This window comes from Pantoea sp. X-Soil-TKNS-1211, from assembly GCF_059730495.1.
Map to the genome: position 1 here is coordinate 3326011 of NZ_AP035953.1, position 114856 is coordinate 3440866.

106 protein-coding genes, 7 tRNA genes, 3 rRNA genes, 1 other RNA gene and 1 other annotated feature (1 of these 118 cut by a window edge) are annotated in these 114856 nt (G+C 53.5%); of the genes, 47 read left to right on the top strand and 70 right to left on the bottom strand.

From position 1 onward, the window contains the following. Positions 1-137: 137 nt before the first annotated feature. Positions 138-4037, bottom strand: a complete 3900-nt coding sequence (gene purL, locus AC6I8W_RS15715) for a phosphoribosylformylglycinamidine synthase (protein ID WP_497835770.1) — start codon at positions 4035-4037, stop codon at positions 138-140. 280 nt (positions 4038-4317) lie between these two features. On the opposite strand from purL, the gene mltF reads away from it, so the two are divergent. Beyond that, a complete protein-coding gene (mltF, locus tag AC6I8W_RS15720) occupies positions 4318-5778 on the top strand; it encodes a membrane-bound lytic murein transglycosylase MltF (RefSeq protein ID WP_497835771.1) in 1461 nt (486 codons plus the stop codon). Here the strand turns inward: mltF and tadA are convergent. Together tadA and yfhb are read right to left on the bottom strand one after the other, a co-directional pair. Beyond that, on the bottom strand, positions 5775-6272 hold the full coding sequence (gene tadA, locus AC6I8W_RS15725) for a tRNA adenosine(34) deaminase TadA (protein WP_497835772.1): 498 nt from the start codon (positions 6270-6272) through the stop codon (positions 5775-5777). The two genes, mltF and tadA, sit on opposite strands and share 4 nt — an antisense overlap. A 52-nt stretch (positions 6273-6324) precedes the next feature. After that, positions 6325-6963 (bottom strand): phosphatidylglycerophosphatase C, encoded by a 639-nt coding sequence (yfhb, locus tag AC6I8W_RS15730; RefSeq protein ID WP_497835773.1) that lies wholly within the window; start codon positions 6961-6963, stop codon positions 6325-6327. Between the two features lie 200 nt (positions 6964-7163). On the opposite strand from yfhb, the gene AC6I8W_RS15735 reads away from it, so the two are divergent. Then, positions 7164-8003: a MurR/RpiR family transcriptional regulator gene (locus AC6I8W_RS15735; RefSeq protein ID WP_497835774.1), complete on the top strand. Its 840-nt coding sequence runs from the start codon at positions 7164-7166 to the stop codon at positions 8001-8003. A gap of 27 nt (positions 8004-8030) precedes the next feature. On the opposite strand, the gene AC6I8W_RS15740 is transcribed toward AC6I8W_RS15735, so the two are convergent. Continuing rightward, the gene (locus tag AC6I8W_RS15740) at positions 8031-8891 is read right to left on the bottom strand and encodes a glycosyltransferase family A protein (RefSeq protein ID WP_497838206.1); all 861 of its coding nucleotides are present in this window, start codon (positions 8889-8891) and stop codon (positions 8031-8033) included. 283 nt (positions 8892-9174) lie between these two features. Between AC6I8W_RS15740 and AC6I8W_RS15745 the strand changes: the two genes are divergently transcribed. Next, positions 9175-9423: a YfhL family 4Fe-4S dicluster ferredoxin gene (locus tag AC6I8W_RS15745; RefSeq protein WP_497835775.1), complete on the top strand. Its 249-nt coding sequence runs from the start codon at positions 9175-9177 to the stop codon at positions 9421-9423. On the opposite strand, the gene acpS is transcribed toward AC6I8W_RS15745, so the two are convergent. The 12 genes from acpS to AC6I8W_RS15805 all read right to left on the bottom strand — a co-directional run bounded on the left by acpS (position 9420) and on the right by AC6I8W_RS15805 (position 18940). Beyond that, on the bottom strand, positions 9420-9800 hold the full coding sequence (acpS, locus tag AC6I8W_RS15750; RefSeq protein ID WP_497835776.1) for a holo-ACP synthase: 381 nt from the start codon (positions 9798-9800) through the stop codon (positions 9420-9422). The two genes, AC6I8W_RS15745 and acpS, sit on opposite strands and share 4 nt — an antisense overlap. After that, positions 9800-10531: a pyridoxine 5'-phosphate synthase gene (gene pdxJ, locus AC6I8W_RS15755; protein ID WP_497835777.1), complete on the bottom strand. Its 732-nt coding sequence runs from the start codon at positions 10529-10531 to the stop codon at positions 9800-9802. The genes acpS and pdxJ overlap by 1 nt, the downstream gene beginning before the upstream one ends. Positions 10532-10590: 59 nt before the next feature. Beyond that, the gene (gene recO, locus AC6I8W_RS15760) at positions 10591-11319 is read right to left on the bottom strand and encodes a DNA repair protein RecO (RefSeq protein ID WP_497835778.1); all 729 of its coding nucleotides are present in this window, start codon (positions 11317-11319) and stop codon (positions 10591-10593) included. Between the two features lie 3 nt (positions 11320-11322). Further along, entirely contained in the window at positions 11323-12228 is a 906-nt protein-coding gene (era, locus tag AC6I8W_RS15765; RefSeq protein WP_497835779.1) for a GTPase Era, read from the bottom strand. A gap of 45 nt (positions 12229-12273) precedes the next feature. Further along, complete coding sequence (gene rnc, locus AC6I8W_RS15770) at positions 12274-12954, bottom strand: ribonuclease III (protein WP_497835780.1); 681 nt, start codon at positions 12952-12954, stop codon at positions 12274-12276. A 109-nt stretch (positions 12955-13063) separates the two neighbouring features. Continuing rightward, positions 13064-14035 carry a signal peptidase I gene (gene lepB / locus AC6I8W_RS15775; RefSeq protein ID WP_497835781.1) on the bottom strand — a complete coding sequence of 324 codons (972 nt, stop codon included), beginning with the start codon at positions 14033-14035 and terminating at the stop codon, positions 13064-13066. A gap of 9 nt (positions 14036-14044) precedes the next feature. Beyond that, on the bottom strand, positions 14045-15844 hold the full coding sequence (gene lepA / locus AC6I8W_RS15780) for a translation elongation factor 4 (RefSeq protein WP_480365054.1): 1800 nt from the start codon (positions 15842-15844) through the stop codon (positions 14045-14047). A 217-nt stretch (positions 15845-16061) separates the two neighbouring features. Next, entirely contained in the window at positions 16062-16526 is a 465-nt protein-coding gene (rseC, locus tag AC6I8W_RS15785; protein WP_497835782.1) for a SoxR-reducing system protein RseC, read from the bottom strand. Then, positions 16523-17479, bottom strand: a complete 957-nt coding sequence (rseB, locus tag AC6I8W_RS15790; RefSeq protein WP_497835783.1) for a sigma-E factor regulatory protein RseB — start codon at positions 17477-17479, stop codon at positions 16523-16525. The genes rseC and rseB overlap by 4 nt, the downstream gene beginning before the upstream one ends. After that, positions 17479-18135, bottom strand: coding sequence for an anti-sigma-E factor RseA (gene rseA / locus AC6I8W_RS15795; RefSeq protein WP_480365060.1), 657 nt, complete (start codon positions 18133-18135; stop codon positions 17479-17481). The genes rseB and rseA overlap by 1 nt, the downstream gene beginning before the upstream one ends. 27 nt (positions 18136-18162) lie before the next feature. Beyond that, entirely contained in the window at positions 18163-18741 is a 579-nt protein-coding gene (gene rpoE, locus AC6I8W_RS15800; RefSeq protein WP_480365062.1) for an RNA polymerase sigma factor RpoE, read from the bottom strand. Positions 18742-18769: 28 nt separating this feature from the next. Beyond that, positions 18770-18940: a hypothetical protein gene (locus AC6I8W_RS15805; protein WP_480365064.1), complete on the bottom strand. Its 171-nt coding sequence runs from the start codon at positions 18938-18940 to the stop codon at positions 18770-18772. A 244-nt stretch (positions 18941-19184) separates the two neighbouring features. Between AC6I8W_RS15805 and nadB the strand changes: the two genes are divergently transcribed. Further along, positions 19185-20804, top strand: coding sequence for an L-aspartate oxidase (gene nadB / locus AC6I8W_RS15810; RefSeq protein ID WP_497838207.1), 1620 nt, complete (start codon positions 19185-19187; stop codon positions 20802-20804). Here the strand turns inward: nadB and trmN are convergent. Beyond that, entirely contained in the window at positions 20789-21538 is a 750-nt protein-coding gene (trmN, locus tag AC6I8W_RS15815; RefSeq protein WP_497835784.1) for a tRNA(1)(Val) (adenine(37)-N(6))-methyltransferase TrmN, read from the bottom strand. The two genes, nadB and trmN, sit on opposite strands and share 16 nt — an antisense overlap. A 157-nt stretch (positions 21539-21695) precedes the next feature. On the opposite strand from trmN, the gene srmB reads away from it, so the two are divergent. Continuing rightward, complete coding sequence (srmB, locus tag AC6I8W_RS15820; protein ID WP_497835785.1) at positions 21696-23024, top strand: ATP-dependent RNA helicase SrmB; 1329 nt, start codon at positions 21696-21698, stop codon at positions 23022-23024. A gap of 206 nt (positions 23025-23230) precedes the next feature. On the opposite strand, the gene grcA is transcribed toward srmB, so the two are convergent. Beyond that, positions 23231-23614, bottom strand: coding sequence for an autonomous glycyl radical cofactor GrcA (gene grcA, locus AC6I8W_RS15825; RefSeq protein WP_497835786.1), 384 nt, complete (start codon positions 23612-23614; stop codon positions 23231-23233). 266 nt (positions 23615-23880) lie between these two features. Between grcA and ung the strand changes: the two genes are divergently transcribed. Next, complete coding sequence (ung, locus tag AC6I8W_RS15830; RefSeq protein ID WP_497838208.1) at positions 23881-24558, top strand: uracil-DNA glycosylase; 678 nt, start codon at positions 23881-23883, stop codon at positions 24556-24558. Positions 24559-24604: 46 nt separating this feature from the next. On the opposite strand, the gene grpE is transcribed toward ung, so the two are convergent. Continuing rightward, the gene (grpE, locus tag AC6I8W_RS15835; RefSeq protein ID WP_497835787.1) at positions 24605-25183 is read right to left on the bottom strand and encodes a nucleotide exchange factor GrpE; all 579 of its coding nucleotides are present in this window, start codon (positions 25181-25183) and stop codon (positions 24605-24607) included. A 122-nt stretch (positions 25184-25305) separates the two neighbouring features. On the opposite strand from grpE, the gene nadK reads away from it, so the two are divergent. The 3 genes from nadK (at position 25306) to bamE (ending at position 28468) form a co-directional block, all read left to right on the top strand. Then, complete coding sequence (gene nadK / locus AC6I8W_RS15840) at positions 25306-26184, top strand: NAD(+) kinase (RefSeq protein ID WP_497835788.1); 879 nt, start codon at positions 25306-25308, stop codon at positions 26182-26184. Between the two features lie 85 nt (positions 26185-26269). Beyond that, positions 26270-27931 (top strand): DNA repair protein RecN, encoded by a 1662-nt coding sequence (recN, locus tag AC6I8W_RS15845; protein WP_497835789.1) that lies wholly within the window; start codon positions 26270-26272, stop codon positions 27929-27931. Positions 27932-28120: 189 nt separating this feature from the next. Further along, positions 28121-28468: an outer membrane protein assembly factor BamE gene (gene bamE / locus AC6I8W_RS15850; RefSeq protein WP_480365078.1), complete on the top strand. Its 348-nt coding sequence runs from the start codon at positions 28121-28123 to the stop codon at positions 28466-28468. Positions 28469-28520: 52 nt separating this feature from the next. On the opposite strand, the gene AC6I8W_RS15855 is transcribed toward bamE, so the two are convergent. Then, positions 28521-28811, bottom strand: coding sequence for an RnfH family protein (locus AC6I8W_RS15855; protein WP_497835790.1), 291 nt, complete (start codon positions 28809-28811; stop codon positions 28521-28523). Further along, positions 28804-29238, bottom strand: coding sequence for a type II toxin-antitoxin system RatA family toxin (locus tag AC6I8W_RS15860; protein ID WP_497835791.1), 435 nt, complete (start codon positions 29236-29238; stop codon positions 28804-28806). Before AC6I8W_RS15860 ends, AC6I8W_RS15855 begins: the two co-directional genes overlap by 8 nt. A 159-nt stretch (positions 29239-29397) precedes the next feature. Between AC6I8W_RS15860 and smpB the strand changes: the two genes are divergently transcribed. The 6 genes from smpB (at position 29398) to AC6I8W_RS15890 (ending at position 32976) form a co-directional block, all read left to right on the top strand. After that, positions 29398-29880 carry an SsrA-binding protein SmpB gene (gene smpB, locus AC6I8W_RS15865; protein ID WP_013510142.1) on the top strand — a complete coding sequence of 161 codons (483 nt, stop codon included), beginning with the start codon at positions 29398-29400 and terminating at the stop codon, positions 29878-29880. A gap of 43 nt (positions 29881-29923) precedes the next feature. After that, positions 29924-30322, top strand: a transfer-messenger RNA (tmRNA) gene (gene ssrA, locus AC6I8W_RS15870). A gap of 231 nt (positions 30323-30553) precedes the next feature. Further along, positions 30554-30742, top strand: a complete 189-nt coding sequence (locus tag AC6I8W_RS15875; protein WP_480365106.1) for a YegP family protein — start codon at positions 30554-30556, stop codon at positions 30740-30742. Positions 30743-30830: 88 nt separating this feature from the next. Next, positions 30831-31637 (top strand): shikimate dehydrogenase family protein, encoded by an 807-nt coding sequence (locus AC6I8W_RS15880; protein ID WP_497835792.1) that lies wholly within the window; start codon positions 30831-30833, stop codon positions 31635-31637. 213 nt (positions 31638-31850) lie between these two features. Next, entirely contained in the window at positions 31851-32207 is a 357-nt protein-coding gene (locus tag AC6I8W_RS15885; RefSeq protein ID WP_497835793.1) for a KPN_00521 family repetitive protein, read from the top strand. A 112-nt stretch (positions 32208-32319) separates the two neighbouring features. After that, positions 32320-32976, top strand: coding sequence for an epoxyqueuosine reductase QueH (locus AC6I8W_RS15890; protein ID WP_497835794.1), 657 nt, complete (start codon positions 32320-32322; stop codon positions 32974-32976). Here the strand turns inward: AC6I8W_RS15890 and AC6I8W_RS15895 are convergent. Next, a complete protein-coding gene (locus AC6I8W_RS15895) occupies positions 32958-33284 on the bottom strand; it encodes a hypothetical protein (protein WP_497835795.1) in 327 nt (108 codons plus the stop codon). The two genes, AC6I8W_RS15890 and AC6I8W_RS15895, sit on opposite strands and share 19 nt — an antisense overlap. Before the next feature lie 342 nt (positions 33285-33626). Continuing rightward, entirely contained in the window at positions 33627-36350 is a 2724-nt protein-coding gene (gene mgtA / locus AC6I8W_RS15900) for a magnesium-translocating P-type ATPase (RefSeq protein WP_497835796.1), read from the bottom strand. Between the two features lie 660 nt (positions 36351-37010). Between mgtA and AC6I8W_RS15905 the strand changes: the two genes are divergently transcribed. The 5 genes from AC6I8W_RS15905 to AC6I8W_RS15925 are packed head-to-tail and all read left to right on the top strand — an operon-like array spanning position 37011 to position 41978. Next, positions 37011-38579: an ABC transporter substrate-binding protein gene (locus tag AC6I8W_RS15905; protein WP_497835797.1), complete on the top strand. Its 1569-nt coding sequence runs from the start codon at positions 37011-37013 to the stop codon at positions 38577-38579. Continuing rightward, positions 38579-39631: an ABC transporter permease gene (locus AC6I8W_RS15910; protein ID WP_497835798.1), complete on the top strand. Its 1053-nt coding sequence runs from the start codon at positions 38579-38581 to the stop codon at positions 39629-39631. The genes AC6I8W_RS15905 and AC6I8W_RS15910 overlap by 1 nt, the downstream gene beginning before the upstream one ends. Continuing rightward, positions 39628-40485, top strand: a complete 858-nt coding sequence (locus AC6I8W_RS15915; protein ID WP_497835799.1) for an ABC transporter permease — start codon at positions 39628-39630, stop codon at positions 40483-40485. Before AC6I8W_RS15910 ends, AC6I8W_RS15915 begins: the two co-directional genes overlap by 4 nt. Next, on the top strand, positions 40475-41308 hold the full coding sequence (locus AC6I8W_RS15920) for an ABC transporter ATP-binding protein (RefSeq protein WP_497835800.1): 834 nt from the start codon (positions 40475-40477) through the stop codon (positions 41306-41308). Before AC6I8W_RS15915 ends, AC6I8W_RS15920 begins: the two co-directional genes overlap by 11 nt. Further along, on the top strand, positions 41301-41978 hold the full coding sequence (locus AC6I8W_RS15925) for an ABC transporter ATP-binding protein (RefSeq protein ID WP_497835801.1): 678 nt from the start codon (positions 41301-41303) through the stop codon (positions 41976-41978). The genes AC6I8W_RS15920 and AC6I8W_RS15925 overlap by 8 nt, the downstream gene beginning before the upstream one ends. Before the next feature lie 106 nt (positions 41979-42084). Here the strand turns inward: AC6I8W_RS15925 and AC6I8W_RS15930 are convergent, their stop codons facing one another. From AC6I8W_RS15930 to AC6I8W_RS15940, 3 genes are read right to left on the bottom strand one after another with little or no spacing between them, the layout of a single operon-like run. Next, positions 42085-42870 carry an ABC transporter ATP-binding protein gene (locus AC6I8W_RS15930; protein ID WP_480371646.1) on the bottom strand — a complete coding sequence of 262 codons (786 nt, stop codon included), beginning with the start codon at positions 42868-42870 and terminating at the stop codon, positions 42085-42087. Beyond that, positions 42870-43715, bottom strand: coding sequence for an ABC transporter permease (locus tag AC6I8W_RS15935; RefSeq protein WP_480365129.1), 846 nt, complete (start codon positions 43713-43715; stop codon positions 42870-42872). Before AC6I8W_RS15935 ends, AC6I8W_RS15930 begins: the two co-directional genes overlap by 1 nt. A 21-nt stretch (positions 43716-43736) precedes the next feature. After that, positions 43737-44648 (bottom strand): ABC transporter substrate-binding protein, encoded by a 912-nt coding sequence (locus AC6I8W_RS15940; protein WP_497838209.1) that lies wholly within the window; start codon positions 44646-44648, stop codon positions 43737-43739. Positions 44649-44912: 264 nt separating this feature from the next. On the opposite strand from AC6I8W_RS15940, the gene speG reads away from it, so the two are divergent. Next, the gene (speG, locus tag AC6I8W_RS15945) at positions 44913-45458 is read left to right on the top strand and encodes a spermidine N1-acetyltransferase (RefSeq protein ID WP_497835802.1); all 546 of its coding nucleotides are present in this window, start codon (positions 44913-44915) and stop codon (positions 45456-45458) included. 21 nt (positions 45459-45479) lie between these two features. On the opposite strand, the gene AC6I8W_RS15950 is transcribed toward speG, so the two are convergent. The 5 genes from AC6I8W_RS15950 to AC6I8W_RS15970 all read right to left on the bottom strand — a co-directional run bounded on the left by AC6I8W_RS15950 (position 45480) and on the right by AC6I8W_RS15970 (position 49335). After that, positions 45480-45899 (bottom strand): peptidase associated/transthyretin-like domain-containing protein, encoded by a 420-nt coding sequence (locus AC6I8W_RS15950; protein WP_497835803.1) that lies wholly within the window; start codon positions 45897-45899, stop codon positions 45480-45482. Between the two features lie 96 nt (positions 45900-45995). Next, entirely contained in the window at positions 45996-46931 is a 936-nt protein-coding gene (mmuM, locus tag AC6I8W_RS15955) for a homocysteine S-methyltransferase (protein WP_497835804.1), read from the bottom strand. Next, on the bottom strand, positions 46921-48336 hold the full coding sequence (gene mmuP, locus AC6I8W_RS15960; RefSeq protein WP_497835805.1) for an S-methylmethionine permease: 1416 nt from the start codon (positions 48334-48336) through the stop codon (positions 46921-46923). The genes mmuM and mmuP overlap by 11 nt, the downstream gene beginning before the upstream one ends. A 133-nt stretch (positions 48337-48469) precedes the next feature. Further along, a complete protein-coding gene (locus AC6I8W_RS15965) occupies positions 48470-48808 on the bottom strand; it encodes a DUF2002 family protein (RefSeq protein WP_497835806.1) in 339 nt (112 codons plus the stop codon). A 173-nt stretch (positions 48809-48981) separates the two neighbouring features. Then, positions 48982-49335 (bottom strand): DUF2002 family protein, encoded by a 354-nt coding sequence (locus tag AC6I8W_RS15970; RefSeq protein WP_497835807.1) that lies wholly within the window; start codon positions 49333-49335, stop codon positions 48982-48984. 149 nt (positions 49336-49484) lie between these two features. Between AC6I8W_RS15970 and AC6I8W_RS15975 the strand changes: the two genes are divergently transcribed. The 12 genes from AC6I8W_RS15975 (at position 49485) to emrB (ending at position 62785) form a co-directional block, all read left to right on the top strand. Next, positions 49485-49799 (top strand): DUF883 family protein, encoded by a 315-nt coding sequence (locus tag AC6I8W_RS15975; protein ID WP_480365140.1) that lies wholly within the window; start codon positions 49485-49487, stop codon positions 49797-49799. 408 nt (positions 49800-50207) lie between these two features. Further along, positions 50208-50450 (top strand): redoxin NrdH, encoded by a 243-nt coding sequence (locus tag AC6I8W_RS15980; protein WP_013510173.1) that lies wholly within the window; start codon positions 50208-50210, stop codon positions 50448-50450. A gap of 4 nt (positions 50451-50454) precedes the next feature. Beyond that, positions 50455-50889 carry a class Ib ribonucleoside-diphosphate reductase assembly flavoprotein NrdI gene (gene nrdI, locus AC6I8W_RS15985; RefSeq protein ID WP_497835808.1) on the top strand — a complete coding sequence of 145 codons (435 nt, stop codon included), beginning with the start codon at positions 50455-50457 and terminating at the stop codon, positions 50887-50889. A gap of 5 nt (positions 50890-50894) precedes the next feature. Next, positions 50895-52976, top strand: a complete 2082-nt coding sequence (gene nrdE / locus AC6I8W_RS15990) for a class 1b ribonucleoside-diphosphate reductase subunit alpha (RefSeq protein ID WP_497838210.1) — start codon at positions 50895-50897, stop codon at positions 52974-52976. Between the two features lie 8 nt (positions 52977-52984). Next, positions 52985-53944: a class 1b ribonucleoside-diphosphate reductase subunit beta gene (gene nrdF / locus AC6I8W_RS15995; RefSeq protein WP_041525983.1), complete on the top strand. Its 960-nt coding sequence runs from the start codon at positions 52985-52987 to the stop codon at positions 53942-53944. A gap of 394 nt (positions 53945-54338) precedes the next feature. After that, the gene (gene proV, locus AC6I8W_RS16000) at positions 54339-55526 is read left to right on the top strand and encodes a glycine betaine/L-proline ABC transporter ATP-binding protein ProV (RefSeq protein WP_480365145.1); all 1188 of its coding nucleotides are present in this window, start codon (positions 54339-54341) and stop codon (positions 55524-55526) included. Between the two features lie 2 nt (positions 55527-55528). After that, complete coding sequence (gene proW / locus AC6I8W_RS16005) at positions 55529-56644, top strand: glycine betaine/L-proline ABC transporter permease ProW (protein WP_497835809.1); 1116 nt, start codon at positions 55529-55531, stop codon at positions 56642-56644. A gap of 63 nt (positions 56645-56707) precedes the next feature. Continuing rightward, positions 56708-57703 carry a glycine betaine/L-proline ABC transporter substrate-binding protein ProX gene (proX, locus tag AC6I8W_RS16010; protein WP_480365149.1) on the top strand — a complete coding sequence of 332 codons (996 nt, stop codon included), beginning with the start codon at positions 56708-56710 and terminating at the stop codon, positions 57701-57703. A gap of 167 nt (positions 57704-57870) precedes the next feature. Then, positions 57871-59049, top strand: a complete 1179-nt coding sequence (locus tag AC6I8W_RS16015; protein ID WP_497835810.1) for an MFS transporter — start codon at positions 57871-57873, stop codon at positions 59047-59049. 328 nt (positions 59050-59377) lie between these two features. Then, entirely contained in the window at positions 59378-59908 is a 531-nt protein-coding gene (mprA, locus tag AC6I8W_RS16020; RefSeq protein ID WP_013510181.1) for a transcriptional repressor MprA, read from the top strand. A 151-nt stretch (positions 59909-60059) separates the two neighbouring features. Further along, positions 60060-61232 (top strand): multidrug efflux MFS transporter periplasmic adaptor subunit EmrA, encoded by a 1173-nt coding sequence (gene emrA / locus AC6I8W_RS16025; RefSeq protein WP_497835811.1) that lies wholly within the window; start codon positions 60060-60062, stop codon positions 61230-61232. 17 nt (positions 61233-61249) lie between these two features. Next, complete coding sequence (emrB, locus tag AC6I8W_RS16030; RefSeq protein WP_497835812.1) at positions 61250-62785, top strand: multidrug efflux MFS transporter permease subunit EmrB; 1536 nt, start codon at positions 61250-61252, stop codon at positions 62783-62785. Positions 62786-62821: 36 nt separating this feature from the next. Here emrB and AC6I8W_RS16035 read toward each other — a convergent pair whose 3' ends face one another. Beyond that, on the bottom strand, positions 62822-63901 hold the full coding sequence (locus AC6I8W_RS16035) for a tRNA/rRNA methyltransferase (protein WP_497835813.1): 1080 nt from the start codon (positions 63899-63901) through the stop codon (positions 62822-62824). 155 nt (positions 63902-64056) lie between these two features. On the opposite strand from AC6I8W_RS16035, the gene trxC reads away from it, so the two are divergent. From trxC to pssA, 5 genes are all read left to right on the top strand, one after another. Continuing rightward, positions 64057-64476, top strand: coding sequence for a thioredoxin TrxC (gene trxC, locus AC6I8W_RS16040; protein WP_497835814.1), 420 nt, complete (start codon positions 64057-64059; stop codon positions 64474-64476). A gap of 88 nt (positions 64477-64564) precedes the next feature. Next, a complete protein-coding gene (locus AC6I8W_RS16045; RefSeq protein ID WP_497835815.1) occupies positions 64565-65260 on the top strand; it encodes a tRNA-uridine aminocarboxypropyltransferase in 696 nt (231 codons plus the stop codon). Positions 65261-65341: 81 nt separating this feature from the next. Beyond that, the gene (locus AC6I8W_RS16050; RefSeq protein ID WP_497835816.1) at positions 65342-66112 is read left to right on the top strand and encodes a YaeF family permuted papain-like enzyme; all 771 of its coding nucleotides are present in this window, start codon (positions 65342-65344) and stop codon (positions 66110-66112) included. A 43-nt stretch (positions 66113-66155) separates the two neighbouring features. Further along, positions 66156-68813: a bifunctional acetate--CoA ligase family protein/GNAT family N-acetyltransferase gene (locus tag AC6I8W_RS16055; protein WP_497838211.1), complete on the top strand. Its 2658-nt coding sequence runs from the start codon at positions 66156-66158 to the stop codon at positions 68811-68813. Between the two features lie 117 nt (positions 68814-68930). Then, positions 68931-70286: a CDP-diacylglycerol--serine O-phosphatidyltransferase gene (gene pssA, locus AC6I8W_RS16060; RefSeq protein WP_497838212.1), complete on the top strand. Its 1356-nt coding sequence runs from the start codon at positions 68931-68933 to the stop codon at positions 70284-70286. 44 nt (positions 70287-70330) lie between these two features. Here pssA and AC6I8W_RS16065 read toward each other — a convergent pair whose 3' ends face one another. From AC6I8W_RS16065 to rluD, 9 genes are all read right to left on the bottom strand, one after another. Continuing rightward, positions 70331-71635 carry an MFS family transporter gene (locus AC6I8W_RS16065; RefSeq protein ID WP_497835817.1) on the bottom strand — a complete coding sequence of 435 codons (1305 nt, stop codon included), beginning with the start codon at positions 71633-71635 and terminating at the stop codon, positions 70331-70333. A gap of 260 nt (positions 71636-71895) precedes the next feature. Further along, a 5S ribosomal RNA gene (gene rrf / locus AC6I8W_RS16070) occupies positions 71896-72011 on the bottom strand. A gap of 146 nt (positions 72012-72157) precedes the next feature. Beyond that, positions 72158-75063, bottom strand: a 23S ribosomal RNA gene (locus AC6I8W_RS16075). A 196-nt stretch (positions 75064-75259) separates the two neighbouring features. After that, positions 75260-75335, bottom strand: a tRNA-Ala gene (locus tag AC6I8W_RS16080). 146 nt (positions 75336-75481) lie between these two features. After that, positions 75482-75558 (bottom strand) — tRNA-Ile (locus AC6I8W_RS16085). A gap of 73 nt (positions 75559-75631) precedes the next feature. Then, positions 75632-77173 (bottom strand): 16S ribosomal RNA (locus AC6I8W_RS16090). The 16S, 23S and 5S rRNA genes sit together here with 2 tRNA genes alongside, the layout of an rRNA operon. A gap of 445 nt (positions 77174-77618) precedes the next feature. Beyond that, complete coding sequence (gene clpB / locus AC6I8W_RS16095) at positions 77619-80192, bottom strand: ATP-dependent chaperone ClpB (RefSeq protein ID WP_497835818.1); 2574 nt, start codon at positions 80190-80192, stop codon at positions 77619-77621. 126 nt (positions 80193-80318) lie between these two features. Next, positions 80319-81047, bottom strand: coding sequence for a purine nucleoside phosphorylase YfiH (yfiH, locus tag AC6I8W_RS16100; RefSeq protein ID WP_497835819.1), 729 nt, complete (start codon positions 81045-81047; stop codon positions 80319-80321). Further along, on the bottom strand, positions 81044-82024 hold the full coding sequence (rluD, locus tag AC6I8W_RS16105) for a 23S rRNA pseudouridine(1911/1915/1917) synthase RluD (RefSeq protein ID WP_497835820.1): 981 nt from the start codon (positions 82022-82024) through the stop codon (positions 81044-81046). Before rluD ends, yfiH begins: the two co-directional genes overlap by 4 nt. Positions 82025-82154: 130 nt before the next feature. Here rluD and bamD point away from each other — a divergent pair, with 130 nt between their 5' ends. The 4 genes from bamD to pheA all read left to right on the top strand — a co-directional run bounded on the left by bamD (position 82155) and on the right by pheA (position 84889). Further along, positions 82155-82886: an outer membrane protein assembly factor BamD gene (gene bamD / locus AC6I8W_RS16110; RefSeq protein WP_480365179.1), complete on the top strand. Its 732-nt coding sequence runs from the start codon at positions 82155-82157 to the stop codon at positions 82884-82886. Between the two features lie 267 nt (positions 82887-83153). Continuing rightward, positions 83154-83480: a ribosome-associated translation inhibitor RaiA gene (raiA, locus tag AC6I8W_RS16115; RefSeq protein WP_013510195.1), complete on the top strand. Its 327-nt coding sequence runs from the start codon at positions 83154-83156 to the stop codon at positions 83478-83480. 98 nt (positions 83481-83578) lie between these two features. Then, positions 83579-83703 (top strand) — a sequence feature (Phe leader region). Further along, on the top strand, positions 83580-83627 hold the full coding sequence (gene pheL, locus AC6I8W_RS16120; protein WP_100703679.1) for a pheA operon leader peptide PheL: 48 nt from the start codon (positions 83580-83582) through the stop codon (positions 83625-83627). It overlaps the preceding feature by 48 nt. Positions 83704-83725: 22 nt before the next feature. Further along, the gene (gene pheA, locus AC6I8W_RS16125; RefSeq protein ID WP_497835821.1) at positions 83726-84889 is read left to right on the top strand and encodes a bifunctional chorismate mutase/prephenate dehydratase; all 1164 of its coding nucleotides are present in this window, start codon (positions 83726-83728) and stop codon (positions 84887-84889) included. 33 nt (positions 84890-84922) lie between these two features. Here the strand turns inward: pheA and tyrA are convergent, their stop codons facing one another. Both tyrA and aroF read right to left on the bottom strand, forming a co-directional pair. After that, complete coding sequence (gene tyrA, locus AC6I8W_RS16130) at positions 84923-86044, bottom strand: bifunctional chorismate mutase/prephenate dehydrogenase (protein ID WP_497835822.1); 1122 nt, start codon at positions 86042-86044, stop codon at positions 84923-84925. Between the two features lie 6 nt (positions 86045-86050). Continuing rightward, positions 86051-87130, bottom strand: coding sequence for a 3-deoxy-7-phosphoheptulonate synthase AroF (aroF, locus tag AC6I8W_RS16135; protein ID WP_480365185.1), 1080 nt, complete (start codon positions 87128-87130; stop codon positions 86051-86053). 299 nt (positions 87131-87429) lie between these two features. On the opposite strand from aroF, the gene AC6I8W_RS16140 reads away from it, so the two are divergent. Beyond that, the gene (locus AC6I8W_RS16140) at positions 87430-87951 is read left to right on the top strand and encodes a GNAT family N-acetyltransferase (RefSeq protein WP_497835823.1); all 522 of its coding nucleotides are present in this window, start codon (positions 87430-87432) and stop codon (positions 87949-87951) included. A 67-nt stretch (positions 87952-88018) separates the two neighbouring features. Here the strand turns inward: AC6I8W_RS16140 and rplS are convergent, their stop codons facing one another. The 5 genes from rplS to ffh form a co-directional block, all read right to left on the bottom strand. Further along, a complete protein-coding gene (gene rplS, locus AC6I8W_RS16145; RefSeq protein WP_497835824.1) occupies positions 88019-88366 on the bottom strand; it encodes a 50S ribosomal protein L19 in 348 nt (115 codons plus the stop codon). A gap of 42 nt (positions 88367-88408) precedes the next feature. After that, entirely contained in the window at positions 88409-89173 is a 765-nt protein-coding gene (trmD, locus tag AC6I8W_RS16150; protein WP_480371652.1) for a tRNA (guanosine(37)-N1)-methyltransferase TrmD, read from the bottom strand. 35 nt (positions 89174-89208) lie between these two features. Then, complete coding sequence (rimM, locus tag AC6I8W_RS16155; RefSeq protein ID WP_480365193.1) at positions 89209-89757, bottom strand: ribosome maturation factor RimM; 549 nt, start codon at positions 89755-89757, stop codon at positions 89209-89211. An 18-nt stretch (positions 89758-89775) separates the two neighbouring features. Next, positions 89776-90024, bottom strand: a complete 249-nt coding sequence (gene rpsP, locus AC6I8W_RS16160) for a 30S ribosomal protein S16 (RefSeq protein WP_013510204.1) — start codon at positions 90022-90024, stop codon at positions 89776-89778. Between the two features lie 142 nt (positions 90025-90166). Next, on the bottom strand, positions 90167-91528 hold the full coding sequence (gene ffh / locus AC6I8W_RS16165; protein ID WP_480365196.1) for a signal recognition particle protein: 1362 nt from the start codon (positions 91526-91528) through the stop codon (positions 90167-90169). A gap of 166 nt (positions 91529-91694) precedes the next feature. Here ffh and AC6I8W_RS16170 point away from each other — a divergent pair, with 166 nt between their 5' ends. Together AC6I8W_RS16170 and AC6I8W_RS16175 are read left to right on the top strand one after the other, a co-directional pair. Then, entirely contained in the window at positions 91695-92495 is an 801-nt protein-coding gene (locus tag AC6I8W_RS16170; RefSeq protein WP_013510206.1) for a cytochrome C assembly family protein, read from the top strand. A 13-nt stretch (positions 92496-92508) separates the two neighbouring features. Next, a complete protein-coding gene (locus AC6I8W_RS16175) occupies positions 92509-93795 on the top strand; it encodes an HlyC/CorC family transporter (RefSeq protein ID WP_497835825.1) in 1287 nt (428 codons plus the stop codon). 53 nt (positions 93796-93848) lie between these two features. On the opposite strand, the gene luxS is transcribed toward AC6I8W_RS16175, so the two are convergent. The 15 genes from luxS to tam all read right to left on the bottom strand — a co-directional run bounded on the left by luxS (position 93849) and on the right by tam (position 104581). Further along, positions 93849-94364 (bottom strand): S-ribosylhomocysteine lyase, encoded by a 516-nt coding sequence (gene luxS / locus AC6I8W_RS16180; protein ID WP_480365201.1) that lies wholly within the window; start codon positions 94362-94364, stop codon positions 93849-93851. Positions 94365-94513: 149 nt separating this feature from the next. Continuing rightward, the gene (gene gshA / locus AC6I8W_RS16185; protein WP_497835826.1) at positions 94514-96118 is read right to left on the bottom strand and encodes a glutamate--cysteine ligase; all 1605 of its coding nucleotides are present in this window, start codon (positions 96116-96118) and stop codon (positions 94514-94516) included. Positions 96119-96149: 31 nt separating this feature from the next. Further along, positions 96150-96578, bottom strand: coding sequence for a YqaA family protein (locus AC6I8W_RS16190; protein ID WP_497835827.1), 429 nt, complete (start codon positions 96576-96578; stop codon positions 96150-96152). Next, positions 96575-97141, bottom strand: a complete 567-nt coding sequence (gene yqaB, locus AC6I8W_RS16195; protein ID WP_497835828.1) for a fructose-1-phosphate/6-phosphogluconate phosphatase — start codon at positions 97139-97141, stop codon at positions 96575-96577. Before yqaB ends, AC6I8W_RS16190 begins: the two co-directional genes overlap by 4 nt. A 195-nt stretch (positions 97142-97336) precedes the next feature. Continuing rightward, positions 97337-97413, bottom strand: a tRNA-Arg gene (locus tag AC6I8W_RS16200). A 53-nt stretch (positions 97414-97466) separates the two neighbouring features. Beyond that, positions 97467-97543: transfer RNA gene (locus AC6I8W_RS16205), tRNA-Arg, on the bottom strand. Positions 97544-97600: 57 nt separating this feature from the next. Next, a tRNA-Arg gene (locus AC6I8W_RS16210) sits at positions 97601-97677 on the bottom strand. Positions 97678-97764: 87 nt separating this feature from the next. Continuing rightward, positions 97765-97841, bottom strand: a tRNA-Arg gene (locus AC6I8W_RS16215). A gap of 9 nt (positions 97842-97850) precedes the next feature. Next, positions 97851-97943 (bottom strand) — tRNA-Ser (locus AC6I8W_RS16220). A gap of 283 nt (positions 97944-98226) precedes the next feature. Further along, positions 98227-98412: a carbon storage regulator CsrA gene (gene csrA, locus AC6I8W_RS16225; protein WP_013510212.1), complete on the bottom strand. Its 186-nt coding sequence runs from the start codon at positions 98410-98412 to the stop codon at positions 98227-98229. A 249-nt stretch (positions 98413-98661) separates the two neighbouring features. Then, positions 98662-101289, bottom strand: a complete 2628-nt coding sequence (gene alaS / locus AC6I8W_RS16230; RefSeq protein ID WP_497835829.1) for an alanine--tRNA ligase — start codon at positions 101287-101289, stop codon at positions 98662-98664. A gap of 136 nt (positions 101290-101425) precedes the next feature. Further along, the gene (locus AC6I8W_RS16235; protein ID WP_497835830.1) at positions 101426-101935 is read right to left on the bottom strand and encodes a regulatory protein RecX; all 510 of its coding nucleotides are present in this window, start codon (positions 101933-101935) and stop codon (positions 101426-101428) included. Positions 101936-102042: 107 nt separating this feature from the next. Then, on the bottom strand, positions 102043-103113 hold the full coding sequence (gene recA, locus AC6I8W_RS16240) for a recombinase RecA (protein ID WP_480365216.1): 1071 nt from the start codon (positions 103111-103113) through the stop codon (positions 102043-102045). A 96-nt stretch (positions 103114-103209) separates the two neighbouring features. Further along, entirely contained in the window at positions 103210-103704 is a 495-nt protein-coding gene (gene pncC, locus AC6I8W_RS16245) for a nicotinamide-nucleotide amidase (protein WP_497835831.1), read from the bottom strand. 100 nt (positions 103705-103804) lie between these two features. Further along, positions 103805-104581, bottom strand: a complete 777-nt coding sequence (gene tam / locus AC6I8W_RS16250) for a trans-aconitate 2-methyltransferase (protein WP_497835832.1) — start codon at positions 104579-104581, stop codon at positions 103805-103807. A gap of 166 nt (positions 104582-104747) precedes the next feature. Here tam and AC6I8W_RS16255 point away from each other — a divergent pair, with 166 nt between their 5' ends. Continuing rightward, complete coding sequence (locus AC6I8W_RS16255) at positions 104748-105635, top strand: dihydrodipicolinate synthase family protein (RefSeq protein WP_497835833.1); 888 nt, start codon at positions 104748-104750, stop codon at positions 105633-105635. 33 nt (positions 105636-105668) lie between these two features. Here the strand turns inward: AC6I8W_RS16255 and AC6I8W_RS16260 are convergent, their stop codons facing one another. After that, on the bottom strand, positions 105669-106007 hold the full coding sequence (locus AC6I8W_RS16260; protein ID WP_497835834.1) for a zinc ribbon domain-containing protein YjdM: 339 nt from the start codon (positions 106005-106007) through the stop codon (positions 105669-105671). An 86-nt stretch (positions 106008-106093) separates the two neighbouring features. After that, positions 106094-107176 (bottom strand): lytic murein transglycosylase B, encoded by a 1083-nt coding sequence (gene mltB / locus AC6I8W_RS16265; RefSeq protein ID WP_497835835.1) that lies wholly within the window; start codon positions 107174-107176, stop codon positions 106094-106096. A gap of 345 nt (positions 107177-107521) precedes the next feature. Between mltB and mutS the strand changes: the two genes are divergently transcribed. Beyond that, positions 107522-110083 (top strand): DNA mismatch repair protein MutS, encoded by a 2562-nt coding sequence (mutS, locus tag AC6I8W_RS16270; RefSeq protein WP_497835836.1) that lies wholly within the window; start codon positions 107522-107524, stop codon positions 110081-110083. A 143-nt stretch (positions 110084-110226) separates the two neighbouring features. Here mutS and rpoS read toward each other — a convergent pair whose 3' ends face one another. The 5 genes from rpoS to truD all read right to left on the bottom strand — a co-directional run. Continuing rightward, complete coding sequence (gene rpoS, locus AC6I8W_RS16275; protein ID WP_013510222.1) at positions 110227-111219, bottom strand: RNA polymerase sigma factor RpoS; 993 nt, start codon at positions 111217-111219, stop codon at positions 110227-110229. Between the two features lie 50 nt (positions 111220-111269). Further along, entirely contained in the window at positions 111270-112358 is a 1089-nt protein-coding gene (gene nlpD / locus AC6I8W_RS16280; RefSeq protein WP_497835837.1) for a murein hydrolase activator NlpD, read from the bottom strand. 161 nt (positions 112359-112519) lie between these two features. Beyond that, positions 112520-113146, bottom strand: coding sequence for a protein-L-isoaspartate(D-aspartate) O-methyltransferase (locus tag AC6I8W_RS16285; protein ID WP_480365277.1), 627 nt, complete (start codon positions 113144-113146; stop codon positions 112520-112522). Continuing rightward, positions 113140-113901 carry a 5'/3'-nucleotidase SurE gene (gene surE, locus AC6I8W_RS16290; protein ID WP_497835838.1) on the bottom strand — a complete coding sequence of 254 codons (762 nt, stop codon included), beginning with the start codon at positions 113899-113901 and terminating at the stop codon, positions 113140-113142. Before surE ends, AC6I8W_RS16285 begins: the two co-directional genes overlap by 7 nt. After that, positions 113882-114856, bottom strand: partial view of a tRNA pseudouridine(13) synthase TruD gene (gene truD, locus AC6I8W_RS16295; RefSeq protein WP_497835839.1) — the 3' portion only. 69 nt of this gene lie beyond the right edge of the window; 975 of the gene's 1044 nt are visible here — the last part of the coding sequence; the start codon falls outside the window, past its right edge; its stop codon occupies positions 113882-113884. The genes surE and truD overlap by 20 nt, the downstream gene beginning before the upstream one ends.

A 114856-nucleotide genomic window follows, 5' to 3' on the forward strand; every position in this document is an offset into this window, starting at 1 on the left:
AAAATTACCATCAATAATATCAACAATTTAAATGTCACCTTTTGACGACAGAGTAACCGTAGCGGTGTCGCCGTTTTCAGACATTCAATAAAAAGGGCGCCCTGATGGACGCCCCTGATGCGCGATAAATCGCGCCGCTAGTGCGGTAAACCCAACTGCTTACGCGCGTTGCGGAAAATACGCATCCACGGGCTATCCTCGCCCCACTCTGCCGGGTGCCAGGAGTTGCTGACGGTACGGAATACACGTTCCGGGTGCGGCATCATAATGGTGACGCGACCGCTGTCATTGGTCACGGCAGTGATCCCGTTTGGCGAACCGTTCGGGTTGGCCGGATAGGTTTCCGTCACCTTGCCGAAGTTGTCGACGAAGCGCAGCGCCACCAGACCTTTGCTTTCCAGCGCGGCCAGATGCGCACCATCACGCACTTCAACGAAACCTTCACCGTGCGACACCGCGATTGGCATACGCGAACCGGCCATGCCGTCCAGCAGCAGCGACGGGCTGGCGGCCACTTCCACCAGGCTGAAGCGCGCTTCAAAACGTTCTGACTGGTTACGGACAAAGCGTGGCCACAGTTCGCTGCCCGGCACCAGCTCGCGCAGGTTGGACATCATCTGGCAGCCATTACACACGCCCAGCGCCAGGGTCTGCGGACGATGGAAGAAGTTTTCGAACTCATCACGCACGCGGCTGTTGAACAGAATCGATTTCGCCCAGCCTTCACCGGCACCCAGCACGTCACCGTAGGAGAAGCCGCCACAGGCCACCAGCGCGTGGAACTCTTCCAGACCGCGACGGCCTGCCAGCAGGTCACTCATATGCACGTCAACGGCGGTGAAACCGGCACGATGGAACGCAGCTGCCATTTCAACGTGGGAGTTGACGCCCTGCTCACGCAGTACCGCAACGCGTGGACGCGCACCGGTGGCGATCATCGGCGCGGCCACATCCTCTTCCGGCTTGAAGGTCAGTTGGACGTTCAGGCCAGGATCGTTGTCGTTTTTCTTCGCTTCATGTTCCTGGTCAGCACAGGCCGGGTTGTCACGCAGACGCTGCATCTGCCAGGTGGTTTCTGCCCACCAGGTGCGCAGGGTGGTACGGCTTTCGCTGTACACCGCGTGCTCGCCAGAACGGATAACAAAACGGTCGCCTGGCAGTGCCTGACCAATCACATGCACATTGGCGCTCAGACCGTGGTCGGCAAAGGTTTTCAGCACCGCATCACGATCCGCTGCGTTGATCTGAAGCACTGCGCCCAGTTCTTCGGTAAACAGCGCGGCCAGCGCATCGCTACCCAGTGCGGCGATATCCGCCTCGACACCACAGTGGCCGGTGAACGCCATCTCAGCCAAGGTCACCAGCAGACCACCGTCGGAACGGTCATGGTAGGCCAGCAGTTTTTGCTCGGCCACCAGCGCCTGAATGGCGTTGAAGAAGCCAGCCAGTTGCAGAGCATCACGCACATCGGCGGGTTTGTCGCCCAACTGACGATAGACCTGTGACAGCGCAGTTGCGCCCAGGGTGTTCGCACCGTTGCCGAGATCCACCAGCAGCAGCAGGTTGTCTTTATTCGCCTGAAGCTCCGGAGTGACGGTACGGCGTACATCTTCAACACGGGCAAACGCGGTGATCACCAGCGACAGCGGTGAAGTCATTTCGCGTTGTTCGTTGCCCTGCTGCCAGCGGGTTTTCATCGACATTGAGTCTTTACCCACCGGGATGGTGATACCCAGCGCCGGGCAAAGTTCTTCACCCACCGCTTTCACTGCTTCATACAAACCGGCGTCTTCACCCGGGTGACCGGCAGCCGACATCCAGTTGGCAGACAGCTTAACGCGCTTCAGTGAACCAATCGCGGTTGCGGCCAGGTTGGTCAGGGCTTCACCCACCGCCAGACGGCCTGAGGCGGCGAAGTCGAGCAGCGCCACTGGTGCACGTTCACCGAGGGAGAAGGCTTCACCGTAGTAGCTATCGAGGCTGGCGGTAGTGACCGCACAGTTAGCTACCGGAATCTGCCACGGACCAACCATCTGGTCACGCGCCACCATACCGGTCACGCTACGGTCGCCAATGGTCACCAGGAAGGTTTTCTCAGCCACGGTCGGCAGGTGCAGCACACGGTTTACCGCATCGGCAATAGTGATGCCTTCACGCTGCAACGCTTCGCCTTGCACCTGCTGACTCACCACATCACGTGTCATCTTCGGCGTTTTGCCCAACAGCACGTCGAGCGGCATGTCGATCGGTTTATTGTCGAAATGGCTGTCGGCCAGGCTCAGATGCTGTTCTTCGGTGGCTTCACCAATCACCGCATAAGGTGCGCGCTCGCGTTTGCACAGCTCATCAAACAGCGGCAGTTTGTCCGGAGCCACCGCCAGCACATAACGTTCCTGTGATTCGTTACACCACACTTCCAGCGGGCTCATGCCCGGCTCGTCGCTCAGCACGTCACGCAGGTTGAAGCGACCACCACGGCCACCGTCGCTGACCAGCTCCGGCATGGCGTTAGACAGACCGCCCGCGCCCACGTCATGGATAAATAGAATCGGGTTAGCTTCACCCAACTGCCAGCAGCGGTCGATCACTTCCTGGCAGCGGCGCTCCATTTCCGGGTTGTCACGCTGAACCGAAGCGAAATCGAGATCGGCATCAGACTGGCCGGAAGCCATCGATGACGCGGCACCACCACCCAGACCGATGTTCATCGCCGGGCCACCCAGCACGATCAGTTTGGCACCGACAACGATCTCACCTTTCTGAACGTGATCGGCACGGATGTTACCAATACCGCCCGCCAGCATGATTGGCTTGTGGTAACCACGCAGTTCCTCACCGTTGTGGCTGTTCACACGCTCTTCGTACGTACGGAAGTAGCCGTTCAGGGCCGGACGACCAAATTCGTTGTTGAACGCAGCGCCGCCCAGCGGACCTTCGGTCATGATATCCAGCGCGGTGACGATACGGTCAGGTTTGCCGAAATCCTCTTCCCACGGCTGTTCAAAGCCCGGAATACGCAGGTTGGAAACCGAGAAGCCCACCAGACCCGCTTTGGGTTTGGCACCACGTCCGGTTGCACCTTCGTCACGGATTTCGCCACCGGAACCGGTCGCGGCACCCGGCCACGGCGAAATCGCCGTCGGGTGGTTGTGGGTTTCTACCTTCATCAGGATATGGGCTTGTTCCTGATGGAAGTTGTATTCGCCTTTTTCAGCATCCGCGTAGTAGCGGCCTACTTCAGAACCTTCCATCACCGCCGCATTGTCTTTATACGCAGACAGCACGTGATCCGGCGTTTGTTCGAAGGTGTTTTTGATCATTTTAAACAGCGACTTCGGCTGTTTTTCGCCGTCGATAATCCAGTCGGCGTTGAAAATTTTGTGACGGCAATGTTCAGAGTTCGCCTGCGCGAACATATAGAGTTCAATGTCGTTCGGGTTGCGGCCCAGGTGGGTGAAGGCATCCAGCAGGTAGTCGATTTCGTCATCGGCCAGTGCCAGCCCCAGCGTAGTGTTGGCTTGCTCCAGCGCCTGGCGGCCACCACCCAGCACATCCACGCTTTTCAGCGGTTGCGGTTCATGGTGAGCAAACAGCTGCTGCGCCTCGTTGAGATCACCAAACACGGTTTCCATCATGCGGTCATGCAGCAGGCTGGCGAGAGTTTGCCACTGCGCATCACTCAGCTCAGGAGCCTGCACGTAGAACGCCATGCCGCGTTCCAGACGACGCACCTGCGGCAGATCGCAGTTGTGGGCGATATCGGTCGCCTTGGAAGACCAGGGTGAAATGGTGCCGGGACGTGGAGTCACCAGTAACAGACGCCCTTGTGGCGCATGCTCGGCGAGAGACGGACCGTATTTCAGCAGGCGTTGCAGGCGGGCTTTTTCGTCCGCACTCAGCGGCGCGCTGACATCGGCAAAATGGACGTACTCGGCGTAAATATCACTCACCGGCAGATGAGCGTCCTGAAAGCGGGTCAGCAGTTTGTTTACACGAAATGCCGACAGGGCGGGCGAACCACGCAGAATTTCCATCATTAAAGATCTCTCGTCTTCGAAGCGCCGGGCGACGCTTCATTGGGCGCAACAGGGAAAACGGGGCGTATTATAGAGAAACGGCACCGGTTACGAAACCGTTTGCGCAGAATTTATGGCTATTTATGGGTATTAGCAATTGCCTGAAAATTGCACAAATCTTGCTATATAAGTTGCTCCGGCCCGCTTTGTTGCGCAAAATGCCCTTCGCTCTGGGAGTTCAAACAAGATCAATACTGCCTATTAAAAGACAGAGGCCTTAGAGCCAGCGAGAGACAACTATTTGAAACGCCTGAAATTAAACTATCTGTTCATCGGTCTGATCACCGTGCTACTTGCGCTGGCACTGTGGCCATCAATCCCCTGGTACGGGGGTGGTAAAGACGCGATATCGCAGATCAAATCGCGGGGAGTGCTGCGCATCAGTACCGTCAACTCCCCACTGACTTACTACACCGTCAATAATGCCCCAGCCGGTATGGACTACGAGCTGGCGAAGCGTTTCGCCGATTATCTGGGCGTCAAACTTGAAGTCACCGTGCGACCGAACCTCGGCGATCTGTTTGACGATCTTGATGATGGTAAAGCGGATTTGCTGGCGGCGGGTCTGATCTACAACAACGATCGCATCGCCCGTTATCAGACCGGACCGAGTTATTACTCGGTATCGCAACAGCTGGTATACCGCATTGATAAGCCGCGACCGAAGAACCTCGGTAACCTGAAAGGCCGGTTGGTGGTGCAGTCCGGTTCGGCGTACCTGTCAACTTTACGTTCCGCTAAAGCCAATTACTATCCCGAACTCGACTGGTCAATCGCCGCCGATCAGGGACAAAAAGCGCTGCTGGAAGCGGTGGCGGATGGCAAGCTGGATTATACCGTCGGGGATTCTGTCACCATCGGCTTGCTACAACGTATCCATCCACAGCTGGCGGTGGCCTTCGACATCACTGACGAAGAGCCGGTCACCTGGTATCTGCCGCGTAATGAACAGGATGACAGCCTGAACGCCGCAATGCTCGACTTTTATAGCCAGATGGGCGAAGAGGGTACGATGGCGCGACTGGAAGAAAAGTATCTTGGTCACGTCGGCACCTTTGATTATGTCGATACCCGCACCTTCCTGCGCGCGATAGACAACACGTTGCCAGATATTAAGCCGTTATTTGAAAAGTATGCCTCCAGCATCGACTGGCGTTTACTGGCTGCCGTCTCCTATCAGGAGTCACACTGGAACCCACAGGCGACGTCCCCCACTGGCGTACGCGGCATGATGATGCTAACGCGCAATACCGCCGACAGTCTTAACGTTGCCGATCGCCTCGACCCAGAGCAAAGCATCCGTGGCGGCAGCGAGTACCTGCAACGGATGATTGAAAAAGTCCCCAGCACCATCCCGGATGATGAACGTATCTGGTTTGCGCTGTCCGCTTATAACATGGGTTACGCACATATGCTGGATGCGCGCAAGCTGACCGCCAAACAGGGCGGCAACCCGGACAGTTGGGCTGATGTGAAGCTGCGTTTGCCGATGTTAAGTCAGAAACGTTATTACGCACAGACCACTTATGGTTATGCCCGCGGACAAGAAGCATACAACTACGTCGAGAACATCCGTAAGTATCAGATTAGTCTGGAGGGTTACTTGCAGGAGCAGGAGAGACGTCTGGCGCAGCAATCAGCGCTGGAAGCAGAACTGGGTGCTGGTTACCCGGCAGTTGAACCCAAAATTGCGATGAATTAACCGGCGTTACGCTGCGTCTGCCGCAGCGCTTTCTTTTGCTCACGGCGCATGCGGAAAAAATCACTCAACATCGCTGCACATTCCTCCGCCAGCACGCCAGAATCGATCTGTATCTGGTGATTCATCCCCGGATGCCCAATCACATCCAGCAGCGAACCGGCAGCGCCGGTTTTTTCATCTTTTGCGCCGTACACCAGCCGGGTAATCCGGCTGTGCACCATCGCCCCGGCACACATCACGCAAGGCTCCAGCGTGACATACAACGTGGTATCCAACAGGCGATAGTTTTCCAGCACTTTACCGCCCTGACGGAGCGCCATCATTTCCGCGTGTGCCGTCGGATCATGCTGACCAATTGGTCGGTTCCAGCCTTCGCCAATCACCGTGTCGCCCTGTACCAGCACCGCACCAACCGGCACTTCACCCTGCTCCCACGCCAGGCGTGCGAGACGCAATGCGTGACGCATCCAGTATTCATCTGTCTGTGAGTTCACCAGGTTACTCCTGCGGGCTGTTAAGGCGGCGCATTATAACGGAATCGAAGGGTTATTCCAGTTGTTGCAAATCACCCTGCGGGGTGACACGCCAGCGATGCTGACAAAAGAACAGCAGCGGGTTGTCCTGCTTGCTGTCGCTGTAGCCACTGTATAATTGAAGCGGCGTGCCGATCTTTTCCTCCAGCTGCGCCACTTTTTCATGCCCCAGGCAACGCATCGCCAGTACCCGTCCTCCACGACCTGGCTTCATCTGGCTGGCGATCAACTGCACGCGCGGCAGAAAAGATGAGTCGAAATAGACCTGCTCGACCAGCGATTGTGGTGAACCGGTAATCAACCAGACATCCGCATCATCGCTGCTGAGATAGTCGGTCAGCCGTTGCTGGACCACCGGAAAAGCGGTGACACGCTGACGGAACCAGCGGGCAAATTCCGCTTCACGTTGCAACAGGCGTTTTTCACTGTGCCCAAAGGTGATCGCCCACAGTAGCAAACTCATCGGCCAGCGCGCGGCGCGACCTTTCAACAACAATCCCACGCCGATCACGGGCAATAATGGCAGCACCAGCAGCAAATTCAGCGGCTGATGTTTCAGCAGATAGCGCATAAATGTACCGAACATATCCTGCTGATGCAGCGTGCCGTCGAGATCAAAAAACACCACGCGTCGTTGCGTACCCTTTGTCAAACCACTCTCCTGGTATTCTGCCGCATGTGCCTTACAGTGTAGCCAGCATCCACGGTCGGGGTGAAAAGTGTCATTTTTAATTCCAATGACTACAATGCCTGCTGAATAGTTTATTCTCTTGGTCGGTAGTCTGTCATGCGACATTCCCTGCCGCATACATCAGACTTAAAACGCATTACGTTCTGAATTAAGGATCGGACATGAGTTCATTGCTGCGGATTCGCCAGCTTTATCCGCGCCTGGCGCTTAATGAGCGTCGGCTGGCGGATTTTTTGTTGTCGCAGCCAGATCGGGCGCGGCATCTGAGTTCGCAAAAACTGGCAGAAGAATCTGGAGTCAGCCAGTCCAGCGTGGTCAAATTCGCCCAGAAGTTGGGCTATAGAGGCTTCCCGGCATTAAAACTGGCACTGAGCGAGTCATTGGCCGATCGCGATGCCATCACCGTGCACAACCATATTCTCAGCGATGACCCACTTAAAGTGGTGGGTGAAAAACTGCTGGCCGAGAAAATATCGGCAATTCGCGCCACCCTGGATATTAACAGCGAAGAGATGCTGTTACAGACGTTGCAGTTGCTGAAAAACGCCAACCGCATTCTGTTGGTAGGCATTGGTGCTTCAGGTCTGGTGGCAAAAGATTTCTCGTGGAAACTCATGAAGATTGGTATCAACGCGGTCGCCGAGCAGGATATGCATGCGCTGCTTGCCAGCGTGCAGGCCATGACAGCGGGTGATGTGTTGCTGGCCATCTCCTATACTGGCGAACGGCGAGAAATCAATCTGGCAGCGCAGGAAGCAGCCCAGACCGGTGCCGATGTCCTGGCATTTACCGGGTTTACGCCTAATACCTTGCAGCAGTGCGCCACCCATTGCCTGTATACCGTCGCTGAGGAACAAAGTACGCGCAGCGCAGCCATTTCCTCAACCAGCGCCCAACTGGCGCTGACCGACCTGCTGTTTATGGCGCTGGTGCAGAATGATCCGGAACGTGCCTCCAGCCATATTCGCCATAGTGAAGAACTGGTGAAAAAACTCGTGTAAGCCGTGCCGGATATGTAGCGGCGCGATTTATCGCGCTGCATACGCGCATAACCAACGCCACCACCACAAAGGACGCCAATATTTTCTGATTTTTGGTGCGGTGATTGGTCGACGATTGTGACTTTTCAATTTCACCCAGTCAAAATTCAGGAACAGTCGACTATGACCAAATTCTTTACCAAAAGAGCAGCACTCTTTCTTCTTACGTAAATCGACCTGCGTATTTACCGATAAATCACGTTCTAAACTATGATAGCTTTTCGATCTATCCAGAACACGTTCATAACACCAAACATTCTTTGGCATATAACGTTGCTGTGACCCTTGATATTTCTGGTATTTCACAAATCGATAATCTTCTGCGCCATACTCACCACAATATTCCTCATCATAACCATAAAAACGCAAGAAGCGGGCGCGACTCATAAAAAAAAGATTGGCATGGCCTTTATAGTAAGTCCCATCGGTACGCTGGCGACGCAACTTGTAGAAGCGTCGTCCCGGATTTGCCATATCAGCCAGAGAAGCTAAGGTGGCGGCCGGGAATGCGTGGTCGAGATCTGACATCAAAATTTTATCAGATTTGGCATAGGTCACTCCCAGATTACGTGCTCCTCCCTGGTTCCACTTAATATCACTGGTAATACGCAGCCAGGTAAAATTGATATTCAGCTCAGGAATGTCGTACTCAATAGGTGAGCCGTCATCGACAATAATAAATTCGATGCGATCTAATAAATCAGCTGGATAAGCTTCATACTCATTCAACAATGATAAAACAGAATCAATCGATTCCTGATTGCAATAAAAGTGGGTAATGTAACTTAAATCAATATGGGACTTATCAGCAGCATGACGCTGCCTGATTAATTCGAACGCGACATCCATTTTCAATCCATCGACCTTATCCTTGATGTCGCGACATGCTAACTCAAAAAAATTACATCTCCTCATTAGTTCATCTGAAAAATAATTGAGATTATTAACCTGAAAAAAATCAACCATCAGACTCATGACATCATCACGGAAATTTGATAAATATCATCATGTCAAAGTTTTGCGCTAGCGCAAAACGGATGAAGAAAAAACGTACTTCAGATTGGGGCAACGAATGAATTGTGGTAAGGTGCGCGCCTTATTTGACGCCCTTACCCCAGATACTGAACAGATCATGGCTTTACTGATTACCCAGCGTTGTATCAATTGTGACATGTGCGAACCGGAGTGCCCTAATCAGGCCATCAGTCTCGGTGATGCCATCTACCAGATTGATAGCGACCGCTGCACCGAATGTGTCGGTCATTATGATGTACCGACCTGTCTGAGCGTGTGCCCCATCGATAACACCATCATTCCCGACGCACAGCACCCCGAAAGCCGTGAGGCGCTGTGGGAGAAATTTGTGGAGTTACACCACTAATTTTCGATAATCACCGTGGCACAGGCGTAATGACGTTCATCCGCCAGCGTGACATGCACATGCTGCACGCCGAGCTGGCTGGCAATTTCGGCGGCATGCTGGAAGAAACGAAGCCCCGGTTTACCCAGCGCATCGTTGTAGACTTCAAACTGGTTGAAGGCCAACCCGCCGCGGATGCCGGTGCCAAAAGCTTTCGCTGCCGCTTCTTTCACCGCAAAACGCTTCGCCAGAAAACGCACCGGCTGCTGGTGCGTCTGATATTGCTGCCATTCGGCCTCGCTTAACACTCGACGCGCCAGGCGATCACCGGAGCGTTCAATCACTCCAGCAATACGTTCGATTTCAACAATATCAGTACCCAGCCCGAGAATAGCCATTAACGACGCGCTTCCCGCATCAGCAGTTTCATCTCTTTAACCGCCTCGGCCAGGCCGCTCATCACCGCACGCCCAATAATCGCGTGGCCGATATTCAGTTCATGCATTTCCGGCAGCGCCGCAATCGGCAGCACGTTATGGTAGGTCAGGCCATGACCCGCATTCACTTTCAGACCGAGGCTGGCAGCAAAAGTTGCCGCTTTACGGATCCGCTCCAGCTCTGCATCACGAGCCAGACCTTCAGGCGCTTCGGCATAAGCACCGGTGTGAATTTCAATGTATGGTGCGCCGCTTGCCACGGCCGCTTCGATCTGGCGATGATCGGCATCGATAAACAACGACACCAGAATACCCGCCTCGCTCAGAAGCTTCACTGCAGCATTGATTTTGTCCTGCTGACCCGCTACATCGAGACCACCTTCAGTGGTGACTTCCTGGCGCTTTTCCGGCACCAGACAACAGAAGTGCGGCTTGATATCACAGGCAATACCCACCATCTCATCGGTCACCGCCATTTCCAGGTTCATGCGCGTCTGGATGGTATCGCGCAGAATACGCACATCACGATCGGTGATATGACGGCGGTCTTCGCGCAGGTGCACAGTAATGCCATCCGCGCCAGCCTGCTCAGAAATAAATGCTGCCTGCACTGGATCGGGATAATTGGTGCCACGTGCGTTACGTACAGTGGCGATGTGGTCAATATTGACCCCTAACAGCAACTCAGCCATGACAATCCTTAACCAGGGTTAGTGAGTTTACAGTGTACCGCGTAGCAACAGGACTGGCATCATTCGCTCGTCGCGTCTGGCCTTTTTTTCGGCACAAACTGGCGAAAGAGTTCCTGGCTCTTGAGCGGCTTACCGCCCAGGTAGGGTTTCAGCGCCATCCGAGTAAAGCGTTTGGCGGCACGCAGGCAATCGGCATCGGGAAAATCGCGTTCCCAGAGCGCCCGCAACTGGCGGCCAGTAAAACTCCGCTGGTTCACCACCAGGCTGGCAATAAACCCTTTCTCTTCACGGTAGCTGTAGGTCATACCATCATCCACCTCTTCCCCACTGCCCGCACAGTGTAGGAAATCGACGCCGTATCCCAGATGCCCAAGTAGCGCCAACTCGAAACGGCGCAATGCCGGCTCCGGCGTGCCGCTGGCGGCAGCAAGCGCCTGGATACAATTCAGGTAATCGAAGAAAAGATCAGAGAAAGGAATTTCCTGCTCCAATACCCGCGACAGCAGTTCATTGACATAGAGGCCGCAGTAGAGCGTGATGCCGCTCAGGGGGAGCGCCAGCGATACCGCTTCCGCGTTACGCAGCGTTTTGACTTCGCCGCGCCCGCCCCAGCGCACCAGCAAGGGAGTGAATGGTTGTAACGCACCTTTGAGTTGCGAACGACGCGAGCGTGCACCTTTGGCAAGGACACGCACACGCCCTTCGCTTTCGCTGAAGAGGTCGAGCAGCAGGCTGGTTTCGCTCCAGGGGCGACTATGCAGCACAAAGGCGCGTTGCCAGCCTTCCATCGGTTAAAGATCGTCTACATAACCCAGACTGCGCAGCGCACGTTCGTCATCCGCCCAGCCAGATTTCACCTTCACCCATAGTTCAAGGTGGACTTTAACCTCGAACATTTCTTCCATATCTTTGCGTGCTTCGATACCGATGGTTTTGATTTTGGCACCTTTGTTGCCAATCACCATTTTCTTCTGACCATCGCGTTCGACCAGAATCAGGCCGCTGATATCATAGCCGCCGCGCTCATTGGTTTCGAACTTCTCAATCTCAACGGTAACGGAATACGGCAGTTCTGCGCCGAGGAAACGCATCAGTTTTTCGCGGATGATTTCGGAAGCCATAAAACGCTGTGAACGGTCCGTGATGTACTCTTCCGGGAAGTGGTGTTCCGCTTTTGGCAGACGCTTACGCACGATCGCCGCGATGGTATCGACGTTTTTACCGAGTTCAGCCGAGATCGGGACGATATCCGTGAAGTTCATCTGCTGGCTGAGGAACTGCAAATGCGGCAGCAGGATGCTTTTATCCTGGATGTTATCGACTTTGTTAACCGCCAGCACGACAGGAACTTTGTTATCCCGCAGCTTATTCAGCACCATTTCGTCATCTGGCGTCCAGCGCGTGCCGTCAACCACGAAAATAACCAGTTCAACATCACCGATAGAGCTGCTGGCAGCACGGTTCATCAGGCGGTTAATCGCCCGCTTTTCTTCCATGTGCAGTCCGGGGGTGTCCACGTAGATAGCCTGATACGGCCCTTCCGTATGAATCCCCATAATGCGGTGACGCGTGGTTTGCGGCTTGCGCGAGGTGATCGACACCTTCTGCCCCAGCAACTGGTTCAGTAAGGTGGATTTACCGACGTTCGGTCGGCCAACAATCGCGACAAAGCCGCAATAAGTTTCGTGTTCGCTCATTCGAGTCCTGACTTAATCAGCACCGGTCAGGGTGCTGCGATGTGACTATTCGAGGCCGAGTTTAATTAATGCCTGTTCGGCGGCGGCCTGTTCTGCTTTACGGCGGCTGGAGCCTACGCCCACCACCGGTTCAGCCATGCCACTCACCTGACAGTGAATGGTAAATTCCTGATCGTGGGCTTCCCCACGCACCTGCACCACCAGATACGAGGGCAGCGGCAGATGGCGTCCCTGCAAGAACTCCTGCAGGCGCGTTTTCGGATCTTTTTGTTTATCACCCGGACTGATTTGCTCCAGTCGCGTTTGATACCAGTCGAGAATCAGCTTTTCGACGTTCTGAATACTGCTGTCGAGGAAGATGCCGCCAATCAGCGCTTCCACGGTATCAGCAAGAATCGATTCACGACGGAAACCGCCGCTTTTCAGTTCACCCGGCCCAAGACGTAAGCATTCGCCAAGGTCGAATTCACGCGCCATTTCTGCCAGGGTGTTACCACGTACCAGAGTCGCGCGCATGCGACTCATGTCACCTTCATCAACCCGCGGAAAGCGGTGATAAAGCGCATTGGCAATCACATAGCTGAGAATTGAATCGCCAAGAAATTCGAGACGCTCGTTGTGTTTGCTGCTGGCGCTGCGGTGAGTCAGAGCCTGTTGCAGCAATTCCGGATGAGTAAAAGTGTAGCCCAGTTTGCGCTGCAGCTTGTTAATGAGGATGGGGTTCATGCGATTCCAGTTCTTCTGTGCGTCTGTCACTCTGCATACGAAACAGGGCTGAGGTTCCAACACGTTCCGTTTCGTGTGCAGTGGCCCCCCGCAGGGAGCCAACCGTTTATCAGTGAATACCGCCAATGCGACTTAAGCGCACGCCGGTTGGCCACTGTCCTTCTTGTTTCTCAAAGCTCATCCAGATAGCAACCGCTTTGCCGACCAGGTTTCTCTCGGGCACAAAGCCCCAGTAGCGACTGTCGGCGCTGTTATCACGGTTATCGCCCATCATGAAATATTGTCCCTGCGGCACAATCCAGCTCGACTGAGGCTGACCTGGCTGCTGGTAGTACATGCTCGCCTGACTCTGCGCTTCGTTGACCAGCAGAATATCGTGCGTCACGCTGCCCAATGTCTCTTTACGTGTACCGAGACGTAAGCCGCCACGCATAGTTTCACCCTGGGGAACCTGGAAGAAACCATTGCCGGTTTCATTACCATCGAAGCCGCTGAAGGTCTGAATAAAGCTGCTTGGCTCGATGTTGGTATAGGTGATCGGCAGCGCGGTGTCGCATTTGCCGTTACCACAACCTGGATTCACCGTCAGGGTTTTACTGTAAGGATCATAAACTACTTTGTCGCCCGGCAGACCGATAACCCGTTTGATGTAATCCATGCTCGGATCTTTCGGGTATTTGAATACCGCGATATCGCCGCGCTGCGGATGACCGGTTGGGATCAGCGTTGTTTGGGTGATCGGATCTTTCAAGCCGTAGGCAAATTTTTCCACGAGAATGAAGTCACCGATCAACAAAGTGGGCATCATCGAACCAGACGGGATCTGGAACGGCTCGTAAACAAATGAACGTACGATAAATACCACCGCCAGCACCGGGAAAACCGAGGCTGCGGTTTCCACCCAACCTGGTTGTGCCGAGACTTTCGCCAGCGTTTTGCTATCCAGCGTGTTACCCGCCTGCGCCTGTGCTGCAACCTGCTTAGCACGACGTGCTGGTGCCCATTTAAAACGATCAATACACCAGATAACACCGGTTATCAGGGTGGCGATCGCCAGAATCAGGGCGAACATATTAGCCATTGAGGTTCCTTATTTGCTGTCTTTACCGACATGCAGAATGGCAAGGAATGCTTCCTGCGGCAGTTCAACGTTACCGACCTGCTTCATTCGCTTCTTACCTTCCTTCTGCTTCTGCAACAGTTTTTTCTTACGGCTAACGTCACCGCCATAGCATTTCGCCAGAACGTTTTTACGCAGCTGTTTGACTGTTGAGCGAGCGATAATGTGGTTGCCGATTGCTGCCTGAATCGCGATATCGAACTGCTGGCGTGGGATCAGATCTTTCATCTTTTCCACCAGCTCACGGCCACGATATTGCGAATTATCACGGTGAGTAATCAGCGCCAGCGCATCGACACGTTCTGCGTTGATCAGCACGTCGACACGCACCATGTCAGAGGCCTGGAAACGTTTGAAGTTATAATCCAGTGAAGCATAGCCACGCGACGTCGATTTCAGACGGTCAAAGAAGTCGAGAACCACTTCCGCCATCGGGATTTCGTAAGTCAGCGCAACCTGGTTGCCGTGGTAAACCATATTTGTCTGAACACCACGTTTCTCGATGCAGAGCGTAATGACGTTGCCAAGGAACTCCTGCGGCAGCAGCATATGACACTCGGCGATCGGTTCGCGCAGTTCTTCAATATTATTCAGCGGCGGCAGCTTAGACGGGCTGTCAACATACACCACTTCGCCATCTGTGGTTTCCACTTCGTACACCACGGTCGGTGCGGTGGTGATCAGATCGAGATCGTACTCACGTTCCAGACGTTCCTGGATGATCTCCATATGCAGCAGGCCAAGGAAGCCACAGCGGAAGCCGAAGCCCAACGCAGTAGAACTTTCCGGCTCGTAGAACAGCGAAGCATCGTTCAGGCTCAGTTTGCCCAGCGCATCGCGGAAGGCTTCATAATCATCAGAGCTGACCGGGAACAGACCGGCATACACCTGCGGCTTCACTTTTTTGAAGCCTGGCAGCGCTTTATCAGCCGGGTTACGTTGCAACGTCAGGGTATCGCCCACGGGTGCGCCGAGGATATCTTTAATGGCGCACACCAGCCAGCCCACCTCGCCGCATTTCAGCTCGGTACGGTCGACTTGTTTCGGCGTGAAAATCCCCAGGCGCTCTGCGTTGTACACCTGACCGGTGCTCATCACTTTAACTTTGTCGCCTTTACGCAGGGTGCCGTTCTTAATGCGAATCAGCGATACCACACCGAGGTAATTATCAAACCATGAGTCGATAATCAGCGCCTGTAACGGGCCTTCCGGATCGCCTTCCGGCGGCGGAATGTCGCGTACCAGACGCTCCAACACTTCCGGTACACCGACGCCGGTCTTCGCTGAACAACGCACAGCATCGGTGGCATCGATACCAACAATATCTTCGATTTCCTCTGCCACACGCTCCGGATCGGCCGCAGGCAGGTCGATCTTGTTGAGTACCGGTACCACTTCCAGATCCATTTCCATGGCGGTATAGCAGTTCGCCAGCGTCTGTGCTTCTACGCCCTGACCTGCATCGACCACCAGTAATGCCCCTTCACAGGCCGCCAGAGAGCGGGAAACTTCATAGGAGAAGTCCACGTGTCCGGGCGTGTCGATAAAATTGAGCTGGTAAGTTTCACCGTTCAGCGCTTTGTAATCGAGCGTTACGCTCTGCGCCTTAATGGTAATGCCGCGTTCACGCTCCAAATCCATCGAATCCAGAACTTGCGCCGCCATCTCACGATCGCTCAGGCCACCACAAATTTGAATCAAACGGTCTGACAGCGTCGATTTGCCGTGGTCGATATGAGCGATGATGGAGAAATTTCGTATGTGCTTCATTTATATGAATATCTTCACTTAGAATATCAGTTGAATACTTGAGCACAGACACATTCAGGAAATGGAGTTTTACCTGGAACCCTGTCAGCCTCATTAATGACGACGCATATTACACTGTTAACGCCTTGCGTTAAAGAATGGAACTGCGGGGAATCGCAACAGATTTCAGCGGCTAAGCGCCGTGAAAAAGACCGCGTTCGACGCGGCCCGGCAAGAATCAAACTTCAGTTTCCACCCGCATCACATCAGGAGGCAAAGCGACATTAAGGATCACCGGCTGAAAAGCCTCGCGTTCACCGAACACTGAAGAGACGCCCCTGGCCACAATGAAGCCCCCCACGCCGCCCAACAACGCACCGCAGGCGGAAGCCAGGTCACTATGGAACAGCATCTGGAACAGACCGGCGACCAGAAACAGGCCAAACAGCGGTGTCATATAAACCAACACCGCTGAACCCAGCAAACTGCTTTCACGAATGCCCAGCTCAATACGCTGACCAGGTTGCAACGGTTCCGGGCTGGCGATTTGCATCACATGCGCATTTTTCGGCCCCAGCTTATTCAGCATATGGCTGCCGCAACCTTTACGCGCCGAGCAACTGTTGCAGGAGGTTTTCGCTTCTGTATGCAGCGTCGCGACACCCTCTTTCCACGCCACCACGGTGGCCCATTCTCTCATCATTTTGCTGATCCCGAATCAATACTGTCCGCAATACGTTTTGCTGTGGTCGGTGGAATCTCACCCACCACGGTAATCTCGTTATTATTGCGCACTTCCGTCTGCACCGTACGACGCCCAGTGCGCAATGTCTGCGCAACGCTGTTTTTATCTGCGGGCGTTACGTTAATCGCAAAACTGAACAGGCCATCGCTATAGAGACGGGATTCAACGGTTTTGCTCATCGCCGGGATATCACGGCGACTCTGCGAGATCAGCGTCATCCCCGCCGGAAGCCATGTCGGCTGCCAGCTGAGCTGAACTTTATCACCAGCCGGTAATGATAACGTTGGCGGCAGATTGGCTTTCTCCAGTCCCTGCATCAGATTACGCACGCCTTCATCAACGGCAAAACTGATGACCCGGAACTGTTCCAGCGTTTCACCGTCACGATCCAGCAGGTCGATACGTAGTGGCAGTTTAGTATCGACATCCAGCCACACCACATAGCTGTAGCGTGAGCCGTCACGGGAGACGATACGAACTACCTCGCACAACTGATCGGCGATGCGTGAACGACCAACCGGAATGAAATCATAGACATTGCTCAGGCGGGAAAAGTCGGCAAACATCAGCGGCGGCAGAGCATCGATAATGTGGTTGCCGGGCAGAGAGAACGGATCAAGACCAGGTTCGAAATAGCTGATATCGTTGCCACGCTGAATCACTTCTCGACGCGGGCCGTCCATCTGCAATAACTGAGCAAAGATACGGTTGTCGATAACCGCATGGCGATAACGCAAGGATTCAATGCCCAGGCGTGAGACATTGATGTAAGCGAATTCGTAGTTGAGGGACTGGCTTGCCTGCTCCATCTGCTGTAACAACGCCCCGGACGCAGAAGTCTGCGCCGGGGCGGTAGATGTATAAAGCAGGCTGCCTGCCAGCAGGCTAACGGCACACCAAAGCTGCTTCATTACTGCTGCTGAATTCCTAACGACTGATTACCGGGAACATTCGCTTGCGCCTGTTGCGGATCGTTCTTCTCAAACTGAACCTGATCGGCATGCAGACGACGTTGCAGCTCATAATCTTGTAGCATCGCATTGATGCGACGACGCTGTTCCTGCACCTGCTGGTTTGAACTATTGGTATCAAACGCATCAGACGGCACACCCAGACTAACTGGTGAGGCCTTGCCCATCATCGGCAGCGTATTGAACACTGGCGAATCGGACGCTTCCGTTGCGTTGCTACCCGCGGGCTGATTGTAGTGCTGAACACCCACAATCACCGCCAGCGAGACACAGGCGGCTACGCCAACCTGCGCCAGTTGCGCTGTCCATGAACCGGACTTGCGCCAGAACGGCATTTTCTTCCAGCGCACCGGTTCGGGCTGTGCTTCCGGAATCAGCGAAGTCACTTTACGTACCGGCTCATTTTCAATGGCTGCCGCCACGCGCGCGGAGATATCAAAATGCAGCACTTCACCTACATCGCCCCGCAGGGTGTCGCGGATCAGATGGTAGCTTTCCCAGCTTTTTTGCAGATTTGCATCCCTGGATAACGACGCCAGCAGCTCGTTATCTAAAGTTTCACCATCCATTAAAGCGGAAAGTTTTTCTTTCTGCATGCTTTGGTACCCTTCCAGTAGCCGTTATCACTGACGTTGGATAAGCGGTTGAACTTTATTATCAATAGCCTCTCGCGCACGGAAGATACGAGAACGTACTGTACCAACCGGGCAATCCATGATGGCGGCAATCTCTTCGTAACTTAAACCATCCAGTTCTCTGAGGGTTATTGCCATACGAAGATCCTCAGGAAGCGCCTCAATGGTACGAAAAACAATTTGTTTCAGTTCATCAGACAACATTAAGTTCTCAGGGTTCGAAATTTCTTTTAACGCCCCCGCACTTTCGAAGTTTTCCGCATCAATTGCGTCAACATCGCTGGTTGGTGGACGTCGCCCCTGAGCCACCAGATAATTTTTGGCAGTGTTCACTGCAATACGGTACAGCCATGTGTAAAACGCGCTGTCGCCACGGAACGACTCCAGTGCGCGATACGCTTTGATAAAAGACTCCTGTACCACATCCGGCACATCGCCCGATGGGACATAACGTGAAACCAGGCTCGCCACTTTATGCTGGTATCGAATCACCAGTAAGTTAAATGACTTTTGATCTCCCTTCTGAACCCGTTCAACGAGAACCTGATCCGTTAACTGCTCGCTCATCCGAGGTAATGTCTCCCCAAACTCTTTTTTATGCGTAAATGAACTGCCAGCACATCTCATTGTTCTGAGCAAGCATGCGCTTAGAGTCATATTCTGGCATGAAGTTCACCACGACCTGAAAATTTTCCGTATCGGAACCCAGACGTTTTTGTTGTTGATTGTCTTTCAGTGTAGCGACTTGCCGCGCTGGCAGCGTCATATTCGGCACCGATAATCGCTGGCAGAGTAACCTATGACGCCACGATTTTCATCTTTATTACCTGAATTCTCAGTAAGTTTGGTATAAAAAACACGTAAAGGTTATTTTCAGACATAACTCACTGAAATCGCGCTATTATCGCCACAGGCTGCTGAATTCATCGACGGAACCTGTTTAAAATACTTCACAGATGCGCCATCCGGGCTTATGCTCGGAACACCTTTTGTTTAGTAAATTAAACATTATGACTTCCCTACCCGATTATCAGTGCGATGTACTTATCGTCGGCAGCGGCGCTGCTGGCCTATCGTTGGCCCTGCGCCTGGCACCGCATTATCAGGTTACAGTTCTGAGCAAGGCCCAGGTGAATGAAGGTTCAACGCTGTATGCGCAAGGCGGCATTGCGGCGGTGTTTGATGAGACCGACAGCATTGAATCGCATGTGGAAGATACGCTGATTGCCGGAGCGGGGTTATGCGATCGCGCCACGGTCAGTTTTATCGCCAGTAACGCGCGCGACTGCGTGCAATGGCTGATTGATAATGGCGTGGCTTTCGACCAAGAGCCGCAGGGTGACGGCGAAACCCGCTACCACCTGACACGTGAAGGCGGCCACAGCCATCGCCGCATTCTGCACAGTGCCGACGCCACGGGTCGCGCGGTGGAAACCACGCTGGTCAGCCAGGCCCTGAGCCATCCCAACATTCGCATTCTTGAACGAACCAACGCCGTTGATCTGATTCTATCCGATAAAATTGGCTTGCCTGGACCACGTCACGTGGTTGGTGCTTGGATCTGGAACCGCAACCGCGAGCAGGTTGAAACCTGTCGGGCACGAGCAGTGATCCTCGCAACGGGGGGAGCAGCCAAAGTGTATCAATACACCACCAACCCGGATGTCGCATCCGGAGATGGTATCGCCATGGCCTGGCGTGCCGGCTGTCGGGTGGCGAATCTGGAGTTCAATCAATTCCATCCCACCTGTCTTTTCCATCCGCAGGCACAGAATTTCCTGCTAACCGAAGCGTTGCGTGGCGAAGGGGCATGGCTACTGCGCCCGGACGGTACGCGCTTTATGCCGGACTTTGACCCACGCGCCGAGCTGGCTCCGCGCGATATTGTGGCGCGAGCCATTGACCACGAAATGAAACGTCTTGGCGTGGATTGCATGTATCTCGATATCAGCCATCAACCGGCCAGTTTCATTCGCGCCCACTTCCCGATGATTTATGAAAAGCTGCTGACTTTTGGCCTCGATCTGACCAAAGAGCCGATCCCGATTGTTCCCGCCGCCCATTACACCTGCGGCGGCGTAATGGTTGATCAACAGGGGCGTACCGATGTCGATGGTCTGTATGCCATTGGTGAGGTTAGCTATACCGGCCTGCACGGTGCTAACCGCATGGCCTCGAATTCACTGCTGGAATGCCTGGTGTATGGCTGGTCAGCCGCCGAAGATGTGCTCCGTCGTCTGCCCAACATTGAACAGGTTGATCGCCTGCCAGCGTGGGATGAAAGCCGCGTGGATGACGCCGATGAACGCGTGGTGATTCAACATAACTGGCATGAACTGCGGCTGTTTATGTGGGATTATATGGGCATTGTGCGCACCACCAAAAGGCTGGAACGCGCGTTACGTCGCATCAACCTGCTACAACAGGAAATTGACGAGTACTACGCGCATTTCCGCCTGTCCAACAATCTGCTGGAACTGCGCAACCTGGTACAGGTTGCTGAACTGATGGTGCGCTGTGCGCTGGAGCGCAAAGAGAGTCGCGGCCTGCACTACACGCTGGACTACCCGAACCTGCTGCCGGAAGCGCTTCCTACGGTACTGGCACCGCCCCACTACATGAACAGGTAGAAATCCCGTGTCAGGCTGCACCAGTCTTCTGAATATTGCGTGTTTTCATCACGTATCGCCAGCCGCTCCATCAATTGTTCTCCCGCCGAGGGGGAGAAGCCCAGCAACACACGATGGGGTGGCCGGTGGGCATATTCGGCAACGTCATAACGAAAACGCAGATGCCAGCCGTCCTGCTGTGCCTGTCCAATCATGCTTTGGCCCAGTGACTCAGGCAGTACCACGCAAAAAAAACCTTCCTCTTCAATTAATTGTGCGGCACACCGCAGCAAGGTCTGATGATCAAGGGCATCGGTCGAACGCGCCGTGGCACGTTGTGGCGTTGCACAGGCCACGCCGGGAGTAAAATAAGGTGGATTGCTGACGATAAGGGAATAGCGTTGTTCACAGGCTTCTGCCCAGTGGGCAATATCGGCCTGATGGATCGTCACCCGTGATGGCCAGGGTGAAGCCTGCACATTTTCCTGCGCCTGCTGTGCCGCGTCAGCATCCAGTTCTACCGCATCAATCGGCACCTCATCCGGTGTGCGCTGGGCGATCATTAAGGCGATCAAACCGCTGCCGCTACCGATATCCAGTACGCGTCGCACGCCAGCCACCGGTGCCCATGCGCCCAGCAAAATACCGTCGGTGCCGACTTTCATTGCACAGCGATCGTGGGCAATAAAAAATCGCTTAAACGTAAAACCATTCTTTTGTAACTGAGACCGCGGATGCGGCGTCGTTTCTGTCATTCTCTGCAACCACTCAACAAAATCTGCCCAATGGCAGAGCTTCAGTGTAACGTGACAAAGCAGGGAAAACATCTCCCTGCATGGCGACATTGGTACACAAACAGATGAAGATTATGTTTGTTCTGTCTATAATCAGCGCCCCAAACTGAGGTAGACCATGACCGTAACCACATTCTCCGAACTCGAACTCGACGAAAGCCTGCTGGATGCCCTGCAGGAAAAAGGCTTCACGCGCCCTACAGCCATCCAGGCTGAGGCCATCCCTGCCGCTCTGGAGGGCCGTGACGTATTGGGTTCAGCACCGACCGGAACGGGGAAAACCGCAGCCTATCTGCTGCCGGCTATGCAGCACCTGATCGATTTCCCACGGAAAAAATCAGGACCGCCGCGCATTTTAATTTTAACGCCTACGCGCGAACTGGCGATGCAGGTTGCCGACCATGCGCGTGAGTTAGCGAAACATACACATCTGGATATCGCCACCATTACCGGCGGCGTTGCCTACATGAACCATGCTGAGGTGTTCAGCGAAAATCAGGACATCGTGGTGGCGACCACCGGCCGTCTGCTGCAATACATCAAAGAAGAAAACTTTGATTGCCGCGCGGTTGAAACCCTGATCCTTGATGAAGCTGATCGCATGCTGGACATGGGATTTGCCCAGGACATTGAAACTATCGCAGGTGAAACCCGCTGGCGTAAGCAAACGATGTTGTTCTCCGCCACACTGGAAGGCGACAACATTAAAGACTTTGCTGAGCGCCTGCTAAACGACCCGGTTTCCGTCGAAGCTGACCCCAGCCAACGTGAGCGTAAGAAAATCCAGCAGTGGTATTACCGTGCTGACGATCTCGAACATAAAACCAAGCTGTTGGTGCACCTGCTGAAGCAGCCGGAAGTCACTCGCTCGATTGTGTTTGTCCGTAAACGTGAGCGTCTGCATGAACTGGTCACCTGGCTGCACGAAGCCGGCATTCGCTGTAGCTATCTTGAAGGCGAAATGGTGCAGGCCAAGCGTAACGAAGCGTTGAAACGCCTGAATGATGGTCGCGTTAATGTGTTGGTGGCGACCGACGTTGCTGCGCGCGGTATCGATATTGAAGATGTCAGCCATGTGTTCAACTATGACATGCCACGTACTGCGGATATCTATCTGCACCGTATTGGACGCACCGCGCGTGCCGGACGCAAAGGCATCGCACTTTCGCTGGTTGAAGCCCATGACCATGTGCTGCTGGGCAAAATCAGCCGCTACATTAATGAGCCGTTGAAATCACGCATCATCGACGAGTTGCGTCCGGAATCGCGCGCACCGAGCACCAAAGTCACCGGAAAACCGTCGAAAAAGGTGCTTGCAAAGCGTAAAGAGCAGAAAGAGAAAGAAGCCGAGAAACCGCGCGTGAAGAAACGTCATCGCGATACCAAAAATATCGGGAAACGCCGCAAAGCAAGCGGCTCTGGAACGCCTGAACAGAATGCAGAATAAAGCAGCACCGTGATAAAAAAGTCGCCTCATTTGAGGCGATTTTTTTGTGACTCATCAGCTAAAACAGACTTTTCACGCCCTTTTTTACTCAAGCAGGCAAAAGTCAGCCGTCTCGTTTTGTGAATAATGAAAAAAGGCCGCACCGGTATACTCCGGTGCAGCCTGCATTGCTGTGTGTCTTTTCGTCAGTGGTACAAAAAGCCGAGTTACAGGCTTTCGGTGAAAGTACGGGTGATCACATCTCGTTGTTGTTCTGGGGTCAGCGCATTAAAACGTACCGCATAGCCCGATACACGAATGGTCAGCTGCGGATAATTCTCCGGATGCTTCACGGCATCTTCCAGCGTTTCACGACGCAGCACGTTAACGTTCAGATGCTGGCCGCCTTCAATACGCACCACGGGTTTCTGTTCCAACGGAATTTCGCGGTAAGCAATTTCACCGAGATCGCTGATGGCAACCACCTGATCTTCGGCAAAATCACCTTTTGCACACAGACAACGTGCTTCCGATTTCTCATCGTCCAGCAGCCAGAAAGAATTCAGCAGTTGAGGATTGTTAGTTTGAGTAATTTGAATACCGGTAATCATAGATGGCCTCCTGAGCCTGGCGCTGCCGCAGGCGAACAGCGTAGTTAGCGAAATTTTGTGATGCTCAGATATATCACTGCAATAAACCAGTCGTTTTGACTTGCATCAATTTCGCCGGGTCAGGCTGTCCACCGCACACTCTAATAAATTGATTTAAAATAAATTTTCTATTTAAATTTATTTTGTAAATTCTCAAAATTTTTTGACCTTCTGCTCGCCGCCAGGACGGGGTAAGCTAGGCGCAATTTTTTGGCAGGGAGTCCATGATGACCGAGAAGCTGACCTGGCACGATGTGCTGGCTGAAGAGAAAGAGAAACCCTACTTTGTGGAGACGCTAAAGGCGGTAGCCAACGAACGTGCTGCGGGCGTCACTGTCTATCCACCGCAAAAGGATGTCTTCAATGCCTTTCGGCTGACCGAGCTGGGCGATATTAAAGTGGTGATCCTGGGCCAGGATCCTTATCACGGTCCGAATCAGGCACATGGACTGGCTTTTTCAGTGCTGCCCGGTGTTGCCATCCCGCCCTCGCTGCTGAATATGTATAAGGAACTGGAGCAGGATATTCCCGGTTTTTTGCGTCCGCAGCATGGTTTTCTGGAAAGTTGGGCAAAACAGGGCGTGATGTTATTGAACACCGTGCTAACGGTACAAGCAGGTCAGGCACACTCCCATGCCCGTTTTGGCTGGGAAACCTTTACCGACAATGTGATCAGCGCCATCAACCAACATCGTGAAGGGGTGATTTTTCTCCTGTGGGGATCGCATGCGCAGAAGAAAGGGAACATCATCGATCGCCAGCGCCATCACGTGTTGAAAGCACCGCATCCTTCGCCGCTTTCAGCCCATCGTGGCTTTTTCGGCAGCAAACATTTTTCCCAGGCCAACGCATTGCTAAACCAGGCAGGGCAAACGCCCATCGACTGGACGCCCGTGCTGCCGTAAAACAAAAACGGCCGCATCAGGCGGCCGTTGTTTATTGGGCGACGTATCAGTTTTTCGCTTTTGCCACGGCAACCATTGCCGGGCGCAGCAGACGACCGTTCAGCGTGTAACCACGCTGCATCACCATCATCACGTGATTCGGTGCAACTTCTTCGGACTCCATCATCGACATCGCCTGATGCACATCCGGGTTGAACGGGACATTCGTCTCGCCCACTACTTCGACACCAAATTTACGCACCGCACCCAGCAGCGACTTCAGCGTCAGTTCGATGCCTTCAATCATCGAGGCCAGCTCTGAATTCTCTTTATCCGCCACTTCCAGCGCACGCTCCAGGCTATCAATCACTGGCAGCAGCTCGTTAGCGAATTTCTCCAGCGCAAACTTATGCGCCTTCTCCACATCCATTTCAGTACGACGACGGATGTTTTCGATCTCCGCCTGCGCACGCAGCTGCGCATCACGTACGCCTGACTGTAACTGGGCTAACTCAGCCTCCAGTTGCGCGATACGCTCATCACGCGGATCCACCTCAGTTGCCGTCTCTGCGTCCACGTGCTGTTGATCCTGTTGAATTTCGTCTGAGACTTGCTCGTTTGGGGTGTTCTGTTCTTTACTACTCATGAATTTCTCCGCGTTTTGCACATTCATCTCGCTGTTCGCTTATTATGGGGATCAGTTTGACGGTTTCAAGGGAACCCATCACATTGCCTGGCCGTTTTGGCTTATGAGGAACACCAGCTCAAATGAACAAACACTTTAACTGCATTGGGATTGTCGGCCATCCACGCCATCCAACTGCGTTAACCACCCATGAAATGCTCTGGCGCTGGCTAACGGCAAAAGGCTATGAAGTGATTGTCGAGCAGCAAATTGCGCGTGAACTTTCGCTAAAAAATGTGCAGACCGGCTCGCTGGCGGAAATTGGGCAGCGCGCCGATTTGGCCGTTGTTGTTGGTGGCGACGGCAACATGCTTGGTGCCGCGCGCGTACTGGCACGTTACGACATCAAAGTGATTGGCATCAACCGCGGCAATCTCGGTTTTCTGACTGATCTCGATCCCGACAACGCGCAACAACAGCTGGACGATGTCCTTCAGGGTGACTATTACAGCGAAAGCCGTTTTTTACTGGAAGCGCAGGTGTGCAAAGAAGATTGCTCACCACGTATTGGCAGTGCCATCAACGAGGTGGTACTGCATCCGGGAAAAGTGGCACATATGATTGAATTTGAAGTTTATATCGATGAAGTGTTTGCCTTTTCACAGCGTTCCGATGGTTTGATCATTTCAACCCCTACCGGTTCAACCGCCTATTCGCTTTCCGCTGGCGGACCGATTCTTACCCCTTCGCTGGAAGCGATTGTCCTTGTGCCAATGTTTCCGCATACCTTGTCGGCGCGCCCTTTGGTGATCAACAGCAGCAGTACTATCCGCCTGCGTTTCTCTTCACTACGCAGTGATTTGGAGATCAGTTGCGACAGCCAAATCGCGCTACCGATTCAGGAAGGTGAAGACGTGCTGATTCGCCGCAGCGCTAATCACCTCAATCTTATTCATCCTAAAAATTATAATTATTTTAATACGTTAAGCTCTAAACTCGGCTGGTCGAAAAAATTGTTCTGAAAATCAACCATCACTACTTTACTGGATAAAAAACCAGTTTATACTGTATGAAAAACCATATCTGTTTTTCTATACAGGTGAATGTATGCTGGCACAGCTGACCATCAGTAATTTTGCTATCGTTCGTGAACTGGAAATCGATTTTCATCGTGGCATGACAGCGATCACCGGGGAAACCGGCGCAGGAAAATCCATCGCTATTGATGCACTCGGCCTGTGTCTTGGTGGTCGCGCTGAAGCAGATATGGTGCGTCAGGGGGCGAGCCGCGCGGATATCTGTGCACGTTTTCAACTGAAAGCCTCCCCCTCCGCCCAACGCTGGCTGGCAGAAAACCAGCTAGATGACGGCAACGAGTGTTTATTACGCCGCGTGATCAGTGCCGATGGCCGTTCACGTGGCTTTATCAACGGCACCTCAGTTCCTCTGTCTCAACTGCGTGAACTGGGCCAGCTTCTGATTCAGATTCATGGTCAGCATGCCCATCAATTGCTGCTCAAACCCGATCACCAAAAGCATCTGCTGGATGCTTACGCCGCACACGACGATGTGCTGGCTCAGATGCGCATTCATTATCAGCGCTGGCACCAAAGCTGCCGCGCTTTGGCTCAGCATCAGCAGTTATCGCAGGAGCGTGAAGCGCGACGTGAACTGTTGCAGTACCAGTTGAAAGAACTGAATGAGTTTGCACCGCAACCCGGTGAGTTTGAGCAGATTGATGAAGAATATAAACGTCTGGCAAACAGCGGCCAGTTGCTCTCCACCAGCCAGCAGGCATTACAAATTCTGGCGGATAGCGATGACACCAACATGCAAAGTCTGCTGTATAGCGCGCGTCAGATGTTGAGCGAACTGGTCGCGCTGGATGATAAGGTTGGTGGCGTATTTAATCTGCTGGAAGAAGCGGCGATTCAGTTGAGTGAAGCCAGCGATGAACTGCGCCACTATTGCGATCGCCTTGACCTCGATCCCAATCGTCTGCACGAACTGGAGCAGCGTTTGTCTCGTCAGATCGCGCTGGCACGTAAGCATCACGTTACGCCTGAAGCGCTGCCGGTGTTGTATCAGCAACTGCTGGATGAAGCAGAGCTACTCTCACAACAGGAAAGCGATCAGGAAACGTTGCAGGCTGCCGTCAGCGTTCATCATCAGGAAGCGCTGGCAAGTGCCGAAATGCTTCATCAACAGCGTGAGCGTGCAGCTCGGGAACTGACACAGTTAATTACCCAAAGTATGCGTACGCTCGCGATGCCACATGGTGAATTCGCCATTGCGTTGGAATTTAACCCGGAACAGCTGACTGCCGAGGGAGCCAGCCGTATTGATTTCCGCGTCACGACCAACCCTGGTCAGCCTTTGCAACCGCTGGGCAAAGTCGCTTCCGGGGGAGAATTGTCGCGTATCGCCCTGGCAATTCAGGTGATCACCGCACAGAAAATGGAAACCCCGGCGATGATTTTCGACGAAGTGGATGTCGGCATTAGCGGCCCTACCGCTGCGGTTGTCGGCCAGATGCTGCGTCAACTGGGTGAGTCAACCCAGGTAATGTGTGTCACACATCTGCCGCAAGTAGCCGGTTGCGGTCATCAGCATTTCTTCGTCAGCAAAGAAACGGACGGCGCCATGACCGAAACGCATATGCAACCACTGGATAAGCGCGCGCGTCTGCAAGAACTGGCGCGTCTGCTGGGAGGTAGTGAAGTCACGCGCAATACGCTGGCGAATGCGAAAGAACTTTTAGCAGCCTGATACTGCACTTTTTTACGGCCCGGTGGTCATATGCTTGCTCTGTAGAGGTTTCAAATAGCGAAAAGGTTTATTATCATCGGCAACTTATGTCGCCAGAGTGATAAAGCCTGCCGCAGGCAGAGTTCAGAATTTGATGGCAAAAAAACAGCCTGATGAAAAGGCGTTTGGCCCCAGAAAAGGAATGTAGAGATGCGCTGTAAAATGCTGACTGCCGCGGCAGTGGTAATGTTGATGATGACCGCCGGATGTTCCACTCTTGAGCGTGTTGTGTACCGCCCGGATATCAACCAGGGAAACTATCTGGTCGCCAACGATGTGGCTAAAATCCACACAGGCATGACGCAGCAGCAGGTCGCGTACACTCTCGGTACGCCGATGATGCATGATCCCTTCGGCAGCAATGTCTGGTACTACATTTTCCGCGAAGAACCAGGCCATGAGCGCGTGAGACAACAAACTCTGACGCTGACTTTTGATAGCAACGGCGTGCTAACCAATATCGATAACAAACCGCGTCTCACGGGCAGTGAAGGCTGATGAGCTGCAACAAAAAAGGCGCCTGAGCGCCTTTTTTGTTTCTGCGTTTTCGCTATTTCTTTTCAGCGGCGCGTTCTGCACGCTGGCGTCGCATCTCTTTAGGATCGGCAATCAATGGACGATAGATTTCCACCCGATCACCGTCCTGCAATACATCATCCAACTTGACCGGGCGACTGTAGATACCGACTTTATTGGTGTGCAGATCGATATCTTTGCGTAGCGATAACAGTCCCGAGGCTTTAATCGCCTCTTCTACCGTCGCCCCTGGTTCGAGCATCACCGTGCGTAGATACTGTTTTTCCGGTAGCGCGTAAACCACTTCAACCGTCATATCAGGCACGATAAACCTCTTTGGCGCGCTGGGTAAACGCCTGCACCATACTGTTGGCCAGCTCTTTAAACACGCGACCAAACGCCATCTCTACCAGCATGTTGGTGAATTCAAAATCTAAACTCAGCTCAACTTTGCAGGCATCATCGCCCAGCGAAACAAAACGCCAGCCGCCAGTCAGCTTACGAAACGGACCATCGACCAGCTGCATGTGGATGCTTTGGTTGCTGGTTAAGGTGTTACGCGTAGTGAAAGTTTTACTGATGCCCGCTTTGGAGACATCGACAGCGGCGGTCATCTGATTTCCGCTGTTATCCAGCACCCGACTGCCGGTGCAGCCCGGGAGAAATTCTGGATATGAATCCACATCATTCACGAGCTGGTACATCTGCTCAGCGCTATAGGGGACCAGCGCTGAACGACTTATCTGGGCCATAATGGTTCCTGTTCATCACAAAACCGTTGAATAATACCATTTTCAGCCATCAAACAAAAATTCACCGCTATGCCAGCTGTGCTAAAATACCCTGTTTTTTACCGCCCCGCAGGACAGGGGATGCGTCCACAGACTGAGTGATGTAGACTACGCCGCACTATGACAAAGAAAAAAGCTCACAAACCCGGTTCAGCCACTGTTGCCCTCAATAAACGCGCTCGCCATGAATACTTCATTGAAGAAGAATTCGAAGCGGGGATGTCGTTACAAGGATGGGAAGTTAAATCTCTCCGCGCCGGCAAAGCCAACATCAGCGACAGCTACATTCTGCTGCGCGATGGCGAAGCCTATCTGTTTGGTGCGACTTTTCAGCCGCTGGCGGTGGCCTCTTCGCACGTAGTGTGCGATCCCACGCGCAACCGCAAACTATTGCTGAAGCAGCGCGAACTCGATTCATTGTATGGCCGCGTAAATCGTGAAGGTTATACCGTGGTCGCACTGTCGATTTACTGGAAAAATGCCTGGGCCAAACTGAAAATCGGTGTGGCTCGCGGTAAGAAAGAGCACGACAAGCGTGATGACATCAAAGAACGTGAATGGAAGCTCGATAAAGCACGCATCATGAAAAATTCCAACCGCTAAGGGATGGATTAAGCAGAATTTTTTGCTATACTTCTAGGTTCCTGGGGCTGATTCTGGATTCGACGGGATTGTGAACCCTTAGGTGCATGCCGAGGTGCGGTAGGCCTCGTAAAAAAGCCGCAAAAAAATAGTTGCTAAAGACAACTTAAATGCACGCGTAGCTAACGACGACTTGTTCGCCGTAGCTGCTTAATCAGCCTAAGAAACTGAGCGTCCCCTCTCTCCCTAGCCTCCGCTCTTAGGACGGGGATCAAGAGAGGTCAAACCCAAAAGAGATCGCGTGGACGCCCTGCCTGGGGTTGAAGCGTTAAATCCAATCAGGCTAGTTTGTTAGTGGCGTGTCCATCCGCAGCTGACAGGCGAATGTAAAGATTGGACTAAGCATGTAGTGCCGACGGCGTAGTAATTTCGGACGCGGGTTCAACTCCCGCCAGCTCCACCAAAATTCTCCGTCAGTGATTACCAGAGTCATCTGATGAAGTCCTGAAAGCCCGCAAAGCGCAAGCTCTGCGGGCTTTTTTGTATCTGTAATTTTTCTGAGAAATACGTTGGGAGAGTGATCGATGTTCAACTTTCTAAAAAGTCAGGAAAAATAAATTGATCAATATTTAATCACGGCAAATAGTTAATCCGCCGGAGCAAGACGCGCCGGGATGACATAAGGAGATATCACATGGGTTATTACCTTCTGAAAAAGAGTACAAAAACGCTACAGGACCAAAAATATTATTTTGTCCTGAAGGCAAGCAATGGTGAGACCATCGCTACCAGCGAAATGTATTCAAGCAAGCAGGCTGCGCAAAACGGAATCAAATCGGTGCAACAGAATGGTAGCTCTGTTGACATCCGAGATGAGACTTAAAAGATCACCTCACATAAAGGGCTGCTATCAGCCCTTTTATCATGTCACACTGACCTCCCAATTCCTGTATGACTCGGTGAGGAAGCAAGTGGATATTCTTGAACAGGTTGATGGCAAACTGACTATCCTCGGAATTTTGGGTGATCCCATCAGTCAGGTGAAAGCCCCTCTGATGATGAATGCAGAACTCAAACGTCTTCAGATAGCTGATACGTTAATGATCCCATTCCATGTCAGCAGTGAAGGTTTGAGAGGAATGGTCACTGGCCTGAAATCACTACAAAACTTTCGTGGTGCTATCGTCACCATGCCGCACAAGAAAGCGATTCTGCCCTGGCTCGATCATGTTTCCGACCAGGCAAAAGCCATTGGTGCCTGTAACGTTATCAGAAAAGAAGCCGACGGCAGCCTGAGTGGCACCATGCTTGATGGCGAGGGACTGGTGAGCAGTCTGATTGCCAATGGGTATCCGGTGCAGAATAAAAGTGTGTATCTTGCCGGAGCGGGTGGTGCGGCCTGCGCAATTGCTCATGCCCTCGCAGCGCATGGTGCAACAACACTCACCCTCTACAACCGAAGCATGGACAAAGCAACAACGCTCCGCAACGCATTGCGAAGCCAATATGACGACATCACGGTGGAGCTGGGTACAAATGAACCCGCACATCATGACATCATTATTAACGCCACTTCGGTCGGTATGGGGAACGATGAAAACATGCCATTCTCTCTTGCAAAGCTGCAAAACTCTGCGCTGGTCTGTGACATCATCATCTACCCGGAAAGAACAAAATTGCTTCACGAGGCAGAGCTGAATGGCCACCCCACCCATTACGGTCGGGCGATGCTGCAACATCAAATCAGCCTTATGCGCGAGTATATGTTAACCCCCTGATTATGCGAAGATAGTCCTGTCCCAGACTGCCGCTGGCACCAATATGAAACCGCGTCCTTTGTGCCCCCCAGTTTTGTAATGGCAGGCAGTAATAAGCAAAATCCCACCAGAACACGATGATTCATTTACAGTTTATTCCTAAAGCCAGTTGTTATTGAGCGTGCCATTGTTAACTACGGTCATAACATTGATGACTTTGATGAGGGAATATTCATGAAAAAGACAATTATCGCTTTATCAACATTTCTGCTGGCTTCGTCGGCACTTGCCGCTACCACACACGCAACAGATAACGATGTTGCCAATGCGCAGGCTGGCGCAAACACAGCTAAAGAGAAACTGCATCAGACCCAGGATCAGGGTGCTGAGCTGAAGCTCAAATCCAAACACGCCGCTGAAGGAAAGAGCGATAGCCTGAGCAGTAAAGCCAGTGAAGGAACGCAAAAAGCCTGGCATAAAACCAAAGAAGGCACAGAAAAAGGTGTCGATGCCACCAAAGAAGGTGCGCAAAAAGGCTGGAACAGTACCAAAGAAGGTGCCAGCGAACTGAAGAAAAAAGTGACCGAATAAAGATCACAGAGGCCGCCAATGCGGCCTTTTTATTGCCTGAGCCTCAATTTTTGCTTCCTGCCGACATAGCGCTTACACTGGTGTTTTCCATTCATAACCATTAATCATTCTTATGTCAGACACCTTCACTCGCCAACCCCTTCCCTTGCCCGGCGGCCACAGTAAAGTGCTGCTGCACTCCTGCTGCGCGCCCTGTTCGGGTGAAGTAATGGAGGCGATGCTGGCTTCCGGTATCGACTACACCATTTTCTTCTACAATCCGAATATTCACCCGTTGAAAGAATATGAACTGCGCAAAGAGGAAAACATCCGCTTCGCCGAGCAGTTTGGCGTGCCTTTTGTTGATGCCGATTATGATAAAGACAACTGGTTCGATCGCGCACGTGGTATGGAATGGGAACCGGAACGCGGCGTGCGTTGCACGATGTGTTTTGATATGCGTTTCGAACGCACGGCGCTGTATGCCCATGAACATGGTTTCCCGGTGATCACCAGTTCCCTCGGCATCTCTCGCTGGAAAAACATGCAACAAATCAACGATTGTGGCGTACGTGCCGCAGCGCACTATCCCGATATGTTGTATTGGGAGTTTAACTGGCGCAAAGGCGGTGGCTCCGCGCGCATGATTGAAATCAGCAAACGCGAGCGTTTTTATCAGCAGGAATATTGTGGCTGCATCTATTCATTGCGCGACAGTAACCGCCACCGCGTTGCCAGTGGCCGTGAACGCATTGAAATTGGCGTGCAATATTACCAGCCAGATGAATAAAGCCGCAGATTAACATTGCAGGATGCTGGCGAAAAAGCATTGCACCATCGCCGCATCCGGTTTTTTCCTTCCTCAATGATGGAACGCAGCAACCATGCATCGGTGAACGCCACTACCGCCTCGGCTTGCTGTGGAGTCAATGTAAACGGCTGCTGTAAAATGGGCTGATGGCTGGCAATCCATAGCGCAGAAGCACTGACTGAGACCAGTGCGCCTACCATCATCATTTTCACAAGGATATTTTTCATGTTTGCTCCAATTAACAAGGAAATGTTGGAGCGCATGGTAGAGCGACCTTCAGCAAACATAACCCCGCTCCACTGACAAACTTAGTCACTAAAACTGAATGATGAAATACATTAAAATTATCGTTCATCGTACAAATTTCAGAATTAAAACCCACAAAATGGCCGCGCGCCGAATTGATACAGCTAAAAGCTCTGCTAACCGTACTGAAGTACAAGCAAATTGTGTCAAGCCTTCTCGATGTGCAGAAAAAAACAGCGTTTCGTGCGGAAACGCTGTTTGATTAAAAGCCCAAATGGTTAAAACCGTTAGCGAATCACCACGGTTAACAACACGATCACCGCCATGATGATCAGGCAATGGCACACCACTTTATCCAGTTTGCGCATGATGCCTCCCTGGGTTCAGAACCACTGACCAAAACGTTTGATGTAGAGGGTTTTCATCCCCTGTGCCACCAGGCAATAACCCAGTAAAGTCGCGACCAGCCACGGGAAATAAGCCCAGGGTAATGGCATCAGACCCACCATTGCGCCAAGCGGTGAGAATGGCAGCAATATCCCCGCCAGCATCACACAGGCAGTGGTGAGCAACACCGGTAATGCGGCACGGCTCTGAATAAATGGGATCTTCTGCGTGCGCAGCATATGCACCACCAGCGTCTGCGACAGCAATCCCTCCACAAACCAACCGGACTGGAACAGTGACTGCATGGCAGGCGAGTTAGCGGCGAACACATACCACATCACCGCAAAGGTGGTGATATCAAAGATCGAGGATGTCGGTCCAATCCACAACATAAAACGTTTGATGTTACGCGCATCCCATTTACGTGGTTTACGCAGAAATTCGCGGTCCATTTTGTCCCACGGCAAAGCCAGCTGAGAAACGTCATACATCAAGTTCTGAATCAACAGATGAATCGCCAGCATCGGCAGGAAGGGAATGAATGCACTCGCCACCAGTACCGAGAACACGTTGCCAAAGTTAGAACTGGCGGTCATGTTGAGGTACTTAATGATATTGCCGAAGGTTTCACGCCCCTTCATCACCCCAGCTTCCAGTACCATCAAATCTTTTTCCAGCAGGATGATGTCAGAGGACTCCTTCGCGATATCCGCCGCACTGTCCACCGAGATCCCGACATCAGCATCGCGCAGTGCCGGAGCATCGTTGATACCATCACCGAGGAAACCCACAGTATGATCCTGCTGCTGCAAGGCACGCAGAATGCGTGATTTTTGCAACGGCGTCAGTTTGGCAAACACCGCGCTACGTGCCGCAACCGCTGCCAGCTGATCATCATCCATTGCCGCGATATCATCGCCGGTAACAATGGTGCCGCAGTCAATACCCACCTGCTGGCAAATACGCGCTGTGACCACCGGGTTATCTCCGGTCAGCACTTTCACGCTGACGCCATTCTCCTGTAACGCGGTGATGGCCTTCGCGGCGCTTTCTTTCGGCGGATCGAGGAACGTCAGCAACCCTTCCACCGTCAGCCCTTGCTCATCTGCTACGCTCAACGCCTGTTGGAGGCCCGGCTCCGCTAGCACGCGGCTAGCCACCAGCAAGACGCGGAAACCTTGTTGGTTGTACTGATGTGCCAACGCCAGCAGCTCAGCGCGACGAGTCTCATTCAGGGGCTGGATCAGTTTGCCTTCACGTTCGGCGACGGCAATGCTCAGCATCTCTTCCACTGCGCCTTTACAGATCAAGAGCTGCTGGCCGAGACGGCGGTCTCCCACCACCACCGACACCCGGCGACGGACAAAATCAAACGGCAACTCATCCACTTTGCTGTAATAATCAGCCACCGCATGACTGATGCGGGTTTCACCGTAGCGCAGGATCGCGCGATCCATCAGGTTAGGCGTGCTGCTCTGATAGTGGCTGTTCAGCCAGCTCAGCATCAAAACGCGTGAGTTCTCTACACCCGTGCAATCCAGGTGGTGCTCCAGAATGATGTTGTCCTGGGTCAGCGTGCCCGTTTTGTCGGTGCACAGAATATCCATCGCGCCCAGGTTCTGAATCGCGTTCAGGCGTTTCACAATCACTTTGCGGCGCGACATGGCGATCGCCCCTTTCGCCAGATTGGAGCTGACGATCATCGGCAACATTTCCGGCGTCAGACCAACCGCCACCGCCAGCGCAAACAGGGTGGCATCCAGCCAGTCGCCCTTGGTCAGGCCATTAATCAGCAGCACCACCGGCACCATCACCAGCATAAAGCGAATCAATAACCAGCTGACGCTGTTAACTCCCCGGTCAAAGGCGGTTTGCGTCCGGTTGCCGACAATGGATTTCGCCAGGCTGCCAAAATAGGTTTCCTCACCGGTTGCCACCACCACCGCCCTGGCGGTGCCGCTGGAGACGTTGGTGCCCATCAGACAGACGCTACCCAGCTCCAGCAGGGATGCCCCCTGCTGACTTTCGCTGCTGCTTTTGCTCGCCACGTTGCCGGTGACATCATATTTTTCTACCGGCAGCGATTCGCCGGTCAAAATCGCCTGGCTGATAAACAGGTCGCGTGAATCCAGCAGACGCACATCGGCTGGCACCAGATCACCGGCAGACAGCCAAATAATATCGCCCGGCACCAGCGTGGTGATGTCCACTTCCTGTTTACGGGCAGGCTGCTGTGCCGATTCACGACGTTGCACCGTGGCGGTGGTGCGCACCATTGATTTCAGCGCCTGAGCGGCTTTATTGGTTCGAAACTCCTGCCAGAAGCGCAACAAACCGCTGAGCGTCACCATTGTCACAATGATGATGACACCCGTCAGATCCGTCTCCTCACCACGACGCGCGGGCAGCCAGAAATCAGTGAAAAAACTCACCAGTGCCAGCACCATCAAGACATAGATAAACGGATTGTTGAATGCGTGAAACAGTTGCACCAGCGCCGCTGGTGCTTTGTCATGCGCCACCTGGTTATGACCAAATACCGCCAGGCGTGCTTCGGCTTCACTGTCGCTCAGTCCCTGCACATCGCTGTGCATCCGCGCCAGGGTCTCGTTCGCGCTGTAAGCCGCTTCTTCTTCAATCCGATAGCGTGGGAGTTTCTGGCGCGGTGAACGTGCAAAGTTCAGCCCATTTTTTTCATTATTGAGTTTCATGTCAGTCATCGTGACATTCCTCTTTTTTACGGCAATAAATATCCCTGCATGGTTTACATGCATTAATGGGGTGATTAATTAACGGCTGCGCGTTATTTCAAACGAAATAATCCACCGGGAATAGTCATCCATCCTCCCGGAAATATAAAAATAAAACTACGCGCAGAGATTATCAGCACACTGACATTCAGTGTGCGCACCGAGGTGGAGGGAAAAGTGCGTGTAAAATCATGTGCATGACGTTATCCCCGAGCCGTAGCTCGTACCAAAATCACCTAAGGGGAACAATCGTCAGAAATGAGAGAGGATTGCTGCCCGCCGACTCCGGCAAGCAGCAACAAAAGAATTCGTGCGTCAGCTTGCCTTGTATGATGTTAAATAAGGGTGACTGTCCAACTGAATTCTCCTGTTTGAAGTTGCGGCCATTATATTCCCGGCTCATGTATTGTAAAGTTAATTATGTGGCCATCGATTCCCGTTTAATTTCCGTTGTAAATTGGCGGATATTTCTACCCACCGAATGTTAAGGTTTCGCAAATCCATTAACCTGCTTATAACTGTAACGTTAGTCTTAGAACAGTTAAGCATATGCATAGCCGATAATTGACTATTCTTCATGGCAGCGCTTTCGTAAACTCGCGTTACTTTTTTATAAGGCAAGGAAATCTCATGAAAAAAATAATCCCCTCCCTGCTGGCGTTATCGATGGTAGCCGCATTCACAACTCAAGCTGCCACTCCGAAAGATACGCTGGTGATTGCCCAATCCACTGACGATGCCGACAGCTTTGATCCGGCGAAAGGCTTTGAGCTGACCACCGTGCAAGCGTTTACTAACCTTTATCAACGTCTGGTCCAGTCCAATCCGCAGAATCCAACCGAACTGCAACCCACGCTCGCCACCTCATGGCAACCAGGCAGCGACAACCGTAGCCTGACGTTTGAACTGCGCAAAGACGCCAAATTCTCCAGCGGCAACCCGCTGCGCCCGGAAGATGTGATCTTTTCGCTGGGCCGCGTAGTAAAACTGAACCTCGATCCTTCCTTTATCCTGACTCAATTGGGCTGGAACAAGGACAACGTCGACAGTTTCCTGAGCAAGGTCGACGATAACCACGTCAAAATTAGCTGGAGTGCCAACGTCAGCCCGGCCTATGTGTTGAGCCTGCTCTCGGCACCGGTGTCCTCGATTGTTGACGAGAAAACTGCGCTAGCGCATGAGAAGAATGGCGACTTCGGTAACGCCTGGCTGGCGACCAACTCCGCGGGCAGCGGTCCGTATCAGATCCGCAAAGTGGTGCTGCATGAAGTGGTGCTGCTGACCGCGAACCCAACCTCCCCGGCTGGCGCGCCTAAACTGAAAAATATCCTGATCAAAAACGTACCGGAACCGGCTGCGCGTCGTCTGTTGCTGGAGCAGGGTGATGTGGATATCGCGCGTAACCTCGGAGCTGACCAAATCGCCGCGCTGAAAGGCAAAGCAGGCGTCAAAACCGAAGCAATCCCGATGGCCTCGCTGTACTACATCCAGTTCAATGTCGGTGCCGATCCGGTACTGAAAAACCCGGCGTTGTGGGAAGCAGCACGCTACCTGTTCGACTATAAAGGTATCGCTAATGACCTGCTGAAAGGTCAGTTCGAAGTGCATCAGACCTTCCTGCCAAAAGGCTTCCTTGGCGCGTTAAACGACACCCCGTACAGCTACGATCCGGAAAAAGCCAAAGCGATTCTGAAGAAAGCTGGCCTGACCAACGTCAGCTTTACCCTTTCCACCAGCAACCAGCCGCCGTATCTCGACATCGCTCAGGCGTTGCAGGGGAGTTTTGCTAAAGGTGGTGTGAAAGTTGAAGTTCAACCGGGACTCAGCTCGGAAGTCTCTACCAAAGTGAAAGCGCATCAGTATCAGGCCACGCTGAATGCCTGGGGTGCTGACTACTTCGATCCCAACACCAACGCCGCCTCTTTCGCTTACAACCCGGAAGATGGCAGCAAAACCATCGCTTACCGTTCCGACTGGCACATCCCGGAGTTAAGCAAACAAACCCTGGCAGCCACCGCCGAGAACGACAATAACAAACGTGTTGAGCTGTACCAGGCGATGCAGCGTGAAGTGTTGAAGAACTCACCGTATGTGATTGGCTTGCAGGCACGTAACCTGATTGCGTTACGCGATAACCTGAAAGGCTATGTACAGGGTATCAACCCGGACATGGTGTATTACTCACAGGTCACTAAGTAATGGCGGCGTCAGCTCCTCAGGCCGGCTTCGCCCGGCCACTCTGGCAACGCGCCAGCCGATTGCTCACCAGCTTGCTGTCGCTGCTGGTGACGCTGATCGGCCTGCTGGCTTTTACCTTTATGCTGTCACATCTGTCGCCGGTCGATCCGGTACAGCAGATCGCCGGTGATCATGCCAGCGAAGCCACCTATGCGCAGGTGCGCCACGATCTCGGTCTCGATCAACCGGTGCTGGTGCAGTTCTGGCGTTATATCAGCCATCTGGCGCAGGGGAATCTTGGGCTGTCCCATCTGACCAATCAACCGGTCAGTGCTGACCTGATGCGCACCTTCCCGGCCACTATTGAGCTGGCAACCTGTTCGATGATTTTTGCCGCCGTGTTCGGCGTGGCGCTGGCGTTGTTGGCCGCATGGAAGCCGGGTAGCATTATTGATAACGTGGCGCGTTTTATCTCGCTACTCGGCTACTCGGTGCCGGTGTTTTGGCTCGGACTGCTGGGCTTGCTGCTATTTTATGCTGTGCTGCACTGGTCTGCCGGACCGGGACAGTTGGATGATATCTGGATTTATACGCTGGAGCCGAAAACCGGCTTCGTGTTGATTGATAGCTGGCTATCGGGCGATCCTGAGATGTTCCGCAACGCCATTGCCCATATCTGGCTGCCGGTGGTAATCCTCGGTCTGCTGGCGATGGCGGGGATTACGCGTCTGCTGCGTGCCGCGCTGCTGGAAGAAAGTAGCAAGGAATATGTCATCCTGGCACGCGCCAAAGGTGCTGGCCGCACGCGTATTCTGCTGCGCCATATTTTTCCCAACGTGCTGGGCACGCTGATTACTGTTATCGCCCTCTCTTACGCCACTTTGCTGGAAGGATCGGTGCTGACGGAAACCGTTTTTGCCTGGCCGGGAGTTGGACGTTATATGACCAATGCCCTGTTCTCCGCCGATGTTCCGGCAATTCTCGGCGCCACCTTGCTGATTGGCAGCTGCTTTATTCTGCTCAACGCCGTGGCCGACGCCCTGACCTGGTTAACCGATCCGAGAACCCGATGACTCAACAACTCTCTGAACTGGAAACGTTGCGCCCGCGCCGCAGCCGTCGCCGCATCACCTCACTCAGCATTGGCCTGACGCTGGTGGGCATTCTGCTGGTGATGGCGTTGTTTGCGCCATTGCTGGCCCCTTACGATCCCAATGTACAAACCATTGGTATGCGCCTGCTGCCGCCTTCAGCCGCCCACTGGTTCGGCACCGATGGCTTTGGTCGTGACCTGCTGTCACGCGTGATTTATGGCACCCGCCCGACGCTGATGCTGGTGACGCTGATTCTGGTGCTGACCATCCCGGTTGGCCTGCTGGTCGGCATCACTGCCGGTTATGTGGGTGGCTGGACCGAGCGCGTACTGATGCGCATTACCGATATCTTTCTCTCGTTGCCTAACCTGGTGATCGCGCTGGCATTTGTCGCCATGCTAGGTCCCGGCCTGATGAACGGTGCGCTGGCGCTGGCGCTCACCAGTTGGCCACCCTTTGCCCGTCAGGCACGTGCCGAGACCCTGGCACTGCGTCGCAGCGATTACCTCGCCGCCGCACGTATGCAAGGCATCACCGGCCTGCGCCTGATGTTTGGTCATATCCTACCGCTCTGCCTGCCCACCGCCGTGGTGCGTGCCGCGCTAAGCCTTGGTGGCATCATTCTTTCCGCAGCCGGTTTGGGCTTCCTCGGGATGGGCGTACAGCCGCCGACCGCTGAATGGGGTTCGATGGTAGCTGAAGGCAGTAAAGTGATTTTCGACCAATGGTGGGTCGCCGCGGCACCCGGCGGAGCCATTTTGCTCGCCAGCCTGGCGTTTAACCTGACAGGCGATGGCCTGCGCGATCAACTGGATACTCGTCATGCCAAATAATCTGTTAATTGATGCTCAGGGCCTGACGATTCGTAGCGATGATGCGCTGCTGGTCGACAACATCCATTTGCAGCTGGGACGCGAACGCGTGGCGCTGGTCGGCGAATCCGGTTCGGGTAAATCCCTCACCGCCCGCACGCTGATGGGCCTGCTGTCACCGTCGCTGCATCTGCACGCAGAGCGCTTGCAGGTGGTGGGTCAGGATGCGTTGCAGATGCGTGAACGTGACTGGAGCCGACTGCGTGGCAGCAAGGTGGCAATGGTGATGCAGGACCCGAAATATGCACTCAACCCGACGCGCACCATCGGCTGGCAGGTGGAGGAACCGCTGGTGCTGCACCACCGTCTGAGCCGCGCCGAGCGCCAAGAGAAGGTAGGTGAGATGCTGGACGCGGTGGGTTTACCCGATCCGCGTCAACTGATGAAACGTTATCCCCATCAGCTCTCCGGCGGTATGGGACAACGTGTGATGCTGGCAATTGCCTTAATTACCGATCCCGAACTGTTGATCGCCGATGAACCGACCTCAGCGCTCGATCATGCCATGCGCGATCAGGTGTTGGCGCTGATTCGCCGCCTGGTGGAACAACGCAATATGGGGCTGCTGTTGATCAGCCACGATCTGCAACAGGTTTCGGAGCACTGCGAACGGGTGATGGTGATGTATAAAGGCCGGGTACTGGATACGCTGCCTGCGGCGGAGTTGTCCCACGCCAGCCATCCTTATACTCGCACGCTGTGGGCCTGCCGCCCGAGCAAAGCCACCCACGGCACCGCACTGCCGGTGCTGGATCGTGCCGCCCTGGAGCAGAACCATGATTGAGTTATCCAACCTGAGCGTGTCGCATAAGCAGGGCTACGAGCTGCGCACCGTGGTGCATGACGTCACCCTCAACGTGAAGGCAGGTGAGTGTTTTGGCCTGGTTGGCCCCTCAGGCTGCGGCAAATCATCGCTATTGTGGGTGATCGCCGGGCTGAATCCGCACTGGTCCGGCAGCATGGCGCTGGCAGGCACCCACGTGCAGCCAGGTAAGCCATTTACCGGCCAGTTACGCCGCGAGGTGCAGATGGTGTTTCAGGATCCCTATGCATCGTTGCATCCACGCCATCGCCTGCGCCGTACCCTGGCTGAGCCGCTCAAGATGCTGAAGCAGGACAATATCGATGATCGCATCAATGACGGCTTTCGCCATGTTGGTCTCGACCCGGTGTTAGCGGACCGCTATCCGCATCAGTTGTCCGGTGGTCAGCGCCAGCGCGTGGCGATCGTTCGCGCGCTGTTGTTGCAGCCGAAGATCCTGCTGCTGGATGAGCCAACCTCGGCGCTGGATATGTCGGTACAGGCGGAGATCCTCAACCTGTTGAACGATCTGAAGCGCGATGATGGACTGACGATGGTGCTGGTGAGCCACGATCCTGACGTGATCGATCATATGTGCGATCGTGCGGTGCGTATGGCCCAGGGGCGGATTGTTGAGGTATTAAGCGCGTAACCTGTTGCACACATCCGTAGCGGCGCGATTTATCGCGCAATGGTGCAGCCAGGTCAAAACCGCGCGATAAATCGCGCCGCTACGGGCTGATTTATCGCGCAATCCATCAATGCGCCATGGTTTGCAGCGTTTCGCTGCGAATCGACTCGGTAATCTCCGCCTTCAGCGTCATAAATTCCGGTGAGGTTTTGATGGTGTAATCGCGCCCGCTGTTAAAATCCACCGCCACTTCCTGCTTGATGCGACCCGGCCTGGCGCTGAAAATCGCCACTTTGTTCGCCATAAAGATCGCTTCATCAATGTCGTGGGTGACAAACAGCACCGTCTTGCGCGACTGCTCCCATACCGACAGCAACAGTTCCTGCATCATCACGCGCGTCTGATTATCCAGCGCACCGAAAGGCTCATCCATCAGCAACACTTTGGGATCGTTAGCCAGCGCGCGCGCAATGGCGGTGCGCTGCTGCATCCCGCCCGATAGCTGACGTGGATAGTGCTGCGCAAAACCGCGCAAACCCACCTGCTGGATATAATAATCGCTGCGTTCTTTCTGCTGCGCCGCACTCAAGCCACGCTCACGCAGGCCGAAGCGAATGTTTTCTTCCACCGTCAGCCACGGGAACAGCGTGTAGCTCTGGAACACCATGCCACGGTCAGCACCCGGGCCATCCACCGGTTGCCCGTCCAGCCAGATTTCCCCGCTCGTGGGCGTATCCAGCCCGGCGATAATGCGCAGCAACGTCGATTTACCGCAACCCGATGGCCCGAGGATGGTAATGAAATCATTCTCTTCCACCTGATAATGAATCGGTTGTAGCGCCTGGGTTTGTTCACCTTTCGGCCCGGTAAATACGCGCTCCACCCCGCGTACGTTCAGCTTGCTGTGCTTCATCACAGGTTACTCCATGCAAACAAGCGCCGGTTGGCAACTTTGAACAGATAATCCGATACCAGACCGATACAACCAATCACGATGATGCCAAAGATGATTTGCCCGGTATTCAACAGCGCCTGGCTGTCGACAATCATATGGCCGATACCGCTTTCCGAACCGATCAGTTCGGCAACAATGACGTAAGTCCAGGCCCAACCCAGTACCAGCCGCAACAGTTCCGCAATGCCAGGGGCAGCGCCAGGGATCAATACCCGACGCACGATCGAGCGATTGCTACAACCCAGCGTATAGGCTGCTTCGACCAAATCGCGTCGCGCGCTGCTGACAGTGACCGCCACCATCAATACAATCTGGAAAAAGGAGCCGATAAAGATGACGAGGATCTTCTGCATCTCACCAATACCGGCCCACAGGATCAGCAGCGGCACAAAAGCCGATGCCGGCAGATAACGGCAGAAGGAGACAAAGGGTTCGAGAAAGGCTTCCCACATTTTATATGCGCCCATCATGATACCGAGCGGCACACCAATCAGCGCTGCCAGCAGGAATCCGGCCAGAACGCGCATCACCGTCATCCCAATATCCAGCGAAAAATTATATTCGGTGAACAGCGATACGCCCTGCTCCAGCATGGTGATCGGATCAGCAAGGAAGGTTGGCGAAACCATGCCACTGAAGGTCACCAGCGCCCACACCGCGACAAACAGCACAAAGAATGCCACGCCAAGGCCGATACGCAGCCGGGTAGAGATCGCTTTTAACGGCACCATCAGCGGATTGTGCCAGCGACGCGGCGCATCCGGCAGTGCCTCGGGCGGCGTTGCGGGTTGGCTTTTACTCATCTCCATCTCCTGTCTCCCTGATTACTGCACGAAGCTGGCGTCGTACAGGCTTTTCACGTCTGGCATTTTCTTGATCACGCCTGCACGCAGCAGCAGTTTGCCCGCTTCATCGCTGAAGCTTTCGATTTCACCGTTAAAGAATTTTTTGTTCTCTTCCGGACCCGCCCAGCGTAGGTAGCTGGCGGATTCGGCAAATTCTTTACCGGTAGATTTCACTGCCGCACCCATGATTTCGTTCGATTTATCCGGCTGTTGTTTAATCATCTCCAGCGCATCGTAGTAGCTCGCCACCAGCGCTTTCGCCGCCTGTGGATGCTCTTGCAGGAAGGTTGGCGTACAGCCGAGGGTATCCATCACCATCGGATAGTCGAGGGTAGTGGCAAGGATTTTGCCGGCTTTCGGCTGGTTACGGATCACGGAGAGATAAGGTTCATAGGTCACCGCCGCGTCGTTTTGTCCGGCTGCAAACGACTGTGCCGCCGCCTGCGGTGCCATGGTCGCCAGGTGGACGTCTTTCATCGTCAGGCCGTTTTTATCCAGCATCCACGCCAGCAGGAAGTAAGGTGACGTGCCCGGCGCATCAACCGCAATGGTTTTGCCTTTCAGATCTTTGATGCTGGTGATATCGCTGCGGGTTGCCAGACCATCCGCCCCGTAGGATTTATCCAGTTGGACGATTTGTTTGATCGGCACACCGGCCGCATTCCACGAAATATAGGTTTCCACTGTGGTGGCAGCGCACTGAATGGTACCAGACGCCACCGCCAGATGACGGCTGCTTTGCGGGATCATTTTGACATCGACATCAAGGCCATGTTTTTTGAAGATTCCCGCTTTGTCGGCCAGGGTCAGCGGCGCAAATCCAGTCCAGCCGGAAATGCCGATCGCCACTTTAGTGTCGGCCGCCTGCGCGCTCAGCACGCCTCCTAACATCACTGCCACGGTTAACGCACGAACTGCATGTTGCACTGGCTTACCCATCTTCCACTCCTGTCAAAAGGTGATGAAAAACAACAGTTGTATAGTCTTATCTATACAAGCAAAGCAATGGCTGTGCCAAAAGCAGATTGAGTCTGTGCGGTGGCGCAGGCTGATGATCTGAAAATGCGCTGCACCGTCACGGAGCAAGCGCGAAAGCGTAATAACCACTTTGGTGCAGCTATACTTGGCACATCTGAGTTAAAGAAGGAATGTCATATGACGGTGAAATTACGTCCGCTGGAACGGGAAGATCTGCACTTTGTGCATCAGTTAGATAACAACGCCAGCGTGATGCGTTACTGGTTCGAGGAGCCGTACGAAGCCTTTGTTGAGCTTTCGGACCTGTACAACAAACATATTCATGATCAGACCGAACGTCGTTTCGTGGTTGAACATGATGGGCAGAAAGCCGGGCTGGTGGAGCTGGTCGAGATTAATCACGTCCATCGCCGCTCTGAGTTTCAGATCATCATCGATCCAGCGCATCAGGGCAAAGGTCTGGCGAGTCAGGCGGCGAAACTGGCGATGGATTATGGCTTTTCCGTGTTGAATCTCTACAAACTCTACCTGATTGTCGACCAGGAGAATGAGAAAGCCATCCACATCTACACCAAGCTGGGTTTTGAAGTGGAGGGGGTGCTGAAACACGAGTTTTTCATCAACGGCGCGTACCGTAACACCATTCGTATGTGCATCTTTCAGCAACAATACCTGGCGCAACATAAAACGCCGGGAGCAATGGTGCAGCCAACCGCGCAGTAGCTGCGCGATTCGTGCCTGCAATTAACCGCGCGCGCCCACCGGGTTCAGGAAAGGTTTGGGGTTGGCTGGCTTCAGGTCATACATGCCACCATAGAACGGATCGACCAGCAGCCAACCCGGGAAACCGAGCAACGGAATATTGCCCAGCAGATACCACAGATTGGCGCTGCCCTCGATCGGCATCGTCAGCGGAACATAGCCAGGTTTCTCCAGCATCACCTGATAATGCTTCTTGCCAAAGTAACTACCGGTGGATTTCGCCAGTTCGACGAACTGCGGCGTAACGCCCTGTGCCACCGCGTGGCCGGTCTCATCCTGCACGGTGAAACGTGCGCCCTGCGGCACGGAGTCAATTCGTACCGATTGCGTTTCGGTGCCAACAATGGTCGCACAGCCGCTTAACAGCAGCGCACAGGCAGGAAGGAGATGTCGCAGGTTCATAGCAGGTCCGCTTCAGGGTCAGAAGGGACAGTCTAAACTGCCCTTCCGCCCTTTTCACTCGCCTCAATCGCGCTATCAGTGGCGCTTTTCGCCGCTTTATTGCGGTTGACAACAGGCGGCAATCGCCGCGATATCCCGGGGCGTGGTACGGCAGCACCCGCCAATCAGGCGTGCGCCTGCCTGTTGCCACTCGGGGAATTTGTCATGCAGCGTGCAACCCGACGGGGCCGAATGCCAGGTTTTGCTGGTGGCATCGTACTGCTCGCCGGAGTTGGGATACACCAGCAGCGGCTGGTTGCACAGCGCCTGTAGCGTGCGCAGCGCGGGCGTTACATTTTCCAGCGCGACACAGTTGATCCCCACCGCCACCACTTGCGGTGACGCGTTGAGCAACGCCGCAACTTCGCTCAGCGGTGTACCATCGCTGATATGGTTTGCATCACGCAGCGTGAAGGAGAACCAGGCGCTGCTGTCCGGGAACTCCGCCAGCAGGCTGACCAACGCCTGCGCTTCCGCGAATGAGGGCAAGGTTTCACATGCCAGCAGATCCACCCCCGCTTCCAGCAAGGCGGCGAAACGGGGGCGATGGAAGGCTTTCATTTCAGCTTCCCGCAGCGCGTAATCACCACGATATTCCGCGCCATTGGCGAGAAAGGCACCGTAGGGGCCAACCGAACCCGCCACCAGCAACGGTGCTGTGGTGCCAGACGCTGCACGATAATCATCGCGCGCACGCTGTGCCAACGCGGCGCTCTGCTGAATCAGCGTCCGGGACTGGCTTTCATCCAGCCCGCGCTGCGCGAACCCCTGCGGTGTGGCCTGGTAGCTGGCGGTAATGGCGCAATGGGCACCAGCGGCAAAATAGTCGTAGTGCACCTGATAGATCAGTTCAGGGTTTTCCATCAACACTTTTGCCGACCAGAGCGTGTCAGCCAGATTACAGCCACGCGCTTCCAGTTCGGTTGCCAGCGCACCATCAAGGATCAGGGTATCGGTTTGGGATAGCGCCTGCGCTACCGGGTTACGCCACATCGTTGGCCTCCTCAGCCTTCAGAGATGATTTACGTCGTTGCGTGACATGGTATGCGGCATAGCAGAAGAGAACAAACGGAATTCCGCACCACAACGCAATGCGCTGGGACGGGTCGAAAGCCAATCCTACGCAGGCCAACAGACAGAGCAGGAAACCGAGGATCGGGGTCAGCGGGTAAAGCGGCGCACGGTACACCAGATCCTTCAGCGAACCGCCCTGCTGGAGATGGTGGCGACGGAACATAAAATGGGACGCACAAATACTCAGCCACACCGCCACCACCGCAAAACCGGAAATCGCTGACAGCGCAACGAAGACGGTATCGGGTGCAATCACGCTGGAGAACAGTGCCAGCAGGCCGCCAATCATGCTGATGGTGATCGCCAGTACCGGGACGCCACGGTGATTCACACGGGCAAAGCAGCGCGGCAGGGTGTTTTCATTGGCCAACGACCACAGCATACGGCCCGAAGCGTACAAGCCGGAGTTTGCTGCCGACAGGATCGCGGTGAGAATCACAAAGTTAAAGATATCCGCTGCCCAGGGGATGCCTATCTTCTCGAATACCAACACAAACGAGCTTTTCACGATCCCAGCCTGATCCATGGGGATCAGCGCCGCCAGTATCAGTACGGTACCGATAAAAAACACAATCAGGCGCGCAACCGTAGTACGGATCGCCAACGGCAGCGCTTTTTGCGGCTGTTCGGTTTCACCGGCGGCAATACCGATCAGCTCGGTGCCGGAGAAGGCGAAGTTGACCGCGACCATCGTCATCAAAATCGGCAACGTGCCGTGCGGCAGCCAACCAGATGCGGTGAGGTTATGCAAGCCAGGCGCAGCACTGCCATCCTTCATTGGGATAAAACCAAACATCGCCCCGGCACCGAGAATGATAAAGGCGACAATGGTGATCACCTTGATAATCGAAAACCAAAATTCCCCTTCGGCAAAGAAGCGCGTCGAGACAATATTCAGCAGATAGATGGCAATGCAGAACACCAGGCACCAGAGCCAAACCGGGATGGCCGGGAACCAGTATTGCATGCAAAATCCGGCAGCCGTCAGGCTGGAACCCAGCGCAACGGTCCAGGTGAGCCAGTAGAGCCAGGCGACGGTGTAACCGGTGGCGGGACTCAGGTAACGTGCGGCATAAACATGGAAAGCACCGGTTTCCGGCATCGCCACCGCCAACTCTCCCAGACATACCATCACCAGCCACACCACCAGTGCACCGATCAGGTAAGCCAGCAGCGTACCGGCAGCACCGGTGGTTGAGATGATATAACCGGTATTAAAGAACAGGCCAGTGCCGATCACCCCCCCCAGCGACAGCATCACCAGATGCCGTACTTTCATGGTGCGTTTAAAGTTTCCCTGTGGAGGATGTTGCTCGTTTTGCATTATTTTTATCCATATGGACGTCTAAACATCTACATGGATACAGGGTTATACGCGCCAGCGCGTTGAAATGCAACGTGGCAAAAGGTAAGGATTTTGTCGGGTGGATGCGGCCCCGCAACTGCGGGGCGCAGCGTCAGACGCCGAATACGCCTTGCAGATAGCGCTCCAGCGCGATGCGCGAACTGAAGCCGTGCGGAATACCGTAATGTTCCTGGTTATCGCCAGCCAGATAGAGAGGAAACTGCGTATAGTGATCGCAGGTTTTCATTTCTGATGCCGGTTCGGCAAAGTTCAGACTTTTCTCTTTCAGCGTGGGGTGAATAATCAGGGCCGTGCGCCCCATACGGGCTTCACGGTTGACGTAGACATAACTGTCGCCACGACGATAACCATAGATTTTGGGCGTAAGGGTATCCATTTCGAACCCTGCTTTTTCCAGTACGCGCGCTACCTCATCTGGTCGTAAATACATGCTTGCTCCTCTCTTCTTAGCCTCGCAACCTTACAACAGCCGTGCTGTACAAGGCATTCGGAATTTTCCATAAAGCCAGGTGAAAAACTGCCATCACTGACAACCCGTCTGCATTAAGTATTACGTTTTTATTTAGAGGGAGCGAAAAATGTTTAATTCGCGGCGGCCCCGTATTAACGGAGCGCGTTTAAACCGCCATAAATGCACTGTAAATAGCGTTTCAGCGAAGCACGTGAGGTAAAGCCGTGGGCGATACCATAATGCTCCTCCGTCTCTCCCGCCAGATAGAGCGGAAATTGCGTGTAATGATCGCAGGTTTTCATCTCTAAAGCCGGTTCAGCAAAGCCCAGACTACGCTCTCGCAGCGTCGGGTGGATGACAAGTGCGGTGCGCCCCATGCGCGCTTCGCGATTAACGTAGACGTAGTCTTCGCCGCGACGATAACCAAAGATTTTGGTGGTAAGGGTATCCACTTCGAAGCCTACTTTTTCCAGTACGCTCGCTACCTCATCTGGTCGTAAATACATGATTGTTCCTCTGTTATAAAAGTCGCGCAACTTTACACATCCGGAAAAAAACGGGCATCCGGAATTGTCCCGAAAGCCAGGAGAAAATCTGCGTTTGATCGCGATTCGTCTACACTAAGTCTTACGTTTTAAAGTAAAGGGAGCGAAAAATGTTTAATCGAACCAGTAAAAACGAGGCCACTGATATCAATCAGGATGTGAACGAACTGGCTGATTCGCTGGAAGCATTATTGAAATCATACGGCAGCGAAGCCAAAGACGAAGTGGATAACGCGCGCAGTAAAGCGCAATCGCTGTTGAAACAGACGCGCGCGAAACTGAACGGCAACAACCGTGTTTCCCAGGCCGCACGCGATGCCAGTTACCAGGTTGATGCCTATGTGCATGACAAGCCGTGGCACGGAGTCGGCATTGGGGCTGCTGTCGGTCTGGTGATTGGTGCGCTACTGGTTTCCCGCCGCTAATCCTTATCACACTACAAAACGCCTCGCGTACAGCGGGGCTTTTTTTATTGACCCGTCGCGGCTCGATGCCACAAACCGCGCGATATATCGCGCCGCTACGCATCCGCAGACAAGCTAACGGTCCAGTGATTGTGCAAATTTACGCCTGAATTTGCCTTAAGTGCCCCACCCTCACCCTGCGTAAAAATATTTTTTGGTCGCGAAGGCGCATGATCTCTGGTCTTAGGCCTTTTCTGAGGCTTCAAATCACAAACCCATATATATAGTGGGCTTGACCACGACAACCACTACATCTAGTATTTACTCCATCAACTCGCTACCAGATGTCAGCAAGGATGAGGCTCGCAGCAAAAGGATTTTTTGCTTCGTATCTCGCATCCTGACCATACCAAGAGGGAAATACGAATCATGCGCATTATTATTTACACCAAGAACAACTGTGTCCAGTGCAACGCGACAAAAAATGCAATGGATCGTAATGGCATCGATTACCAACTGATTAACCTCGATTCTCAGCCTGAAGCCATCGACAACCTCAAATCCCTTGGCTATCGCCAGGTGCCGGTGGTAATGACCCACGATGACCACTGGAGTGGCTTCCGTCCCGATAAAATCGCCAGCCTGCGCCAGCTCGCTGCGGTCGGGGGATAAGGCGATGTTTCCACTGGTGTACTTTTCCAGCCAGTCGGAAAACACGCACCGATTTATCACACGTCTGGGACTGCCTGCACGACGGATTCCCATCGACAGCATGCAGCGCCTGCATATCGACCAGCCCTATATTCTGGTGGTGCCAAGCTACGGCGGCGGCAGTGCCCGAGGGGCGGTGCCCGGACAAGTGATCCAATTCCTCAATGATGAAGCTAACCGACGCGGTATCCGCGGGGTGATTGCTGCCGGTAACCGCAACTTCGGTGCGGGGTTTTGCCTGGCGGGCGACATCATTGCGCAGAAATGTCAGGTTCCCTATCTCTACCGCTTTGAGTTGATGGGAACCCCCGACGATATCGCTAATGTAAAAGCGGGAGTGACCCAATTTTGGCAACGACAGACACCCTCAACGGCGCAGGACTTGACTACCACGCCCTGAACGCGATGCTGAACCTGTATGACGCCGATGGCCGCATCCAGTTCGATAAAGATCACGAAGCCACGCATCAGTTCTTCCTGCAACATGTAGTACCTAATACCGTGCCTTTCGCCTCTGCGGCGGAACGCCTGCGCTATCTGGTGGCCGAAGGCTACTACGAAGCCGACATGCTGAATCAGTACGATTTCGATTTTCTGTGCCAGCTGCACGACGAAGCCGATGCCTGGGGTTTTCGTTTTCATACCTTCCTCGGCGCGTGGAAGTTCTACACCAGCTACACGCTGAAAACCTTCGATGGCAAACGCTACCTCGAAACCTTTGAACAGCGCGCCTGTATGGTGGCGCTGACGCTGGCACGCGGTAACGAAGCGCTGGCACGTGAACTGCTGGCAGAGATGCTGAGCGGTCGCTTCCAGCCTGCGACGCCCACCTTCCTGAACTGCGGCAAACAGCAGCGCGGTGAACTGGTCTCCTGCTTCCTGTTGCGTATCGAAGACAATATGGAGTCGATTGGCCGCGCGGTGAACTCCGCATTGCAGCTTTCCAAACGCGGCGGTGGCGTGGCGTTTCTGCTGTCAAACCTGCGTGAATCCGGTGCGCCGATTAAGCGTATTGAGAACCAATCCTCCGGCGTAATTCCGGTGATGAAGATGCTGGAAGATGCGTTTTCTTACGCCAACCAGTTAGGCGCACGTCAGGGCGCGGGCGCGGTGTGGCTGAACGCACATCATCCCGATATTCTGCGCTTCCTTGATACCAAGCGCGAAAACGCCGACGAGAAGATCCGTATCAAAACGCTGTCGCTCGGTGTGGTGATCCCGGATGTTACCTTCCGGCTGGCGAAAGAAAACCGCGAGATGGCGCTGTTTTCGCCTTATGACGTGGAACGTATTTACGGAAAAGCGTTTGGCGATATCAGTATCAGCGAGCACTACGAAGAGATGCTGGCCGACGATCGCATTCGCAAAACCTTTATTCAGCCACGCGACTTCTTCCAGACGCTGGCAGAGATTCAGTTTGAGTCCGGCTATCCCTACATCATGTATGAAGACAGCGTGAACCGCAGCAACCCGATTGCCGGCCGCATCAATATGAGCAACCTGTGTTCGGAGATTTTGCAGGTCAACAGCGCCAGCGAGTTTCATGACGACCTGAGCTATCGCCGCGTTGGCAAAGATATCTCCTGTAACCTCGGTTCGCTGAATATCGCCCACGCGATGGATTCGCGCAATCTGGCACAGACGGTGGAAGTCGCGGTGCGTGCACTGACCGCCGTGTCCGATATGAGCGAGATTAACTCGGTGCCCTCCGTCGCCGAAGGCAACCGCCGTTCTCACGCGATTGGTCTCGGACAGATGAACCTGCATGGCTATCTGGCGCGTGAAGGGATGGCTTACGGCTCAGAAGAGGCGCTGGATTTCACCAACCTTTATTTCTACTGCGTCACCTATCACGCGGTGCGGACTTCCAACCTGCTGGCGCAGGAGCGTAAACAAAGCTTCGATGGCTTCTCGCAATCCACCTATGCCAGCGGCGTGTATTTCGACAAGTACACCGAACAAGTCTGGCAGCCCCGTACCGCGCGCGTGGCGCAGCTGTTTGCCGACGCAGGTATTGCCCTGCCCACTCAGGCTGACTGGCAGGCGTTGCGTGATGCAGTGATGACGCACGGTCTGTATAACCAGAATCTGCAGGCAATTCCGCCTACCGGTTCGATCTCATACATCAATCATGCGACCTCCAGCATCCACCCGATCGTGTCACGTATTGAGATTCGCAAAGAGGGTAAAACCGGGCGCGTTTACTACCCGGCACCGTTTATGACCAACGACAACCTGGATTTCTATCAGGATGCGTACCAGATCGGCCCGGAAGCGATTATCGATACCTACGCCGAAGCGACTCAGCACGTCGATCAGGGGCTTTCTCTGACACTGTTTTTCCGTGATGACGTCACCACACGCGATATCAACAAAGCGCAGATTTACGCGTGGAAGAAAGGCATCAAAACGCTTTATTACATTCGACTGCGCCAGATGGCGCTTCAAGGCACTGAGGTACAGGGCTGCGTCTCCTGCGCGCTGTGATGACAACTATGCGACTAAATCAAATTCAAGCAATTAACTGGAACCGCATTCAGGACGAGAAAGATCTCGAAGTGTGGAACCGCCTGACCAGCAACTTCTGGCTGCCGGAAAAAGTACCATTGTCCAATGATCTTCCCGCCTGGCAGACGCTGGATAAACAGCAGCAACAGCTGACCATCCGCGTGTTCACCGGACTGACGTTGCTCGATACCATTCAGAACGTGATTGGCGCGCCAGGGCTGATGGAAGATGCGTTGACGCCGCATGAAGAAGCGGTGCTGTCCAATGTGAGCTTTATGGAAGCGGTTCACGCCCGCTCCTATAGCTCGATTTTCTCCACCCTGTGTAACACAGCGGATGTTGATGCCGCCTATCGCTGGAGTGAAGAGAACGAGGCGCTGCAAAATAAAGCGAAGATCGTGCTGGAACATTATCGCGCGGATGACCCGCTGAAGAAGAAAATTGCCAGCGTGTTCCTCGAATCGTTCCTGTTCTATTCCGGCTTCTGGCTACCGATGTACTGGTCGAGCCGTGGCAAACTCACCAACACCGCAGATTTGATCCGTCTGATCATTCGCGACGAAGCGGTGCACGGCTATTACATCGGTTATAAGTACCAAAAAGCGCTGGAAAATGTCGACGATGCACGTCGTGAAGAGTTGCAGCAATTCGCCATCGAACTGCTGCTGGCGTTGTACGAAAACGAGGTGGTTTACACCGAAGCGCTGTATGCCGATGTCGGCTGGGCGGAAGAGGTGAAAACCTTCCTGCACTACAACGCCAACAAGGCGCTAATGAACCTCGGTTACGAAGCCCTGTTCCCGGCAGAACTCACTACCGTGAACCCGGCTATTCTCGCTGCGCTGTCGCCGAATGCCGATGAAAACCACGATTTCTTCTCCGGTTCCGGCTCCTCATACGTGATGGGCAAAGCGGTCGAAACCGAAGACGAAGACTGGAACTTTTAATCGCTTCATATCGGGCTGGTCTCAGCCCGATATTTCCTCTGACTACTGTTGGTTATTTCCCCGTTATTTCGCCTCTGAATCGTCATCACTCCGTCACTTTACCGTCATTACAATGGTCCATATATCGCCAATTAAAGCGTGATTTATCGCCTTCCAGATAAATAATCCCGTCAAAAGCGCAGAAATTCCACCTAAGATTGAGAAAAAAATTGATCCTTGCTTATCCCTTGTGAGCACTGGAAATTCTCGCCATTTCCTCCGCTATCGCCAAGCGAATATCGCCCACAAGGGTTGTCAGATAATCTCATTATGTTACGGTATAGGCCGCTTAATTTTAATCAGGGCCACAACAAGAAATAGCGAAACATCAATTAACCAGGAATTTAATTACTGCATGGCAATTAAACTCGAAGTAAAGAATTTATATAAGATATTTGGTGATCACCCGGAAAGGGCATTTAAACATATTGAACGCGGTGAGGGTAAAGAGGCAATCCTGGCGAAAACCGGACTCTCTCTCGGCGTAAAAGATGCCAGTCTGGCCATTGAAGAAGGCGAGATCTTCGTCATCATGGGGCTTTCAGGTTCAGGTAAGTCCACCATGGTTCGCCTTCTCAATCGTCTGATCGAGCCGACTCGCGGCCAGGTGATTATTGATGGTGTCGATATTGCCAAAATATCCGATGCCGAACTGCGTGAAGTGCGCAGAAATAAGATCAGCATGGTATTTCAGTCCTTTGCTCTGATGCCTCATCTGACGGTATTAAATAATACCGCCTTCGGCATGGAATTAGCGGGCGTGGCATTGCAGGAGCGTCAGGAAAAAGCGCTGGAAGCATTGCGTCAGGTTGGGCTGGAAAATTATGCGCACGCTTACCCGGATGAACTTTCCGGTGGTATGCGTCAGCGTGTGGGATTAGCCCGTGCGCTGGCAATCAATCCCGATATTTTGTTGATGGATGAAGCCTTCTCGGCGCTTGACCCGCTTATTCGTACTGAAATGCAGGATGAGCTGGTAAAATTGCAGGCAAAACATCAGCGTACCATCGTATTTATTTCCCACGATCTCGATGAAGCGATGCGTATTGGCGATCGGATTGCCATTATGCAGGGCGGCGAAGTGGTTCAGGTCGGTACGCCGGATGAAATTCTGAATAATCCGGCCAACGATTACGTGCGTACCTTCTTCCGTGGCGTCGATATCAGCCATGTTTTCAGCGCCAAAGATATTGCCCGGCGCAGCGCCGGGGCGTTGATCCGTAAAGCGGCCGGTTTGGGTCCACGCTCAGCGATTAAGCTGTTGCAGGATGAAGACCGCGACTTTGGTTATGTGCTGGAAAAACAGAAATTTGTCGGTGTGGTCTCGACGGATTCGCTGAAGGCGGCACTGGCCGCGGGCGAGGGTCTGGACAACGCGCTGCTGGATATTGCGGCGGTTCCTGCGGACACCTCACTGAATGATCTGCTCTCCCACGTGGCGCAGGCACCCTGTGCCGTACCGGTGGTAGGTGAAGAAAATCAGTATGTTGGTGTGATTTCGAAAAGCACGCTGCTGCGCGCTTTAGACCGTGAAGGAGCCTGAGAATGAGTGAACAAAACAGCAATCCGTGGGATAGCGCCAGCCAGACACCCCAGGCCGCCACTCCCGATAGCAGCGCAGCCGATCCCTGGTCAACCGGGGGCAGCGCACCGGCAAGCTCCGGCACGCACGAAGCCGCCAGCCATGCCGCCAGTAACAGCGACTGGTTAAGTAGCGCGCCTGCACCGCAGCCAGAACATTTCAACATTATGGATCCGTTCCATAAAACCCTGATCCCGCTCGACAGCTGGGTGACCCACGGCATCGACTGGGTGGTAAACCACTTCCGCCCGCTGTTCCAGGGCATCCGTGTGCCGGTGGATTATATCCTCAGCGCCTTCCAGCAGTTGCTGCTGGGAATGCCCGCGCCTGTGGCTCTGGTGGTTTTCGCGTTGATCGCCTGGCAGATCGCTAGCCCAGCGATGGGTATCGCTACCCTGATTTCGCTGGTGTTGATTGGCGCGATCGGTGCCTGGTCGCAAGCGATGGTGACGCTGGCACTGGTGCTGACCGCCCTGCTGTTCTGCATCATTATCGGTCTGCCGCTGGGGATCTGGCTGGCACGCAGCGAACGCGCCGCACGGATCATCCGACCGCTGCTGGATGCGATGCAAACTACGCCTGCCTTCGTTTATCTGGTGCCGATTGTGATGCTGTTCGGTATCGGTAACGTGCCGGGCGTGGTGGTGACCATTATCTTTGCGCTGCCGCCGATTGTGCGTCTGACGATTCTCGGGATTAAACAGGTTCCGGCTGATCTGATCGAAGCCAGTGAGTCCTTTGGTGCCAGCCCGCGCCAGATGCTGTTCAAAGTACAGCTGCCGCTGGCGATGCCGACCATTATGGCGGGCGTTAACCAGACGCTGATGCTGGCGCTGTCGATGGTCGTGATCGCCTCGATGATTGCCGTCGGTGGTCTCGGCCAGATGGTGCTGCGCGGTATCGGCCGCCTTGATATGGGCCTCGCTACCGTCGGCGGTGTGGGTATCGTGATCCTCGCCATTATTCTTGATCGTCTGACCCAATCGGTGGGTCGCGACAGCCGCAGCCGTGGCAATCGCCACTGGTACAGCAGCGGCCCTGTTGGCCTGCTGATGCGCCCTTTCAGTAAAAAACCGTAATTCATTTGGGCGGCACATTGTGGCCGCCCGTCTCCGACGCCACACGTAAAATAAGGAATGACTATGCGCAAGACAGCTCTATTCGCTGCCGTCCTGACGACGTTCGCCGTGACGCACGTGTCCGCCGCCGACCTGCCGGGTAAAGGCATTACCGTTAAGCCGGTGCAGAGCACCATCTCAGAAGAAACCTTTCAGACGCTACTGGTCAGCCGTGCGCTGGAAAAACTGGGTTACACCGTCGATAAACCCAGCGAAGTGGATTACAACGTCGGCTACACCACCATTGCCGAAGGTGATGCCACCTTTACCGCCGTCAACTGGCAGCCGCTGCATGATGATATGTATAAAGCCGCCGGTGGCGACCAGAAGTTTTACCGTGAAGGCACCTACGTGACCGGCGCGGCGCAGGGTTATCTGATCGATAAAAAGACCGCAGATCAATACCACATCACCAACGTCGCCCAGTTGAAAGATCCCAAGCTGGCGAAACTGTTTGACACCAACGGCGACGGCAAAGCGGATCTGACCGGTTGTACACCGGGCTGGGGTTGCGAAGCGGTGATTAACCACCAGATTGACGCGTACGGCCTGAGCAACACCGTAGAACATAACCAGGGAAATTACTCGGCGATGATCGCCGATACCATCACCCGCTTTAAACAGGGTAAACCGATCCTGTACTACACATGGACGCCATACTGGGTGAGCGACGTACTGAAACCGGGCAAAGATGTGGTCTGGTTGCAGGTGCCGTTCTCATCGCTGCCGGGTGAGCAGAAAAATGTCGATACCAAGCTGGCGAACGGAGCCAACTATGGCTTCCCGGTGAATACCATGCATATCGTTGCCAACAAAGCCTGGGCTGAGAAAAACCCAGCGGCGGCGAAACTGTTTGCCGAGATGAAACTGCCAATTACCGATATCAATGCGGAAAACGCCGCGATGCATGCCGGTCAGTCCTCTGAAGACGATATCAACCGCCACGTTGACGGCTGGATCAAAGGCCATCAGGCTGAGTTCGATAAGTGGGTGCAGGACGCACTGGCTGCCGCCAAATAAAAGCACCAGCGCCGCTACGAAAGCCGGGTCGCCATAAAGGGTGACCCGGCTTCCCAATCGATTCGGACGCTATAGCGTACTGGTACGTCCTGTTAATTAACACAACAATGAAATAGTTTTTTGGGTTACTATTAACCCATTATGATTATTTGCCTGCTCATGACGCTATGAATGCTTCCCATCAGGGCCTCAGTTCTGCCCTGGTCGCGCTGATGTCGGTCGCGACTGGCCTCGCCGTCGCCAGTAACTATTATGTCCAGCCACTGCTGGATACCATTGCCCATCAGTTTAACCTCTCCGTCAGTCTCGCCGGTTTTATCGTCACCACCGCCCAACTCGGTTATGCCTGTGGCCTGCTGCTGCTGGTGCCGCTGGGCGATATGCTGGAACGACGCGGCCTGATTGTTTCTATGAGCCTGCTCGCTGCCGGTGGCATGATGATCACCGCACTCTCAAATTCTCTGCCGTTAATGCTGCTGGGCACGGTAGTGACCGGGCTGTTTTCTGTAGTGGCACAGATTCTGGTGCCACTCGCCGCCACCCTTGCCGCACCAGAGAAACGCGGTAAGGTGGTGGGCACGGTGATGAGCGGTTTGTTGCTCGGAATCCTGCTGGCACGCACTGCTGCCGGTGCGCTGGCACAACTCGGTGGCTGGCGTAGCGTTTACTGGACCGCCAGCGTATTGATGATCCTGATGTCGCTGGCATTGTGGCGTTATCTGCCGCGATATAAGCAGGATGTCCCGCTTAACTATCCGCAGTTGTTACGCTCCATTTTCAGCCTGTATGCCGGCAATCGGGTCATCCGCACCCGCGCGCTGACCGGCTGCCTCTCCTTCGCCAATTTCAGCATGCTCTGGACCTCCATGGCGTTCCTGCTGTCAGCACAGCCCTATGGTTTTAATGAAGGGGAGATTGGCCTGCTGGGTCTGGTGGGGGCGGCTGGCGCACTGGCGGCACGTCAGGCTGGTGGCCTGGCGGATAAGGGAAAAGCCAAACTGACCACCAGCGCCGGACTGTTGATTATGTTGGTAGCCTGGGGCGTAACCGCGCTGGGGGCACACCATTTACTGGCGCTGATTATCGGTATCCTGCTGCTCGACTTAGCAGTGCAGGCGGTGCATATCACCAATCAAAGCGTCATTTACCGCCACAAGCCAGAGGCGCGCAATCGCCTTAATGCGGGTTATATGACCAGCTATTTTATCGGTGGCGCGCTGGGCTCGATTATTTCAGCGAACGCATTTCATCACGCGGGTTGGTACGGTGTTTGTGGTGCCGGAGTAATGTTCACCATCATTAACCTGTTGATTTGGTGGCGTAATGCGCGTTTCGAAAGTGTTTAGAAAACGTAAAGACCGGACCTAATCGATGAGCAATACTGTTCATCAATGATTGGGTTTGTTATGGTTAGCCAGAGAGTTATTCATCATGGTTATTTTTTCTCGCGAAATTATTCAACTGTAAAAAGATTTCGCGAGGCGAATTGATAGCATCCAATGCCTGCGCATCCGCAGCCTTGGATCGGGCAACACGCCCAGGGTCAGGGAATGACCTGGAATCGCCGGGTGCTGACAGTGTGATCGTGCTAACAATCACCGGCGGGAATTATGACTACGCTTAATCTGTCACCATCATTACTATACCAGTTGCAACTAGTGAGGTTTTTTTAGAATGGAAAGTTCGTTTACTCCCATTGAGCAGATGCTAAACATCCGTGCTACTCGCCACAAAGATTTTCCATTGCAGGAGATCATCCTGACGCGTCTGTGCATGCATATGCAGGGAAAATTGCTGGATAATCGCAACAAAATGTTGAAGGCGCAGGGGATTAACGAAACCTTATTCATGGCGCTGATCACCCTTGATGCCCAGGAAAACCAGAGCATCCAGCCTTCTGAACTGAGTTCGGCACTGGGTTCTTCGCGCACCAACGCCACGCGTATTGCCGACGAACTGGAAAAACGCGGCTGGATTGAACGCCGTGAAAGCGATAACGACCGTCGTTGCCTGCATCTGCACCTGACAGAAAAAGGTAACGAATTCTTACGCCAGTTGCTGCCACCGCAGCATCAGAGCCTGCAATATCTCTGGTCTTCGCTCTCTTCTGACGAGCAAGGTCAGTTGGAAGCGATTACCCGTAAGCTGCTTAACCGCCTCGACAAAATGGATGAAGAGCAACTCATCGCCTCACTGTCACGTTAATAGCAAGAAGTGCGACACAATCACCTGTCGAAACCGATATTTTAATCCCCTTTTTATCCGGCCAGCGTCTCAAGCGCTGGCTTTTTTCGACTCGGGAACCCGTGTTGATGGATGAACACATCCCGAAAAAATGGAAAACGTGGAGAATAACATGAGTGCGACAGCGGCCGATCAAAGCCCGCAACAGCCAGCAAATAAAAAGAAAAAGCGCAAAGGCGCGCTTATCCTGCTGGCTATCGTGTTTGTCATTATAGGTATTGCGTATCTGGCTTACTGGTTCCTGGTGCTGCGTCATTTCCAGGAGACCGACGATGCTTATGTCTCAGGGAACCAGGTGCAGGTAATGGCCCAGGTTTCCGGCAGCGTAAACAAGGTGTGGTTTGATAATACCGACTTTGTGAAGAAAGGGGATGTGCTGGTCTCTCTGGATAAAACCGATGCGGAACAAGCGTTTGAGAAGGCGCAAACCGCACTGGCCACCAGCGTACGTCAGACCCACCAGTTGATGATCAATGGCAAGCAGGATCAGGCCACCATTAAGCTGCAACAAACCGCTCTGGAACAGGCTGAGGCCGATCTGAAGCGCCGCGAGCCGCTGGGTGCTGCCAACCTGATTGGACGTGAAGAACTGCAACACGCACGCGACGCGGTGGCTACCGCCAAAGCGCAGCTCGACGTAGCGGTGCAACAATACAATGCCAATCAGGCGATGATCCTGAATACCTCGCTGGAAAACCAGCCCGCCGTAAAACAGGCCTCCGCTGAACTGCGCGATGCCTGGCTGGCGCTGCAACGTACCGAGATCCGCAGCCCGATGGATGGCTATGTCTCCCGTCGTAGCGTGCAGGTCGGTTCGCAAATCTCCACCAGCACACCGCTGCTGGCGGTGGTGCCCGCCACCAATTTATGGATAGACGCTAACTTCAAAGAGACCCAGCTGGCAGAGGTGCGCATTGGTCAGCCAGCCACAGTCGTCAGTGATATCTACGGTGATGATGTGGTGTATCACGGCAAGGTGGTCGGTCTGGATATGGGCACCGGTAGCGCCTTCTCGCTACTCCCGGCACAGAACGCCACCGGCAACTGGATCAAAGTGGTTCAGCGCCTGCCGGTACGTGTTGAGCTGGATGCAAAAGAAGTGGCGGAGCATCCGTTGCGTATCGGTCTGTCAACATTGGTGAAAGTGGATACGTCCAATAAAGATGGCGCCGTGCTGGCCAGCAGCGTCCGCACCCAGGCCGCTTATGAAAGCAATGCGCTGGCAATCGACCTGACGCCAGTAAACCAGATGATTACTGACATCGTTCGTGCCAACGCCGGCTGATAACGCGGGAGGCTGTTATGGCACAAAAACCGCTTGAAGGCGCGCCGTTAGTCCTGATGACCATCGCCCTGTCACTGGCGACGTTTATGCAGGTACTCGACTCGACCATCGCCAATGTGGCGATACCGACCATCGCCGGAAACCTTGGTGCCTCGAACTCGCAAGGCACCTGGGTGATCACCTCATTCGGGGTGGCAAACGCCATCTCGATTCCGATCACCGGTTGGCTGGCGAAACGCGTGGGTGAAGTGAAGCTGTTTACCTGGGCGACGATCCTGTTCGCCCTCGCCTCCTTTGCCTGTGGTGTCTCTGAAAGTTTGTCGATGCTGATTTTCTTTCGTGTCATCCAGGGCGTGGTGGCAGGTCCTTTGATCCCACTGTCGCAAAGCCTGTTGCTGAACAATTATCCACCGGCGAAACGCAGCGTTGCGCTGTCGCTGTGGGCAATGACGGTGATCGTGGCACCGATCTGCGGACCGATTCTCGGTGGCTGGATCAGCGATAATTATCACTGGGGATGGATCTTCTTCATCAACGTGCCGATTGGCGTGGTGGTAGTGATGCTGACGCTGCAAACCCTGCGAGGCCGTGAAACACAAACTGCCAGCCGTCCGATTGATATGGTCGGTCTGGTGCTGCTGGTGGTGGGTATTGGCTGCCTACAGGTAATGCTGGATCGTGGCAGAGAGCTGGACTGGTTTAGTTCCACTGAAATCATCGTGTTAACGGTTGTCGCCGTGGTAGCCCTGGCGGTGCTACTGGTGTGGGAACTGACGGATGACCACCCGATCGTCGATCTTTCGCTATTTAAATCGCGCAATTTCACCATCGGTTGTTTGTCGATCAGCCTCGCCTATATGCTCTACTTCGGCTCGATTGTTCTGCTGCCGCAGCTGTTGCAGGAAGTGTACGGTTATACCGCAACATGGGCCGGGCTGGCCTCCGCGCCGGTGGGGATTATTCCGGTGATCCTGTCGCCCATTATCGGTCGCTTTGCCCATAAGCTGGATATGCGCCGTCTGGTGACCTTCAGTTTTATTATGTATGCGGTGTGTTTCTACTGGCGTGCGTATACCTTTGAACCGGGGATGGATTTTGGTGCATCGGCGTGGCCGCAGTTTATTCAGGGCTTCGCGGTGGCATGTTTCTTTATGCCGCTGACCACCATTACGCTGTCGGGCTTACCCCCCGAACGCATGGCGGCGGCGTCCAGTCTGTCGAACTTCGTGCGTACGCTGGCAGGCTCCATCGGTACGTCGATCACCACCACCATGTGGACCGATCGCGAATCGATGCATCACAGCTATTTGTCGGAGTCGGTGAATCCGTACAACGCCAATTCGCAGCAGATGTACGATCAGTTGGAAGGTCTGGGCATGACGCATCAGCAAGCTTCCGCGTATATCGCGCAGCAGATCACCAATCAGGGTCTGATTATCTCTGCCAACGAGATTTTCTGGGCATCCGCCGGGGTGTTTATCATTCTGCTGGTACTGATTTGGTTCGCGCGTCCGCCCTTTGGGGCAGGCGGTGGCGGCGGTGGTGCACACTAAGCCAAAAAGCAAAACGGGCCATTATGGCCCGTTTTTTTATGCGTTCTGTCGCCACCATTCGGCAAGCAGGATGCCGGTTGCAACCGACACGTTAAGGCTTTCAACGTTGCCGGTGCCACCAATCGACAGGCTCATATCACCTTGCTGGAAAGCGCTATCAGACAAACCTTCACGCTCCTGGCCCAGCACCAACACCATTTTGGCTGGTAGCTCAGCTTTCGCCAGCGGTGTACCTTCATGGCTGGAGGTGGTGACGATGGTGTAGCCTGCTTTTCGGAAGGCTTCCAGACCGGCGGAGAAGTTTTCACCGCTGATCGCCTGGACGTGCTCCGCCCCCCCTTCTGCGGTACGCACTGCGGCGCCTGACTCCAGCAATGACGCATCATTCACCAGCAGTCCTTTCACACCAAAGTGCGCGCAGCTACGCATGATGCCGCCGAGGTTATGCGGGTTGCTGACGTCTTCCAACGCCAGTACGCAATCTTTGGCTTCGGCCTGACTTAACCATTCTGACACCGCCATCCCCATGCGCTTCTTGATAATGAAACACACGCCGCCGTGATGTTCCGTACCCGACGCTTTCGCCAGCTCGGCATCGTCCACCACATGGTAGGCTTTGCGGTTCGCCGCCAACCAGCGCAATGTCTCACGGAAGCGTGGCGTCACGCTCTGGACAAACCAGGCACGTACGATGCTTTCAGGACGGCTCTGGAATAGCGCCTGACAGGCATTCTCACCGTAAACGCGGGTCTCTTCCTGACGCTGACGACGGATCTGCTCCGGGTCAATAGCCGGTTTGCTGACAGCACCCTCTTCCAGCGCGTTCTCTTCCGCTACCGGTGGGCGTGAAACGGTGCGCCACGGTGAGTCTTCATAACCACGTGATTTGCGGCTATCGTCACCACGATCGCTACGACGACCCGCACCGCGACCACCTTCTTCATTATTACGTCCAGTGCGGGGGCCAGAACGACGATTATCTTCCTGGCGCGCAGCAGGACGGCCGCCTTTGCCGGTACGGGGATTTGGCGCACGCGAGCCTTTCTGGCCCTCATCCTCACCACGTACATACATCACTTTTACCTTGCCGCTTTTGCCTTTAATTTCGTCGTTCATGTGTTCCTCCAGCATTGAGAGCGCGAAGATTACCTGATGTGTCGGCGCTAAGCTATCAACTATTGAACCTATTGGGCAATCCAGATTGAGCATAGCATTCAACCCTTTCATAATGCTCGGCAATCACAAATTTACAGATCCGGTCTGAGGTAACTATGAATACGGTATGTGCCTCCTGTCAGGCAACCAATCGCGTGCCCGATACACGTATTGCCGATGGAGCCAAATGTGGCCGCTGCGGCGGCGAGCTGTTCAACGGCGAAGTGGTGAGCGCGACTGCTGCAACGCTGGATAAATATTTACAGGACGACCTGCCGGTAGTGGTCGATTTCTGGGCACCGTGGTGCGGACCTTGCGTCAACTTCGCGCCGGTGTTTAAAGATGTCGCTGATGAACGCCGTGGCAAAGTGCGTTTTGTGAAGGTGAATACTGAAGCCGAACCGGCGCTCAGTTCGCGCTTCCGCATTCGCAGCATCCCCACTATCATGCTGTTTAAGCAGGGCGAACTGGTTGATATGCTCAACGGTGCGATGCCGAAAGCGCCGTTCAACGAATGGCTCGACGAATCGCTCTGATCCTGCCAGTGGCCAGCCAGGTGCTGGCCATATTACCTTTCCGCGGCATTTCCATTACAATTGCGTTTTTTCTGCCCGCCTGAGTGTTATGTCTGAAAATGCCGTTCTGCGTCTGCGCACACAACGTCTTGCCCGTTCCACCCGCCCGTTTCTGGCCCGGGGTAATCGGGTAATCCGCTGTCAGGGGTGTCTCCTGCCGCATAAACATTGCGTATGCGCCACATTACAACCACAAACCGCGCGTAGCCGCTTTTGTTTGGTGATGTTTGATACCGAGCCGATGAAACCCAGCAACACCGGACGCCTGATCGCCGATATCCTGCCGGATACGCTGGCATTTGGTTGGTCACGTACCGAACCAGATGTGGCGTTATTACAGGCGGTACAGATGAGCGATTATCAACCGTTGGTGGTGTTCCCCGCTTCCTATGCCGATACCGGACGCACCGTGCTGACAGAGCCGCCCCTCAGCGGCAAGCCGCCATTGTTTATTATGCTCGACGGCACCTGGACCGAGGCGCGGAAGATGTTCCGCAAAAGCCCATGGCTGGATGCGTTCCCGGTGATGTCTTTAAATGTGACCAGCCCATCACGCTATACGCTGCGTGAAGCACATGGTGAGGGCCAGCACTGCACTGCTGAAGTTGCCGCTGCATTGCTGGAGCAGGCTGGCGACATCGCCGCTGCTGATGCGTTACAACAGCATTTCACGCGCTTTCGCCAGGCGTATCTGGCCGGGAAACCGCATCATCCGGCACATGCGTTATGTGACGAGGATAACTAACACTGTTCTTTTTTTGCCCAAAAAACTGAACTATAGTAGAGCATCGCCACGGAGCTGGCTTTAAATCAAGGATGATGCGCTATGAAAGCTGTTGTTTTGGCGTTTTGCCTGGTGGCCGGTTGTAGTACTGCGCCAAAACATCAACAGGGTTTTCCCCTGCAATTTCAGTCAGCCAGTACGCAGCCTTCCACGTTGATCGCCGCCGATACACTGCAACCCGGCGATCTGCTGCTTTCTTCCGCCACCTCTTTGCAATCCTGGGGAATTCGCCTGTTTAGTCTGACAGGAGTGAGTCACGCGGCTATTTATCTGGGTGATCAACAGGTCGCTGAAGCGGTGGGGAGTGGCGTAAAAATTATTCCTCTCGAACGCGCGATTGCCGAAAGCAATAATCTGCTGGCATTGCGCGTGCCCGGCATAACCCCCGAGAAAATTCAGCAACTGCGCGAGTTTTCCCACCAACAGTTGGGCAAAAAGTACAACTTTAAAGGGATCGTGATGTTTATGCCTTTTATGGTGTCGCGTCGGGTGTGCGAATTACCGCTGGTGGGTGAACAGGTACGCAACCACTGCCTGACAGCTCTGGCCAGCGTACAACTGGCCGATGGCGAGAATCCCCAGGCTGATCGTTTCTTCTGTTCAGAATTCGTGCTGGCTGGCTATCGCCATGCCGGAATTGAGCTGCTGGAGGGACAGGCAAACTGGGTTAGCCCGGCAGATTTACTGCATCTGCGTGAGGGGGACGTTTCAGCCTGGCACGCGCAGCAGCAGATAGCTTATATCGGCCATCTTAAACGCTGGGATGTGAAAGAGATCCTCAGCCTGCGATCGCCAAATCGGCAAGTGGAGTAAAAAGCGTTTACAATCACGCCATTCCCCATGTCAGGAGTACATGATGAGCCAACGCGGACTGGAAGCGCTGTTACGACCTAAATCCATTGCGGTGATCGGTGCGTCGGTCAAACCGGGACGCGCCGGTTATTTTATGATGCGTAACCTGCTGGCTGGCGGGTTTAGCGGCCCGGTGCTGCCGGTGACGCCACAATATAAGGCGGTAAGCGGCGTGCTTGCCTGGCCAGATATCGCCAGCCTGCCTTTCGCTCCCGACCTCGCCATCATCTGTACTCATGCCAAACGCAACCTGGCGTTGCTGCAACAGCTCGGGGAGAAAGGTTGCAAAGCATGCATTATCCTCTCCGCCCCACCAGAACAACTCGACGAACTGAAAGCCTGCGCCAGCCAGTGGCAAATTCGCCTGCTCGGCCCCAATAGCCTTGGCTTGCTGGCCCCCTGGCAAGGGCTGAACGCCAGCTTCTCTCCCGTGCCGATAGCCAAAGGACGCATTGCTTTTATTTCACAATCGGCAGCGGTGTCGAACACCATTCTCGACTGGGCGCAGCAACGCAATCTCGGTTTCTCCTGGTTTATCGCGCTGGGAGACAGTCTTGATATTGATGTCGATGACCTGCTCGATTTCCTCGCCCGTGATGGCAAAACCAGCGCTATCCTGCTCTATCTGGAACATCTCAGCGATGCGCGGCGCTTTGTCTCAGCATCGCGCAGCGCTGCGCGCAATAAACCGATTCTGGTGATTAAAAGCGGGCGTAGCCACCAGGCACAGGCGATGATTGGCACTCGCAGTGGGTTGGATGCCGCCTGGGATGCCGCCATTCAGCGCGCTGGCCTGCTGCGAGTGCAAGATACCCATGAATTGTTCTCTGCGGTGGAGTCGCTTAGCCATATGCGCCCGTTACGTGGTGATCGTTTGATGATCATCAGCAATGGTGCCGCTCCGGCAGCCCTGGCTTTGGACGAGTTGTACGCACGCAATGGCAAGCTGGCGACGCTAAGTGAGGACACCTTGCAGGCACTGGCCGCACAGCTACCGGCCGGGGTCGGGCGCGGCAATCCGCTTGATCTGAAAGATGATGCCACGCCTGAGCGCTACGTCGCCTGCATGGAACAGTTGCTGGATAGTCATGAACTGGATGCGCTGATGATTATCCATGCCCCCAGCGCCGTGTCTCCTGCCAGCGAGACTGCCGAGCAAATTATCGCCGCGGTAGCACACCATCCGCGTGGCAAACAGGTGACATTACTGACGAACTGGTGCGGCGAATTTTCCTCTCAAGCCGCACGTCGCGCCTTCACTCAGGCGGGAATTCCAACCTGGCGTACCCCAGAAGGGACGGTGACAGCGTTTATGCATCAGGTGGAGTATCGCCGTAATCAGAAGCAGCTACGGGAAACCCCTGCGCTACCGTTGGGCCTGACACAGAACAGCGCGCAGGCACATCAGCTAATTCAGCAGGCACTGGATCAAGGCATTACCACGCTGGACACCCATGAAGTCCAGCCGGTGTTACAGGCCTATGGTTTAGCAACCTTACCCACCTGGATTGCCGCCGACAGTATGGCTGCGGCCAGTATCGCCGGGCAAATTGGCTATCCGGTGGCGTTGAAGCTGCGTTCACCAGATATCCCGCACAAGTCTGAGGTGCAAGGAGTGATGCTTTATCTGCGTAGTGCCAGCGAAGTGGAACAGGCGGCGGACGCCATTTTTGATCGCGTCCGCCAAACTCATCCTCAGGCACGCATTGATGGCCTGTTGGTGCAGAGCATGGCCAACCGTGCCGGGGCGCAGGAGTTACGCGTGGTGGTGGAACAAGACCCGCTGTTTGGCCCGATTATTATGCTGGGCGAAGGCGGTGTGGAATGGCAGCCAGACAAGCAGGCCGCGGTTGCTCTGCCGCCGCTAAATATGACGCTGGCCCGTTATCTGGTGATCCAGGCGATGAAAAGCGGCAAAGTACGTAGCCGCAGCGCGCTGAGGCCCCTGAACATTCCCGCACTCAGCCAGTTGCTGGTCCAGGTATCTAACCTGGTAGTGGATTGCCCGGAGATTCAGCGGCTGGATATTCATCCGCTGCTGGCCGGCGGTGATGAGTTTACCCTGTTGGATGTCACACTTCAGCTTGCGCCTTTCCAGGGAGATAACGAAGCGCGACTGGCGATTCGCCCCTACCCTCACCACCTGGAGGAGCAAGTCGAACTGAAAGATGGTCAGCATTGCCTGTTCCGTCCGATCCTGCCAGAGGATGAACCATTATTACGTGACTTTATCGCGCTGGTAACGAAAGAAGATCTCTATTATCGCTATTTCAGTGAAATCAATGAGTTCACCCACGAGGATCTGGCGAACATGACACAGATCGATTATGACCGCGAGATGGCGATCGTCGCGGTACGCCAGCAGGCAGGTCGTGATGAAATCATCGGGGTGACGCGCGCTATTTCAGACGCCGACAATATTGATGCTGAGTTTTCCGTCCTGGTGCGTTCGGATTTGAAAGGGCTGGGCATGGGCAGACGCTTGCTGGAGAAGATGATTCGCTATACTCGCGATCACGGTCTGCAACAATTGAACGGTATCACCATGCCACATAATACCGGCATGATTACCCTGGCGCGAAAATTGAACTTTCGCGTGAGTATTCAACTGGATGACGGTATCGTCAGTCTTAATTTATCCCTGAACGATGCGATCAACTAACCTTGTAGAGAAAGGTAAAAATCCTCCCTGTTGGCTCGGTTGATGTTATTATTTAGCGTTAGGATCATGATTTGATGGCAAAAGGCCATGCGATGAACAGAGAAGAAGTGCACCGTGATGTTGTCTAAATTCAAACGTAATAAACACCAACAACACCTCGCACAGCTGCCTAAACTGTCACAATCCGTGTCGGACGTGACCACGCTTTACTCGCCTGCTGAGTTTCGTGCCACCCTGCTGACGAAAATTGCCACTGCGGAAAAACGTATCTGTATCGCGGCGCTGTATCTGGAAAATGATGATGGCGGACGTGGCGTGATGCAGGCGTTGTATGCTGCACGTCAGGCTCGCCCTGAGCTGGATATCAGTATTCTGGTGGACTGGCATCGTGCCCAGCGTGGACGTATCGGTGCTGCGCGTGGCCTCACCAATGCCGACTGGTATTGTGAAATGGCCGCACAACATCCAGATATCGCTATTCCGGTGTATGGTATTCCGGTCAATACCCGTGAAGCGTTAGGCGTACTGCACCTGAAAGGCTTCATCATTGATGACACCCTGTTGTATAGCGGAGCCAGTCTCAACGATGTCTATTTGCATCAGCATGATCGCTACCGCTATGACCGCTACCAGCTGATTCGTAACCCGCTGTTGGCTGATACCATGTATCAATGGATTTGCGCTAACCTGAAGCAATCTGATGCTGTGCATCGTCTTGACCAGTCCGAGCGCCCATCCAGTCCGGAAATCAAAAACGAGACCCGTCAGTTCCGCCAGGATTTACGTGGCTTCAATTATCAGTTTACCGGTAATGCGGGCAATGAAGCCTTGACGGTCACACCGTTGGTTGGGCTGGGCAAACGCAGTTTGCTGAATAAAACCATTTTCCATTTAATGCCCTGCGCTGAGCGTAAACTGACTCTTTGCACGCCATATTTCAACCTGCCTGCCATTCTGGTGCGCAATCTAATCCATTTGCTGCGTCAGGGTAAGGAAGTAGAGATTATCATCGGGGATAAAACCGCTAACGATTTCTATATCCCACCGGAGCAGCCCTTCAAGATTATCGGTGCATTGCCTTATCTCTACGAGATTAACCTGCGTCGCTTCCTGAGCCGCTTGCAGTATTACGTCAACAACGGACAACTGACGGTGCGTTTGTGGAAAGATGGCGAGAATAGCTATCACCTGAAAGGCATCTGGGTCGACGATGAATGGATGATGATCACCGGGAATAACCTCAATCCGCGCGCCTGGCGACTTGATCTGGAAAACGCGGTGCTTATCCATGATCCGTTGAATCAACTGGCTGAGCAGCGTGAAAAAGAATTAGCGCTGATTCGTACTCATACTACGGTGGTACAGCACTTCCGCGAACTGGAAAGTATCGCGGATTATCCGGCAAAAGTACGCAAGCTGATTCGCCGTCTGCGTCGTATCCGTATCGATCGTTTAATCAGCCGCTTGTTGTAATGGCCGATGCACCAGCCGCCCGCACAGGAGCGGTTGGCCCTCTGCTATAAAGCGATACCCTTCCCTTTACGATGCAGCATTAGTGAAACCAAAAAGGCTAATGCTCCCATCACTGATACGTACCAGAAGAAACTGGTCTCGATTCCCTCTTTTTTCATTAACAACGCGATGTACTCAGCTGAACCGCCGAAGATGGCATTCGCGACCGCATAAGATAATCCAACGCCGAGTGCTCGCACTTCGGGTGGGAACATTTCAGCCTTCAGGATCCCGCTGATGGCGGTGTAGAAGCTGGTGATGATCAATGCCAGAATCACCAGAACAAACGCCAGCCAACCACTCTGCACATTTTGCAGTAATGTCAGGATCGGTACGGTACAAATGGCTGCGCCAGCGCCAAAGATCATCATTGAGGCGCGACGCCCAATTTTATCCGAGAGCGCACCGATGATAGGCTGAATCAACATAAAGACCAGCAATGCACCGGTCATTAACCCACTCGCCGCACGAGCATCCATGCCTGCGGTATTGACCAAATACTTTTGCATGTAGGTGGTAAAAGTATAAAAGCTGAGTGACCCGCCAGCGGTGAATCCCAGCACCATCAGAAATGCACGCGAGTGGTTACGCAGCAAGCCAAAGATACTGCCTGCATCGCGATGCTCACGGTGTTTTTTCTCTGAGGTTTCATTAAGGGAACGGCGTAACCAAAGCGCAACCACCGCCAGAATGGCACCGAGGAAGAAGGGGATACGCCAGGCCCAGCTGTGTAACTGCTCATCACTGAGAAGCAGCTGTAATACCACGACCGTGAGTACGGCCAATAATTGACCGCCAATCAAGGTAACGTACTGGAATGATGCGTAGAAGCCCTTACGCCCTTCCAGCGCAACCTCACTCATATAGGTCGCGCTGGTACCGTATTCGCCGCCGACGGAAAGCCCCTGAAACATACGGGCCAGCAGCAGAATAACCGGCGCTGCAATGCCGATTTCAGCGTAACCCGGCAGACAGGCAATCACCAGCGAGCCAAGGCACATCATGCACACCGAGATCAGCATAGAATTTTTGCGTCCGTGACGATCGGCAATATAACCAAATAACCAGCCGCCAATAGGACGCATCAAAAAGCCAGCAGCAAAGACACCTGCGGTTTGCAGTAGTTGGGTGGTGGTGTCGCCCGATGGAAAAAAGATATGGGCAAAATAGAGTGAGAAGAAGGAATATACGTAGAAATCGAACCATTCAACCAGGTTGCCAGATGAGGCACCAACAATCGCCCAGATGCGTTGTTTGCTAATGGCCGTCGTGTCGTGTTGTACCACTTTTTGTTGTAGAGAGTCTGTCATTTTTACCTCTTTTCCTTGCGAATAATAAACGCCAAAGAATTCAGTAAAGCATTTGTTGGCCTGTGAAGTGAACCGGATTAACGCCTGAATGGCAAAATGCGTGGATTTGTAACAGCTATCATGCCCCGTTTCGGCACGATTTATCGCGCGATTTTTACCGTACCGTGGCCTGCAAAGCGCGCGATAAATCGCGCCGCTACCGGATGCGCAGACGTAAAAAAACCCTGAACTTTCGTTCAGGGTTTCTTCACTTGTTTGATGCCTGGCAGTTCCCTACTCTCGCATGGGGAGACCCCACACTACCATCGGCGCTACGGCGTTTCACTTCTGAGTTCGGCATGGGGTCAGGTGGGACCACCGCGCTACAGCCGCCAGGCAAATTCTTTGTGCTCTGTCCTGTGTCTTTTGCCGCCTTGCTTCAGCGCAAAATCCTTCGGACCTGAATCCGCAGGACACAACTTAATCCGGTCGAACAAGGCTGAAAATTCTCTGCGTCTCTCAACAAAACGCCTCTGGCGTTGTAAGGTTAAGCCTCACGGGTCATTAGTACCGGTTAGCTCAATGCATCGCTGCACTTACACATCCGGCCTATCAACGTCGTCGTCTTCAACGTCCCTTCAGGACCCTCAAGGGGTCAGGGAGAACTCATCTCGGGGCAAGTTTCGTGCTTAGATGCTTTCAGCACTTATCTTTTCCGCACTTAGCTACCGGGCAATGCCATTGGCATGACAACCCGAACACCAGTGGTGCGTTCACTCCGGTCCTCTCGTACTAGGAGCAACCCCCCTCAATTCTCCAGCGCCCACGGCAGATAGGGACCGAACTGTCTCACGACGTTCTAAACCCAGCTCGCGTACCACTTTAAACGGCGAACAGCCGTACCCTTGGGACCTACTTCAGCCCCAGGATGTGATGAGCCGACATCGAGGTGCCAAACACCGCCGTCGATATGAACTCTTGGGCGGTATCAGCCTGTTATCCCCGGAGTACCTTTTATCCGTTGAGCGATGGCCCTTCCATTCAGAACCACCGGATCACTATGACCTGCTTTCGCACCTGCTCGAGCCGTCACTCTCGCAGTCAAGCTGGCTTATGCCATTGCACTAACCTCCTGATGTCCGACCAGGATTAGCCAACCTTCGTGCTCCTCCGTTACACTTTGGGAGGAGACCGCCCCAGTCAAACTACCCACCAGACACTGTCCGCAGCCCGGATCACGGGCCTACGTTAGAACATCAAACATTAAAGGGTGGTATTTCAAGGTCGGCTCCACGCAGACTGGCGTCCACGCTTCAAAGCCTCCCACCTATCCTACACATCAAGGCTCAATGTTCAGTGTCAAGCTATAGTAAAGGTTCACGGGGTCTTTCCGTCTTGCCGCGGGTACACTGCATCTTCACAGCGATTTCAATTTCACTGAGTCTCGGGTGGAGACAGCCTGGCCATCATTACGCCATTCGTGCAGGTCGGAACTTACCCGACAAGGAATTTCGCTACCTTAGGACCGTTATAGTTACGGCCGCCGTTTACCGGGGCTTCGATCAAGAGCTTCTCCTTACGGATAACCCCATCAATTAACCTTCCGGCACCGGGCAGGCGTCACACCGTATACGTCCACTTTCGTGTTTGCACAGTGCTGTGTTTTTAATAAACAGTTGCAGCCAGCTGGTATCTTCGACTGGCTTCAGCTCCGGGAGCAAGTCCCTTCACCTACGCGCCAGCGTGCCTTCTCCCGAAGTTACGGCACCATTTTGCCTAGTTCCTTCACCCGAGTTCTCTCAAGCGCCTTGGTATTCTCTACCTGACCACCTGTGTCGGTTTGGGGTACGATTTCGTGTTACCTGGAGCTTAGAGGCTTTTCCTGGAAGCAGGGCATCAGTTACTTCACCACCGTAGTGGCTCGTCATCACGCCTCAGCCTTAAAGCATTCCGGATTTGCCTGGAATGCAAGCCTACACGCTTAAACCGGGACAACCGTCGCCCGGATAACCCAGCCTTCTCCGTCCCCCCTTCGCAGTAACACCAAGTACAGGAATATTAACCTGTTTCCCATCGACTACGCTTTTCAGCCTCGCCTTAGGGGTCGACTCACCCTGCCCCGATTAACGTTGGACAGGAACCCTTGGTCTTCCGGCGAGCGGGCTTTTCACCCGCTTTATCGTTACTTATGTCAGCATTCGCACTTCTGATACCTCCAGCAGACCTCACAGTCCACCTTCGACGGCTTACAGAACGCTCCCCTACCCAACAACACACAGTGTCGCTGCCGCAGCTTCGGTGCATGGTTTAGCCCCGTTACATCTTCCGCGCAGGCCGACTCGACCAGTGAGCTATTACGCTTTCTTTAAATGATGGCTGCTTCTAAGCCAACATCCTGGCTGTCTGGGCCTTCCCACATCGTTTCCCACTTAACCATGACTTTGGGACCTTAGCTGGCGGTCTGGGTTGTTTCCCTCTTCACGACGGACGTTAGCACCCGCCGTGTGTCTCCCGTGATAACATTCTCCGGTATTCGCAGTTTGCATCGGGTTGGTAAGCCGGGATGGCCCCCTAGCCGAAACAGTGCTCTACCCCCGGAGATGAATTCACGAGGCGCTACCTAAATAGCTTTCGGGGAGAACCAGCTATCTCCCGGTTTGATTGGCCTTTCACCCCCAGCCACAAGTCATCCGCTAATTTTTCAACATTAGTCGGTTCGGTCCTCCAGTTAGTGTTACCCAACCTTCAACCTGCCCATGGCTAGATCACCGGGTTTCGGGTCTATACCCTGCAACTTAACGCCCAATTAAGACTCGGTTTCCCTGCGGCTCCCCTATACGGTTAACCTTGCTACAGAATATAAGTCGCTGACCCATTATACAAAAGGTACGCAGTCACACCCCGAAGGATGCTCCCACTGCTTGTACGTACACGGTTTCAGGTTCTGTTTCACTCCCCTCGCCGGGGTTCTTTTCGCCTTTCCCTCACGGTACTGGTTCACTATCGGTCAGTCAGGAGTATTTAGCCTTGGAGGATGGTCCCCCCATATTCAGACAGGATACCACGTGTCCCGCCCTACTCATCGAACTCACAGTATGTGCATCTTCGTGTACGGGAGTATCACCCTGTACCCTGCGACTTTCCAGACGCTTCCACTGACACACAAACTGATTCAGGTTCTGGGCTGTTCCCCGTTCGCTCGCCGCTACTGGGGGAATCTCGGTTGATTTCTTTTCCTCGGGGTACTTAGATGTTTCAGTTCCCCCGGTTCGCCTCGTTAACCTATGTATTCAGTTAACGATGATGCACAGAGTGCACCGGGTTTCCCCATTCGGACATCGTCGGCTGTAGCGGTTCATATCACCTTACCGACGCTTTACGCAGATTAGCACGTCCTTCATCGCCTCTGACTGCCAGGGCATCCACCGTGTACGCTTAGTCGCTTAACCTCACAACCCACAGGCGTTTTGCAACGCATGCAGACTGCAAGCATTTGAGAGACTCGAACACATCGCTTTCATTTCTTATTACGGAGAAATGAAACAACGTGTCGTTTCAAATTTTCAGCTTGTTCCGGATTGTTAAAGAGCAAATACTTCGCAGCACACCGTTTCCGGTACGCTCTGAAGTATTGAAAAACTGTAATGGTGGAGCTAAGCGGGATCGAACCGCTGACCTCCTGCGTGCAAGGCAGGCGCTCTCCCAGCTGAGCTATAGCCCCATACAGTCACTGCAGAGACCACTACTACCACTCAACCGAGTAACCATTCTTCAGCGAAGAATGTAATTTCATCTCAGGCAAGGCATGCGGAAGGGAAGTTTACACCGGTAAACGACCGCGCGCATAACGCAGCATGAGGAGAAATTTGGTAGGCCTGAGTGGACTTGAACCACCGACCTCACCCTTATCAGGGGTGCGCTCTAACCACCTGAGCTACAAGCCTGTAGAGGTTTTTCTGCTTCTTTAAATTTCATCAGACAATCTGTGTGAGCACTTCGAAGGAAGGTATCTTCAGGTAAGGAGGTGATCCAACCGCAGGTTCCCCTACGGTTACCTTGTTACGACTTCACCCCAGTCATGAATCACAAAGTGGTAAGCGCCCTCCCGAAGGTTAAGCTACCTACTTCTTTTGCAACCCACTCCCATGGTGTGACGGGCGGTGTGTACAAGGCCCGGGAACGTATTCACCGTAGCATTCTGATCTACGATTACTAGCGATTCCGACTTCATGGAGTCGAGTTGCAGACTCCAATCCGGACTACGACGCACTTTATGAGGTCCGCTTGCTCTCGCGAGGTCGCTTCTCTTTGTATGCGCCATTGTAGCACGTGTGTAGCCCTGGCCGTAAGGGCCATGATGACTTGACGTCATCCCCACCTTCCTCCGGTTTATCACCGGCAGTCTCCTTTGAGTTCCCGACCGAATCGCTGGCAACAAAGGATAAGGGTTGCGCTCGTTGCGGGACTTAACCCAACATTTCACAACACGAGCTGACGACAGCCATGCAGCACCTGTCTCAGAGTTCCCGAAGGCACCAAAGCATCTCTGCTAAGTTCTCTGGATGTCAAGGCCAGGTAAGGTTCTTCGCGTTGCATCGAATTAAACCACATGCTCCACCGCTTGTGCGGGCCCCCGTCAATTCATTTGAGTTTTAACCTTGCGGCCGTACTCCCCAGGCGGTCGACTTAACGCGTTAGCTCCGGAAGCCACGCCTCAAGGGCACAACCTCCAAGTCGACATCGTTTACAGCGTGGACTACCAGGGTATCTAATCCTGTTTGCTCCCCACGCTTTCGCACCTGAGCGTCAGTCTTTGTCCAGGGGGCCGCCTTCGCCACCGGTATTCCTCCAGATCTCTACGCATTTCACCGCTACACCTGGAATTCTACCCCCCTCTACAAGACTCCAGCCTGCCAGTTTCGAATGCAGTTCCCAGGTTAAGCCCGGGGATTTCACATCCGACTTGACAGACCGCCTGCGTGCGCTTTACGCCCAGTAATTCCGATTAACGCTTGCACCCTCCGTATTACCGCGGCTGCTGGCACGGAGTTAGCCGGTGCTTCTTCTGCGGGTAACGTCAATTACTGAAGCTATTAACTCCAACACCTTCCTCCCCGCTGAAAGTACTTTACAACCCGAAGGCCTTCTTCATACACGCGGCATGGCTGCATCAGGCTTGCGCCCATTGTGCAATATTCCCCACTGCTGCCTCCCGTAGGAGTCTGGACCGTGTCTCAGTTCCAGTGTGGCTGGTCATCCTCTCAGACCAGCTAGGGATCGTCGCCTAGGTGAGCCGTTACCCCACCTACTAGCTAATCCCATCTGGGTTCATCCGATGGTGTGAGGCCCGAAGGTCCCCCACTTTGGTCTTGCGACGTTATGCGGTATTAGCTACCGTTTCCAGTAGTTATCCCCCTCCATCGGGCAGATCCCCAGACATTACTCACCCGTCCGCCACTCGTCACCCGAGGAGCAAGCTCCTCTGTGCTACCGTTCGACTTGCATGTGTTAGGCCTGCCGCCAGCGTTCAATCTGAGCCATGATCAAACTCTTCAATTTAAGTTTGATGCTCAAAGAATTAAACTTCGTAATGAATTACGTGTTCACTCTTGAGACTTGATATTTTTTAAGTCCGTAGACTTTTGATATCAATCCTGCGAGTGCCCACACAGATTGTCTGATAAATTGTTAAAGAGCAGTGCGAACAGCGGGTTAACCGCCTGTCGCGAGGTGGCGTATATTACGCTTTCCTCCTTCAGAGTCAATCTCTTTTTCAAGATTTTTCTCTGGCGGGATGAATCACTTCGTCCCTCGCTGACCGTCTGCGTTGCCGCTTTGCCGTGTCAGTGGAGGCGCATTATAGGGAGATAATCCTGAGTGACAAGCGCTAATTTAAACTTTTTGCGCGACCGCTCACTTTCCAGGCAAAGCGTTGCAAAATCCAGCAAAACCCTGTGCGAAAGGCATAAAAAACGGGCCCGCAGGCCCGTGATCGTCTTTTTATTTATTGATGCGCGACAATCGCATCATCTTTTACATCCATCTCAATGGTTTTACCCGGAACCAGCGCACCAGAAAGAATCTGTTGTGCCAGCGGGTTTTCAATCTGCTGTTGGATAGCGCGTTTCAGTGGTCGCGCACCGTAAACCGGATCGTAACCGTTCTCGCCCAACAACCGGATGGCCTCATCCGATATGTGCAGCTGGTAGCCGCGATCCTCCAGACGTTTGTACAACCGCTGCAACTGAATCTGCGCAATAGAAGCAATGTGTTTTTCACCCAACGGATGGAATACCACGACTTCATCAATACGGTTGATAAACTCCGGACGGAAATGATGTCCAACAACCGACATCACCAGATCCTTCATTTCCGGATAATCTAACGCGCCAAAGCGTTCCTGAATCAAATCAGAACCCAGGTTTGAGGTCATGATCACCACGGTGTTACGGAAATCGACCGTGTGCCCCTGGCCATCGGTTAAGCGACCATCATCCAGCACCTGCAACAAAATGTTGAACACATCCGGATGCGCTTTCTCCACCTCATCCAGCAGAATCACCGAATAAGGACGACGACGTACGGCTTCAGTCAGATAACCACCTTCTTCATAGCCGACATATCCCGGAGGAGCGCCCACCAGACGCGATACCGAATGCTTCTCCATAAATTCGGACATATCGATACGCACCATGGCGTCGTCGCTGTCGAACAGGAAATTTGCCAGCGCCTTACAAAGCTCAGTTTTACCCACACCCGTTGGCCCCAGGAACAGGAAGGAGCCAATTGGCCGGTTGGGATCGGAAAGACCCGCACGGCTACGACGAATCGCGTTCGATACCGCTTCTACCGCTTCATCCTGTCCGATGACGCGCGCATGCAGTTCCTGTTCCATCCTCAGTAGCTTATCGCGCTCACCTTCCATCATGCGAGCCACCGGAATGCCGGTCCAGCGCGCCAGCACATCGGCAATTTCCACATCTGTTACGCGGTTGCGTAACAGTTTCATGGTCTTGCCTTCTGATTGCGTTGCTGCTGCCAGCTGTTTTTCCAGCGCCGGAATTTTGCCGTACTGCAATTCAGACATCTGTCCCAGATCACCCACACGACGTGCCTGCTCCAGCGACAATCGAGCCTGTTCCAGTTCAGCCTTGATATTCTGCGTCCCGGTCAGTGACGCTTTTTCTGCTTTCCACTCTTCTTCCAGCTCGGCGTATTCGCGCTCTTTCTGGTCGAGTTCCGCTTCCAGCATCTCCAGGCGTTTAACACTGGCATCATCAGACTCTTTCTTCAGCGCCTGCTGCTCCAGTTTAAGCTGGATAATACGACGGTCGAGTCGATCCAGGGGTTCCGGCTTCGAATCGATTTGCAGACGAATGCTGGAAGCCGCCTCATCAATCAGGTCGATGGCTTTATCTGGCAATTGACGGTCTGCAATATAGCGATGCGAAAGCGTGGCCGCTGCCACAATTGCCGGATCGGTAATTTGCACATGATGGTGCAGCTCATAACGTTCTTTCAGGCCGCGCAAAATCGCGATGGTATCCTCAACGCTCGGCTCAGCAACAAAGACTTTCTGGAAACGACGTTCCAGCGCTGCGTCTTTTTCGATGTATTGACGATACTCATCCAGCGTCGTAGCACCGACACAATGAAGCTCACCGCGTGCCAGAGCCGGTTTCAACATATTACCGGCATCCATTGCACCGTCAGCTTTACCGGCACCCACCATGGTATGCAGCTCATCAATAAACAGGATGACGTTACCTTCCTGCTTTGACAGATCGTTCAGTACCCCTTTCAGGCGCTCTTCAAACTCACCACGATATTTCGCACCAGCCACCAGCGCGCCCATATCCAGAGCCAGTACCCGACGCCCTTTCAGCCCTTCCGGCACTTCACCATTAATGATGCGCTGGGCCAGACCTTCGACGATCGCGGTTTTACCCACCCCTGGCTCACCAATCAGGACCGGGTTATTTTTGGTACGACGTTGCAGCACCTGAATGGTACGACGTATTTCTTCGTCACGGCCAATCACCGGATCGAGTTTGCCCAGTTCGGCGCGCTCGGTCAGATCGATAGTGTATTTTTTTAATGCCTGGCGCTGATCTTCAGCCCCTTGATCGTTCACGTTCTCTCCCCCTCGCAATTGCTCGATGGCCTTAGCGAGTTTTTCCGAAGTTGCGCCAGCAGACTTAAGTAAATCAGCCAGCGAGCCGCGCGAATCCAGGGCCGCCAGAACAAATAATTCAGATGAAATAAAGTTATCGCCGCGCTTTTGCGCCAGCTTGTCGCACAAATTGAGTACGCGCACCAAATCGGCGGACGGCTGTACGTCACCATGAGTGCCTTCAACTTGTGGTAATCGATTGATAGCCTGTTCAATACCGGTACGCAGGCCCGCGACATCGGCACCCGCCGCCGTGAGCAACGGACGCACCGATCCGCCATCCTGATTGAGCAACGCGCTCATCACATGAAGGGGTTCAATGAATTGGTTATCGTGTCCCAGAGCAAGGGACTGTGCATCGGCCAGGGCCAGCTGGAATTTATTAGTAAGACGATCCAGACGCATGATTCCTCCCATTACAGGTCAAAATGCTACTGGAGATTAAATGAGGTCATCCCTCAAATTTTTCAAGGTTAATGACCTGAGTTGTGAGCAAAAAATACGCTAACTGGATCGTCTTGTGGCGTAAGGTTATCTCAGCCAAATCAAAGTTGCCATACGCCCGGTGATGCGATCGCGTCGGAAGGAGAAAAAATCGTCGTTTTCATGCCAGGTACAGCGCTGTTCACCACTGATGGAGTGCACACCTGCGGCTTGCAGACGCTGACGCGCCAGCAGCCAGATGTCGGCAAAATATTTTTCACCCGCCGGACGAAATGCCTCTGCAGCACGGACATCCTGCGCCATAAATGCCGCCCGCACTTCCGCGCCAACTTCAAACGCCTGTGGGCCAATGGCTGGCCCCAGCCATGCATGTATCTCATCGGGCGGGCAGTGAAATTGCGCCAGCGTCTGCTCTAGCACGCCATTACACAAACCACGCCAGCCTGCATGCGCTGCGGCAACCTCGCTGCCATCACTGGCGCAGAATAACACCGGCAAGCAATCCGCCGTCATCACGGCACACACGACATTCGCTTCACGAGTAATCGCAGCATCAGCGTCAGGAATCGTTTTGCTATTGGGTAAACGCACCACATCCTGACCATGAACCTGATTCAGCCATTGCGGCATAGCCGGCAATTGCGCCAGCTCGACCAGGCGCTGACGATTAAGGTTCACATGATCGCCACTGTCGCCGACATGGCTACCAAGATTGAGTGAACCCCATGGGGCGAGGCTTACCCCGCCGTGGCGTGTTGTTGAACATGCCCGAACACAAGCCGGTGCCGGCCAGTCCGGGATGATCAGGTCACTCACAACCAGTCCAGTTGATCGCGGAACATATTGGTATCCGCTTTCAGGGCATCAATCAGATCAACCATGTCTTGTGGCAGCGGCGCGTGCCACTCCATCTCAATACCGGTAATCGGATGATAGAGACGCAACATTGTTGCGTGCAGCGCCTGACGATCAAAACCGCGCAGTGTCGCGATAAATTCGTCAGAAGCGCCTTTCGGTGGGCGAGGACGGCCACCGTACAGCGGATCGCCCACCAGTGGATGGTTGATATGGGCCATATGTACACGAATCTGGTGCGTACGACCCGTTTCCAGACGCAGACGTAAACGGGTGTGCGCTCGGAAATGCTCCATGATGCGATAATGCGTGGTCGCCGGTTTGCCCATTGGATGCACTGCCATATGGGTACGTTTGGTGGAGTGACGTGCCATCGGCTCATTCACCGTACCACCCGCCGTCATGGTGCCAATCGCAACCGCTTCGTACTCACGGGTGATTTCACGCAGTTGCAGCGTTTCAACCAGATGCGTTTGTGCCGGTATGGTTTTCGCCACCACCATCAACCCGGTGGTGTCTTTATCCAGACGATGGACAATACCCGCACGCGGTACATCCACGATCGGCGGGTAATGGTAAAGCAGCGCGTTCAGCACCGTACCATCCGGATTGCCTGCGCCAGGGTGCACCACCAGGTCGCGAGGTTTGTTAATGACGATGATATCGTCGTCTTCATAGACGATATTCAGTGGGATGTTTTGCGCTTCCCAGCGTTGTTCTTCTTCGATCTCAGCGCTGATCGACACCTGCTCGCCGCCCAGAACTTTTTCTTTCGGTTTGTCGATGACGGTGCCGTTGACACTGACGCGACGCTCGAGGATCCATTCTTTTATGCGAGAACGTGAATAATCAGGGAACAATTCCGCCAAAGTCTGATCTAAGCGTTGTCCAAGTTGTGCTTCGGACACCGTTGCGGTGAGTTGAACTTGTTGTGCCATATACAGCTTCTTCGTTAACGTTGGGTTTTCACGGCGATGCCGTTTAATATAATGTGCTATCGTACCTGGTCATTACCGGGAGCTACACGGACAGCTTCCGCCATAACACTTTGAGGATAATCATTTCGTCATGACGCGTATGAAACATCTGGTGGCTGCTGCCACACTGAGCCTGGCACTGGTGGGTTGCTCCGGTTCTAAGGACACAGTACCGGACAGCCCGCCGTCTGAGATTTACGCCACAGCTCAGCAAAAACTGCAGGACGGTAACTTTAAAGCGGCGATTAAGCAACTGGAAGCGTTGGATAACCGTTATCCGTTCGGCCCGTATTCTCAGCAGGTACAGCTGGATTTGATCTACGCGTATTACAAAAATGCCGATCTGCCGCTGGCGCAAGCCGCTATTGCACGCTTTATGCGTCTTAACCCGACCCATCCGAACATCGACTATGTCATTTACATGAAAGGTCTGACGGATATGGCGCTGGATGACTCCGCACTGCAAGGCTTCTTCGGTATTGATCGTTCCGATCGCGATCCGACTCACGCCCGTGATGCGTTCCGCGACTTCTCCCAGCTGCTGCGAGGTTACCCGAACAGCCAGTATGCCGCTGATGCGCAGAAACGTCTGGTGTTCTTGAAAGAGCGCCTGGCGAAGTATGAACTTTCAGTGGCGCAATTCTATACCAAGCGCGGTGCTTATGTCGCTGTTGTTAACCGTGTAGAAGGGATGATGAAGGATTACCCGGACACGCAAGCCACCCATGAGGCGCTGCCGCTGATGGAAAATGCCTATCGCCAGCTGCAATTAACTGCTGAGGCCGATAAAGTAGCAAAAATCATCGCCGCCAATAACGCCTGATTTGTAGCAAACAAAAAAGCAGCCTTCACTGGCTGCTTTTTTTGATGAAAAATCAGACAAAAATCTTATTTCTCATCCCGGTTAACTCGTCAATCTTGCCCCGTTCATCCCCACTCTTCAAGCTTTTTCCGCCACTTTCCCGGCCTTTCTCACAATTTGTTGGCATTGACAAAAAGTGACATTTTTACGTGATCTTTATCACACATTTTCCATGTTTCCGCGGTATGCTGGACCTACCAAGACGGAAATGACAGAGAGGTTTGAATGATGATTCTGAACATTACCAGTAAACAAATGGAAATCACTGCGGCTATCCGCAACCATGTCGAAGACCGTCTCGCCAAGCTGGAAAAATGGCAAACTCACCTGATAAATCCGCACATTGTGTTATCGAAAGAGCCGAAAGAATTTGTGGCCGATGCCACGATTAACACACCAAACGGCACGCTGGTCGCCAGCGCGAAACATGATGATATGTACACCGCAATCAACGACCTGATTGCCAAGCTGGAGCGACAGCTCAATAAAGCGCAACACAAACCTGAAGCGCGTCGCGCTACCACGAGTGTGAAAGATTTTACGCCAGCAGGATAAACGTCGATTTTCTCAGCAACGCGCCTGCGGGCGCGTTTTTTATTGACAGCCTTAAATCAGTGCGGTTAATCTCGGGACACTTTATTTTTGGAAATTGCTATGAAACATCTGCCGTTCTTCTTCGCATTCTTTTTTACCTTCCCCTGATTGGGAGGCGATTCGTCATGTGAAAATGAATGCGAAGACGAACAACAAAGCCTCCCAACCGGGAGGCTTTTTTATTGGACAGCTTACAGGTGAGCCTAATGAACCCCGATAACCCACTGCTGGCATTACGCGACAAAATCAGCGCTGTTGATGAAAAGCTACTGACGCTGCTGGCTGAGCGCCGCAGCCTGGCAGTAGAAGTAGCGCAAGCCAAACTGGAAACCCATCGCCCGATCCGCGATGTCGAACGTGAACGTGCCCTGCTGGAAAACCTGATTACGCTGGGGAAAAAGCACCAGCTCGATGCGCATTACATCACGCGTCTTTTCCAACTGGTGATTGAGGATTCTGTCCTGACTCAGCAGGCGCTGCTGCAAAAGAATCTCAACCATCCGCATGCACATGCGCCACGCATCGCGTTTCTCGGTCCGAAAGGCTCCTATTCACACCTTGCCGCGCGCAAATATGCCGCTCGCCATTTCGATTCGATGGTGGAAAGTGGTTGTTTGAAATTTCAGGACATCATTCAGCAAGTGGAAAGCGGTCAGGCTGACTATGCCGTGATGCCAATTGAGAACACCTCTTCCGGTTCCATCAATGACGTTTACGACCTGCTGCAACAAACTTCGTTATCGATTGTCGGCGAACTGACTATTCCTATTGAGCACTGTGTATTAGTCAGCGGCAATACCGATTTGCAACAGATTGAGACCGTTTACAGCCATCCGCAACCGTTCCAGCAGTGCAGTCAGTTCATCAACCGTTTCCCGCAGTGGAAAATTGAATACACCGAAAGCACGGCAGCAGCGATGGAAAAAGTGGCGGCGATGAATTCACCGAAAGTGGCCGCACTCGGCAGTGAAGCGGGTGGTGAGTTATATCAATTACAGGTACTGGAACGCGATCTGGCCAACCAGCAGCAAAACCACACGCGTTTTATTGTACTGGCGCGTAAGCCGATTGACGTCTCTGACCAGGTTCCGGCCAAAACCACACTGATTATGGCGACCGGGCAGCAGGCAGGGGCGCTGGTTGAAGCGCTGCTGGTTCTGCGCCAACACAACCTGATCATGAGCAAACTCGAATCGCGTCCGATCAACGGCAATCCATGGGAAGAGATGTTTTACATCGACGTGCAAGGTAATCTGCAATCTGACAGCATGCAGCGTGCGCTGGAAGAGTTGCGCGGTCTGACCCGCTCACTGAAAGTACTCGGTTGTTATCCGGGTGAGAATGTAGTGCCGGTAGAGCCGCGCATCTAAGCAAAAGGGCATCCCTGAGGATGCCCTTTTCTTTTATTGTCGGCTATCGTTGGCCGAGCGCAACATACTGCGACTCTCAACCAGGAAGCGTTTCGCGTAGTCACCAAACCAGTGTTCCACGCGCCGGAAGCTATCAATAAACGCCTGTTTATCGCCATGTTCCAGTAAAGTAATCGCTTCGCCAAAACGCTGGTAATAGCGCTTAATCAGCGCGATGTTGCTTTCTGAAGACATAATGATGTCTGCATACAACTGTGGATCCTGCGCAAACAACCGCCCCACCATCGCCAGCTCCAGGCGGTAAATCGGTGAAGACAAGGCCAGCAGCTGATCCAGATTGACGTTTTCTTCCGCCAGATGCAGGCCATAGGCAAAGGTCGCGAAATGGCGCAACGCCTGAATAAACGCCATGTTTTGGTCATGCTCGACAGCACTGATCCGATGCAGCCGCGCTCCCCATACCTGAATCTGCTCAAGGAACCACTGGTAGGCTTCCGGCTGACGCCCATCGCACCACACCACAACCTGTTTTGCCAGGCTGCCGCTGTCCGGGCCAAACATCGGGTGCAGACCAAGCACCGGACCGTTGTGCGCCGCCAGCATGGCCTGCAATGGACGATTCTTCACCGATGCCAGATCAACCAGAATACAATCTTCCGGCAGTTTTGGCAGCTTTGCGATAATCTGCTCGGTCAGATGGATCGGCACACTGATGATCACCATACCGGCATCTTTCAGTAACTCGTCAGCCTGCTCCCAGTCCTCCTTGTCGAGCAGACGAACCTGATAGCCAGACAAGGTCAGCATTTTTTCAAACAGACGTCCCATCTGGCCACGGCCACCAACAATCACCACCGGACGCAGTGTCGGACACAGGGTTTTGAAGCCTTTGTCATTTTCACTGGTGTAGGATTCGCGCATCAGACGGCGCAGCACATCCTCAATCAGATCCGGTGGTACACCGAGCGCCTCAGCTTCCTGGCGACGCGAAGCCAGCATACTGGCCTCACGCTCCGGCACATATATCGGTAAGCCATAACGACTTTTTACTTCACCTACTTCAGCAACCAGCTCAAGCCGCTTCGCCAGCAACCCGAGCAGGGCTTTATCTACTTCATCGATTTGATCGCGTAGCGCGGTCAGTTCAGCCACCATGACTTATTACACCTCGTGTGACAGACGCGCCGACAGCACTCCCTGCAGATCCTGATGGATTTCACGCAGTAAAGTTTCGGTGGTGTCCCAGTTGATGCAGGCATCGGTGACGGACACACCGTACTTCATCTCACTACGCGGCTGCTCAGAAGACTGATTGCCTTCATGAATGTGGCTTTCCAGCATCAGGCCGATAATGGAGCGGTTTCCATCTTTAATCTGGGCAATAGCCGATTCGGCTACACCCGGCTGACGGCGATAGTCTTTGTTAGAATTGCCATGGCTGCAATCTATCATTAAGGCCGGGCGCAGTCCCGCTTTGACCATCTCTTTTTCACACTGGGCGACATCTTCCGGGCCGTAGTTGGGTGCTTTGCCACCACGCAGAATCACGTGACCATCCGGATTGCCCTGAGTCTGCAACAGGCACACCTGACCGGCCTGGTTGATACCGACAAAACGGTGTGGCATGGCAGCAGCGCGCATCGCGTTGATCGCCGTGCCCAGGCTACCATCGGTACCATTTTTAAAGCCAACCGGCATAGAAAGGCCAGAAGCCATCTCGCGGTGGGTTTGAGATTCGGTGGTACGCGCGCCAATGGCCGACCAGCTGAACAGGTCACCAAGGTATTGCGGGCTGTTCGGATCGAGCGCTTCGGTCGCCAGCGGCAGTCCCATCTCCACCAGGTTCACCAGCAGCTGACGCGCAATGTGCAGCCCGGCTTCCATATCAAACGAGTTGTCCATATAGGGATCGTTGATCAACCCTTTCCAGCCGACGGTGGTACGGGGTTTCTCAAAATAGACACGCATAACGATGTACAGCTGATCCTTCAGCTGTGCAGAAAGAGTTTTTAACAGACGGGCGTATTCAAGTGCAGCTTCGGTATCGTGGATAGAACAAGGGCCACAAACCACCAGCAGGCGCGGATCACGGCCAGCGATGATATCGGAGATAGTCTGACGGGAAGCCGCAATTTGCGCCTCCTGAGCAGCACTCAGCGGGAATTTCGCTTTCAGTTCTCCGGGGGTAATTAAAATTTGTTCATCGGCGATATGCACATTGTTCAGCGCGTCTTTTTGCATGATAGCGATCCTTTTTACTCGTTTATGCGTGTTGGGATCCTCACTGAGGATGGCGCACACTTTATCACAAGTCGTAAATGATGTAATCCATACATGTACACTTTTATTACCATGCCAACCAACCGATCGAGAAAAAATGAATTAATCAATTAAAATACAAACAGTTATAACAAATAAAAGAGCAAGCACACAAAGCATGATAGTAAAGTATAGTTTACACACCTATAGTAAACATCACGCGACTAACCGAAAAACTTGCGCTAACATTCTGTTATTCGTCACTTTTCAGGATCAAACCGATGGCAATCGCTGCTGTACATCTTCGCCCCTATTATCTAGACGATGCCAGTGCCTTTACCGAAGCAGTGAATGAGTCACTCGCCAGCCTTCAGCCGTGGATGGTGTGGGCGCATGAGGACTACCGTGTCGAAGAGGCAATCAGCTGGATTAATTTTACCCATATTCAGCGTGATCGGGGTGAAGCAGAGGAGTTTGCCATCGTTGATGGACATGATCGTTTGTTAGGTGGTGCCGGAATCCGTTTTGCCCAACAACCAGGAGAGTTCAGCGCGATAGGCTATTGGGTACGTTCTGATGCTCAGCGCCAGGGCGTGGCAACCCGTGCTGTCGAACGGCTGGTTGAGCTGGGGTTTCAGTCACACAAACTGAAGATACTGGAGATTCTGGCAGCCGCAGATAATCTCGCCAGCCGTACCGTCGCGGAACGCAGTGGATTTAGCTTTGTGGATTATCGCTACGGTTTGATCGTACTGGAAAGTGGCCCGGTGAATACCGCAATCTATCATTTGAAACGCGGATAAAAAAAGGGGCTGGCAGATGCCAACCCCTTGTTTGCTATTAACTTTGAGATGTCGCTTACGCGAGCTCTTAGTTAAGACGCTCTTTGATACGAGCAGACTTACCAGTACGCTCACGCAGGTAGTACAGTTTGGCTTGACGCACAGCACCACGACGTTTAACAGCGATGCTGTCAATTACCGGAGAGTGAGTCTGGAAGACACGCTCAACGCCTTCGCCGTTAGAAATCTTGCGAACAGTGAATGCAGAGTGCAGACCGCGGTTACGAATAGCGATAACCACGCCCTCGAATGCCTGCAGACGTTTCTTAGTCCCTTCAACGACCCATACTTTCACTTCCACGGTATCACCCGGACGGAAGGAAGGTACGTCCTGTTTCATCTGCTCTTGTTCAATTTGCTTGATAATGTTGCTCATAATTAAATCTCTTATCCTGGGTAAACTGATAGTCAGGGAAGATTACTCTTCCGCCTCATCGTTTTGCTGCTGCTGATGTTCACGCTGGAACTCAGTAAGCAACCTTGCTTGCTCTTCAGTCAGAGCCAGGTTTTCCAGAAGTTCAGGTCTTCTCAGCCAGGTACGGCCTAGCGACTGTTTCAGGCGCCAACGGCGAATATCGGCATGGTTCCCCGACAGTAACACTGCCGGAACATCCATCCCCTCTAACACTTCAGGTCGGGTATAGTGTGGGCAATCCAGCAAACCATCCGAGAACGAATCCTCGTCGGCTGACGCCTGCTTTCCCAGCACGCCTGGTATAAACCGGGCGACGGAGTCAATTAACGTCATGGCTGGCAGTTCACCGCCACTGAGTACATAATCGCCGATTGACCATTCTTCATCAATTTCGGTTTGGATTACGCGCTCATCTATCCCTTCATAACGGCCACAAACCAGAATCAACTTCTGCTGTGTCGCCAGTTCGCAAACGCCCTGTTGGTCGAGTTTGCGTCCCTGAGGTGAAAGATAAATCACCTTAGCACCTGCTCCCGCCGCTGCTTTCGCTGCGTGGATGGCGTCCCGCAAGGGTTGCACCATCATCAGCATTCCCGGTCCGCCGCCGTAAGGACGATCGTCCACAGTACGGTGCCGGTCGTGCGTGAAGTCACGAGGACTCCAGCTCTCAATGCTGAGCAGGCCATTTTTTACTGCCCGGCCAGTTACCCCGTAATCGGTAATAGCGCGAAACATCTCTGGAAACAGGCTAATAACACCAATCCACATCGCGTTCGCCGTTGCGTTACCGGTTTGTCCGGAGATCAAAAACCAGGATCCCAATCTACTTCAATAGTGCCAGTAGTGAGATCGACTTTCTTGATAACCTGTTCATCCAGAAACGGTATTAACCGTTCCTGTGCACCGAATGCATCTTTCAGGTTTGCCTTAACGACGAGAACGTCGTTCGAACCGGTCTCCATCAAATCAATGACTTTGCCCATTTCGTAGCCTTCGAGGTTTACTACTTTGCAACCCATCAGGTCTTTCCAGTAGTAATCACCCTCTTCCAGCGCCGGCAGTTGCGCGGAATCAACCGTAATTTCGCAATTGGTTAATTGTGCCGCGGCATCCCGATCGTCAATGCCTTTGACTTTGATGATCAGGTCCTGATTGTGGTGCTTCCAGCCTTCCAGTTCGACCAGCTGCCATTGACCGGCATGCTGAATAAACCAGGGCTGATAGTCGAAGATACTTTCGGCTTCTTCGGTGGAAGAAAACACTTTGAGCCAGCCCCGAATGCCGTAAGCGGCACCCATCTTCCCCAATACAATCGGGTTAGCGGGAGGCTGTGCGGCAGGTTTTCTGCTCATGCTCACCACCGTGACAGATTAAGCTGCTTTTTTTGCTTCTTTGATCAGCGCGTTAACGCGATCAGAAAGCGTTGCGCCCTGGCCAACCCAGTGCTCAATACGGTCCAGATCCAGACGCAGACCTTCAGCCTGACCTGCAGCGATCGGGTTGAAGAAACCTACGCGCTCGATGAAGCGACCGTTACGAGCATTGCGGCTGTCAGTTACGACGACCTGATAGAACGGACGCTTTTTAGCGCCGTGACGTGCCAAACGAATGGTTACCATAACATCCTCATTAGTTAATAAAACAACCGGGCCCCATCGAGGAACGGGGCCCGGGTGCAATATAAAAAGCCCGAAAATTTTACTCATTTTGGCGCAAAAAGCAACCTGAGCATCTCACTTTTCCGGCATTTAGCCAGTCACCTTAGCGACCGGGGAACCCTGGCGGCATCATGCCCTTCATACTACGCATCATTTTCGCCATGCCGCCCTTCTTCATTTTCTTCATCATGCGCTGCATATCATCGAACTGTTTCAGCAGTCGGTTGACATCCTGCACCTGCATACCCGAACCCAAAGCGATGCGGCGCTTGCGTGAACCCTTGATGATTTCCGGCTTCTCGCGCTCTTTACGCGTCATCGAGTTGATGATCGCTTCCATACGCACCAGCAGCTTGTCGTCCATCTGTGATTTCACATTATCAGGCAATTGACCCATGCCCGGCAGCTTACCCATCAGGCTTGCCATGCCGCCCATGTTGCGCATCTGCTTCAGTTGCTCAAGGAAATCGTTGAGGTCAAAGCCATCGCCGGTTTTCAGTTTCTTCGCCAGCTTTTCCGCTTGCTCGCGATCCACCTTGCTTTCGATATCTTCAATCAGCGACAGCACATCGCCCATGCCGAGGATGCGTGAGGCGATACGATCTGGATAGAACGGCTCCAGCGCCTCAGTCTTCTCACCGACACCCATGAATTTGATCGGCTTGCCGGTAATATGACGAATCGATAACGCCGCACCACCGCGTGCGTCACCATCGACTTTGGTCAGGATCACACCGGTCAGCGGCAGCGCTTCATTAAACGCCTTCGCGGTATTGGCGGCATCCTGACCCGTCATCGCATCAACCACAAACAGCGTTTCCACCGGATTGATCGCGGCGTGAACCTGTTTGATCTCGTCCATCATCGCTTCGTCAACGTGCAGACGACCAGCGGTATCGACTAACAGGACATCGTAAAATTGCAGACGCGCTTCTTTCAACGCGTTGTTCACGATGTCGACAGGTTTCTGGCTCAGGTCCGACGGGCAGAAATCCACGCCAACCTGCTCTGCCAGCGTTTCCAGCTGGCGAATTGCCGCCGGGCGATAGACGTCAGCAGAGACGACCAACACTTTTTTCTTGTGCTTTTCACGCAGGAATTTACCCAGTTTCGCGACGCTGGTGGTTTTACCTGCACCTTGCAGGCCGGCCATCAGCACCACAGCCGGTGGCTGTGCGGCAAGATTAAGTGCATTGTTTTCTGCACCCATTGCCTCAACCAACTCCGTGCGAACAATTTTGATGAACTCCTGACCCGGCGTCAGGCTCTTGTTCACATCGTGGCCGACCGCGCGCTCTTTGACGCGGTTGATAAATTCACGGACCACCGGCAGCGCGACATCCGCTTCCAGCAACGCCATACGCACTTCACGCAGCGTGTCCTTGATGTTGTCTTCAGTCAGCCTTCCGCGGCCGCTAATATTGCGCAGGGTTTGCGACAAACGATCGGTTAAATTATCAAACATGCTCTCTCACTTAGACACATAGCGAGGCCGCCTGGGCGACACAATGCGGCGGATTATAACACGAAGCCAGGCCGATCTCTGCAATTGCCCTTCAGATCGTTTGGAGCCTGCTGCGGCTGACGTTATACTAGTTTTTTCCTTATCTGACTGACACCTGAAAGGATCTATGTTCGTTTTTGCGATCGTGGCGTTGTTCGCCTACTCTCTCAGCCTTGCTTTGATCATCCCCAGCCTGCTGAAACGCAATGGTGGCTGGCGACGCTTTGCTGTGCTCTCCGCCTGCGTGGCGCTGATCGCCCACGCCGTGGCGTTACAACAACGTATTTTTGCCGTCGACAACGGACAAAATCTCAGCCTGCTGAATATCGGCTCGCTGGTCAGCCTGCTGATCTGCGCGATTATGACTATTGTCGCATCGCGCAATCGGGGCTGGCTGCTGCTTCCGGTTGTCTACAGTTTCGCGCTGATTAATCTGGCCTTTGCCACATTCGTGCCCAATGCATTTATTACGCATCTGGAAACCACACCTGGCATGATGATCCACATCGGTTTGTCGCTGTTTGCTTACGCGACACTGATCATCGCGGCCCTGTATGCGTTACAACTGGCGTGGATCGATTATCAGTTGAAAAATAAAAAACTGGCGTTCACCCAGGATATGCCGCCATTGCTTAGCATTGAGCGCAAAATGTTCCACATCACGCAGATTGGTGTTGTGCTGCTGACGCTGGTACTGGTGACCGGCCTGTTCTATATGCATAACCTGTTCAGCGCCGAAAACGTGGATAAAGCGGTGCTGTCGATTATTGCCTGGTTTGTTTATATCGTTTTGCTCTGGGGGCACTACCACGAAGGCTGGCGCGGTCGTCGCGTCGTCTGGTTTAACTGCAGCGGTGCAATTTTGCTGACGATGGCCTACTTCGGCAGCCGTGTACTGCAACACCTGCTCACCCAATCGTCTCACTAAAGGAATTTTTGCGTTGGAACATGTTTCAACCACCACGCTGATCATCACCCTGGTCATCATGGTGCTGGTCTCGGCCTATTTCTCCGGTTCAGAGACCGGCATGATGACGCTCAACCGCTACAAACTGCGCCATCAGGCGAAAAACGGTCAACGTAGTGCGCGTCGCGTCGAAAAGCTGCTGCGCCGTCCGGATCGTCTGATCAGCCTGGTGCTGATCGGTAATAACCTGGTCAACATCCTGGCATCAGCATTAGGCACAATTGTCGGCATGCGTTTATATGGCGACGCCGGTGTGGCGATTGCTACCGGTATCCTGACCTTTGTGGTGCTGGTATTTGCCGAAGTGCTGCCAAAAACCATCGCAGCGCTCTACCCGGAGAAAGTCGCTTACCCCAGTAGTTTCCTGCTCGCGCCGCTGCAATACGTCATGCTGCCGCTGGTCTGGCTGCTGAATACCATTACGCGCATTTTGATGCGTATGGTCGGCATCAAAACTGATGGTTCAATCAACTCAGCATTGAGCAAAGAAGAGTTGCGCACCATTGTGTATGAATCACGTAGCCTGATGTCGCGTCGTAATCAGGATATGCTGCTGTCAGTGCTGGACCTGGAAAAGGTGGGTGTTGAAGACATCATGGTGCCGCGCAACGAGATTGTCGGCATCAACGTCAATGACGACTGGAAATCGGTGGTACGTCAGCTTAGCCACTCTCCACATGGTCGTATCGTTTTGTTTCGCGACTCGTTGGACGACTGTGTTGGCATGCTGCGGGTGCGCGAAGCCTGGCGCATGATGACCGAGAAAAAAGAGTTTAACAAAGAAACGCTGCTGCGCGCCGCAGATGAAATCTACTACGTGCCTGAAGGGACACCACTGAATATTCAGTTGGTGAAGTTTCAGCGCAACAAGAAAAAGGTCGGCCTGGTCGTTGATGAATACGGCGATATTAAAGGCCTGGTAACCATCGAAGATATTCTTGAAGAGATTGTCGGTGATTTCACCACATCAATGTCGCCAACGCTGGCAGAAGAAGTGATGCCTCAGACTGATGGCTCGGTGCTGATTGAAGGCGGTGCTAACGTGCGCGAAATTAACAAAGCGTTCAATTGGTCGCTACCGGAAGAGGAAGCCCGTACCATCAACGGAATGCTGCTGGAAGTACTGGAAGAGATTCCGCAGGTGAATACTCAGGTACTGGTTGGCAAATACGATATCGATATTCTCGACGTACAGGACAACATGGTAAAGCAGGTGCGGATTACACCACACACGCCGCTCAAATCATCGATCGGTTCCTGACATAAAAATGCCGCGATAAACGCGGCATTTTTTTCTTTCTGCATCAGCAAATACTAGATGTGCAGCTCGTGCAATTTCTCTTCCGGCAGTTTCAACTCGTCGTTATAGTTAACGCCGATCTCGCTTGCCAGCACGTTGCGTGCAATCTGCTGTGCTTCATCCAGTGAATGCAGCTTGTAGCTACCACATTGATACTCGTTCAATTCCGGGATCTGGTTTTGTTCTTTAACTTTCAGAACGTCTTCCATCGCCCCTTTCCACGCTTTCGCCACACGTTGTTCGTCTGGCGCACCAATCAGGCTCATGTAAAACCCGGTGCGGCAACCCATCGGTGAGATATCAACGATTTCAACGCCTTCACCGTTAAGGTGGTTACGCATAAATCCGGCGAAAAGATGCTCCAGCGTATGAATACCACGCTCGGTCAGAATCTCTTTGTTTGGTCGGCAGAAGCGCAGGTCAAAAACGGTGATGGTATCGCCATGAGGAGTTTTCATGGTTTTTGCAACACGCACTGCGGGCGCCGCCATGATGGTGTGATCTACAGTAAAACTATCCAGCAGTGGCATATTGTCACCTCCTGTTTTGAGAATTTTTTTAAAACGATGAAACTTTTCTGTTCGCCTAACGTCTGAATATATGAAAGACGCGCATTTGTTATCATCATCCCTGACAACAGAGATGTTTATTCGGCCACAGTGATGTGGCCTTTTCTTTTTTACCCTTCCCGGCTGGCAAGATAGCTGGCGAAATCCAGCGTATCACTCTGTTCCAGCGTCTCTTGCGCGAGCACTGAATCCTGTGCCTGACGTGTAAAATCATCCTCACTCAGAACCTCAAGCGGTTCCTCACACAGCAGATGACGGTACTGTTCAGCCAGTGCCACACCGGTTCCGGTTAAACCATTCTCCTTCATTGCATGAAGGATGCGCGCCGAATAGGTTAGCTCAGGATCATCAAACGATGCTACCAGTTGATCGCAAACCTGTTGATATTGCGTGCTGCCCTCGTTGCTGTCGAGCACTTCCGCCACGCGACGCAGGTCGACAAACAACGCCTTACCCACTTCAACCAGGGTATGCTGGGTTTCACTGCAACCTACGGCAATCATCTGGCCTGGCTTACGGCCTTCAAGCACCACGCGGTTCCAGTTTTTACGACTGCACAGCAACTCATCCGCACTCATTTCTGGCGCATCTGCCAGCGTACACCAAATCAGGAACAAGTCGAGGAAACGAACCTGGTTCGAATCGACGCCAATCGCGGAGAATGGGTTAATATCCAGAGAACGAACTTCAATATATTCAATACCGCCGCGTTGCAGCGCATCTGAAGGCGCTTCACCGCTACGCGTTACGCGCTTCGGACGAATCGGCGCATACAGTTCGTTCTCAATCTGCAGCACGTTGGTATTTAACTGCAACCAGTTACCATCGGCATCTTTGGTGCCAATCGCCGCATACTCTTCAGAAGGGGTTTTGATAGCGGCTTTCAACGCGGCAACATACCCTTCCAGCGAGTTAAAGGTAATACCCAGTCCACTTTGCGATTTATTGGTGTAACCCAGATCGCTCAGACGCAGCGAAGTGGCATACGGCAGCCACAGCGTACCTTTATCGTTCGTTTCAAACGGCAGGTTGCTTTCCCGACCTTGCAGGAAGCTGGAACAAATCGCGGGCGAAGCACCAAACAGATACGGAATCACCCAACCGAAGCGATAGTAGTTGCGAATCAGGCGCAAGTATCCGGCTGAGATGGTTTCTTTACCGCTTTCCGCATCTTTGACATCCGCCCACTCACGCCAGAATGACAGCGGCAGCGAGAAGTTATAATGGATGCCTGAAATGGTCTGCATCAGCGCGCCATAGCGATTTTTCAAACCCTGACGATACAGCGTCTTCATTTTGCCAATATTGGAACTGCCGTACTGCGCCAGCTCGATTTTATCCGCATCTTCAATGATGCAGGGCATGCTAAACGGCCACATGCGCTCCTGACCCAATTCTCGCGCTACATGGCGGTGAATGTCGCGCAGGAAACTGAGCATGTGATCAATGTTCTGATCAACAGGCGTGATGAATTCCAACAGCGTTTCAGCAAAATCGGTGGTAATCCAATCATGCTTCAGCGCTGAACCCAAGGACTCCGGGTGCCCGGTAGTTGCCAGGTGACCATCCGGCTCGACGCGCAACGTTTCGCGTTCGATGCCACGGCCGATACCTTTTAACGCGTCGGGATGCGCTTCCAGCCAGGAAAGCGCTTTTGATACGTCCGGGATCACATTAACCTCCCGCTGTGCGAATAATTTATTTTTGTTCAGCATAATGTTAACCGTAGCCTCGAATCTGTGCGAATCAATGCCACCATTGCAAACCTTGCAAAGTGACCGTCGCGATAACGATGTAACGCAGTGTTTTACCGATGGCGAGAAACAACAGCGCCGGAAGCCAGCCAATGCGCAACCATCCTGCAAAGACGCAGAGCAGATCGCCCACGACGGGCAGCCAACTAAACAGCAGGGCTGCAGGTCCGAATCGGTGTAACCACGTCATTGCTGTGCTATGCCATCGTCCCTGCCCTTTTGGCGGCATCAGGCGACCAAGAAAAATGTTCGTCAGGCCGCCCAGCGTGTTTCCCACTGATGCCGCCAATAGCAACCCATAGACCGACCCTTTTTTGGCGATCAACAGGGCGACCAGCACCGCCTCTGAGCTTCCCGGAAGCAGGGTGGCACTCAGAAAGCTACTGCCGAATAACGAGCCATAAGTCAGAAATTCATTCACAGTAAACGGACATCAACCACATCCATGCCTGCCGCTTTGGCTGCCTGAACGCCAAAATCAGCATCCTCAAATACCACACAGCGCGCAGGTGCGACGCCCATCAATTCGGCACAGCGCAAGAAGGTATCAGGTTGCGGTTTATGGCGCTGAACATCATCAGCGCCGACGACTGCGGTAAAAAGATGATAAACGCCCAATTGCTTCAGCAGCGCTTCTGCCAGACTGTGTTCGCTGCCAGTACCTACTGCCATCGGGCGACGACCATGATAAGCCTTTACCACCTCCATCAGCGGCAACGGACGGACGCTATCCAGCAGCATCGCTTTGAAGGCCACGGTCTTTTCCGCCGCCAACAAATGCGGATCATGCGAGGCGTTGTTTTGCTCGATGATAAATTGCGCCAGCTGCCAGGTTGGCGCACCATTAAAGCTCACCATTTTTTCGTCATCAATGGTGAAACCATAGCGGCTAAGTACCTGATGCCAGGCTTTTCGATGTGTCGGCTCAGAATCGAGGATCGTGCCGTCCATATCGAAAATCAAGGCGTCATATTGGTCGTACATTGTCACTCCGGACGTCCTGCAAAGGTGCCCTTACTTTAACGTAATGCGTTCAGGTTGTCGCCAGGTGTGCTTAACAGCAAATGCTTTGAAAGCATTAGCAATTTTGGATTTAAGAAAAAGGTGAGAAAACGGTGCCGCGCATAAATGGCGGTTAATTCAGTGTTTTTGTTTGAACGAAGAGTAAAGCCGAGAGAATGGTGCATCCAGGAGGATTCGAACCTCCGACCGCTCGGTTCGTAGCCGAGTACTCTATCCAGCTGAGCTATGGATGCATTGAGAGTTTTTCTTGCGACGGGCTGACTAAATTAGGTGATGAGACAAAGAATGGTGCATCCAGGAGGATTCGAACCTCCGACCGCTCGGTTCGTAGCCGAGTACTCTATCCAGCTGAGCTATGGATGCATTGAGAGATTTTCTTACAATGGACTAACTGAAATCAACCTGGGAATGATACGAGAATGGTGCATCCAGGAGGATTCGAACCTCCGACCGCTCGGTTCGTAGCCGAGTACTCTATCCAGCTGAGCTATGGATGCATTTCTGAAAATTCTTGTACAACGCAGGGTGCTAACAACTCACCACGAAAGGAACTGCTCGTTCACTCTTTACGACATCTTTTTCGATGGTGCATCCAGGAGGATTCGAACCTCCGACCGCTCGGTTCGTAGCCGAGTACTCTATCCAGCTGAGCTATGGATGCATCGAAAAATGGCGGTGAGGCGGGGATTCGAACCCCGGATGCAGCTTTTGACCGCATACTCCCTTAGCAGGGGAGCGCCTTCAGCCTCTCGGCCACCTCACCTTACGCGTTCTGACGAACTGTGCTTCTGAACTTTGTTTCCGCTCATCGGCACTGCGTGGCGCACATATTACTTTCCCGCATTTATAAGTCAAACAATTTTTCCCACTACACGTTCGTTTGCACAAATGACAGACAATCCGCGCAATTTGCCGACAAAAAGAGTGATTAATCAACAGTAAAAGGTCGATGCAGATAACAAAACGACAAAGAAGAAAATAGCAGGGAAAGCAGAAAAGCAGGGGAAAGCGGTAGCGCCTCGCCGTAAAGCGAGGCGCTGAATCCGTTAGTAACTCGTAGGCTGAGCTTTTTCTGCCTGGATGCGCTGATAGATCTCTTCGCGATGCACTGAGACCTCTTTAGGTGCATTGACGCCAATACGGACCTGGTTACCTTTAACTCCCAGCACCGTTACAGTCACCTCATCGCCAATCATGAGGGTTTCACCAACTCGACGAGTTAGAATAAGCATTCTTTGCTCCTTGAAAGATTAAAAGAGTCGGGCCTGTTCGGGTTCCCGGCCATATCCATCATATACTGCCGAACAATGTCTATGACAAATACACCATTGTGGTTTGTCACGCCAATACATTCTGCTGATAGTTAGTTTAGCCGAAATACACTTCCTCAACCTGACTTTGTCATTACCTGGTGCACATCGCGTTAAAAAGCGCCGGAACATCTGTTCCTGACGCTCTCCACGATGCTTAGTTTTATTTCGTTACAGTCGATTGCTAACCCACTCCTGAACACCCGCAAGCGCACCGGCCAGTGCCTGCGGATTAGTACCACCCGCCTGTGCCATATCCGGACGACCACCACCTTTGCCACCCACCAGGGCCGCCAGCTCACCAACCAGTTCGCCCGCTTTAACCCGGTCGGTCAGGTCCTTGGTCACCCCGGCGATCAGCGACACTTTGCCTTCCGCGACAGTTGCCAGCACGATAATGGCGGAACCGAGCTGATTTTTCAGATCGTCCATCATAGTACGCAGCATCTTAGGTTCTACGTTGCTCAGCTCACTCACCAACAGTTTGGTGCCTTTCACATCAATGGCTTTGCTGCTGAGGGAGGCACTCTCCTGCGCGGCCTGTTGGTCACGCAGTTGTTGCAGCTCTTTTTCCAGTGCACGAACGTGATCCACCAGACCGCGTACTTTCTCGTTCAGGTTGCTGCTGTTGGCTTTCACCAGATGCGCGATATCCTGCAACTGATGGCTTTGCGCATTGACCTGCGCCAGTGCACCTTCACCGGTAACGGCTTCGATACGACGCACTCCCGCCGCAGTACCTGACTCAGACTGAATGCGGAACAGGCCAATATCACCGGTACGTGCCGCGTGAGTACCGCCACACAGCTCGGTTGAGAAATCACCCATGCTCAGCACACGTACGCGCTGGTCGTATTTCTCGCCAAACAGTGCCATTGCTCCCTTCGCTTTGGCCGCTTCCAGGTCCATGATATTGGTTTCAACCGCCAGGTTACGACGAATCTGGGCGTTGACAATATCTTCAACCTGACGAATTTCCTGCGGTTTCATCGCTTCAAAATGCGAGAAGTCGAAACGCAGGTACTTGTCGTTTACCAACGAACCTTTCTGCGCCACATGCTCACCGAGAACCTGACGCAACGCAGCATGTAGCAGGTGCGTCGCTGAGTGGTTCAGGCGAATACGTGCGCGACGTTCTTCATCAACCTGAGCATTCAGGCGATCGCCGACACGCAACTGACCTTGGGTAAGCTTACCGATATGACCAATCGCCTGACCATACTTCTGTGTATCCTGGACGCTAAATTCAGCATTATTCCCAGTCAATACGCCGGTATCCCCCACCTGACCGCCTGATTCACCGTAGAACGGCGTTTCATCCAGCACCACGACAGCATCCTGACCTGCACTGACCTGCTCAACAGGTTGACCATCAACAAACAACGCCTGCACAGTGGAAGCCAGTGCCAGCTGGTCGTAGCCTTTAAACGCAGAGGCCGAGTCAATACGAATCACGTTGTTATAATCGGCACCAAAGCCGCTGGCCTCACGTGCACGCTGACGCTGCTGTTCCATCGCTACTTCAAACCCGGCTTCGTCGATCTTCAGATCGCGCTCACGGCAAACATCTGCCGTCAGGTCGACAGGGAAGCCGAAGGTGTCATAGAGACGGAAGACGGTTTCACCATCAAGGGTATCACCCTGCAATTTCGCCAGTTCTTCATCCAGCAATGCCAGACCACGCTCCAGCGTTTTCGCGAACTGCTCTTCCTCCGCTTTCAGCACGTTTTCTACCTGAGCCTGCTGACGTTGCAGATCTTCACCCGCTGAACCCATCACCTCAATCAGCGGCGCAACCAATTTGTAGAAGAAGGCATCTTTCGCGCCAAGCATATTGCCGTGGCGTACCGCGCGACGAATGATGCGACGCAGTACATAACCGCGGTTTTCATTCGAAGGAATCACGCCGTCGGCAATCAGGAAGGCACAGGATCGGATATGGTCAGCAATAACGCGCAGCGATTTGTTGCCGAGATCAGTCGCACCGGTCACTTCCGCCACAGACTTAATCAGTTTGGCGAACAGGTCGATTTCGTAGTTGGAATTAACGTGCTGCAACACCGCCGCAATACGCTCCAGCCCCATACCGGTATCGACTGAGGGTTTTGGCAACGGCTGCATCGTACCGTCAGCCTGACGGTTAAACTGCATGAACACGATGTTCCAGATTTCAATGTAACGGTCGCCGTCTTCTTCCGGGCTGCCCGGAGGGCCACCCCAGATATGATCGCCATGGTCGAAGAAAATTTCGCTGCACGGACCGCAAGGGCCGGTATCTCCCATCTGCCAGAAGTTGTCAGAGGCGTAAGCGCTACCTTTGTTATCACCGATGCGGATAATACGTTCGCGCGGGATACCAATGTCATTCGCCCAGATGTCATAGGCTTCATCGTCCGTTTCATAGACGGTCACCCAAAGACGATCTTTCGGCAGCTTAAACCACTGCTCACCCGTCAGCAGTTCCCAGGCATAAGCAATCGCGTCTTTTTTGAAATAGTCGCCAAAGCTAAAGTTGCCCAACATTTCAAAGAAGGTGTGATGGCGTGCGGTGTAGCCCACGTTTTCGAGGTCATTGTGCTTACCACCGGCACGCACGCAGCGCTGCGACGTGGTCGCACGCGAGTAATCGCGCTTATCCTGACCGAGGAAAACGTCTTTAAACTGGTTCATCCCGGCATTGGTAAACAGCAGCGTCGGGTCGTTGTTCGGTACGAGGGAGCTGCTGGCTACAACCTGATGTCCCTTGCTATGAAAAAAGTCGAGAAACGCTTGACGGATCTCAGCAGTGCTCTTGCTCATAAATTTCCTGGAATCACGCTAACGAACGTTCCCTTTCGTCTGGCAAGTCGTATGCGCCCGACCCACCGCTGACTGAGGAACAAAAAGTGGGAATAAGATAAATTTTCTTCAGTGGGAAGTAAAATCCCATCGCCTTTCAGTCATCAAAATTTCTGAAAATGGCTTGAATATCTTCCATCAGAAAGCCTTTTGTCATCAAAAAACGCTGAACCTTGCTCTTCCCTGCCCAATCTTGTGGCAGCGGATCGCCAAACTTGCGCGTTGCCAGGCTGGCGGCACACGCCACCCAGTTGACCTCGGTATCAAACAGCGCCTGGTCAATGTCATCGCGCGCAATTCCCTTCTGCTGCAACTCCATGCGGATACGCTGCGGGCCATATCCTTTGCGACTGCGGCTAATGATAAAGCGCTCCGTGAAACGTTGATCGTTGAGCCAACCGTTTTGCTGACACCAGTCTGCCACTTGCTCCAGCAGTTCATCCGGGATCGGCTCGACCGCTTCCTGCTTCATCCAGGCTGAGCGCTGATTAGAGAGTTGCAGCTTCCCTTTTAACTCTTCGCGGCTATGGTCGCGCTGTGACAGGATTCGCATCGCACGGTCCAGTAAGCGGGCAAAGGTTGGCGCGGGTGTCGGTGATAATGACATATGATCTACCTTGTTCAGACAGTGGCGCAGGGTAAAGCAAGAATTCACAGAGGGAAAGTGCTGGCGGGGGAAAAACAAAACGGGAGCAGAGTGCTCCCGTTGCGGTATCAGAAATCTTCGTTAGTTTCGCTGGCTTCTTCGTAGTCGTCAGCGGAAACCTCCGCAGCACCCGCCGTAGCCGTGGCACCCGTCAGCAGCATATCGCGCAGCTTCTGATCGATCTCATTAGCGATCGCCGGATTCTCTTTCAGGAAATTGGTCGAGTTAGCTTTACCCTGACCAATCTTCTCACCGTTGTAGCTGTACCAGGCTCCCGCCTTCTCAACCAGTTTGTGCTTGACGCCCAGGTCGACCAGTTCACCGAAGGTGTTGATGCCTTCGCCGTACATGATCTGGAATTCAGCTTGTTTGAACGGTGCGGCAATCTTGTTCTTCACCACTTTTACGCGCGTTTCGCTACCCACCACTTCGTCGCCTTCTTTGATGGCGCCGATGCGGCGAATATCGAGACGTACGGAAGCGTAGAATTTCAGCGCGTTACCACCGGTGGTGGTTTCCGGGTTACCGAACATCACACCAATCTTCATACGGATCTGGTTAATGAAAATCAGCAGCGTGTTGGACTGTTTCAGGTTACCGGCCAGCTTACGCATCGCCTGGCTCATCATACGAGCAGCCAGACCCATGTGGGAGTCGCCAATTTCACCTTCAATTTCAGCTTTCGGCGTCAGGGCCGCAACGGAGTCAACAATGATCACGTCGACAGCACCGGAGCGCGCCAGCGCATCACAGATTTCCAATGCCTGTTCACCGGTATCCGGCTGCGAACACAGCAGGTTATCGATATCAACACCCAGTTTTTTCGCGTAGACCGGATCCAGCGCATGCTCAGCATCGATAAACGCACAGGTTTTACCTTTACGCTGTGCTGCGGCAATCACCTGCAGGGTCAACGTGGTTTTACCCGAAGATTCTGGACCATAAATCTCAACGATACGGCCCATAGGCAGGCCACCAGCGCCCAGCGCGATATCCAGTGACAGTGAACCGGTGGAGATGGTTTCAACGTCCATCGAGCGGTCTTCACCCAGGCGCATGATGGAGCCTTTACCAAATTGTTTCTCAATCTGGCCCAGCGCGGCAGCTAAAGCCTTCTGTTTGTTTTCGTCAATCGCCATTTCCACTCCTAATCATGCCGGGTAAGCGGGCATCTCTGTATGCCAGCTCGCGTTCTGTTGCCGGTAATTATACTGTACAGTCATACAGTATCAAGTTTAATTTGTCAGAAATTCATCATGCAGCGTTTGTAGCGCCCAGGCGACGGACTGACGCCGCACGGCATCACGATCGCCATCAAAGCGCTGACACTGCGCCATTACGCGCCCTTCAGGCCCGGCAAAGCCAAACCAGACGGTGCCAACCGGCTTCTCCGGTGTACCGCCATTCGGTCCCGCGATGCCGCTGACGGCAATGGCATACTGCGCAGCCGCCTCTTTACACGCCCCTGCCGCCATCTCGCGCACGGTCTGCTCGCTCACCGCACCAAACTGCGCCAGCGTGCTGGCCTGCACACCGACCATCTGCTGTTTGGCATCGTTGCTATAGGTGACGAAACTGCGTTCAAACCAGGCAGAACTGCCGCTGATATCGGTAAACACTTTGGCAATCCAGCCGCCCGTGCAGGACTCAGCCGCAGTAATAGTTGCCTTGCGCATTTTCAGCTGCTCGCCAATACGACGACTCAACTGTTGTAACTGTGCATCGTTCATCGCCTTCTCCTTGTCTGGCGCTCACGTTAACAGGAAATGGTGCGGCGGAGGACCCTTTTCAACCCCGATGTCGCGTTTTGCGCGCGGGGTTCCACCAACTTCAGCGGGTTTTCATCGCCACCATAAAAAGACGCGGGAAAGCCAGCAAAACCTTGCCGTTGCTGCGGGTCGGATAAGCAGGAATTAACGCCTGATGATACTCCGCTAAAAAGGCTCGTTGCTGGCTATCATCCAGACCGGCGAGGAAAGGACGCAATCCCGTAGCACGCAGCCAGGTTATGATGGCCTGGGCATCAGACATTACGTGGTAATAAGTTGTGCGCCAGATATCAACCTCACAGCCGGTATCACTCAGCAAATCATAATATTGTTCGGTGGTCAGTAAGCGCTTACGATCGGCAGCCTTAGGCGAAATATGCGCCTGCCAGCGCTCATCTGCCGCTACTTCCCGCATCAGGCGATGTGAAGGTTCGTCAAGATTATCGGGCATCTGAATCGCCAGGGAGCCGCCGATATCCAACTGGCTGACCAGATGTGGCAACAACGCCTGGTGATCGCCCAACCATTGCAGCGATGCATTAGCGTAAATCACCTGCTGCGGCTGTTCCGCCTGCCAGTAACGAATATCAGCCTGCGCAAAACGGCAATTGGGAAGACGCTCGCGCGCCTGCACCAACATCGCTTCTGAACTGTCGATACCGAGGACAAGCGCTTCCGGCCATGCCTGAGCCAGTAATTCGGTACTGTTGCCCGGTCCGCAACCTAAATCTGTGGCATAGCGCACATCAGGGGTTGCGATCCGCGCCAGCAACTCGCGTGCCGGGCGCGTCCTTTCTGATTCAAACTGCCGATACAGTTGTGGATTCCAGTCTTGCATTTGAACGCTCCTGTTTTACCCGAAGAGCAAAACACTACCCGCTTTTCCCACTTTCAGGGGAGGAAAAGTGCGTTACTTCACCTTTTTAACCATCAGAGTCTGGTCAGTTATCACGAAGGATATTAAGTTAAAACGACGTTTCATTTTTAACAGCAAGGAGCTTACTATGGCAACACAACCCGCACTGGCTGGCGTCTGGTGTCCGTCGGTAACCCCTTTTGATAACCACGGTGACGTGGATGTTGATGCCCTGGGTCGTCACTTTTCCCGGCTCAATACGTCAGGAATTGATACAATTTTGTTAATGGGCAGCATTGGCGAATTTGCGTCACTCACCCAGCAGGAACGGCTACGTTTGCTACGTGAAGCACGCCAGCTCTCGCCATTGACGATGGTCGCGAACGTGTCCAGTACCTGCGTGCCGGATATGCTGCAACTGGCTGAGACTGCATGGCAAAACGGTTTTGATGCAGTGATGGTGCTCCCTCCTTATTACTATGGGCAGACACAGAAGCAGCTGCTGAGTTACTTCAAAGCGCTGGATCAGCAATTGGGGGGTAAGTGGTTTGCCTATAATTTCCCGGCGCGCACCGGTTGCGATTTAACCCCGGCGCTGGTGGCTGAGTTAGCGGCAGAATTGCCCAATTTTATCGGTATTAAAGACACCGTCGATTGTCTGTCGCACAACCGCGCGTTGATTGAGGAAACACGGAAAGTACGTAGCGATTTTGCGGTGTTGTCAGGATATGACGAATACCTGCTGCCCAATCTGCTGGCAGGAGGTGCGGGGGCGATTTCCGGGCTGAATAATATTGTGCCTGAGCTGTTTGCCCAGGCGATGCAGGCGTGGCGCGCAGGTGATTTGCACCAGTTAACCACCCTTCAACAACGCATCGGTCAGCTAATGGCGATCTATACCATTGGTGATGATTTCGTCACCACCATTAAAACCGCCGTTGCCCGCCGTTTTGCCTCAATGACTACCCGCTCGCGCAACTATGGCGGTGAGTTAAATGCCACACAGTGTGCTGAGATAGAACGTTTGCTGGGATGACTGAAACACGGACGGCACAGCGCCGTCCGATAATCAGTTCTTTTTCACAAATTCCGATTTGAGCTTCATCGGCCCAAAGCCATCGATCTTACAATCGATATTGTGATCGCCTTCGACCAGACGAATGCTTTTAACTTTCGTGCCAATTTTCAGGGTTGAGGAGCTGCCTTTAACTTTCAGATCTTTGATCACAGTGACGCTGTCGCCATCCGCCAGCAGGTTGCCATTCGCATCGCGTACCACCAGTCCATCGCTTGTTACATCATCAGCCCCCAGCGACCAGATATGTCCGCAAGATGGGCAGTTCAGCTTTTCACCATCTTGCCAGGTGTAGTCAGCATGGCATTCAGGACAGGCCGGTAAGGTATTCATAAGCACTCCTCAGAGAAAAGGTCGCGGCAAAGATGGCGCCGCAAAAGGGGCGTCATCTTATCTCCTTACAAAGTGTAAGGACAGTATTAAAATATCGCGCCCTGCCGCGCTTTGCTGACGGCCTCGCCCAACTGCCACACCGCCATGGCATAATGCGTGCTGTGATTGTAGCGGGTTATGACATAGAAATTGGGCAACCCGTACCAGTATTGATAACTGGTGCCGAGATCGAGGCGCAGCAAACTGGCCTGCTGATTACCGTCAAGCGATCCCTGTGGCGTCAAACCACTCGCCGCCAGCATGCTCACCGGATACGCGGTTTTAAAACCATTCTCCAGCCCAGGAGCCTGACCACTGGCAGGAACGGCAACCGTCTCACCGGCCCGCCAGCCATGAGCTTTGAAATAATTGGCTACACTGCCAATGGCATCAACCGGATCCCACAAATTGATATGCCCATCGCCGTTGAAGTCCACCGCATATTGCTTATACGAAGAAGGCATAAACTGGCCGTACCCCATCGCTCCGGCAAAAGAACCGCGCAGATCCAGCGGGTCGTCTTGTTCGGTACGTGCCATCAGCAGGAAGGTTTCCAGCTCACTACTAAAGTAGGCCGCACGGCGTGGATAACTAAAGGAGAGGGTTGCCAGCGCATCCAGCAAACGGGTTTTACCCATCACCCGGCCCCAGCGTGTTTCAACGCCAATAATGCCAACAATGATTTCCGGCGGTACACCGTATACCTGCTGGGCACGTTGTAGCGCATCCTGGTATTGATTCCAGAAGGCAACGCCGTTTTGCACATTATCCGGGGTGATGAATTTATTACGATAACGAATCCAGGCACCGTTAGGGCCGGTTGGCGGCGTGTAACTCGGTGCCTGTTGATCCATCAGACGCAACACGTAATCCAGTCGCTTCGCCTGGCCAATCACCGCATGCAATTGCTGGCGGTCAAAGCCATGTTTCGCCACCATTTCGTCAATAAATTTTTCAGCGGCGGGATTACCGGCAAAATCACCAAACATCGGCTGATTAGCATGTGCGGCATCCAGTAAAAAGCCCCCCTGAGGAGCAGAAACCACAGCGGGTTGCTGAGAGGTGTGAGGCTTGCTACTACAGGCAGCAAGCAGAGCAATAAGCGGGAGAAGAGCAACCTTAAAACGCATCGGATATCCATAAACCAGGTGAATCTAAAGCACACATATTAATCGTTCAGATACCCGACTTACAGGGCAATATCTTAAATTTTCATCAGTTATGTCTGCCATCATGCTGACAGAAAAAATTTGCGACCCATCTCCATAGTTTACCCTTTTCCTGTTTTTTTATTTTTTCCTGACACAGCAATTTGTTATGGTCGGCAACCGAAAAGCCAGCGGACGGATGAAGGAGATGCGGTAAAAATGGTAACATCCCCTCTTTCGTTATTGTCCCATCGCGATGACGACAAATTCTCCTGTGGCAACAACAGATCACAGGTCATCAAAGAGTTAATATAAAGTGAGAAAGAGATGAAAGGAGCAGAGCAAATGGACTTCAGCGCCCATACGCCCATGATGCAGCAATACCTGCGTCTGAAGGCCGATCATCCTGACATTCTGCTGTTCTATCGTATGGGCGATTTTTATGAACTTTTTTACGATGACGCCAAACGCGCCTCGCAGTTGCTGGAAATCTCTCTCACCAAACGTGGTGCGTCAGCAGGCGAACCCATCCCAATGGCGGGCGTGCCTTATCACGCTGTAGAAGGTTATCTGGCGAAGCTGGTCCAGCTAGGGGAGTCGGTCGCGATTTGCGAGCAAATTGGTGACCCGGCGTTAAGTAAAGGACCGGTCGAGCGTAAAGTCGTACGTATTGTCACCCCCGGCACCATCAGCGATGAAGCGTTGTTACAGGAACGGCAGGACAACCTGCTGGCCGCCATTTTCCAAAGCCAACGTGGCTTTGGTTATGCCACGTTGGATATCAGTTCAGGACGCTTTCGCCTGAGTGAGCCGGGTGACCAGGAAACTATGGCGGCCGAGTTGCAGCGCACCAACCCGGCCGAATTACTCTACCCCGAAGATTTTCAGGCTATGCAGCTTATCGACCAACGGCGTGGCCTGCGCCGTCGTCCACTTTGGGAATATGAAATCGATACCGCGCGCCAACAGTTAAATCTGCAATTCGGCACGCGCGATCTCAACGGTTTTGGTGTTGAACAGGCGCATCTGGCGCTACGTGCTGCAGGTTGCCTGCTGCAATATGTCAAAGATACTCAGCGTACCTCGCTGCCTCATATCCGCTCACTCAGCATGGAGCGGCAGCAGGATAGCGTGATTATGGATGCCGCCACGCGTCGCAATCTGGAAATCACGCAAAACCTCGCCGGTGGCACCGACAATACCCTGGCGGCAGTGCTGGATAAAACCGTCACGCCGATGGGCAGCCGCATGCTGAAACGCTGGTTGCACATGCCATTACGTGATGTCGACACCATCGCGCGCCGTCAGGAAGCTATTGCCGAGTTACAGGCGCACAGCGAAGAACTGCAACCGGTTTTGCGCCAGATTGGCGATCTGGAACGTATTCTCGCCCGTCTGGCATTACGCACCGCCCGTCCGCGCGACCTGGCGCGTATGCGTCATGCCTTCCAGCAATTGCCGGAACTGAATACCTTGCTGCAAGCGGTGAGCGCGCCACAACTCACGCAGTTGCGTAGCCAGATGGGTGAATTTAGCGAACTACGCGACTTGCTGGAAAACGCCATCATCGAATCACCACCGGTTTTGATCCGTGATGGTGGGGTAATTGCGCCGGGTTATAACACCGAACTGGATGAGTGGCGCGCGCTGGCCGACGGTGCCAGCGATTACCTCGATCGACTGGAGATTCGTGAGCGGGAAAAACTAGGGCTGGATACGCTCAAAGTGGGCTTTAACGCCATTCATGGTTACTACATTCAGGTCAGCCGTGGTCAAAGCCATCTGGTGCCGATCCACTACGTACGCCGCCAGACCCTCAAGAATGCCGAACGCTATATCATTCCTGAGCTGAAAGAGTATGAAGACAAGGTGCTGACCTCAAAAGGGAAAGCGCTGGCGCTGGAAAAAGGCCTGTACGACGAACTGTTTGACCGTCTGCTGCCGCATCTCGAAGCCCTGCAATTAAGCGCAGCGGCACTGGCTGAACTCGATGTGCTGAGCAACCTGGCTGAACGCGCCTGGACTCTTAACTATTGCCGACCGGTGCTGCAGGAAAAAGCGGGGATCCGCATTACTGGCGGTCGTCATCCGGTGGTGGAACAGGTGCTTAAAGAACCTTTTATCGCCAACCCGCTGACGCTGTCGGCACAGCGGCGTATGTTGATTATTACCGGTCCGAATATGGGCGGTAAAAGTACCTATATGCGCCAGACAGCATTGATTGCGCTGATGGCATGGATCGGCAGCTTCGTACCGGCTGAAGAGACGGTGATGGGTCCCATCGATCGTATCTTTACCCGCGTGGGTGCGGCTGACGATCTGGCCTCAGGACGCTCAACCTTTATGGTGGAAATGACCGAAACGGCCAATATCCTGCATAACGCTACCGAACATAGCCTGGTGTTAATGGATGAAATCGGTCGCGGTACCTCAACCTATGATGGTCTGTCGCTGGCCTGGGCCTGTGCCGAAAGCCTGGCTAACCGAATTAAAGCGATGACGCTATTCGCCACCCACTATTTCGAGCTGACAACACTACCGGAAAAAATGGAAGGCGTGGTCAACGTGCATCTGGATGCCGTGGAACATGGTGACACCATCGCGTTTATGCACAGCGTGCAGGACGGCGCGGCCAGCAAAAGTTATGGCCTGGCGGTAGCAGCGCTGGCGGGTGTACCGAAAGAAGTGATCAAGCGCGCACGCCATAAGTTGAAGGAGCTGGAGGCGTTATCGGGCAGCACTGCCGCCTCAACGGTAGAAGGTGCACAGCTACCGTTATTGGTCGCGGAAACGTCACCCGCGGTGGAAGCACTGGAAGCACTCGATCCCGATACCCTGACGCCACGCCAGGCGCTGGAATGGATCTATCGTCTGAAAACGCTGGTCTGATAAGAAGTTAGCTGTGTAGCGGCGCGATTTATCGCGCCGCTGATGCACGGTGCCGGAAAAGGCGCGCGATAAATCGCGCCGCTACGGACAGGCATAAAAAAACGGTGACCTGATGGTCACCGTTTTTATATAGCGATTACGGTTTATTCACGAAACAGCGCTTCAATATTCAGGCCCTGTGTCTGCAGGATTTCACGCAGACGACGCAGCCCTTCCACCTGAATCTGACGAACACGCTCACGGGTCAAACCGATTTCGCGGCCCACATCTTCAAGCGTTGCCGCTTCATAGCCCAACAGGCCGAAACGACGCGCCAGCACTTCACGCTGCTTGGCATTAAGTTCAAACAACCACTTAACGATGCTTTGTTTCATATCATCGTCCTGCGTGGTGTCCTCCGGGCCGTTATCTTTTTCATCGGCCAGGATATCCAGCAGCGCTTTTTCGGAATCACCACCCAGCGGGGTATCAACCGAGGTAATGCGCTCGTTGAGACGAAGCATACGACTTACGTCATCAACCGGTTTGTCCAGCTGTTCCGCAATCTCTTCCGCACTCGGCTCATGGTCGAGTTTGTGAGAGAGTTCACGCGCGGTGCGCAGATAGACATTTAACTCTTTAACAATGTGGATAGGCAGACGGATGGTACGGGTTTGGTTCATGATTGCCCGTTCAATGGTCTGACGAATCCACCAGGTGGCGTAAGTCGAGAAGCGGAACCCACGTTCCGGGTCAAACTTCTCTACAGCACGAATCAGGCCCAGATTACCCTCTTCAATCAGATCCAGCAGCGCCAGACCACGATTACTGTAACGACGGGCAATCTTCACCACCAGACGTAAGTTACTTTCAATCATGCGGCGACGAGAAGGAATGTCGCCTCGTAATGCGCGGCGGGCAAAGAACACCTCTTCTTCCGCCGTTAACAATGGAGAATAACCAATTTCTCCGAGGTAGAGCTGCGTCGCATCCAAAACGCGTTGCGTCGCACCCTGTGACAACAACTCTTCTTCCGCTACATCGTTATCACCAGGTTCGTTCTCAACGAGAGCCTTCTCATCAAAAACCTCAGCTCCGTTCTCCTCGAATTCCGCATCTTCGTGTAACTCGTTAACTTTCAGCGTATTCTGGCTCATAAGCGGCTCCTACCCGTGATCCAAGGGCAGAACACCTGGGTTCTGCCGGATTATCGTTGCGGTAAGTAACGCAACGGATTTACGGATTTCCCCTTGTAACGAATTTCAAAATGCAATCTTACTGAACTGGTTCCGGTGCTACCCATCGTAGCTATTTTTTGCCCAGCTTTAACTTCCTGTTGTTCCCGGACCAGCATTGTGTCGTTATGGGCGTAGGCACTCAGGTAGTCATCATTGTGTTTGATGATGATTAAATTACCGTACCCGCGGAGCGCATTACCTGCGTAAACCACCCTACCAGAAGCGGTAGCGACAACAGGTTGTCCACGTGAACCCGCGATATCGATCCCTTTGTTTCCACCTTCCGCAGCGGAGAAGTTATCGATAATCTTCCCATCGGTCGGCCAACGCCAGCTTCCCACCGGGGTTGTGCTATCGGTCGTGCTGCTGACCGTGGGCGGTACGGTAACCGGAGCTGTGGTCGTTGCCACATTATTTGCCCCTTTCGACGGCAACAATTTGCTGCCTGAAGAATTACCCGAATCATCAGAATACGTAATAACAGGTTGCTGTGCAACCGGGGCAGATTTAATTTGCGAAGAACCCGGTGTGACAGGTACACCACTCTGAGTCGCATCGGCAACAGTGATAGCGTTACCACCGGTAATTGACTGGCCAGCACCGTTACCCACCTGCAGCGTTTGCCCGGCGTTCAGGCTATACGGAGCGGGGATGTTGTTGCGTTGCGCCAGGTCACGATAGTCGTTGCCGGTAATCCACGCAATATAGAACAGGGTATCGCCACGTTTAACGGTATAGGTCTCGCCGCCATAGCTTCCTTTCGGAATATTCCCATAATTGCGGTTGTACACAATGCGACCATTTTCCGTGGTCACATTATTATTGCCACTAATCATTCCGCCCGATGACGGTGCAGAAGGTACGCCACCGCTTAACATTCCGCCATGCGGCATAGCCGGTACGCCGCCGCCAGAGGAGTCGCTCATGCCACTGTTGCCACCAATCTGGCTGATGGGCGCTTGTGTATTATCGCTGGAGCTACAGCCTGCCAGCCAAAATCCGACCAGTGTCAGTGCCGCCAAACGGCGTAATTGAAATGTTGTGCTTCCCGTGCTCATTGATCCCCCGTGATGGCAATCCTGGATATAACTGTGTCTGCGTGAACCGCATTTTACACTGCATAATGCAGGTGAAACGGCCTTTCGCATTGATTAACAAGGATAGTAACAAGATCAACTGCGCCATGCCATGTAACAGTTGTGAACAAGTACGAAGAGCTTCAGGCCAGGTCGCCCTGCACTAAAGGAACAAAGCGGACGGGTTCGATAATCTCCTCGATCATCTCATCCCCCTGACGACGCAGACGTTTTAACACTTGTTGATCTTCCCCAACCGGCAGCACCATTCTGCCGCCATCACGCAATTGTGCTATCAGCGCAGTCGGAATTTCAGGAGGAGCGGCCGTAACAATGATGGCATCGAACGGACCACGAGCAGCCCAGCCCTGCCAGCCATCACCGTGGCGAGTGGACACATTATGCAGATCGAGTTGCTTCAGGCGGCGTTTAGCCTGCCATTGCAGCCCTTTAATACGTTCAACGGAATAAACGTGATTGACCAGATGCGCCAGAATCGCCGTCTGATAGCCTGAACCGGTGCCAATTTCCAGCACGCGCGCGTCGGCATCAAGTTCGAGTAGCGCCGTCATGCGCGCCACCATATAGGGTTGTGAAATGGTCTGCCCGCTGCCAATCGGCAGCGCGACATTGTCCCAGGCTTTATGTTCGAAGGCTTCGTCGATAAAACGCTCACGCGGCACATCAGCGATGGCTTTCAGCAGATGTTCATCATGGATACCCTGCGCGCGCAGCTGCGCCAGCAAGGTTTCAACGCGCCGGTTCACCATGCCAAATCCACCTCCGCCTGGGTCAGCCATTCACTGAGTACTGTCTGTGCCGCCGGAGCGGTCAGGTCAACATGCAACGCGGTGATCGAGACATAACCCGCATCGACTGCGGCAAAATCGGTATCCGGACCGGCGTCCAATTTCTCACCCGGCGGGCCAATCCAGTATAGGGTATTGCCGCGTGGATCCTGCTGGCAAATGACCTGGTCGGCAGGATGACGGCTGCCACAACGCGTTACGCGGAAACCTTTCACTTCTGATAAGGGTAGATCAGGCACATTGATGTTGAGAATACGACCGGTGCGCAGCGGTTCACGCGTTAATGCACGTAACAACGCACAGGTGACAGCGGCGGCGGTTGCGTAATGCTGATGGCCATTCAACGATACCGCCAACGCCGGTAGTCCGAGATGGCGGCCTTCCATTGCTGCCGCCACGGTGCCGGAATAAATCACGTCATCACCAAGATTCGGGCCAGCATTGATACCGGAGACCACAATATCCGGCCGCGGTTGCATCAGGGCATTCACCCCAAGAAACACACAGTCGGTCGGAGTGCCCATCTGCACGGCGATATCACCGTTTTCATGGGTAAAGGTACGAAGCGGTGTTTCAAGCGTTAGCGAGTTTGAAGCGCCACTGCGATTGCGATCGGGTGCGACCACCTGCACCTCAGCAAACTGGCGCAGCGCGCGCGCCAGGGTCTGAATGCCTGGCGCATGAATGCCGTCATCATTACTCAGCAATATCCGCATCGTTACCTTCTTGTTGGAGAAGCTCACGCACGACGCTGGTAGCAAAACTGCCCGCAGGCAGCCAGAACGCCATCTCCAGCGTCACATCATCCCACCAGCTCCAGTGCAAATCCTTTGGCACTACGCGCATCGCGCGACGTGCCGCATCAACACGTTCACGCTCAAGCAGTGTAATCAATTCTGCCGCACCTGCCAGGCTGTGCTGTTCAAATTCAAGCGCTTCAGCCTGAGGCCCCCAATCACCACGACCGGGCAACGGGGCGGTAATGCGCAGTTCATCCTGATTCACGCGCTGTTGCAGTTCAGCCAGTTCTTCCGCCTGCGCAACAAACCAGCTACCACGCCCGGTCAGTTGCAAAGCATCCCCGCTCATCACCGCGTCGAGGTTGCCGTCACGTTGCAAACGGGCGCTGGTGACCTGATTAAACAGGTAACTGCGGGTGGCAGAGAGCAGCAAACCTTTTTTGTTGCGATCGCGTGGGCGGAAGCGATCCTGCGCCCACTGCTGCGCCTGAGTCAGATTATTACCCTCGCGGCCAAAACGCTGCTCGCCAAAATAGTTCGGCACGCCGCTTTTCTGAATTGTCTGTAAACGCTGTTCCACCTCTGCCTGATGCGAGATTTGGCGGATCACCAGACGAAACGCATTCCCTGCCAGCGCACCGGTACGTAGTTTACGCTTGTGGCGCACCACCTGCAGAATTTCTACACCTTCCAGCTTAAATTCAGACAGGTCAGGCATGGCATTACCCGGTAAACGGAAGCACAACGTCTGCTCGGTCACTGCATGGCGGTCTTTCATCCCGGCATAGCTGAGATCACGCACGTGCACACCGAGAAACTTCGCCAGTGCTTCGGCGACAAAGCGGGTGTTGCAGCCGATTTTACGGATACGCACCAGCAGTTGCTCGCCTTCGTCGTCATAGGGATAACCAAGATCCTCAATCACGACAAA

Excerpts from the sequence above, each read along its gene's own strand:
- purL (WP_497835770.1), bottom strand. The coding sequence starts at position 4,037 with ATGATGGAAATTCTGCGTGGTTCGCCCGCCCTGTCGGCATTTCGTGTA.
- AC6I8W_RS15735 (WP_497835774.1), top strand. The coding sequence starts at position 7,164 with ATGAGTTCATTGCTGCGGATTCGCCAGCTTTATCCGCGCCTGGCGCTT.
- AC6I8W_RS15740 (WP_497838206.1), bottom strand. The coding sequence starts at position 8,891 with ATGGATGTCGCGTTCGAATTAATCAGGCAGCGTCATGCTGCTGATAAG.
- AC6I8W_RS15745 (WP_497835775.1), top strand. The coding sequence starts at position 9,175 with ATGGCTTTACTGATTACCCAGCGTTGTATCAATTGTGACATGTGCGAA.
- acpS (WP_497835776.1), bottom strand. The coding sequence starts at position 9,800 with ATGGCTATTCTCGGGCTGGGTACTGATATTGTTGAAATCGAACGTATT.
- pdxJ (WP_497835777.1), bottom strand. The coding sequence starts at position 10,531 with ATGGCTGAGTTGCTGTTAGGGGTCAATATTGACCACATCGCCACTGTA.
- recO (WP_497835778.1), bottom strand. The coding sequence starts at position 11,319 with ATGGAAGGCTGGCAACGCGCCTTTGTGCTGCATAGTCGCCCCTGGAGC.
- era (WP_497835779.1), bottom strand. The coding sequence starts at position 12,228 with ATGAGCGAACACGAAACTTATTGCGGCTTTGTCGCGATTGTTGGCCGA.
- rnc (WP_497835780.1), bottom strand. The coding sequence starts at position 12,954 with ATGAACCCCATCCTCATTAACAAGCTGCAGCGCAAACTGGGCTACACT.
- lepB (WP_497835781.1), bottom strand. The coding sequence starts at position 14,035 with ATGGCTAATATGTTCGCCCTGATTCTGGCGATCGCCACCCTGATAACC.
- lepA (WP_480365054.1), bottom strand. The coding sequence starts at position 15,844 with ATGAAGCACATACGAAATTTCTCCATCATCGCTCATATCGACCACGGC.
- rseC (WP_497835782.1), bottom strand. The coding sequence starts at position 16,526 with ATGATGAGAGAATGGGCCACCGTGGTGGCGTGGAAAGAGGGTGTCGCG.
- rseB (WP_497835783.1), bottom strand. The coding sequence starts at position 17,479 with ATGAAGCAGCTTTGGTGTGCCGTTAGCCTGCTGGCAGGCAGCCTGCTT.
- rseA (WP_480365060.1), bottom strand. The coding sequence starts at position 18,135 with ATGCAGAAAGAAAAACTTTCCGCTTTAATGGATGGTGAAACTTTAGAT.
- rpoE (WP_480365062.1), bottom strand. The coding sequence starts at position 18,741 with ATGAGCGAGCAGTTAACGGATCAGGTTCTCGTTGAACGGGTTCAGAAG.
- AC6I8W_RS15805 (WP_480365064.1), bottom strand. The coding sequence starts at position 18,940 with ATGACGCTGCCAGCGCGGCAAGTCGCTACACTGAAAGACAATCAACAA.
- nadB (WP_497838207.1), top strand. The coding sequence starts at position 19,185 with ATGACTTCCCTACCCGATTATCAGTGCGATGTACTTATCGTCGGCAGC.
- trmN (WP_497835784.1), bottom strand. The coding sequence starts at position 21,538 with ATGACAGAAACGACGCCGCATCCGCGGTCTCAGTTACAAAAGAATGGT.
- srmB (WP_497835785.1), top strand. The coding sequence starts at position 21,696 with ATGACCGTAACCACATTCTCCGAACTCGAACTCGACGAAAGCCTGCTG.
- grcA (WP_497835786.1), bottom strand. The coding sequence starts at position 23,614 with ATGATTACCGGTATTCAAATTACTCAAACTAACAATCCTCAACTGCTG.
- ung (WP_497838208.1), top strand. The coding sequence starts at position 23,881 with ATGACCGAGAAGCTGACCTGGCACGATGTGCTGGCTGAAGAGAAAGAG.
- grpE (WP_497835787.1), bottom strand. The coding sequence starts at position 25,183 with ATGAGTAGTAAAGAACAGAACACCCCAAACGAGCAAGTCTCAGACGAA.
- nadK (WP_497835788.1), top strand. The coding sequence starts at position 25,306 with ATGAACAAACACTTTAACTGCATTGGGATTGTCGGCCATCCACGCCAT.
- recN (WP_497835789.1), top strand. The coding sequence starts at position 26,270 with ATGCTGGCACAGCTGACCATCAGTAATTTTGCTATCGTTCGTGAACTG.
- bamE (WP_480365078.1), top strand. The coding sequence starts at position 28,121 with ATGCGCTGTAAAATGCTGACTGCCGCGGCAGTGGTAATGTTGATGATG.
- AC6I8W_RS15860 (WP_497835791.1), bottom strand. The coding sequence starts at position 29,238 with ATGGCCCAGATAAGTCGTTCAGCGCTGGTCCCCTATAGCGCTGAGCAG.
- smpB (WP_013510142.1), top strand. The coding sequence starts at position 29,398 with ATGACAAAGAAAAAAGCTCACAAACCCGGTTCAGCCACTGTTGCCCTC.
- AC6I8W_RS15875 (WP_480365106.1), top strand. The coding sequence starts at position 30,554 with ATGGGTTATTACCTTCTGAAAAAGAGTACAAAAACGCTACAGGACCAA.
- AC6I8W_RS15885 (WP_497835793.1), top strand. The coding sequence starts at position 31,851 with ATGAAAAAGACAATTATCGCTTTATCAACATTTCTGCTGGCTTCGTCG.
- AC6I8W_RS15890 (WP_497835794.1), top strand. The coding sequence starts at position 32,320 with ATGTCAGACACCTTCACTCGCCAACCCCTTCCCTTGCCCGGCGGCCAC.
- AC6I8W_RS15895 (WP_497835795.1), bottom strand. The coding sequence starts at position 33,284 with ATGTTTGCTGAAGGTCGCTCTACCATGCGCTCCAACATTTCCTTGTTA.
- mgtA (WP_497835796.1), bottom strand. The coding sequence starts at position 36,350 with ATGACTGACATGAAACTCAATAATGAAAAAAATGGGCTGAACTTTGCA.
- AC6I8W_RS15905 (WP_497835797.1), top strand. The coding sequence starts at position 37,011 with ATGAAAAAAATAATCCCCTCCCTGCTGGCGTTATCGATGGTAGCCGCA.
- AC6I8W_RS15910 (WP_497835798.1), top strand. The coding sequence starts at position 38,579 with ATGGCGGCGTCAGCTCCTCAGGCCGGCTTCGCCCGGCCACTCTGGCAA.
- AC6I8W_RS15915 (WP_497835799.1), top strand. The coding sequence starts at position 39,628 with ATGACTCAACAACTCTCTGAACTGGAAACGTTGCGCCCGCGCCGCAGC.
- AC6I8W_RS15920 (WP_497835800.1), top strand. The coding sequence starts at position 40,475 with ATGCCAAATAATCTGTTAATTGATGCTCAGGGCCTGACGATTCGTAGC.
- AC6I8W_RS15925 (WP_497835801.1), top strand. The coding sequence starts at position 41,301 with ATGATTGAGTTATCCAACCTGAGCGTGTCGCATAAGCAGGGCTACGAG.
- AC6I8W_RS15930 (WP_480371646.1), bottom strand. The coding sequence starts at position 42,870 with ATGAAGCACAGCAAGCTGAACGTACGCGGGGTGGAGCGCGTATTTACC.
- AC6I8W_RS15935 (WP_480365129.1), bottom strand. The coding sequence starts at position 43,715 with ATGAGTAAAAGCCAACCCGCAACGCCGCCCGAGGCACTGCCGGATGCG.
- AC6I8W_RS15940 (WP_497838209.1), bottom strand. The coding sequence starts at position 44,648 with ATGTTAGGAGGCGTGCTGAGCGCGCAGGCGGCCGACACTAAAGTGGCG.
- speG (WP_497835802.1), top strand. The coding sequence starts at position 44,913 with ATGACGGTGAAATTACGTCCGCTGGAACGGGAAGATCTGCACTTTGTG.
- AC6I8W_RS15950 (WP_497835803.1), bottom strand. The coding sequence starts at position 45,899 with ATGAACCTGCGACATCTCCTTCCTGCCTGTGCGCTGCTGTTAAGCGGC.
- mmuM (WP_497835804.1), bottom strand. The coding sequence starts at position 46,931 with ATGTGGCGTAACCCGGTAGCGCAGGCGCTATCCCAAACCGATACCCTG.
- mmuP (WP_497835805.1), bottom strand. The coding sequence starts at position 48,336 with ATGCAAAACGAGCAACATCCTCCACAGGGAAACTTTAAACGCACCATG.
- AC6I8W_RS15965 (WP_497835806.1), bottom strand. The coding sequence starts at position 48,808 with ATGTATTTACGACCAGATGAGGTAGCGCGCGTACTGGAAAAAGCAGGG.
- AC6I8W_RS15970 (WP_497835807.1), bottom strand. The coding sequence starts at position 49,335 with ATGTATTTACGACCAGATGAGGTAGCGAGCGTACTGGAAAAAGTAGGC.
- AC6I8W_RS15975 (WP_480365140.1), top strand. The coding sequence starts at position 49,485 with ATGTTTAATCGAACCAGTAAAAACGAGGCCACTGATATCAATCAGGAT.
- AC6I8W_RS15980 (WP_013510173.1), top strand. The coding sequence starts at position 50,208 with ATGCGCATTATTATTTACACCAAGAACAACTGTGTCCAGTGCAACGCG.
- nrdI (WP_497835808.1), top strand. The coding sequence starts at position 50,455 with ATGTTTCCACTGGTGTACTTTTCCAGCCAGTCGGAAAACACGCACCGA.
- nrdE (WP_497838210.1), top strand. The coding sequence starts at position 50,895 with ATGCTGAACCTGTATGACGCCGATGGCCGCATCCAGTTCGATAAAGAT.
- nrdF (WP_041525983.1), top strand. The coding sequence starts at position 52,985 with ATGCGACTAAATCAAATTCAAGCAATTAACTGGAACCGCATTCAGGAC.
- proV (WP_480365145.1), top strand. The coding sequence starts at position 54,339 with ATGGCAATTAAACTCGAAGTAAAGAATTTATATAAGATATTTGGTGAT.
- proW (WP_497835809.1), top strand. The coding sequence starts at position 55,529 with ATGAGTGAACAAAACAGCAATCCGTGGGATAGCGCCAGCCAGACACCC.
- proX (WP_480365149.1), top strand. The coding sequence starts at position 56,708 with ATGCGCAAGACAGCTCTATTCGCTGCCGTCCTGACGACGTTCGCCGTG.
- AC6I8W_RS16015 (WP_497835810.1), top strand. The coding sequence starts at position 57,871 with ATGAATGCTTCCCATCAGGGCCTCAGTTCTGCCCTGGTCGCGCTGATG.
- mprA (WP_013510181.1), top strand. The coding sequence starts at position 59,378 with ATGGAAAGTTCGTTTACTCCCATTGAGCAGATGCTAAACATCCGTGCT.
- emrA (WP_497835811.1), top strand. The coding sequence starts at position 60,060 with ATGAGTGCGACAGCGGCCGATCAAAGCCCGCAACAGCCAGCAAATAAA.
- emrB (WP_497835812.1), top strand. The coding sequence starts at position 61,250 with ATGGCACAAAAACCGCTTGAAGGCGCGCCGTTAGTCCTGATGACCATC.
- AC6I8W_RS16035 (WP_497835813.1), bottom strand. The coding sequence starts at position 63,901 with ATGAACGACGAAATTAAAGGCAAAAGCGGCAAGGTAAAAGTGATGTAT.
- trxC (WP_497835814.1), top strand. The coding sequence starts at position 64,057 with ATGAATACGGTATGTGCCTCCTGTCAGGCAACCAATCGCGTGCCCGAT.
- AC6I8W_RS16045 (WP_497835815.1), top strand. The coding sequence starts at position 64,565 with ATGTCTGAAAATGCCGTTCTGCGTCTGCGCACACAACGTCTTGCCCGT.
- AC6I8W_RS16050 (WP_497835816.1), top strand. The coding sequence starts at position 65,342 with ATGAAAGCTGTTGTTTTGGCGTTTTGCCTGGTGGCCGGTTGTAGTACT.
- AC6I8W_RS16055 (WP_497838211.1), top strand. The coding sequence starts at position 66,156 with ATGAGCCAACGCGGACTGGAAGCGCTGTTACGACCTAAATCCATTGCG.
- pssA (WP_497838212.1), top strand. The coding sequence starts at position 68,931 with ATGTTGTCTAAATTCAAACGTAATAAACACCAACAACACCTCGCACAG.
- AC6I8W_RS16065 (WP_497835817.1), bottom strand. The coding sequence starts at position 71,635 with ATGACAGACTCTCTACAACAAAAAGTGGTACAACACGACACGACGGCC.
- clpB (WP_497835818.1), bottom strand. The coding sequence starts at position 80,192 with ATGCGTCTGGATCGTCTTACTAATAAATTCCAGCTGGCCCTGGCCGAT.
- rluD (WP_497835820.1), bottom strand. The coding sequence starts at position 82,024 with ATGGCACAACAAGTTCAACTCACCGCAACGGTGTCCGAAGCACAACTT.
- bamD (WP_480365179.1), top strand. The coding sequence starts at position 82,155 with ATGACGCGTATGAAACATCTGGTGGCTGCTGCCACACTGAGCCTGGCA.
- raiA (WP_013510195.1), top strand. The coding sequence starts at position 83,154 with ATGATTCTGAACATTACCAGTAAACAAATGGAAATCACTGCGGCTATC.
- pheA (WP_497835821.1), top strand. The coding sequence starts at position 83,726 with ATGAACCCCGATAACCCACTGCTGGCATTACGCGACAAAATCAGCGCT.
- tyrA (WP_497835822.1), bottom strand. The coding sequence starts at position 86,044 with ATGGTGGCTGAACTGACCGCGCTACGCGATCAAATCGATGAAGTAGAT.
- aroF (WP_480365185.1), bottom strand. The coding sequence starts at position 87,130 with ATGCAAAAAGACGCGCTGAACAATGTGCATATCGCCGATGAACAAATT.
- AC6I8W_RS16140 (WP_497835823.1), top strand. The coding sequence starts at position 87,430 with ATGGCAATCGCTGCTGTACATCTTCGCCCCTATTATCTAGACGATGCC.
- rplS (WP_497835824.1), bottom strand. The coding sequence starts at position 88,366 with ATGAGCAACATTATCAAGCAAATTGAACAAGAGCAGATGAAACAGGAC.
- trmD (WP_480371652.1), bottom strand. The coding sequence starts at position 89,173 with ATGTGGATTGGTGTTATTAGCCTGTTTCCAGAGATGTTTCGCGCTATT.
- rimM (WP_480365193.1), bottom strand. The coding sequence starts at position 89,757 with ATGAGCAGAAAACCTGCCGCACAGCCTCCCGCTAACCCGATTGTATTG.
- rpsP (WP_013510204.1), bottom strand. The coding sequence starts at position 90,024 with ATGGTAACCATTCGTTTGGCACGTCACGGCGCTAAAAAGCGTCCGTTC.
- ffh (WP_480365196.1), bottom strand. The coding sequence starts at position 91,528 with ATGTTTGATAATTTAACCGATCGTTTGTCGCAAACCCTGCGCAATATT.
- AC6I8W_RS16170 (WP_013510206.1), top strand. The coding sequence starts at position 91,695 with ATGTTCGTTTTTGCGATCGTGGCGTTGTTCGCCTACTCTCTCAGCCTT.
- luxS (WP_480365201.1), bottom strand. The coding sequence starts at position 94,364 with ATGCCACTGCTGGATAGTTTTACTGTAGATCACACCATCATGGCGGCG.
- gshA (WP_497835826.1), bottom strand. The coding sequence starts at position 96,118 with ATGCTGAACAAAAATAAATTATTCGCACAGCGGGAGGTTAATGTGATC.
- yqaB (WP_497835828.1), bottom strand. The coding sequence starts at position 97,141 with ATGTACGACCAATATGACGCCTTGATTTTCGATATGGACGGCACGATC.
- csrA (WP_013510212.1), bottom strand. The coding sequence starts at position 98,412 with ATGCTTATTCTAACTCGTCGAGTTGGTGAAACCCTCATGATTGGCGAT.
- alaS (WP_497835829.1), bottom strand. The coding sequence starts at position 101,289 with ATGAGCAAGAGCACTGCTGAGATCCGTCAAGCGTTTCTCGACTTTTTT.
- AC6I8W_RS16235 (WP_497835830.1), bottom strand. The coding sequence starts at position 101,935 with ATGTCATTATCACCGACACCCGCGCCAACCTTTGCCCGCTTACTGGAC.
- recA (WP_480365216.1), bottom strand. The coding sequence starts at position 103,113 with ATGGCGATTGACGAAAACAAACAGAAGGCTTTAGCTGCCGCGCTGGGC.
- pncC (WP_497835831.1), bottom strand. The coding sequence starts at position 103,704 with ATGAACGATGCACAGTTACAACAGTTGAGTCGTCGTATTGGCGAGCAG.
- tam (WP_497835832.1), bottom strand. The coding sequence starts at position 104,581 with ATGCAAGACTGGAATCCACAACTGTATCGGCAGTTTGAATCAGAAAGG.
- AC6I8W_RS16255 (WP_497835833.1), top strand. The coding sequence starts at position 104,748 with ATGGCAACACAACCCGCACTGGCTGGCGTCTGGTGTCCGTCGGTAACC.
- AC6I8W_RS16260 (WP_497835834.1), bottom strand. The coding sequence starts at position 106,007 with ATGAATACCTTACCGGCCTGTCCTGAATGCCATGCTGACTACACCTGG.
- mltB (WP_497835835.1), bottom strand. The coding sequence starts at position 107,176 with ATGCGTTTTAAGGTTGCTCTTCTCCCGCTTATTGCTCTGCTTGCTGCC.
- mutS (WP_497835836.1), top strand. The coding sequence starts at position 107,522 with ATGAAAGGAGCAGAGCAAATGGACTTCAGCGCCCATACGCCCATGATG.
- rpoS (WP_013510222.1), bottom strand. The coding sequence starts at position 111,219 with ATGAGCCAGAATACGCTGAAAGTTAACGAGTTACACGAAGATGCGGAA.
- nlpD (WP_497835837.1), bottom strand. The coding sequence starts at position 112,358 with ATGAGCACGGGAAGCACAACATTTCAATTACGCCGTTTGGCGGCACTG.
- AC6I8W_RS16285 (WP_480365277.1), bottom strand. The coding sequence starts at position 113,146 with ATGGTGAACCGGCGCGTTGAAACCTTGCTGGCGCAGCTGCGCGCGCAG.
- surE (WP_497835838.1), bottom strand. The coding sequence starts at position 113,901 with ATGCGGATATTGCTGAGTAATGATGACGGCATTCATGCGCCAGGCATT.